The organism is Flagellimonas crocea (genome assembly GCF_033441595.1).
GTDB classification, from domain to species: domain Bacteria; phylum Bacteroidota; class Bacteroidia; order Flavobacteriales; family Flavobacteriaceae; genus Flagellimonas; species Flagellimonas crocea.
Genome location: NZ_JAUZVX010000001.1, coordinates 173014 through 288356 on the forward strand (window position 1 = coordinate 173014; position 115343 = coordinate 288356).

The window sequence follows — 115343 nt, forward strand, 5'->3', positions numbered from 1 at the left end:
GATTTAATTCTTTAATCTTTGATGCCGCTATTTCGGCACCAAGTTCATCGCCTTCGGCAACAACGGCTATGAAGGCTTCTTCGCTATCATAAACACTTGCCTTTTCGAGCAAACGGACAAAATCTTGTCCACTTTCCGGCACTAAAATGGCATCGGCACCTACGCCCAACCCAGAATGCATTGCTATATATCCGCAGTCCCTTCCCATTACCTCAATTAGAAATATTCGGTTATGTGATTCTGCTGTGTCCCTGATCTTATCAATGTTTTCGATTGCCGTATTCACTGCGGAATCAAAGCCCAAGGTGAAGTCGGTTCCGGCCATGTCATTGTCTATGGTACCTGGAATACCGATAAATGGTAGTTCGCAAATCTCCGAAAAGGCGAGCAGCCCTTTAAAAGTACCATCCCCGCCCACGGCGATAAGTGCATCGATGTTATTTTTCCGAAGGTTCTCCAGGGCCTGCTGTCTTCCCTCTTTAGTTAGGAATCTTGCGCTTCGTGCGGTCTTAAGAAAAGTACCGCCCCGATGCACTAATTTTTGAAGTTCCTGGGTATCCAATTCGACTAAATCCCCATCGATTAGGCCTTCATAACCTTTACGAAAACCACTTAATTTTATGCTGTTCACTTCGGCAGTTTTTGCAATGGCAAATAAAGCTGCATTCATGCCTGGGGAATCCCCTCCCGAGGTAAATACCCCAATATGTTTCATATTCGTGTTCATGATTTAGTGGTTTTAAGATTAGCGGTAATCAGATCGGGTATTTTTCCGTAAAACCGATTGAAAACCATACAAGCCGTTAAGTCTCCGGTAACATTCACTGCAGTTCGGAACATGCCGAGCAAGCGCTCCACCCCGATTATTATGATAATTCCCTCAGAAGGTATTCCGGCCCCCGATAGTACCGAAGCCAGTATGACAACGCCACCTCCAGGTATGGCCGGGGTTCCGATTGAGGCCGCAACTATCGTAACGACGACGACAATAATATTTAAAAGGTCCATTTCTAATCCGTAAGCCTGTGCTATGAATAAAGTGGTTATGGTCTGATAGAGGGCCGTCCCATCCATATTTACAGTAGCCCCGATCGGAATTATGAAATTACTGATAGAGCTATCTACTTTCAGTTCTTCCTCTGCTGTTTTCAGCGATAAGGGCATGACCGCGGCAGAACTTGTAGTCGAGAATGCTAAAAGTTGGACATCCGTAATCTTTCTCAAAAATTTAAGAGGATTAGTCCGGCCAAGTGTGCTTACCAATAAGAGGTAGATAACAATCAACATAAATAGGCCCAACAGTACAACGAGCACATAAAAACCCAATCCTGAAAGGGAGCTTAACCCGACACTGGATGTAAGCTGGGCCATCAATCCGAATACTGCCACCGGCACCAACAACATGGCCCATTTTACTACGGTCATACAGATTTCCTGTACGGCACTCAAAAGTAATTTTACTGGTTTGAGCAAATCATTGGGTAACGACAGAACGGCTACCCCTATTATAATGGTAAAAATGACAATGCTCAACATTTCGCCACTTACCATGGAGGCCAATGGGTTTTCGGGCAGTAGATCCGTTATGGCATTCGGAATATCATTTATTCCAAAGGATAGTTCCGAACTTTCGGCAGTATCGGCCAATGCATTTGCATGATCCATTTCCGCCTGTTGGTGCAGATACTTTCCAGGTCTGAACAGTGCGGCTAGCAACGTTCCTATGGTTACTGATATAATTGTTGTTGATATAAAATATAAGAGCACACCACCCCCCAACTTTTTTAGATTTTCCTTGTCGTTACTGGCTATGCCCGTAATGATGGAAGCCACAATCAAGGGAATCATTATCATCTGCACCAATTTAAGGAAGAGCATTCCCGGTAGGGCCAACCAATTTCCCAACATATCGGCAGTCGCCTTACTGACCCAACCGTTTTGAGGACTTAATAACAACCCGAAACCTACACCCAAAAACAAAGCGATAATCACTTTTAGCCATAGCCTGCTCTCTACCAGTCTCTGCAAGTAATGGTTGAGTGATTTTAAAGATTTTATTTCAGTTTCGAACATGGTATTTTATCACTTAGGCTATCGTTATTTTCTCCTCCAAATAAACACTTTGGACTGCATGCAATAATTCTACCCCTTCCTTAATGGGTCGTTGAAAAGCTTTTCTTCCAAGTATCAGACCCGAGCCTCCTGCCCGTTTGTTTATGATTGCGGTTGTAATGGCCTCGGTCAAATCGGATGCTCCTCTGGAACCCCCACCGGAACTGATCAGTCCTACTTTGCCCATATAGCAATTGGCAACCTGTAAACGACACAAATCGATGGGGTGTTCGGTGGTCAGGGTTTCATACATGGCATCGTCATATTTCCCAAATTGAAGGTCTTTAAAACCGTAATTTGTAGTGGGTAATTTTTGTTTGATGATATCCCCCTGTATTGTTACCCCAAGGTGGTTGGCTTGTCCCGTTAAATCTGCAGCGGTGTGATAGTCCTCTTTATCCGTTTTGAAAGCATCGTTACGGGTGTAACACCACAAAATCGTGGCCATGCCCAGATTATGGGCCTCGGCGAAGGCTTCCGCAATCTCCACTATCTGTCGATTACTTTCCTTAGATCCAAAATATATGGTCGCCCCAATAGCAACTGCGCCCATATCCCAAGCGTCCTTGACCTTTCCGAACAAGGTTTGGTCGTAGGCATTGGGATATGACAGTAGTTCATTGTGGTTTATCTTCACGATGAACGGTATTTTATGCGCGTATTTCCGAGCGTACAGACCTAATACACCAAAAGTCGAGGCCACCCCGTTACAACCTGCGCCAATGGCAAGTTTTATAATATTCTCAGGGTCAAAATAATCGGGGTTTTTATAGAAGGAAAAAGCGGCACTATGTTCGATTCCCTGATCTACGGGAAGTATGCTTAAATACCCTGTATCCTTCAGGTTGCCATGCCCGTATAATTGGGCAAGACTTCGAAGCGTTTGTGGATTACGATTGCTGTTGACAAAAACTTTAGAGACAAAATTTTTATCGGGCAATTGCAGTTCATCCTTGGTAATCTTTTCGCTAACATGATCTAAATAGAAGGACGCTTTGTCCCCCAACTGCTCTATTATTTTTTCGTGAGAGTTCATTGTTTTAACTATTGATTAATACCTAGACTTTTATTGGTCTTAGCGATGGATTTATTACCATCCATCTCGATTCCGGTAAGTGCCCGAATGGCGTCGATGGTCTCGGGAATTACAATCGCTTGATTGTCCACCACGTAGGCATAAAAGAGTTCATCGCCCACCACTTTTAGCATATCTTCCCATAGGGCTACCTCGTACATGTCGCCCCAAGGCCTGCCCATATCCAAAAACATTTCCTTGATGGTGTTGTTGGAGACCAAGCCTTGATCATAGTGAATAAACTTGATTCTACTTGAGGTTTTGAGGGCGTTCAACACCTCTTCCTTTGATGTTTCTTTCTTTAGTTTCACGTTCCAGTAATGCATATGGCTCAAGGTTTGGGGAACTTTGACCGCTGAAGTAATGACATCCAAATCAGGATCCACGCTCTGTGCGTCGGGACCTTGGTGGCTCGGGATTTCTTTTTCCGGTACCATGGTGTTCATAATCCCTCCTAAATGACTTTCCCAAGGGTCGGTCGCCCTTCTTAAAAGTGTGCCACGTGCATAATCCAGTAAATCGGCCCTTTTTAAAGCGGTCAATGTTCTCAGGATTGATGTGGTATTACAGGAAACCACTCGGGTTGCATTGATATTCAACGCCGTGTTATAATTGTTTTCAGCACTAAAGGAGTGGCCTGTTGTCTCGTGCTTTTCCCCACCGTGCAGAATGAATTTGATATTGTGTGTTTTATAGGTTTCCACGTTTTTCGCCGCAATCATTTTTGGGGTGCAATCCACCACAAGTTCCACTTTATCCAATAAGTCCTGCATATTGCCCATTACCGAAATGCCCGAAGCCTTCATTTGTTTTTCCGCTTCGGTGGTTGTCGCATAGATATCATAATCCTTTCTTACAGCGTTCTGTATGCGCCAATCGCTGATAATGTCGCAAACCCCGACTAGTTTCATGTCATCCTGTACCTTTATGGCATCGGCAACTCTTTTGCCGATGACCCCGTATCCTACTACTGCAATATTTTTCATTTTCAATTGTTTTTAGTGATTCAATATTTATTCTTGGGTTGATGTGTATTGCGCATCAACTTTCTTTGTTCTTTTGAAACTTCTTATGATTACCCTATTACTTTTTTCGTAAGTAAAATAGCTGATGGCCCAATTGAAGCCCACCAATAGTTTGTTCCTAAACCCACTGATGGAGACCAAGTGAACAACAGACCATAAAAGCCAAGCGGCATAGCCACCGAAATGAAACTTCCCCAAATCAGCGACCGCTTTTCTCTTGCCGACAGTGGCCAATGAACCTTTATCTTTATATGTAAAGGGTTTTGAAGGCTTTGAAAGCAAGGTGTTGAGCAGTACTTTGGCCAAATGTCTGCCTTGTTGTATGGCGGTTTGGGCTACTTGGGGATACCCTTTCGGGGTCTCATCTGTGATTACCCCGGCGATATCCCCAATGGCAAAGACATTGTCCATTCCATAAACTTTTAGGTGGTGGTCCGTTTTAAGACGATTGCCCTTGACAATAGACGTCTCATCGAATCCTTTTGGAAAATCTCCAGTTACCCCTGCTGTCCAAATCAAGTTCTTGGCTAAAATGGTCTTGCCGCTTTTGGTTTTGACCACCCTGCCATCATAGTTACTAACGGATTCTTTCAACATCACCTTAACGTTCAGATTCTCTAAATAGGTCAGCGTTTTTGAAGAAGCTTTGTCCGACATGGCAGAGAGCACTTCGTCCATAGCTTCCACCAAATAGATGTTCATGATGGAGGAAGGATACTCGGGATAGTCTTTAGGAAGGATGTACTTGCAAAACTCCGCCAAAGCACCTGCCATTTCTACTCCGGCGGGACCGCCACCCACGATCACAAAATTCGTGAGGGCATCGCGTTCCTCATCATCGCACGTGATCGCGGCCTGTTCCAAATTTTGCAGCATCATGTGGCGGATATTTAGAGAATCCCGGATATCCTTCATCCCCAAACTATTTCTTTCCACTTCTTCCATACCGAAGAAGTTGGTCTTTGTTCCCGTTGCCAAGACCAGATAATCATAGGTAAGTTTTCCTTTGTCCGTTATGACGGTATTGATGGAGTTTTGAATTTCCTTTACCTCGGCCAGCCTGAAGCTCACATTCTTATATCCCTTGAATTGTTTTCTAAAAGGGAATACAATGCTATCGGGTTCAAGCCCACTGGTGGCTACCTGATAAAATAAGGGCTGAAACTGATGAAAGTTATGGCGGTCAATAAGTACCACCTGAACATCTTTATTTTTCAACCCTTCCACCAATGCCAGACCCGCAAAGCCACCACCTACAATGACTATTCTTGGGAACCTGGAATGCGGCAAGCAGATTGCATCCGTCACTTTGCGTGTATTGTTTTTGCTATCGTCTAACATTTGGTTCTTGCCTGTTAACTTTTCAATAGTTGTTTTTCTCTTTTGAACCGCGTTTTCGGACTATCATGACGGAACAGTCGGCATGTGTTGCCAAGGACTGGGAAACCGAGCCGAGCAAAAATCTAGAGAATGCGCCATGGCCCTGCGACCCGACTATGATCAAATCGGTATCAAAGGCTTCGGTCTTTTCTAAAATTGCACTTTTGGGAAGCCCCTCTACCACGGCTGTTGTTATCGACAATACGTCATTCTTGTCCCTTAATGATTTTGAAGCTTCATTAACAAGATCTTCTGCCGATTTTTTCGCACTGGAGACGGTTTCTTCATAATAATTTCCAAGCGTGCCGCCCAAGGGTAGGGCACCAGGAGCGGCCAACATGGGATTTTCGAACACATTCAAAATACATACTTCGGTACCCGCAGGGAACGGCAGCGTCGCAAGTTCATCTATGGCGACTTTACTAAAGTCAGAACCATCTATTGCCAATAGTATTTTCATCTTTGTAGATTTATTTGTTCATGATTAATTATGTTAATTCCCATATTGCCAAATCAACTTATGGCCAAGGGTTTCATCAATTTTTTCCAATACAAATGCTCGTATAGCCCTGACCAGTACATTCCGAAAGTAAAAGCGAACAAAAGCTCTTCAATTGGAATGCCGGCCACTAGAATATCACTAAGGTTTTCCAGATTCCAGAAAAGTTCTACATAGTTGGGATAGAACGGGAGTATACTTCCAAAATAAACAAAGTACAATGCCGTGAACAGAAATCCACTTATCCAGATTTTGGTCTTTAAATCCGGACGGCAGTATAGCGTGGCCATTCCACCCAAAAACATGGCCAATATTCCACAGTAGATATGATTCAAAGGCGTGAACAGGGCCAATACCAAAAACACTACTGCCGGTACGAAAAGGATATATAGGTGCAACCGGTGCCTTTCATGTTTCCGTTCGGTATGCGGTATTTCAACATACTTTCGCTTAAAAATAAGATTGTAGATTACCGTGCCTATGCCCCCTATGGCAAAAGAGAAGATTAGGCTTTCAATATCGAACCCTGTCTTTATTGCCAAATCGAAAAGCGATGGCGGATGCCAATATTGGGGAACAAAAAGGGGTTCGGTAAGCCCAAAGGGCATGGTTATCCAACTCATCTTCAGCATTTCTCTTCGAGAATCTTTCTTCATTAGATAGACCACGCCCCAGAGGGCTAGAATAATAAGGGACCATATGAACCAGACGTACTGCATTTATCGTTTTAGCTGTGCATTGTAAAAAGCTGCGATCAGCGCTCCTGTCAGCCATCCGATAATGAATGTTTGGATCATCCCAATTATAGCTTCCCAAAAAGGAACATCCATGCGAATAATACTGGTTGTGTCAAGCCCATGGAGCAGGCTGTTGAAAAAATCTATGGTACCTTCCCTGCCGGCCGTAAACATGACGACCATACAGCCAATGTAGAGGATGGCGGCAGTGAGACCGAATGCAAATCCGAATTTTTTAATGTTTATACGGTTCATGATTTCTGTTTTTAGTTATTTGTCCGTTTCCAAGGTTTTTTTTGAATCTTCATATTCTTCCTTGGTAATTTCTCCTTTTGCAAATCGTTTTTTTAGAATTTGCATGGGATCTTCATTGCTCGATTTTTGGTAGGGTACGTCATACGGGATAAAGAAAATCCACACCAGTAGTACGAGCCAGATAATCCACCATATAATGTGCATGCCGCCCCAATGTCCTTCGAAATAGTGCATAGCTAAAAGTTTTAAATGTTAGTAATTAATTCAATTCTGAAATTGTATAACCTTCAAGTCGATTCAACTGTTTCTGCAGATCATCGACCGAAAGGTTCGATTTCATACTGATCTTGGCGACTCCTTTCGGACTTAAAAAAATCTTTGCCTCCTCAATGTCTTCATGAGACTCCAATACTTTTTTGACCTTTGTTATGCAACCGCCACAACTGATTCCGTCTATTTGATATTTTCTTTTCATTTTTTTTGCGGATTTCAGTGTTGATGCTGTTTTTGGTCGTGCTTTTCCTTTTCTTCCTTTTTTCTTTTAAGGTTATCCTCCGTTAGCCCATGGGTATGGCCACCATGTCTCATAGGCATCAAGAGATGCACCGCGAACATGATTACTATGAACGTAAACAGTGTGAGGTTGCCTTTAATGCCGAATGCTGGTGCAAAAAAGATGAAAAGAAGCGGAAGTCCGCAACCTAGTATCATCCATATCCAATGATTTTTCATAATCGAAAATTTAAAAGTTAATCCTTAATGGTGTTCAGAATGGTCTTGCTCAGATGGTTCCATTTTATTTGAACCGTCCATCATGCCCATTCCTTTCATATCCATTCCCTTGTCGCCCATCATCTTCTTACAAGACTCCATACAATCTTCGCTCATCATGCCCTTTTCGTGCATCATTTGCATCATATTGCCTATCATTTTTCCATCTTGCATCATGGATTGCATCATGTTTTTCATCATCATACTATCTTTCATCATCATCTGTATTCCCTGGCCCTGTATCATAGTACCCATCATCTTTTGATTGCCCTGCATCATCTGCATGGCATGGTCGTTGCCTTGCATGTTGTCCATGAATTCAGTCATGTAACTGTGGTTACTGGCAATTGCCTCAAAGAGTTCCGTTCTCGTTTTCGAATTTTCGAGCATTGCGTTAGGATTTGTTTTCTGGTTGCAACCGGATAGACTTACTAAGCCAATTGCCAGTAAAATAATTGCTGCCGTTCTCATCATATTTGATTTTTAATTAATATTATTTCGGTTATTCGTTTTGTATTTATCTCTAATTGTCTTGTTTTAGTAGCATTTTCAATTCTTTTTTTAATTCTAAACATTTGCTTGTTTTTCTGGTAATCTCCAAGGTTAAATCTATGTATTGCCAAAAGCCTTTGTCTGCATAATTCTCTTTATTATTTATATAATTTCGTCAAAGAAATTTCGTTCCCAGGCTTGATCATTTTTATAGTCGGTCATGCTCATGCCCATGATTTCCTTAAACTGCCTGGATAAGTGGTTGACACTGCTGTAATCGAGCAAATAAGCGATATCAGAAAAGGTATGTTGCCGCAACTGAATGAGCTCTTTTACCTTTTCTATCTTCAGCTTTATGAAGTATTTTTCAATAGTGATATTTTCATTTTTTGAAAAAATCTTGCTCAGTACCTTGTACTCTCGATGTACTATGTTAGCCAGATAGTCCGAGGTTTTTCCCCGAATGTTGATAGGGATATCTGCGACCAATGAAATCAAGGCGATCTTGATTTTCTCGACTATCATCTCCTCTTCGCTTTTGGCTATTTCAAAACCGTTGGAATGGAGGACGCCCACCACTTTTTGGTCTGCTTCGACAATAGCTATTTCTGGAGCCTTTACCGTAAGTTTCCCAAGTTCAAGGGATAGTATGGTAATGCCCAAATCATACAATTCTTGCTTTATGACCTTTAGGCAACGCCTACAAACCATATTCTTTATCCAATATTCCCTTATGGAATCCATGGTGCACGTATTATGGTTTACAATAAATCTCAACAGGTAAAACCCTGTTTGGCAATCAATCTGAATGTTCTGTCGTGGGCATGGGGTACGACAAAAAGGGGCCACTTAAGAGGTATGGCCAATGCGAAGAGCGGACTATTGCATAAACAATCCGCTTAAATATAAATCAAATTAAGAAAGTCTCGTGAAGAACTAGTAAATCCTTCTGAATCAACGGAGGTTTATAGTTTTTGAAGGGAACTACATTTTCCTCAAGTCCTTCAAAAAGGTTTATATAAGTGTGGACAAAGGCCTTTAAGAAGACAAAATTTTGAGAATCAATCTCAAAGGAAACCTTTTGGAGATTATCATTACCTTGCTGTATAAATGAATCATCACTACAACAGTCTCCAACTCCAATTGAACATTTTTTTGAAGTGTTTTCCGTCTTTTGGATTTTTTGATCACAGGGCGTTGCTTTACCGAACACGGCAATATCTACCAGTTTTTCACAGCAAAAATGCATATCCGCCGTAAACGAGGTAGTCGAAAAGAGTACCGCCAACGTCAAAAAGATGGATAATATTTTGCTAAAAAACTGCTTCACATTCTAAAATTACAAAATTTTGTTTACCCCCAAAAATAATCGATTTTTTTGATAATCTCACTTAATTATCTGAAAATCAAATATATATTCGGTGATACATATAGCCTTAATACCAAATGTAAACTAAAGGCTTAAACAAATAAATGATATTTATCATATCGCCGATAATTGATTTTGTTCATACGTGACTTGAAAGAAAAATCAAGGGATTAGATTTCCAAAATTTTGTTAAACAAAAAAAGAGTGTTAAAATTTTTGTAGTTTTGCAGAACGGATGAAAAGTGTTTTCCATAAAATAACATCGTTTACAATGGCACTATTAGTGCTGTTATCAACCTTCTCTTTTTCGGTTGCACAACACTATTGTGGTGATGTTCTGGTTGATTACTCTTTCTTGGGCCATGCAGAATCTTGCGGCATGGAAGTTCAGGAGACAGCAGAGTTACCAGAGTGCAATTTGGTCAAAGCCGATTGCTGTAGCGATGAAGTCCTTACCGTTGATGGCCAGAACGACTTAAAAGTATCGTTTGAAAAATTAAGCTTTGAACAACAACAGTTTGTTGCCAGCTTCATCTACACCTATCTTAATCTTTACGAAGGACTACCTGAAAACATAGTCCCGTTTAGTGATTACCCCCCTCCACTTTTGGTCAAGGATATACAGATCCTAGATCAGATTTTTCTCATTTGATTTTTAAGTAATAGCATTTTACAGCCCGACTGATAGCAGTTTAGGGCTTATCCTGTTTTCGTTGGTTTCCGGCCAGCACTTCTAATTACTTAATCATCAATACCATGCTGAATAAAAGCATCAAATTCCTTATCGAAAATAAATTGGTAGCCGTTTTGCTCCTAGTCCTTTTTGTAGGCTGGGGAACCGTAAACGCCCCTTTCGAGTGGAGCACTGGCTCATTACCAAGAAACCCTGTTGCCGTAGATGCCATACCTGACATCGGGGAAAACCAGCAGATTGTTTTTACCAAATGGGACGGTCGTTCCCCACAAGATATCGAGGATCAAATTACCTATCCATTGACAACCTCACTCTTGGGAATACCAGGGGTTAGGACCATCCGTAGCTCCTCCATGTTCGGATTTTCAAGTATCTATATCATATTTGAAGAGGATATCGAGTTCTATTGGAGCCGCAGTCGAATCCTTGAAAAATTGAACTCCTTACCGAGCGGTTTACTGCCCGACGGGGTCAACCCTGCATTGGGGCCGGATGCCACAGGACTTGGACAAATCTACTGGTACACTTTGGAGGGACGCGATGAGAAAGGAAATGTCACAGGCGGCTGGGATTTACAGGAGCTTAGAAGTATTCAGGATTTTTATGTCAAATATGCCCTATCATCGGCAAGCGGTGTTTCAGAGGTGGCCTCTATAGGGGGTTATGTACTCGAATATCAGGTAGATGTGAATCCCGAACTGATGAAGCAATATGGTATTGGGCTACAGCAGGTGGTAAAAGCTGTAAAACAAAGTAATCGTGATATTGGGGCACAGACCTTGGAAATCAACCAGGCCGAATATCTCATTCGCGGGCTTGGGTATGTGAAGTCCATCGAGGATCTACAGAATGCAGTCGTTACCTCTGAGGATTACACGTCCATTCGCTTAAAGGACATTGCAAATGTTTCCTACGGACCGGCCACACGGCGCGGCATATTGGATAAGGAAGGAGCAGAAGTTGTCGGGGGGGTAGTGGTCGCACGGTATGGTGCCAATCCCATGGAAGTCATCAATAATGTCAAAGACCAAATCAATGATTTAAGTGCCGGACTGCCCTCAAAAGTACTTGAGGATGGCAGAACATCCCAACTTACCATTGTTCCTTTTTATGATAGGACCGAACTTATTCAAGAAACGCTCGGAACCCTCAACGAGGCCCTGACCTTGGAAATATTCATTACCATTTTGGTCATCATTATCATGGTCTTCAATTTAAGGGCATCCATCCTGATATCGGGACTGTTACCGGTTGCAGTGCTTATGGTGTTTATTGCGATGAAGCTATTCAATGTGGATGCAAACATCGTGGCACTTTCGGGTATAGCCATTGCCATTGGAACCATGGTGGATGTAGGGGTCATACTCTCGGAAAACGTCATACGGCATTTGGACGAAAATGAAGAGGGCCTACCCATTAATACCGTTGTCTACAATGCCACCGCAGAGGTGTCGGGGGCCATATTGACCGCCGTGATGACCACCATCATCAGTTTTATTCCGGTATTTACGATGATCGGGGCCGAAGGAAAACTCTTCAGACCCTTGGCCTTTACAAAAACCTTTGCGCTTACCGCATCCATTATCGTAGCCTTATTTTTGATACCACCATTTGCGGCCTTTCTATTTAGAAAAAAAAGCATAAAGAAAACTACTGGATACGCCGTTAATGGAATATTGATACTTCTAGGGATTATAGCCCTTGCTTATGGCTTTTTATTAGGATTTATATTGATTGCCTTCGGTATCGTAGGCTTGCTAAAAAATCCGGAATTGGCATCACGTATTTCCACTGGATTTTCGCTTTCCGAAGAACGAGCCAATCTTATCAATATCATTATTTCGGCCTTTGCAATTGTTTTTGTTTTGGCGGAATACTGGAGACCTCTCGGTCTTGATAAGAGTATTTTTTGGAACCTGATTTTTGTTTCGCTTATATGTTTCGGACTACTGGGCTTCTTTACCATATTCCGGAACTATTATACAAGGATACTTCGCTGGGCATTACGGAATAAGCTGATATTTCTTTCCATACCCACCGCCATTGTGGTATTCGGAGTAATGATTATGCGCAATACGGGCAAGGAGTTTATGCCTTCATTGAACGAAGGTTCGTTTTTGTTGATGCCTACCTCCCTTCCGCACGCCGGTGTCGAAGAGAACAAACGGGTATTGCAGCAACTGGATATGGCTGTAGCCAGTATTCCTGAAATAGCAACGATAGTCGGCAAATCCGGTAGAACCGAATCCGCATTGGATCCGGCGCCCTTGTCGATGTATGAGAACGTCATCCAGTACAAGCCAGAATACATGTTGAACGAGAACAGGGAGCGCCAACGGTTCAAGGTCAATGAAGATGGCCTCTTCGAACTCAGGGACGGCACCTTTGTGACCAATCCGAACATGGTTGTAGATGATGAAGGAAATTACGATGAATCTGCCATAGTTTCTGCATTCTCTGTTAAACAAAAGGATTTGATTCCCGACGATGATGGGGAATATTTTAGAAACTGGCGGCCTGAAATTGAATCCCCCGATGATATTTGGAACGAGATTGTACGTGTAACGAAACTTCCAGGCGTTACATCCGCGCCCAAACTGCAACCTATTGAAACCCGCTTGGTCATGTTGCAGACCGGCATGCGTGCGCCCATGGGTATCAAGGTAAAAGGGCAAGATTTAAAGGAAATAGAAGCCTTTGGCCTCAAGCTGGAGGACATTTTAAAGGAGGCCGAGGGGGTCAAGGATGAAGCCGTGTTTGCCGATCGAATTGTCGGAAAGCCTTATTTGCTTATAGATATCAACAGGGAGCGTTTGGCACGATACGGCATTACCATTGAAGATGTGCAAAGCGTGTTGCAAGTAGCGGTTGGCGGCATGGTGCTTACCCAAACTGTTGAAGGCCGTGAGCGTTATGGAGTTCGAGTACGGTATCCAAGGGAATTGCGAGAGAATCCAGCGGACTTAGAGAATATTTATGTTCCCGTTGCCAAGGGAAGCCCGGTTCCTTTGAGCGAGTTGGTTACCATTCGATATGAAAAGGGACCACAGGTCATCAAGAGCGAAGACACCTTTTTGGTGGGTTATGTACTGTTCGATAAGTTGGACGGTTTTGCCGAAGTCGAGGTGGTCGAGAATGCACAGGCCCTTATACAAGAAAAAATAGATAATGGAGAATTGGTGGTTCCCAAGGGCATCAATTATTTGTTTACCGGTACCTATGAAAACCAACTACGTGCCGAAAAGACGCTATCGGTCGTAGTACCGCTGGCATTGGCCATCATATTCTTGATTCTTTATTTCCAATTCCGTTCAGTAGGTACCTCATTGATGGTGTTTACCGGGATTGCTGTTGCCTTTGCCGGAGGTTTTCTGATGATTTGGTTCTATGGTCAGGATTGGTTCCTGAACTTCAACTTTTTCGGGGAAAACCTACGAGACCTCTTCCAGATGCATACCATTAACCTGAGTGTTGCCGTATGGGTTGGGTTTATTGCGCTCTTTGGTATTGCAACCGATGATGGTGTGGTCATGGCCACCTACCTGACCCAAACTTTTGATAGAAACAAGCCCGATTCCCTTGTATCCGTTAGGGATTCGGTTGTCGAAGCTGGTGAAAAACGTATCCGTCCGTGTTTGATGACGACCGCAACCACTATTCTGGCACTGCTTCCGGTATTGACATCCACCGGCCGTGGTAGCGATATTATGATTCCGATGGCGATCCCTTCTTTCGGGGGGATGCTTATCGCCTTGATTACCCTATTTGTTGTTCCAGTGTTGTACAGTTGGAAGGCCGAGTTTCAATTAAAAAGAATGTCCAAATGAAGAAATACCTATACATATTGATCGGAATAGTATCCATCGCTTCTGTGAACGGACAGGAACTGGAAAGCCTTATCCAACAGGCCGAACTCAACAATCCGGAAATCCAGGCTTTTGAGCTGCGGTACAATATTGCCTCCGAAAGAGTGAACGAGGTCAATACTTTGCCCAATACGGAGGTAAGTGCCGGACTTTTCGTAAGCGAGCCCGAAACACGGACCGGAGCACAGAAAGCACGGTTCTCGGCAAAACAGATGATCCCGTGGTTCGGTACCATTACCGCCCGTGAAAATTATGCAAGTTCATTGGCCGATGCCCAATACGAAGAGCTGGTCATCGTCAAAAGAAAATTGGCGTTGTCGGTATCTCAGTCCTATTACCGATTATTCTCGATAAGGGCGAAGCAAAGCGTTTTGGACGAAAATATAGAATTGCTGGAAACCTATGAACGATTGGCCTTGACCTCGGTAGAAGTTGGTAATGCCTCCGCAGTAGATGTGTTGCGCTTGCAGATTCGGCAGAACGAACTGCTTCAGCAAAAAGAAGTTTTGGAACAGGAGTATTTGGCCGAACAAACGCTGTTCAACAATCTATTGAATAGGGACGAACAAACACAAGTCGAAGTTTACGAAGGGCTTACGGTACCCGAACAAGACCCGATAACGGAAGAAGGAAGCCTTGACCTGCATCCTGAACTTTTAAAGTATGACAAGTTGTACGAGTCGGTCGAACAATCTGAAATCTTGAACCAAAAAGAAGCCTTACCGAATCTTGGTTTCGGATTGGATTACGTACCCGTTGCCGAAAGGCCTGATATGTCTTTCGATGATAACGGAAAGGACATCTTGATGCCGATGGTATCGGTGTCCATCCCGATATTCAACAATAAATACAAATCCATTTCCCAACAGAACAAATTAAGGCAAGAGGAAATAACCGCCCAAAAGCAAGAACGAAGAAACAAGCTCGAAACACTTTTGAGCGAGGCCATTAACAACAGAATGGCTGCCAGGATTCGTTTTAGGACCCAAACAAAAAATATCGGACAGGCCAAGGACGGGGAGGAAATCCTTATCAAAAGCTACGAGACCGGAACCATCGATTTTAACGATGTGCTCGATATTCAAGAGCTTCAGCTTAGGTTTCAAATCAATCGAATTGAATCCATCAAGGGCTACTTTGTGCAGTCGGCCATTATCAATTATCTAAGGAGTTAATGTCCGTATCGATAGGAGTAAGGTATCTCGACTGAATAAAATAAAATATTATAAACCACAAAAATGAGAATCATGATCAGAAAAATTACAGTGTTGTTGGTACTTCTCATTTCGTGCAACATTGCCGCACAATTAGTATCCAATGAAAGCGAAGAAAATGTGGATAATTGGCCTGAACGGGTCTATGATTTGACCATTGGTTACGAAACGGTCAACTATACCGGAAAAGATGTGAAGGCCATGACGATCAATGGTGGTATTCCTGGACCCAATCTCGAATTCAACGAGGGCGAGTTTGCCATTATCAACGTAACCAATACGATGGATGTCGAAACCTCGGTACACTGGCATGGGTTGATACTGCCCAACTTCTACGACGGCGTACCTTACCTTACAACGCCACCAATTGAACCCGGCGAGACCCAACAATACAAATTTGCGCTGAAACAGTCGGGCACGTATTGGTACCATTCCCATACGGGTTTACAGGAACAACGTGGTGTTTATGGCTCCATCCAGATCAATCCCAAAGAAACAAATCTTGAGTATGACAAAGATTTGGTACTGATACTTTCGGATTGGATGGATGAAAATCCCAAGACACAACTGAGAAACCTTAAACGAGGCAATGAGTGGTACCTAATCAAAAAGGACCAGGTTCAAAGTTGGGACAAGGTAATCTCAAAAGGTGCGGTAGGTGCGAAACTAAAAATGATGTGGCAGCGTATGCCCGATATGGCCATATTGGACAATTATTACGACCTGTTTTTTATAAATGGAAAATCTTCTAATGAATACCCTGATTTCAATCCCGGCGAACGGGTACGATTGCGCTTCGTAAATGCGGCCGCAGCTTCCTATTTCTGGCTGACATTTGGTGGTAATGACCCTATGTTGGTCTCTGCCGACGGCCTTGATGTAGTGCCGGTAAAACAGAACAAGACCCTTATCGGTGTGGCCGAGACCTATGATTTTATAGTGACCATACCACAAAGCGGAAAACTTGAAATACGTGCCACTTCTCAGGACGGATCTGGTCAGGCTTCCGCCTATCTAGGGACGGGCGATGTTTTGGAAGCCCCCACGGTACCTATACCCGACCTTATCAAACTAATGGAAAACATGATGTCGATGGACATGAAGATGGGTGCACCCGCGGCCAAATTCAATCCCTCCAAAAACGATTCCATCAAAGTGATGAAAAAATATGCGATGGATATGGGCGGTATGAAAATGGACCATTCCAAAATGGATATGCAAAAAGAAGATCAAATGCAGAAGAATGACCAAAAGATGGAAGATGAAGGGGGTAAGATGAAAATGCCAAAGGATAAGACGGATCATGCCAAAATGGAGATGAAAGACGATAAAATGGATATGAAAATGGGCTATGTGCTGCCCGCCGACAAGGTCATTGGCGATGCCATGAAAACCGGGGGCAATCCGGAATTTAACTACAACTATCTCAAAGCACCCGGAAAAACGGTATACGAAGACAACAAACCTGTTAGGGAAATGCTGTTCAACCTTACGGGAAACATGAACCGTTACGTATGGAGCATCAACGGGGTTCCGCTTTCAGAAACCGATAAAATAAAAATTGAACAAGGCGAAGTAGTGCGCATTACTTTGAACAACCTGACCATGATGCACCACCCGATGCACCTACACGGACACTTTTTCAGGGTACTGAACGAACACGGCGAATATTCGCCCTTAAAACATACGGTCAACGTGGCCCCGATGCAAAAAGTGGTCATCGAATTCGATGCCAATGAATATGGCGACTGGTTCTTTCATTGCCACGTACTGTACCATATCAACAGTGGTATGGCAAGGGTATTCAGCTATGACACCCCAAGGGATGAACGATTGAAAGGGTATCCCTTATCCAACCTGACCACCGAGGCCGACCATATGTGGACATGGGGTGAGGTTACGGGTGCCAGCCACATGGGCGAGTTTTTTCTGACCACTACGAACATCCGAAACCAGTTCATATTGCGAGCGGAATATGGATGGAACGAGAACTTGGAAGCCGAATTTACCTATGAACGATGGCTGAACAGTTATTTCCGTGTTTTCGGTGGGGTAAATGTCGAAAACGAAATGGAAGATAGTATGGATGAAATAGGCACCACGGGAGTAGTGGGTATCCGGTACTTCTTGCCATTGTTGATAGATTCTGATCTACGCATCGATAATAAACTACGGCCGACGATTTCATTTTCGACGGCTACGATGATCTTTCAGAGACTCGCCCTTTTTGGCGAATACGAATATCAAATGGATTTTGGCTGGGTCAATGATTTTGAACCGGGAACCGATTTTGAACAAGAGCAGACCTGGCAAGTAGGATTGGAATATGTCCTGAGCAGAGATTTTTCCTTAATGGGCAGTTACGACAACCGTTTCGGTTGGGGAGGCGGACTTTCAATGCGATTTTAACACATGGGACAATACAAAAAAAATAGCCTGAGTTTGACCGGTGCCGTATCTCTAGGAACGGGGGTAATGATTGGCGCAGGTATCTTCGCGCTGTTAGGGCAGGTAGCAGAATTGTCTGGTCAGTGGTTTCCCTATGCGTTTTTGCTGGGGGCCATTATCTCGGGTTTTAGTGCCTATTCGTATGTTAAGATGTCCAATGCCTATCCCTCTGCGGGCGGTATCGCCATGTATCTCAAGAAGATATATGGTAAAAGTGCATTGACAGCTTCCGGAGCGTTGTTGATGGCCTTGTCAATGGTCATCAACGAGAGTTTGGTTGCACGTACCTTCGGCTCGTACACTCTACAATTGTTCGATGTAGATGATAACAGTGTTTGGGTGCCCATTTTGGGGGTATTCCTGCTGATTGTCGCCTTTCTTATCAATATTTCGGGCAACAAAGTTATCGGAAAGGCCTCTTTGGTCATGGCCATTCTAAAAATAGGTGGGATAGCCATTTTTGCCATAGGCGGTCTATGGGCCGCAGGTTTTTCATTCTCCGAAGTAGTTCCGTCCGAAAGTCTGACGGAATATCCAATCACTAATTATTTGGGAGCATTAGCTCTATCTATTTTGGCTTACAAAGGTTTCACTACAATTACCAATAGTGGCGATGAAATAGTCAAACCCAATAAAAATGTTGGGCGTTCAATTGTCATTTCTTTGCTCATCTGTACGGTGGTCTATTTATTGGTCGCTTTTGCGGTCTCTTCCAATCTTTCGATAAACGAAATCATAGCAGCGAAAGACTATTCATTGGCAGAAGCTTCCCGCCCCGCTTTTGGCAAGTATGGGCTTTGGTTCACAGTGGGTATCGCCATCATATCGACAATTTCTGGTGTGATAGCAAGCATTTTTGCAGTATCCAGAATGACAGCAATGCTGACCGAAAAGGAATTGATTCCCCATGAGCATTTTGGTATGCCGGGCAGGCTTCAAAAACATATGCTGGTGTATACAGTAATTCTGGCCATAACCTTAACGGTTCTATTTGATCTTACGAGAATCGCTTCATTGGGTGCTATATTTTATTTGATTATGGATATAGGAATCCATTGGGGAGTGTTTAAAAATCTTCGTAAGGATGTTAAGGCCAATCCTGCCGTTTTGATTACTGCTATTATTCTAGACGTAGTGGTTCTTGGGGCTTTTCTTTGGATAAAGGTAAGCAGTGATGTATTGGTCGTACTAGTGGCGGTCCTACTAATGGTCTTGATTTTTTTCGGAGAAAAATGGTTTTTGAAAAGAAATGATAGTGATGAAAAAGAAGATTTTAAAAATGATGTATGAATCTATAAAAATTAGAAAAATGAAAACAAAAGGAATTTTAATGACAATCGGATTAATAGCAACGATGGTTGGCTGTAAATCAACTTTCAATGCCTCCGAGACCATGCAGGTAGATGAAAATAGAAATGCCATCTATCAAGAGATTATCTCAAATCCGGTGCAGTTTGCCAATTTTATCAGTGAGGCAAGAAAGAATGAAGAGGCCAAAAAATTATTGATGAAAGCCCATATGGAGCAGATGGAATCTGGGGATATGAAAATGATGATGGACAAAAATCCCGAAATGAAAGAAAAAATGCAGGCCCATATGCAGAAGATGATGGAGAAGAATCCTGAAATGAAGGAAAAGATGCAGTCCAAAATGCTCGATAAGATGATGGAGAGTGAAAAGGGCCGTAAGATGTTGATGGAAAAAATGCACAAAAACGAAATGATGAAAAAACAGATGAAGGAAAGAATGAAAAATATGATGGATGAGAATCCTGATATGATGGAAGAAATGATGCAGAAAATGATGGAAAAAAATCCAGAGATGATGAAAAAGATGAAAGAAAAAATGAAAAATAAAGGAGCGTAAGCCTTTGAATACCGAGGTGGATTGAAAACAGAAAATAACTATTGAAATTCTACAATTATGATGATGTGGTGGTGGGTATTGATACCGGTCATTTTGGTGTTGGCCTTTTTTATGTATAACGGACGAAATAGCAGAGGTTCCAGGACCAAGGAAAATCCTATGGAAATTCTAGACAATCGATTCGCCAAAGGCGAACTATCCAAAGAAGAATACGAAGAACAAAAACGAACTATTAACTCTAAAAATTAAAACGATGGAATATTATTTCAACAAGACCCTTAACGAAGACTTTGATAAGGTAATCGAGAGAGTAACGGAAGAACTGAAAAAAGAGGGTTTTGGCATCTTGACCGAAATCGATGTCAAGGAAACCCTGAAAAAGAAACTGGATGTTGATTTTAAAAAGTACAAGATCCTCGGTGCCTGTAATCCGCCCTATGCCCATAAGGCACTGGAAGCCGAAGATAAGATAGGTACCATGTTGCCTTGCAATGTAATCGTGCAGGACGTATCGAAAGGGAATGTAGAAGTGGCGGCGGTAAATCCAATGGCTTCAATGCAAGCAGTCGACAATGAAATATTGGCTGAAATCGCAAATGATATTACCGCCAAATTGGAAAATGTGATCGAGAAACTTTAGAAGGGATAAATATGGAAAATAATAAGGGTAAAAGCGAATGGGTCTCGCAACAAAATTATTCAGAAAGTCAGAGTACCCCTTATTGCATTACGCGGAGGTACGGTAGTTTGACATTTGAGGAAACCGTACAAAACGTAAAAAATGGCATTAAAAAGTTAGGTCTTGACCTTGTTGGTGAATTTGACGTGCGCGAGTATCTCAGTTCAGATATGGAAAAGATGCCTCGGCACCTCATTCTAATGGTATGTGAAAAAGAAACTGCATTAAAACTGATTTCAAATGATATTCAAATGAGCGTTCTTTTTCCGTGCAATGTAACCATTAAGGAAGTGGAAAATAATACGATTATCGAAGTGTCGATAGAAGATACAGATTCGACTTGGTCTTCCGCAAAGAAGAAAGAAATAATAGAGGTGGCCAAAAACACAAAGAACATCTTGAAAAAATTGCTCGACACTATTGAACAGCAAAATGTAAAACTATAATTAACATCAAATTCAACAATCATGAGAAAATCAAATGTAACAACTGGAATTTTGGCCATGGCAATCATAACCCTATCGGCCACATCTTGCAAAGACAAGAAAAAAGTGCAGGAAAACCAAGAAGGTCACCAAACAGAACAAATGGAGGACAGCGGCCATATGGATGGCGCTATGGAAGACCATTCGCAAATGGACCATGACAACATGAATCATGGCGAAATGGCAATGATGTCATCTGAAGTCATCGCTGACTATCTGACGCTAAAGAATGCTCTTGTGTCCGATGACAAAGATGGGGCCGCAAAGGCAGGAGAAAAGCTTGAAGGCAGCCTAAAGAACTTCGATACGAGCAAATTCAGTGATGAACAGCAGGATGAGCTGAAAGACATTATTGAAGATGCCACCGAACATGCAGAACATATCGCGAAAAGTGACATCGGGCATCAACGTGAGCACTTTAAAACCTTGAGCAAAGATGTAGTCGATATGGTCGCCATTACTGGTACAGAAAATACTTTGTATGAACAATATTGCCCAATGTATGATAACAACAAAGGAGGTGCCTGGCTAAGCATGAATGAAGAAATCAAAAATCCATATTTCGGGGATAAGATGCTCACTTGTGGAAAAGTACAAAGGGAAATCAACTAAGTGAAGAAAAGTATAAAAATCATAGCACTAGTGTTTTTGGTCGGGTTTGTGGGGATACAGTTTTTTCCCACTTCCCGAAACCAAAGCGACACAATACCAAAAACTGACTTTATGCTTGTGAACGATGTACCGAAACAAGTGGAGAACATCATCAAGACCTCTTGCTACGATTGCCATAGCAACAACACGGATTATCCTTGGTACAACAAAGTGCAACCCGTTGCCTGGTTTTTGGAGGATCATGTTACCCATGGCAAGGAAGAATTGAATTTTAACGAATGGGCCGATTATTCAAACAGAAGAAAGAACAGCAAGTTAAAATCGATCATAAGTCAGATAGAAAATGGAGAAATGCCCCTTTGGTCTTATACACTAATTCATAGGGAAGCAAAACTTTCGGAGGACAAGAGGAAAACCGTTCTCGATTGGGTTTCAAAATTAAAGGACAGTTTATAAACTAAAAATCCAATAAATGAAGAATTTAAAACATGGTGTAGTAACCCTGCTCATGTTGGGGACTACAATGGGCTACGCACAGCACAAAATAGAACTGAACCATGACCATAGCAAGATGGAGATGAAAGTGGTCGAGTTGGAATTTAACGACAAGAACATCGCCAATGCCTACGAACATTACGAGCACATTAAAAATGACTTGGTCGGTTCCAATCCGGGCGATACCCAAAAGGGAGCGGTTATGTTGAACGAAGCGCTAGAAAAAATCGAGGGTTCCGAAGCGGCATTGGCGGCCTCGCAAAAAATCGCTGCTACCGATAATTTAGAGAGACAGCGAAAGGCTTTTTCCGATTTGAGCAATGAAATGGAACCCTTGTTGAAAGGAACCGTTACATCGGGAAAAATCTATAAGGATTTCTGCCCCATGGCCTTGAACGGAGGTGCTTATTGGTTATCTGCCATTAAGGACATCCGCAACCCATATTATGGAGCAAAAATGCTAAGCTGTGGAAAAGTGACAGCCATCATCGAAAAGTAAAGCTGATTGGGGAGGTTGAATATAGTTAATGATTAGTGTTTAAAATGCTTCCCCTTTTCAGGTAGTAACAATTGATTGTCTCGGTATAGTTATAGGAGTTTTTAAAAATAACGTGTAGAAAAAGAAAATAACATTCGCAAAATCTAGATGGAAACATTAAGCCTTGACATTTTTGTTGTGCCCACCGTTGCGCTGACTTTGGTCATTCTGATGTATATCTATTTTGCCAAACAGGTACGGAACAAAAAAAATTATAGGAACTATATCATCGGTATTGCATTAATAGCGTTTTCGTTCAATTTTATTTGGGAGCTGGCACAAGGTCCGCTCTATGAAGGTTTTGAATACGATTGGCAACATATTTCGTTTTGTGCCTTGGCATCCATCGCCGATATGTTGATGGTGCTTATTCTGCTTTTCGGATTTGGCCTGTTGTATCGCAATGTGTTTTGGATAGATGATTTAACTCCAAAACAGATTTTGGTACTAGTTACAATCGGAACGATCGGTGCCATATTGGGAGAAATTTGGCATACCTCAAGAGGCGATTGGAACTATGCAGGGGCTATGCCTATAGTGCCATGGGTAAATGTGGGGTTGTCGCCGCTATTACAATTTGCGGTATTGCCCTATTTGATTTTTGTGATTGGTAAAAACTATATAAACAAGGGGAATTTGGAAAAGTAAAATCTGGGCTGGTCGGGAATGTGTTTTTTGATTGGTTAGTTATTTAGTGTATTTCATGACCGCCCAGATTGTTTTAATGAAGAAAAAGTCCTGTTATGGGAAGGGGAACTTCGTTGATGTAGTGTTTAACGCCCTTCCCTTGACAGGCACAATATAGATAATGTTGTAATGAAAGATTGTTGTAAAAGGGGGCCGGAAAAGTCAGGGAAACAAGGTTGGAAAAAGTGGTTCAACTATACCATTTACATCGTTATAGGCGCTATTGTATTAGGTGCGCTTATTGTACAGTTAACGAATAATGCATCATAAAAACGATTGATTATGAAAAAAACGGTCTCATTTTTAGTATTACTTCTAAGCCTAATGTCGCTTCATGCAAGTGCACCTAAGTCCATTGAGAACAGTTCAGGGTATTCGGCGAATAGTTTAGGAACCTTTAATACTGTTGAATTGTCCGAAAAACCACAGCAACATACCGAAACCCACGCCGAAAAGCCCATAAACAAAGAAGAGGTAGGTTTGGATGAATTCGACAATTTACATCCGTTGGTAGTGCATTTTCCTATCGTACTCCTGTTGTTTGCGGCATTGCTCCAAGGTATTCAGCTCTTCGTCCTTAAAAGGAACTTGGACTGGGTTATCCTGTTTCTTATCGGTACGGGTTTTATTGGGGCCTACGTAGCGGGAACTTTTGTACACCCGCATACCCATGGCCTTACGGATGTAGCTCAAAAAATCCTGGACAACCATGATAAATATGCAGATTGGACTATTTGGTCAAGTGCTTTGGCCGCAGTTTTAAAAATTATCAGCCTTTTTTTGATAAAACTGAATCGAGGTTTTGAAATTGCCGTTCTCTTTATTATGGCCTTTTCGGCGTTCTCCGTTTCGCAAGCAGGGCATTATGGCGCTCAGCTCGTTTATATTCAGGGTGTTGGACCACAGGGCCAGTATTTGGAAACTGAAAGGGCAGGGGAAGAAAGCCATTCGCATTGAAAAACAAAGCATGAGAAGAATATTTTTAATATCGTCGATAACGCTTTTAGTGGTACTTGCAGGGCTCATAATGTGGAAGCCTCATTTCTGGTGGCTTGCGCTGTTGATCACACCTTTTATGCTTCTCGGCTTAAGAGACTATTTTCAAAAAACCGATAATATCAAAAGAACCTATCCGTTGTTGGGCAGGATTACGAAGCTTCTGGAAAAACAACGTCACGTCGTTCAAGAAACGGTTTTATTGAATAGAACAGAGGGAAAACCTTTCAATTGGATACAGAAAGAAATTGTTTATAAACGTGCCGAGGACGCGGTCAAAAACCAACCCTTTGGAACGCAGATTCCGTATGACGAAGTTGGTCGCGAATGGTTTACCCATTCCACGTATCCTGTTAAGGAAATCAAAGATGATTTTAGGGTTGCCATAGGGAGTTCAAAATGCTCAAAACCCTATTCAGCGAGCATTCTAAATCTGGCAGGGATGAGCTATGGTTCCATCAGTAAAAATGCAACGCTGGCCCTTAACGGCGGTGCAAAAATTGCTGGCTTTGCGCAAAATACCGGCGAAGGTGGATTTACGCCCTACCATCAGGAATATGGAGCTGATATTATCTTTCAGTTCGGTACAGGCTATTTTGGGTGTAGGACAGAAGAAGGGAATTTCGACCCTAAAAAATTTGTGGAAATCGCATCCAATGAAGTGGTCAAAATGATTGAAATAAAAGTCTCACAGGGTGCAAAACCCGGTTTTGGGGCCATTCTTCCTGCCAAAAAAAATACCGAGGAAATCGCAAAGTACAGGGACGTAGAAAAAGGAACCGAAATTCTATCGCCACCACATCACGCTGCATTTGGTACTGATTTGGAAATGGTAGCTTTTATCCAAGAATTACGGAAGCTTTCCGCTGGAAAGCCCATAGGGATTAAAATGTGCATCGGACAGCAGGATGAATTCGAAAGAATGGTCCGCATTTTCGCCGAAAAGCAAAACTATCCGGATTTTATAGCCATAGACGGTGCAGAAGGTGGTTCCGGTGCTGCACATATGGAATCGCTGCATTGGGCTGGAATGCCAATAATTGAAGCCGTGCATTTCGCAAACGGCATTCTTAAAAAGTATGGGTTGCGCGATGAAATAAAAGTAATGGCAGCAGGAAAAATAATTTCAGCTTTTGATATCTATAGAATGTTGGCACTTGGTGCCGATGCTTGCTATAGTGCCAGAGGGATGATGTTTGCCTTGGGCTGCGTACAATCCTTAAAATGCAATCTGGATACCTGCCCTACGGGAATCACCACAATGGAACCTTCAAGGGTCGCATCATTGGTAGTAGAAGATAAAAAGACCAAAGTAGCCAACTACCATAAAAACACTATGGAAGCCTTTAAGGAGCTGCTTAAATCAATGGGAATTGAAAATAGAAGGGGTATCACCAAAATGTATATAAAGAGAAGAATCAGTGAGAATAAAGCAAAAGGCTATGATGAAATTTTTATAGATAACAAATAAGAATGGATAAAGAAAAAGACATAGAAACCACAGGGGCATTTTATGGACAGCTTTTCAATAGCTCAAAGTATGTTCTATTGGTGATGCTTATTGCTTCAGTAATCGAACTGTATGCGCTACCTACTATGGAAGGGTTTTATGCTATGATTATCCTACTGGCCTTAACATTACTAAAGATAGGATTCATTATAGCCTTGTCCTTTAACCAATTGATGAAGATAATTGGTCAGAGCCATCTATTGAGCCACGTACTGGTGTTGTTCGGATACCTGATTGTGTTGATAGTTTTCTCGTTTGCAATAGATTACACAGCGTTGCAGTTTGTGGATGCTATTCATTTTAAAATGAACAACAGTATTGGCAAAGATGGACTGTCGGTATTTTTTGATTTATCCTATTTCAGTTTGATAACATTCTCATCAGTAGGATATGGTGATATAGTCCCAATTTCCTTACCCGCGAAAACCTTGGTGGCGCTTGAAGTGGCACTGCGGTTTTTCGTCCTGGTCTTTGGTATCGCAAATGTGAATAGAATACGAGTAAATAAATAACCTTTAAAAACTAAAAGTATGCAAACACTAAAATCAACTACAGTAACAATGTTGCTCATAATAGCGACAAGTCCACTATGTGGTCAAGATGCAAAAACAGAAAAAGAAGCAGTGCTTACAGTAATGAAAAGCTATAAGGATGCCCTACAAAACCTAACGACCGATGGTACTTTCGAATTATTTACCGAGGATTCCGAGGTTTTTGAATCGGGAGGCGTCGAGGGTACGTACAGCCACTATATAGAACATCATTTAGGACCGGAATTAGGTCATTTTGAAAAATTCGAATTTTCAGATTATGAAATCGATGTAAAGGTAGATGTACCCTATGCCTTTACTACCGAAACGTACATATATACCATTGTCCTCAATCCAGACGACAAGGGAAATAGCCGGACTATAAAGAAAAAAGGGGTAGCAACCTCAATCCTTAAAAAAATAGATGGAAAATGGAAAATAATAAAAACCCATTCATCTTCAAGAAATATTAAGTAACACCCGATGAGTAGATATATTTCAATTAGTATAGTGTTTGGTCTTCTTCTTATTACCAGCTGTAAAGAGAAGAAAACGGAGCCAATGCCAGAACCGTCAAAAGAAGCAATCACAGACCAACCGCCAAAAAAAGTGTTAAGCCCTCACACCTCTGCAATGGCGACCATTGGTAATGCGCACATCCATATTGATTATTCATCGCCAGGGGTTAGGGACAGGATGATTTTTGGTGGTTTGCTGGCGTATGACGAAGTCTGGCAAGCTGGGGCACATATGGCTACGTGGATAGAGACGGATACGGATATAGAAATAGATGGTAAGGAACTAAAAGCAGGTAAATATGGATTTTTTACCATTCCTTCAAAGGAAGAATGGACCATCATTTTAAATTCCAATTGGAACCAGCACGGTAAGGATGAATATGACGAAAAAGATGATGTAATACGATTTAAGGTGACACCGATTATTGCGGATAGCCTAAAGGAACACTTAGAATATAATATCGATAAAATTAGTGATACTGAAGGTGAGATAACATTAGCTTGGGAAAAAGTTAAAGTAGTAATTCCATTCAAAGTAAAATAACAAGATAGGGTCAACAAGGGTACGATGATAAAAAAATTAAAAAAACGTGTATCATCAAAGAATAAAAACTAATACAGTTTAAACCGTGAACGAATTTTTAAAACAATGGGGCGAAGCCGCCTATACGACTACCGGATTTTTCTGGATGGCGCTTTGGGCATTCATTTTGGGTTATATCATCAGTAGTATGATACAGATTTTCGTGACCGAAAAACGGATGCAAAAAACAATGGGCGAAAACGAAGGCAAAAGTGTGCTGTTGGGCACGTTTTTCGGCTTTATAAGTAGCTCGTGCAGTTTTTCTGCTTTGGCAGGTACAAAATCCATCTTTAAGAAAGGTGCAAGTTTTGTGTCTTCCATTGCTTTTCTGTTGGCATCGACCAATCTCGTCATAGAATTGGGGATTATCATTTCCATCTTTTTAGGTTGGCAGTTCGTGGTGGGCGAATATGTAGGTGGTATTCTCTTGATTGGTATTTCGTGGATTCTGATACGACTCATCAATCCTAAAAAACTCATCGAAAAAGCCCGCAAAAATATCGAAAATGAAGATGATGATGAGATGGACGGTTCCAAAGATTGGAAGAAACAAATCAAGAACGAAGACAGTTGGGCGCGCGTTGCCAAAAAATACAAGATGGAATGGCAAATGGTCTGGAAGGATGTAACCGTAGGTTTTACCGTTGCGGGTATTACAGCGGCTTTTGTGCCAGATTCGTTTTTTCAGACCTTATTTATAAATAGTGGTCAAGGCAATACAGATTTCACTTTTCTCGAAATTCTGGAACATATTGTTGTTGGTCCAGTTGCCGCATTCTTAACATTTATCGGTTCAATGGGTAACATCCCATTGGCAGCATTACTATTCAGCAAAGGCGTAAGTTTTGCGGGCGTAATGGCCTTTATTTTTAGCGATTTGGTGGTTTTTCCAGTACTGAGAATCAATGCAAAGTATTATGGTTGGAAAATGTCACTCTTTATTCTATTCTTACTTTTCACGGCATTGATTGGCACCTCTTTGACCTTGCATTATGGTTTCGATTTGCTGGGAATATTGCCCGACCCTTCGCAGGTCAAGATTCAGGATAAGGAACATTTTAAGATTGATTATACCTTTTTCTTGAACGTTGCTTTTCTCATCATTTCGGCCTATCTCGTTTATCTGGGTTTTTTCAAAAAAAAAGATGTAGAACATTCAATGAGCGAGATGGCACCCAAGAGTCCATTGTTGGAAAGTGTTTTAAAATATGCAGCCTTCATCTGTTATATATGGCTCGCTGGGGGACTTATTGTAAAATTTTTAGTGAACTAAAATTCGGATATAGAATAAAACAAATATGGTCAACAGAAAAACAGCAAAATGGATTCGAAAAGCCCACCGCTACTTGGGCATCTTCCTAGGTATTCAGTTCCTGATGTGGACGATTAGCGGGATGTATTTTAGCTGGACGGATATCGATGAAATACACGGCGACCAGTTCAAAAACCAGAAGCCAAAACAGACGGCTTTTTCAGATTTATTGGGTACAGGCCAATTAGATAGTACGCAGCCCATCCAAACGCTTGAATTATTGGAAATAGCAGAAGAACCTTACTATTGGATAAACGAAGCAAAGCTTTATAATGCCAAAACAGGAGAGGAAAAGGACGGTATCACTAAAGAAGAAGCCCAAGAGGTAGCACAAAGATATATACTTCCAGAGCTTAAAATAGCCGCAATAAAAAGGATAGAAGAAGTCGGAGACCACCACGAATATCGAGGACGTCCCCTACCGGCTTATGAGATTTCGTATGAAACACCACAAAATTTAAAGGCTTATGTGGCTGTCGAAAATGGGGCGTTTCAAACGGTGCGGCATAGAGATTGGCGCTGGTTCGACTTTCTGTGGATGACCCATACCATGGACTATGACACAAGAGATAATTTCAACACCCTTTTGTTAAGGTCATTTTCGCTTTTGGGACTAATAACCGTGTTGAGCGGCTTTGTCCTATGGTATATATCATCGCCATCTATTCGAAAGATAAAAAAACAGATTTAGAAAGTAATTTAATGAATGGAGACGTAATTTATGGAAGAAAAGAACCCGAACGGCGAGATTAGAAAAGTGCCATTTGAAAAGGAAGGCGCCTATATTTTAGCGGGCATTATCATACTTTTTATAGTACATACGCTCATTGTACTGGTTTTGAAAACTATTAGTGAATCCGTATAAATTTTTAAGAAACAATAACATTTCAATCTTCAATATCATGAACAAGAACATCATTTACATTGTAGTAGCCGCCTTAGCGGTCGGTTTATTGGGGGGATATTTTATTTTCTCAAACGCTGAGGCCGATCAATCGGCCATAAAAGATCTTTCGGATATGTCCGATAGCCATGACCATTCCGGAGAATCCGAGAATCAGATGTGGACCTGCTCCATGCACCCACAGATTATGCAACCCGAACCGGGAGACTGCCCAATCTGCGGTATGGATCTCATTCCTGCTGAAACCGGAGCGACGGGGCTTAGTGCCAATGAAATAAAAATGACGGACAACGCCTTGGCCTTGGCCAATATACGCACCTCTACCGTTGGTACAGGTGGTTCGGATGGGAGTTCACTTAAACTCTCAGGAAAGATTCGCGAGAACGAAGAAGCCAATGCTACCCAAGCTACATATTTTGCGGGTCGCATTGAACGGCTAAATGTGAATTATACCGGAGAGAACGTTGCCAAGGGCAAACTTTTGGCAACCATCTATTCCCCAGAATTGGTAAGCGCACAACAAGAGCTGTTGACGGCCGCATCCATGAAGGAATCGCAACCGGCATTATACAATGCCGTTCGCAATAAATTAAAATTATGGAAGCTTTCTGACAATCAAATAGATAAGATAGAAGAAGTGGGCAAAGTGCAGGAAAACTTTCCAGTCTATGCCACAGTTTCAGGAACGATTACCGATATCATGGTTGAAGAAGGAGATTATGTAAAACAAGGGCAGCCTTTGTACAAAATTGCCAACTTAAATTCCGTTTGGGCGGTATTCGATGCCTATGAAAATCAGATAGCATCGTTGAAGGAGGGTCAGGAGGTCAAGATAACGACGAATGCCTATCCCAATGAAGAATTTACGGCAAAAATATCCTTTGTAGACCCGTTACTTAATTCTTCTACAAGAACGGTCATGGTAAGGGCAATACTTAACAATAAGGATAATCTCTTGAAGCCGGGTATGTTCGTGGAAGGTACGATCAAAGCTGCCGAAATGCAGATGGAGAATACCGTTATCATACCGGCCAGTGCCGTAATGTGGACGGGGGAACGATCGGTGGTTTATGTAAAGACCAATCCCAATGAGCCTGTCTTTGAAATGCGCGAAGTTGCCCTTGGAAGTACCAATGGCGATACCTATACAATAATTAGCGGGCTTGAAAAGGGGGATCAAATTGTGACCAACGGAACATTTACCGTTGATGCGGCCGCACAGTTACAGGGTAAAAAATCGATGATGAACGCAGAGGGAGGCAAAACCATGACCGGGCATGAGGGTCATTTGGGTATGCAGGAAGGAGATAAAATGGAACCCTCAACAAGTACGGGCACCGACCATTCTAAGATGAAAAAAAGGATTGAAGTATCAAGTGAGTTTCAAGGTCAGTTGAAGCAGGTTTTCGAAGCCTATATAGATGTTAAGGATGCTTTGGTAAATGATGATGGCGCGGCCGCACAAAAAGAAGCAAAACAAATGGAAGAAAGTTTGGCCAAAGTCGATATGAAGTTGCTAAAAGACAAAGAGGCCCATGATCATTGGATGACCATTCAAAAAGAGCTCAAAGCATCGTCAAATGCAGTGGCCAGCACTTCTGAGATCAAGGAGCAAAGGGACCACTTTAAACATTTATCGGCCCACATGATCAGCGGTGTTCAGCTTTTTGGAGTCAATCAAAAAGTGTACAACAGCTATTGCCCGATGGTAGATAGCAATAAGGGAGCCAATTGGCTAAGCCTGGAAAAGGAGATTCGAAACCCATACTACGGAGAAGCAATGATGACTTGTGGGGAAATTAGGGGAACGATACAATAATTAATTATAAGGCCGATAAAATTATAATAGAGAAAATTGAATGGTGTGAGTAAAAGAAAAATGAAAAGATTTTGGCATCATGAGTCAAAAACGTAGGGAGAGAAGAAGCCAACAAAGAAAGGAGAGCAAGAAAACAAAAATAGAATCTAACCGAAAAACAAGATTCTATGCTGCATTGGCGATTATCATCTTGTTTATAGTCACGGTAGTCTTGGTTTTGTTGAGAGCGATTTGGGAACATCGGTCCCATCTGTGATAATGGATAATGTGAGCGCAATGTATTTTAAAACTTTATCATGAGCCATATGCTGCACATAAAAAACATGGTCTGCCCAAGATGTGTTACGGCGGTATACAATGTTCTGAAAAAGATTGGTATTGATTATTCCAATGTGCAACTGGGCCAAGTCACATTGAAGGAAGAACTGACCGCAAAACAAGAAAATCAATTACAAACCGAATTGAATAAGCTGGGTTTTTCTTTGATCGGTAATCGCAAGTCTCAATTGATCGAGCGTATGAAAAATCTTGTAATAGAAAAAATTTTTCATTCAAGACAAGAATTAAACGTCAAATTGACCGATTATGTTGGTTCAGAAATAGGTCTGGATTACAAGTACTTAAGTTCCCTTTTCTCTTCCGTGGAGATTATCACTTTTGAACAGTATGTCATTAGCCAAAAAATTGAAAGGGTTAAGGAATTGCTCATCTATGACGAGCTAAGCTTAAAGGAAATAGCCCATCAGTTAGACTATAGCAGTGTCGCGTATTTAAGCAACCAGTTCAAAAAAATCAATGGTATGGCACCTACACAATTTAAGAAAAGTGCCCTTCAAAATAGAAAATCGCTGGATAACATATAATTTATAAGCTTAACCTTCTCTTCGTGGCTTGTGATAAGAAGTCGATTCCCATGCATTGAATTTCATTATCATCTTCTTTATGTTCAGGTTTCAATAAAGATGTTTAGAGATTTTTTGGTGCATAGTGATGGGCGAACTTAAACCTATTGCACTGAATTTTTAGTCATTAATGGCAAAAGCTCGATTACAATAAAACTTTTTAGGTAATCGCATACTTAAATTGATGTAAATAGCCCTAAATAATCGAATGGGTCAAGGTTTGTTTTTTTTCAAACAACGCCCAGATTTAGTAAATGTTATTTTTCGATAACGTATTTGAATCAACACTTCTGATTCAAAAGGTGAAATTGTTAGAATAAAAATTGATCATAATATGAAAAGAAGATACGAAATAGAAGGAATGACCTGTAACGGCTGTAGAAATCATGTTGAAAATGCACTTTTAAACGTCGCAGGAGTGGCCGATGTATCTGTCGATTTGAAGGATGCCGAAGCAACGGTAGAGTCGCAATTTGAAGTGCCTTTGGAAAATTTGCAAGAGGCCTTAAAAAATGCTGGTAATCAATATAAAATACAACCTGTAAATTGAGTGGAACATGGCTAAAATAATCCCTTTATAGTTGTCCAGTAATCTTGATGATGGCCAAAAAGAATGAAATCATATTAACCAATTAAAAGTATATACAATGGAAAATAAAGAAAAGAAAGTCAACAATTACTTAAAGTTCTTCGCAATGATCGGTACCTCAATGGTCGCGATGTTCTTTTTAATGTACACACACTCCTATCAGATTATCGATCACTTCTGGTATAGTGAAACCAGGTTCTTTATGACGTTGATCATGGGTGGGTCCATGGTTATTATCATGCTGCTGTATATGCTACAGATGTACAAAGACCGCAATAAGAATATTGCCATCTTGGCTTTGGGTGTTTTGCTGATCGCAGGCGGAATATGGCTGGTCAGGAGCCAGGTTACGGTTTCCGGTGTTGACTATATGGAAGGTATGATTCCCCATCATTCCATCGCTATCCTAACTAGTGAACGATCTCAAATAAAAGATATTAGGGTAAGAAAACTTGCCGATGAGATCATCAAAGCGCAGCGTCGGGAAATAATGGAAATGCAATGGTTAATCAACGATATCAAGAAAAATGGGATAGTAGAAACAGAAGAAGAAAAGGAAAAGCGTTCGCTTCCCAAATTTGAAGGATCGCTTACCGAAGAAACAACAAACCTTGACTGATACGGAAAAGTGAATGTCAGGAGGTAATAACAGTTTTTACTTTCGAAAGGAAAAAACGAAAATACAGGAGAATAAACGAAGGCATTTCGGACGTTAAATTATAAACGCATAAAATTTTTATGAAAATACAGCAATTTGAATATGAACCACTTTCCCACTATTCATACGCACTGCTGAGCGAAGGGGAGATGGCGATAATCGATCCCGATCGCGACCCGATGCAGTATTATAATCTTGCGCATAAAGAAAATGCTGTGATTAGAGCTGTGCTATTGACCCACTCCCATGCAGACTTTGTAAGCTCACATTGGCAAATTAGCAAAGAAACAGGTGTCACGATTTATAACAGCAGCAAATTGGAAGCTGAATACCCTTTCGAAAGTTTTGATGGGAACAGTGCCATATTCGTGGGCAATACCAAACTAGAAGCCATAAATACTCCTGGGCATTCATACGATAGTATTTCCATTCTTGCCACAGATGAAAATGAGGTTGCACTTTTTACGGGGGACACCTTATTGATCGGGGATGTCGGACGCCCGGACCTGCGCGGAAATGAAGATGACAAAGAGCAAAAAAAGCAAGCACTGGCCCGTGAAATGTTCAACACAATTCGAACTAAATTCAAAAAAATACCGAATGAGGCCATTATTTACCCCGCCCACGGGGCGGGATCCCTGTGCGGCAAAAGCATGTCGGCAGATAGCATTAGCACATTAGGTAGGGAGCGAAAGGATAACTGGGCATTTGGCCATCAGAATGAAGACGAGTTTGTCAAAGAACTCCTTGAAGACCAACCGTTCATACCGGCCTATTTCAAACATGATGTAGCTATGAACAAAAAGAAAGTTGAATCGATTGATATGGTTACCGCTAAAATCCCTATTCATCTTAATGCCGAAACACCAAAAGATAATATCTTAATTGTCGATAGTCGTGATGAAAACGAGTTTAAACAAGGTCATTGGCCACAGAGTATCAATATTATGCAGGGTGGCGAAGCATCCTCTTTTGAAACATGGTTAGGTACTATAATCCAACCAAATGAGGAATTTCATCTGGTTGTCGATTCTCCAAAAAGTGTAAAGACCATCGCCCGGCGGGTGGCGAAGATTGGATATGAAAATCAACTCAAGGCGATAATTACCCTTTCGAAGAAAAGCTTTGTCGAAAACGAGCGATTGGATTTCAAGCATTTTGTGCAAAATCTGGATAATTACACCATTGTCGATGTCAGAAATACGGATGAAGTAAGAAAAAAGAAAATTTTTGACGGTGCCCTGAACCAACCCCTACACGAACTAAGGGAATCAATTCAGGACATTCCTAACGACAAACCCATTATTGTCCATTGTGGCAGTGGATATAGAAGCGCGATCGGAAGCAGCATACTTTCAAATGAATTGCAAGACGTAAAAGTATATGACCTAGGGGAAGTTATTGAGAAATTCAAATAACCAAGATGCTAAGTTTTAATTGGCAGAAGATGTAAGACAAAATTTTAAATGGTCATGGGAACACGTTTTTTTACAGGTTTAATCATTTCACTCTTAGTATTGGCAACTACAAATGCGCAGACCGTCGATTCGCTACCGCCGATATCGGCCTCCAAATCCTATTCCAACTATAGCAATGTCATTGGCTGGAAAAATGGAAGGACCCCCAAAGCCCCGCCCGGTTTTACCGTTACAAAATATGCTGACGGTTTCAAGAATCCAAGGTGGATGTACGTTACACCGAACGGCGATGTACTTGTGGCGCAAAGCAATTCGAATTATCCGCTCTGGAAAAAAATCGGGGCATGGTTCATCGGGGCATCAAAGTCGAAAAGCTTTAAGAACAGTGCGGACTTGATAACCTTGCTCCGCGATGTAGACAAGGACGGGTCTCCCGATGAACGTACCGTATTTCTCGAAAAGGAACTCGATCAACCATTCGGAATGCTTGTGCTAGATGATTGGTTCTATGTGGCCAATACCAACGGATTGCTACGTTTTCCTTACAAGCCCGGTCAATTGCAAATATCGGGAAAAGCGGAAAAAATTACCACCTTACCCGCAGGAAAGGCCAATCGGCACTGGACACGCAATATTATTGCCAACAAGGACGGCTCGAAAATATATATAGCGGTCGGTAGTGGCTCGAATGTTGGGGAGAAAGGGGCAGAGGCTGAATTCATGAAGGCGGCCATTCTTGAGATTGATCCCGATGGCGCAGGACTAAGAATTTTCGCATCAGGACTAAGAAACCCCGTGGGTATGGATTGGAATCCCGTTACCGGAGACTTATGGACGGCGGTCAACGAACGCGACGGATTGGGCAACAACCTCGTACCTGATTATTTGACCAGTGTCCGCGAAAACGGATTTTACGGTTGGCCCTACTTGTATTATGGGCAAAATGAAGATCCTAGGGTAAAATGGGTGCCTTCGGCCCAAGTGGGAAATACACTGATGCCCGATGTGAACGTTGGCCCCCATACCGCATCTTTGGGATTGACGTTCTACACGGGCGATTCCTTCCCCGAAAAGTATCGGAACGGGGCCTTTGTCGTACAGCATGGCTCTTGGAACAGACAGGTTTTATCAGGCTATAAAGTGGTTTTCGTGCCTTTCGAGAACGGAGAACAAACTGGAAAACCTGAAGATTTTTTAACGGGTTTTATTGTTGACGGCAAAAAAGATGAGGTCTATGGCCGACCCGTGGGTGCCGCCATACTACCCGATGGATCGATGTTGATATCCGATGATGTGACCAATAGGATCTGGAGAATTAGTTGGGACGGTAAACGCGGTATGTGAGGGATTCTCAGTGGGGGTTTGCCGTTTTATAAGTACTTTTATTTATGGAAGATGCACAACCTCCGATAAATGATTTGAGAAATCTTTTTGAAGAAGCCAAGGCTAAAAGCGAATTCGATTTTGTACTTAACCTGATTAATTATAGGGGAATCAGTTCATCTAATTTAAACTCTAACCTTCATGAATGGTTCGATGCAATCGAGTTTTATAAAAGGTTGTACAATGAATTAGAAGGAAAAGAGAAAACCCGTATGGGTTTACAGATTTACTCCACTTTTTTTGAGAACAGCGACTTCTACAACATAATAGGTAATTTGTGCCGTATTAAATTGGGGTACAAAGGTTCATCATATCTTTTTTGGAAAACGAAAAAATATGAGCGCCTTTTGGGAATTGGCGAAAAACAAGATTTCTTGATGGAGCTCTTGGCCGATTCGGAAAAGCAGCACCTAATCGATTTTTATGAACAGAACCATTTTAAAGAAATACGCAACAGTTTCTTTCATTCCGCCTATTCTATAGACGAAGGTCGGTATGTTATGCACGATTCAGACCCTATCAATTTAGATGGCGTTTTGATTCATTCCTTCGATTTAGATGAATTTTTCTATCCCAAGTTGAACAATGTTATTGACTTATTTGACATTTTCAAGAAATTGTATTTTCAATATTTTAATTCTTATAAAAAGGATGTGGTTGTAATGGGAATGTTTCCCAATCCTTGCGAGGTTACCATTTTGGGTTCTGAGGAAGGACTGAAAGGTTTCCGCATTAAAAATGCCGTCAACTTCTTTGGTAAATGGCACGATTCTGGCATTTGGTTCGATGAAGAGTATGGTTTTTGGGCAGGCCATAATATCAATATGAACTTAGCCAGAATTGAAGATATAGAGATTGACGAACAATTAAGACGATACGAAACAAAAGCTAACATTACCAAGAATGACTTAGAGTTTTTCAATTTGGTGGATAAAATCAAAGAACGAAATAACCCGCAGGAAATACGACGAGCAACACTATTACTGTTGAAATTTGGGGATGTCCGTAAAGACAAAATGGATGTAGAGGAAAATGAGTACAAGAAAAGGAGCTTTCCCAAAATCATTCTTCCCTATTATCGCAAAGCCATAGAGATAGGGGCACATATCTTCAAGGATTTAGAACAGTTTAAGAAAACAGTCGCTGAGCTAGAAAAACAACTTTGACTAGTTGTTTTCCCGAGAATATTACAACTCTTTCAGCAAATTTCGTAACAAGGTTGGCGGTAACGATTCTGAACTTTGCATAAAGCAATTCAGGTAAAGCTATGGAAACCACAACTGTTTTGGAGCAAAAGGATAAAACCAAGAAATCAGATATCAAAAAATCCTTTCCGGTAACAGGTATGACCTGTGCTGCCTGTGCCAGTAGTATGGAGTCGATTCTTTCCCATATCGATGGTGTAAACAAGGCCACCGTAAATTTTGCCAGCAATTCCGTGTGGGTAGATTATGATGCAAGTGTTTCCGAAGAAAAACTGCAAAACGTGCTGCGTGAAGTGGGCTATGATATCATTATTGATGTCGAAGACCCAGCCGAAGCGCAACAAGAACTTCAGCGGCAACATTACCGAGACATAAAAAACCGTACCATTTGGTCGGCAATTTTAACGTTGCCCATTTTCGTTCTTGGGATGTTCTTTATGGAATGGATACCTGGAAAATGGATTTCGTTGGTCTTGACCATACCGGTGCTTTTTTGGTTCGGGCGTAGCTTTTTTATCAATGCCTTTAAGCAAGCAAAGTACGCCAAGGCCAATATGGATACTTTGGTCGCGCTCAGTACGGGGATTGCCTTTGTGTTCAGTGTTTTCAATACGCTCTTTCCCGAATTTTGGTTGAGCCGTGGTATAGAACCTCACGTCTATTACGAAGCGGCCACGGTCATTATTACGTTCATTTCCCTTGGGAAATTGTTGGAGGAAAAAGCAAAGTCGAACACTTCTTCGGCCATTAAAAAACTGATGGGATTACAGCCCAAAACGTTAAAGATTGTTGAGGACGGTGAAGAAATGGAGATTCCGATTTCCGAAGTCCAAGTTGGGCAGACCATCTTGGTACGGCCTGGTGAGAAAATTCCTGTGGATGGTGAAGTTTCAAAAGGCAACTCGTATGTTGATGAAAGTATGATTACAGGTGAACCTGTTCCCGTAGAAAAATCAGATGGTGGAAAAGTATTTGCGGGTACGGTAAACCAAAAAGGAAGTTTTCAATTTACCGCTGAAAAAGTAGGCGGCGAAACCTTGCTGTCCCAAATCATTAAAATGGTTCAGGAAGCCCAGGGAAGCAAGGCACCCGTTCAAAAACTGGTCGATAAAATAGCGGGAATATTTGTTCCTATCGTTTTGGGGATATCTATCATTACGTTTATTGTTTGGATGTCGGTAGGAGACGATAATGCATTTTCGCAGGCCTTATTGACCTCTGTAGCAGTATTGGTTATCGCTTGTCCCTGTGCATTGGGATTGGCTACACCTACGGCTATAATGGTGGGGATTGGCAAAGGTGCCGAGAACAATATCCTAATAAAAGATGCCGAAAGTTTAGAACTAGGACACAAAGTGAACGCAGTCATTCTTGATAAAACGGGTACCATTACCAAAGGAAAACCATTAGTGACGGATATTCATTGGTCTGAGAATAATAAAGACACGAAAAAATACAAACAAATTCTTTTAGCAATTGAAGCACAATCAGAACACCCTTTGGCGGAAGCGGTGGTCAACCACTTAAAAGATGAAAATATTGAAAAAGCTGAAATTGCTTCTTTTGAAAGTATTACAGGAAAAGGCGTTCAAGCTGAAATAAAGGACGGTTCACAATACTATGTTGGAAACCATAAACTAATGCTTGAGAATAATATTCAAATCGACGCTTCCTTGATGCAAACAGCAGAGAGTCTTGAAGAGCAAGCAAAGACGGTCATATTTTTTGGTAATGAAAAACAAATGCTCGCGATACTCGCCATTGCGGATAAGATTAAGGAAACTTCAAAAAAGGCCATAGCAACACTTCAAGAAAGAGACATCGAGGTCTTTATGCTTACTGGAGATAATAATAAAACCGCATCGGCTGTCGCAAAACAAGTAGGAATAACAAATTATCAAGGAGAAGTAATGCCCTCGGACAAAGCAGCTTTTGTAGAAAAACTGCAAGCTGATGGAAAGATCGTAGCTATGGTTGGCGATGGCATCAACGATTCACACGCCTTGGCGCAAGCCAATGTGAGCATTGCCATGGGTAAAGGTTCTGACATCGCTATGGACATGGCAAAGATGACCTTGATTACCTCAGATTTGCAATCCATTCCCAAAGCGTTGGAACTTTCAAAAAGAACCGTTTTGGGAATCCGTCAGAACCTGTTTTGGGCATTCATATATAATATCATTGGAATACCGATTGCGGCGGGCGTTTTGTATCCCATAAATGGGTTCTTATTAGACCCAATGATTGCGGGAGCAGCAATGGCATTCAGTAGCGTATCTGTGGTTGCAAATAGCTTAAGACTTAAACGAGCAAAACTTTAATAATTAATTATAAATTCAAATACGATGAAAACTTTAAAATTTAAAACAAATATCAATTGTGGTGGTTGTGTCTCTAAAGTAACCCCATTTTTAAACAAACAAGAAGGCGTTGAAAGTTGGGAAGTGGATACCGCTAATCCTGATAAAATCTTGACTATAGAAAGTCATGGTGCTTCGGAAGAAGATGTAAAAGCTACTTTGCAGAAAATAGGGTTTAGCGCGGAAAGTGTTGATGTTCGTTAATCACCAAACGCCTATAATAAATTTATATCCAATCTAAAAGATATCGTTCTGTCAGTACTGACTTAAGTCAAATGAAAAGAAAATGAAGGTAGCGGAAAAAAGCAAATTCTATAAAACGAAGTTATTGTGGCACCGAATACGCCATGGATTATTTTTATTCACCCTTAGGAATGCTCTGACCCGGATAGGATTGGACATCGCACCCTACTATTGGTATAGGGAAATAAAAAATGGAGCCGAAAAACCTGAGATTCGAGATAGCTTCAAAGACTATGAATTATGTTATATAGGTTTGGACGAGATTGGGATAATGAATAACATCATGGGGCTTACAACCAAGGAATTAGAGCAGAATTTAAGTATGGGGCAGATATGTATCGGTCTCAAGCGAGGGAAAGAGATTGCCGCCCTATTATTCGTTGATTTGCAGGATTTTGTGTTTAAAGGCCGCTCCTTCAAAATAAAAGATAAGGAAGGTTACCTTTTGAATGTTTACACGTTTCAGGCGTATAGAGGTAAGAACTTGGCTACCTACTTACGTTATCATTGCTTTGAACTTCTTGAAAACTATAGCGTAGAAGAACTTTACAGTATTGTCTCCTACTTCAATACGTCATCAATAAAAGTCAATGAAAAATTGAATGCCCAAAAGTTGAAACTCTATTTGTACATAGGATTGTTAAAAAGATACCATTGGAATTTTCTGTTGAAGGACTATTCCAAATAATCAAACCGGATAATTTATTATATGGTGGTCATTCTTGGAAAAACTAAAATCAGATGATATTCCCTTATCCGCTACATCAACTATGATTTATACGATTATATTCGGATTGATGCTTGTCCTTGCCGTTTATTTTGTTTCAAAAATAGGAAGCAAAAAAGTAAAACCGTTCCCAAAATATTGGCATCCGTTACTGATGGAAAATGTGCTCTTCTACCGCAACCTTCCCAAAGCAAAACAGGTAGTTTTTCAACAACGAATGATGCAATTTTTAAGTGAAGTCTATATTGATGGGGTACAACTGGAATTGCAAGAGCTCGACAAGATTTTAATTGCGGCGAGTGCTGTAATTCCCGTTTTTGGTTTTGACGAATGGCACTATACCAATTTAAGCGGAATCCTATTGTATCCTGATAACTTCAATGAGGATATGCAATTTAGCAGCAAAGATAAATCGCGTAATATCGGCGGAATTGTGGGGAATGGACGTTTTGAAAAGCAAATGATTTTATCGAAAAAAGCATTGCATCACGGGTTCAAAAACACAACCGACAAAAGCAATACTGGCATACACGAGTTTGTGCATCTTATTGATAAATTGGACGATTTCACGGATGGAATTCCGGAAAGGTTGTTGGAGCATCAATATACCATCCCGTGGTTAAAGTTGATCCATGCGGAAATGGAAGTTATCAATGCCAATAAATCCGATATAAGAAACTATGGCGGTACCAACGAAGCGGAGTTTTTTGCCGTAGCTGCCGAGTACTTTTTTGAACGTCCCGATTTATTTAAGAGAAAACATCCAGAACTCTACAAAATGCTGGTAGAATGCTTTAGGCAGGAACCAGGAGTTTTAGAAAAGTAACGTTTCAAGAAACCGATTTTTTAGTTTTGGGTAGTAAAGCACCACAACGTAATTCCTTATTTAGGTGTTGGTATTACTAGAAGAACCTTACGAACCATTTTTAATGTTATACCTGATGGATGTTAAAAGATTGAAGCATACATTTTTTCGACATTTTCAATTTCCTCTTGGGATAATTCCTCGAATTCTTTTGCCTTTTTAGTTTTTGACAGCTTTCCCTTGTTTTGATTGAGAAGCTTGATTAATAGATCTACTTTGTTATCGGGCAAATTAACCAACGCATTGATTTGATGGGTCATTTGGTCATATTTTTCCAGAAAATCCAACTCTTCGGGTATTATCTTTTCAATGGTCTCTTCGACACATTCATAAAGAAACTCTGTCTGCAATGTGGCGTCAAAATAGCGATAGAGGTCAATGGTGTCGTTCAAGATTTCAACGTTGTGGTCAAGGGTCGGCTTCCATTCGATTAGATTAAGTCTGGGCGATGAGAAGTGCTCCAGAATATCTTGATACTCTCCTATCCGATTCAGTATAGCTGCCGAAATCGGAAAGATCATATCCCTCTGGGTATAGCCCATGCGAACCAAAATATGATGTATGATATATCGATGTATCCTGCCGTTTCCGTCTGAAAGAGGGTGGATGAACACAAAACCAAAAGCGATACTGGCTGCCGCCAAAACTGGGTTATAGCCACTGTTTTTCAAGAGGTTGTTAGTGTCAATCAATCCACGTAGCAATGATTCCAAATCTTTTGCCTTGGCCGAGATATGATCAGGCATTGGAAGTAAGCTTTCGCGGTCATGTTCACCAATAAATCCTTCGCCTTTGCGAATTCCCATGTGCTTCAATTTCTTGGTGCCTATTACAATATCCTGAAGTCGCTCAATCTCTTCAATCGTCAATGGTTTTTTACCTGCCTGGCCAATGGCCTTGCCCCAATTTCTGGCCCTCATGTTCGGAGGATATTCCCCCTCGATGGCAAAGGATGCTTTTGAATCTTTCAGCAAAAGGAATGCGGCCGTCCTACGTATCAAGTCCTTATTTCTTCCCATTAATCCTTTTTCCATGATTTCAGGAAATTTTGTTGCGGCGTAAGACTCTAATTTTTTGGTCTTGCGTATCATGGGACAGAATTCTCTGGTACCCGGTAGATTATTCTTTACGCGATGCCTGGTACTATTTTCAACCGGTCCTACATATTGATGCTTGGGGTTTACAACTTCAACATAATTACCGGTTTTTAAATCGGGGATATCCAGTTTTTTACCAAAGAGCCATTCATATAGGAACCAAATCCTTCTGGAATATTGACCAGTGGGCTCGTTCTGCACCATGCTCATTACCGGCGCATCACCCACTGCCAGAAAAAACTCTTTTAAAATGAGCAAATCAATACCTTCGTACTTCAGTGCAAAAGTGAGATGGCCACTTGCATTATCCTCGGGGATATACCGTTTTGCAAATACCTGCCATTGTGGGGTATTGTACCGCTGTTGTTTCTCTGTTACAATGGCAAGTAGCTCTGGTAAAGGTAATCGTCTATTTCTTGTATCCTCGATAAATTGTAGAAGCCAACCATACCCAACCAAAATTCCTTCCTCTGGCAAGACCCTATCGTGAAAAGTGCTTATTTTTCGTGCAAATTGATTACTCATAGTTACATTTCATGAAATATAAGTACAAATATAATATGAAAAATGGTTACTTTTCATGAAAAACAGTTATTTATGGGTAAGAGACATGAAAATAAGTTTCTCTTTGCTTAAAAGGAGTTTGACAGATACCTTATTTTAATATGTACTCAACCACTGTTGAATTTTAACAAATCATCTACATCAAGATTTCCAGAGCAGACGTAATTCGCCGCGACACAATCGAGATCTTTCCGTTCCAGATTTATCAACCTCCTCGGAGCCGCACCTGAACACGTGGAGGCGTAAAAGTGCGCTCCCTGCATTTATCTTGTCAAATTACGCAATTTAATCTTCCATTTCTTGTTTTAATCTCATTGATAGTTTCTTAATCGACTGGAAGGGTTAAAAAGGTTAGGGATAAAAATTTTATCTTTATAAAGGCGTCTAAATATTTCGAAATGAAAATCTACACTAAAGTCTTTTTAGTTTTATTGGTGCTATTAATTTACTCTTGTAATAATGACGACAATGGTGTTTCTGAAGCAGATAGGGCAGAAGCCTTGCTTGGTCAATGGGAGTATGAGGCCATTGGTTCCAACATCGCAGTCGATATTAATGGGGATGGCACAGTGAATGATGACTTTTATAATACAAACGAAATTCGGCAGTGCCTAAAGGACAATTTGACGTTTTTCAATGATAGGGGACCTGGGGAAAAGGATGTTTTCACCATCAATGAAAATGGACTTTCTTGCGGTGATGTTCCGGCATTTCAAAACGTGGAAAGTGATACCTATGAATTAATAAATAACGAGATTATCCGATTTGATACCCGTAGCGATTGGACGATCATAGAATTTACCCAAAACCGACTAGTTGTTGAAGAAGAGGACTTTTTAGATGACCGCAATGTGATTGTTACCTATGTATTTAGACGTAGTTAACAGCCTCAAAAAGGAATCTTTAAACGAAGAGATATTTGTCTTATACCCTTATTACTTTACCAAAAGCCACTTCACTCCACTGTCCATTGGTATCCCTGACCCTGACCTCAAAGTCTTGGTCTAAATAACGTAGTCTGCTTTCTCTGGCCTCCTCCTCTAACAAAAAGTATCGGTCCACACCATTCCCCACAGCCTCATTATAGTTGAATACCCGGGTATCCCATCGATTATCCCTTCTGTTGTAAATCCTGATCTCTACTCGGTCCAAGGTGGCACCCCCATAGGCCTCGGAACATCCGATATCATAACAAGTGTATATCCTTACCTGATAATCGCATCCATTCAAACCGCCACAACTGACATTGTACTTTTCTCCTTTTACAAAAGCTACAGGCCTTCTCAAGGTATCCACAAATGTGCTTCCGGTTTGCGTTTCCCCCGTTGAGTTCTCCACCTCAAAATCAATGGTGAACGTATCCTGACTGTCGGGATAGAATGTGAGATTGGTGCTCCCATAGTTCAATGGAACGGTTTCGCCCTCATCATATCTTGATCCTGAAAGAAGAAAATAACCCGCTCGATTACCCTCAAAGGAAAAGGTCATCGTATAGGAAACCGTATTATCATGGGTGCCTATGGCATTGGTGATGACAGTTATATTGAATGCCTCTCCCTCAAGGCGTTCACCAGGAGCCTGACTTATGGTTAAATCGAATGGCTCAACATATCGCTCATAATCAATATCCACACTTTCGTTTTTGGTGACATTGGAAGAAGATATGGTGTTGAATACTATGTTGTGCAAACCCTCCGAAAGGCCGGTGTAGTTACCCGAAAATGAACCAACGGGCACTGGGAATGCCTCTCCTGGGCCATAAGAGTTTCCGTCAAATTCAAAAGTACTATTAGCATTGCCGGTAGAATAGTACATGGTATACGTATCTCCCCCCAGGCCGATTTCAGTAATATTAAAGTTAATGGGTATGGCCTCTCCAATAAATGCGCCAGGCCCCGTAGCATTTACAGTGAGAACATAGTCTTTCGGGCTGACATTGACCGTAATGGGAACAGGTTTTTCCAGCCCTGTCTCATTTTTGGCATAAAAAGTTATAGTAACCGTTCCCTCGCTGATGCCCTCCAAACTCCAATTGAAATTCCCCTTGGGAACATCGTAACTATTGCCTGGGCTTACGGCGTTTCCATTGGTATCCTTCAACAATGCATTGCCGTTCATTGCAAACCGCATGGTATAGTCCGAAGACCCTACGCTTTCTGAAATATTGAAGTTTACCGAGGTCACCTCCCCAACAGAAATATCCGATTTTTGGATGCCGCCAGTGAAAGAAAAATCAACTTGTTGATATGCTATGGTTATAGGTTCCGTCGCATGGGTTACGCCTGATCCCGACTCGACACTAAAGACCAAATTATGCTCACCAGGCTCAAAACCGGTATAAAATATGTTGTTTATGTCTGCGGTCAAGTTAAATTTCTCCCCAGGTCCATAAGAATTTCCGTTAATACTTACCCCACCACTTTTTCCAGAGGTAAAAAATGCCTCATAGGTGTCATTGGTGCCTTCAGGTTCTTCATCGATATTCACAATAGCAGAAACGGGAATATTGGTAAATTCAGATGTTTTTGATGGGGTGAAAGTCGCCTCGAATTCATTTTGCTTGATTTCCAGATCGATGATAACCGGTTCAGAGGATTGTCCAAAATTATCCGTTACCACAAAGGAAACTCTATGGGTATCAGCCGTCTCTGGGATATAGAACAGTGAAAAATTACCGAAAGCGACTGGATAATCCGTTGAATTTATGAGTTCTGTACCGTTCACGTTGCGTACAATACCATTTCCCTCCAGAATTTCATAGGAGATGCTGTATTCTATATTGTTCGTGTTTCCATTGGATTTTATATTGAAGTTGAATTGGGTCCTTTCATTGATGAACACCGAATTACTTTCCGAGTTGCCGGAGAATGTGAACGGAATATTGGCGACCTCGATTTCGACGCTGTCCCGTTTTTGCTGACCATTACTGTCCCGTACGTCAAAATATATTTTACGCTTTCCCAGATTCGTACTCGTAAATGAAAAATTATAAGTGTCAGGGTCAATGGCCCTAAATTGCCCCGGTTCCATAACCCCGCCGTTCTGGTCCCTTACGGTTCCACCACCCTCACTTGAACTGGAAAAGGAATGGGTTATCTCATAGGTCACATTCGAATTTTCATCCTGTGTTGCAAGGTCTATGGCAATGGCCAGATTCGTATCGAGCTCCACCTGTGAAGAGGAAGCCGTTGTATTGAGTGTAAAACCAAGATTTAATACAGTCAATAATAGTTCTTGGGTCAAGGTAGCGCCATCAGGGGCTTTGGCAGTAACGATCAGTTTATGTTCACCCAAATTCTCGGGTAGGTAGGATAGTTCGGAAATGCCTTTTGGCAGGAAAAATGGATTCCCCGCATCAAAGACCTTATCGCCCAAATATAATTTGCCCGAGCCGTTCTCGATTTGATACGTTATTTCAAAATTCCCTATTGCACTTGGACTTTCAGTTTCCTTATCACGAATAAGTGTAAGATTGACCGGGTTTTTTGAATTGATGATAAATTCATTAAGTCCCTTGTTGAGCAAGAAACTGAAACTGGCATATTTGGCACGATGAAACAGCTCCAATCTCTTCTCTCGCATGTTGGAATCCCATGCTAAAAAATTGATCTTATGCATACCGGTATCAATAGCCACGTAATTATAGGCCCAATTTTTATCGGTTATGCGCAATGTGTCGTTCTCACGTATCGTATCCCCCTCCATGTTTAAAAAATAGCCTTTTGCATTGGCTGCCGAGTATTTTAGAAAATAATCTACTGTAGAGATTTCCTTTTCCGGAACCAGGGAAAATGAGGTTCTCGTACGTTCGAATACAAAGCTTTCCTCGGGATGTTCCACCGAGAAGCTGAAATCGAAATCTTCCAAAATGACATCCTCAAAATCCTTGCTACAGGCAATAACTAGGATAGAAATGAGGGTCAAAACCCCTATTGTCACTTTTGTAGTAGTTTTTAACTTTTTCATTTTCGACTGGTTTTAAAACAGAAAATAACGAAGGCCGATACCTGCATAGGGATAGAAATTGCCCACATCGCTATTTACATGATAATACTCGTTGGCCTTGACCAAGAGGGAAAAATCATTGCTCAGGGTAAGCTCGCCCTCAAGCCCTACATAGGCTCCGTAGATAAACTGGCTCTTGGCATCGATGACCGCACCCGTTTCCAAGAGGCTATTGCCATTGTTGATGACCTCGTAACCGATAATGGCACCACCCCCGATATTGAGCGCATAACGTTTAAAGTTTCTTTGTTCCAGAATTTTAAAGAAATAGCCAGGTTGTACCGTGAATATGTTGTAGGGAATCGTGAACGTACCTCGGTCTTCCGCTATGGCGGCGAATACGCTCAACTGGGCATACCGATTTCGATTCAAGTGGTAATTATAGGTTGCCATAATGCCAAAACCGTCTTCGGCATATCCGCTGCTGACCCCGATTGATGAAGCATAATTGCCTTCCTGGGAATGAATTGAACTGCAAGCTATTATTGCGGTTATGAATAATAAATTTTTCATGTTCAAAAGTGTATTGGGTTGTTGATTATTTCATGCCCGATTTTCAGGGACAGGTTTCGGTTGCCCGATTCTTCGTCCAATTCCACGACCACCTCTTTTTTTTCGTCCAATGCGAATTTTTTAAAGACCACCACGAAATGGTTCTCGCTCTTTCCGGCCACCGTTTTGGGCTGTTTGTAGGTAAAAAGGGGCTTTAGTTCCATTCGCTGGTTGCTGCTACTGTTCCTGTAATTTGTGGCGATTTGGTGCTTGATGAAATTGATGTCCAGATCAAGCCCTTCCTTATTCTCGATCCGAAACTGAAAATAGAGTTCGTCCTCGTTGTAATAGACCCCCTTGAGCCAAAGAAAAACATTATCCAACCGTGCAAAATAGCGACTGATTCTGGCCCTGTCAAACTGCATATAATAGCACCGAAGACGATAGTATTCCATTGGATCTTTTTCGTAAAGCTCTTTGGTTGCCCTGTCTATGGAATTGTCGGAAGTTTTTGCAGGTTTAGCCGTTGATATGGCTACCGCCTCATTCTCTTTGTTTTCTGATGTAGTACCCTCAGAAGCGTTATTGTTATTTTGCACATTTCTTGTTGTTCCATCAATATTGGTAATGGCCATTTCGGGCTTGATGTACCAAGTGAACTGTTTTGGTCGCTCGGTCAGTTCAAGAATGAAATCATAGACTTGGCCCGATTCTGTAATTACGGTATGGTTCGTAAAGTTTTTTTCCTCCGTGGCAAGTTCATCGTAATATAGCTTTAAGATCCTTCCATGAAATTTACTTCCCTCAGCTTTTGGCAGGTCTGCTATAAACCCAAAATCGTTCCCGATAATACTTTCAGAAATATTTTCAGGAAATATCAAAATGGTCTTGTAGTTTCTAGCCACTTCCAAAGTGTCGCTATAACGCTGTGCGGCACATGCCGAAGCGAAAATAAATGTTGATATGAGTAGTATTTTCTTAGCCATTCATTTAGGTTTTGGGCACCAAAAAAACACGGTCTCCATTGACCAATAAGATTTTATCCTGTTGTTTGTATTTTTTCTTCTGGAAAAAGTTGCCGAAGGAGCGGACAAGGTTTCGACCGAGTGGTGTTTCAGAAACTTCTCCTGCCGCTTCGGAAAGTTCATTGACTCCTTGTTGTCGGATCTCTGCGTTAAATTCATTCAGCAGTTCACCTGCCCTTTCGTTGTGTAATCCGACCATTCCATCTTCTTGGTCGATAGCCGTTAGCGGTATCTTTACGTTGTCGATATTGGTTACTTCCAACAGAACCCGAGATCCTTGCAAGTTCGATTTGGCATACACAAAGGTGTTCTTGGGGAATCGCTTGTTATTATAGTGCACATCTTCCCTTAAAATAAGCACTACACGATTACCGGGCAGTATGAACTGATCGCGATATATTGACGCATCAAATTTTATTGATTCCACGGTAACTGTAGATGGTGATTCCATATAAGGTGCGGAATAGTCCTGACTTCGCGAGAGACGTTCGTCACGAGCTTCCATCAGTAACTTCCTGTATTCCAGTTTTTCTTTGGCTACGCTCTTTTTTGTAACATATTCGGGGGTTGTAGTGTTTTGGTCGAGGGTGTTTTCATCATCGATATCTTGCGAAGCCGTTTCGTCCAATGAAAAATTGTTCAGTTCTTCCAAGAGGCGTTCCAGTGAATCGTTTTCTTTTTTTGAGTGGAGAATGCTTTTGAAAAGTCCATTATTCTTCTGGGCGTCCAAAGAATCTTGTTGAGCATTTTTATAGATATCGTTTGGTTCCTCGACCTTAAGTTCCTTCTTTTGGTCCGGCAGGAAATTGTTGTAACCATCCTTATCCAAATCGTTTTTCCCATGGTTCCGCACAGAACTTATACTGGTCGTGATAAAAAATACCGTAAGCAACACGATTATGGGTGCAGAAATAGCGAACAGCTTATGCTGCCGTATCCAATGGTTAAACTTTTCAATCATACTGTTCATAGGTTGGTGGTTACAGATCCGTATTGTTCAAAACATCGAACCTGAGGATCTTTAAACCGTTCAAATTGTTCGGTGTCGATTTGGTCTCCTCGATAAACCCCGTTGTGATCAAGGTTCGATATTCCGCATTCCCATCTTTTAAGATTCGTTGTTTTCCGACAAACCGAAATGGAAAGGGATAGCGTGAGTAATCCACTAAAATCGAATCCTTTTCCACTTCGATGGAATAGCCACTTTTGGCTATATCCTCATAATAACTTTGATCGATCAACCTATTGTACAATCGCTGTACCGAATGATCGCCCATATAAAGCGCCCTGCCTTCAATATTTCTTTTGATATGGCGCAAATCAGGTTCCAAGGCAAAGAAGAGTTCATGGAAATTTGCAATATGGCCTTCGCATAAAATATCTACCGCCCGCTTGTAGTCCTTGATTCTGACTACGGCCAATTTCTGGCCTTTATCGAGCAGATAGAAACTGTTCCTGGCACTCTCGTTCGTTCTGTAGGTATAGTAGATATTGAGGATGGTCGAGACGAACGTAAGAATTAAAGATACATATAGTACCTTGTTGCTATTGCTACGAATCCTACTTAAATCGTTGAAAATCCTGTATTTACCGTCCATCTGTTCTTCTGTGTTCGTTTAAATTCTTCTTTGATCGTTGAAAGGATTATTGTATCAAAGTTCTTACGCCTTTTGTAGCTCCGCCCGTCTTTGCATCGACCGCTGTCTGTGCGGCTTTTTTGGCATAATGTTTTGTCCTGTCTTTTAGTTGGCTTGCGCTTACGTTCATGCCCTGCACAATAAAGTTGGACAAGACCGGTGCCTTGAGGTATACGAATACGTTCATTAACATCAATAGGGCACTTGTCAGCACCAGGCCCAAATTGGCTTCTCCGTCGTATAGCAAAGTTTGTATAAGATTATCGAGAATCTTGAGCATAAAATTGTCGATCAGATATAGCATGGGTATCCATAGGCATACGCTCATAAACTTCTGTAGCCAAGCTTTCCACATCCCCGAAAAGACAGGAATGAATGACAGCCCGATATTCAACGGGCCAAATATGATCAGGACGAAAAGGTAGATTACCGACATGGCTTTGATGCCGACAAATACAACGGCCGATATGAACGAGGCAATCGACGTGGCCGTAGAGGTAACAAATCCCAAGGCGATGGATGCAAGTCCTTCCGAATCCAAAGCCAATAAGCTCCATGTGCCGTCCTCGGACTCAAGGGCCTCCATCTGTGCTATAAAAATCTTCGTTTGAAGTACGTCCCACGAAATATCGTTGGCTTTAAAAGTTGTTCCGACCGTTTGATAAAACTCGTATATGGTCAGGATAACCACTTCGTAGTTCAAAAGCAATATGGCCAAAGGCACCCATTTGAGGTAAGCAAGAATGTTCGCTCTTTTTTCTTCGTTCAGAAACACGCCCAGTGCGATAAGCCCGATACCGATATAGGCGAATTGTTGCCCGATACCTATAATGGGATCGACCACCTCAAAAGCGTCAATAATATATTGGTCAAAAAGCTCGTTGACCGTTTCCCGAATTCCTTTGTCCGTAATCTGCATGGTTTCTTTTTATTCTTTGTTCATATTTATCAGTGTGCTTCTGGACTTTCTGAAGGCATTGGTCCGTGAAAGTTTGTTGTTATAGACTATCAGGTTATCGAGAATACTTTCCAGTTCACTGTTGATTCCGTTCACTTTCTTTAGGCGTTCCTCGGGTAGGATTATCGCCTTGGTCTTCAGGATATCGTTGCATTGTTTAAAAAGGTTTTTGGTTTCAAGGATAGCGTTCGCGGCAAAGCCAAAAAACTCCTGCCTTTCTTTTCGATTCAAGTGTTCCAATTGTTGTACGGTCTGTTTGGAAGTGCGATACGCCTCCAAAATCTTGGTTTTTAAGTCGATGGTCCTGCTAACGTCCGTCGATTTGGTCACATAGGCCGGTGCCTGTTTCTTGGCCTCCAGCTCTTCTTTAAGGATCTTTCTCGATTTTAAGGTTTCATTGTTGTTTTTCTCCATCAGGTTAATAAGGCGGGAAAGATTTTTGTTGACGGCCTTTAGCTGTATGTTGATATTCATCAGTTGACTGTTTACCATTCCAACGCTGGCGTTGGTCGCGGCATCGGTAACCGGAATTTGGGAAATGATCGCCAATGGAAAAAGCAAACCCATTAATACAAATGTTCTTTTCATAGTCTTAGTTTTATGGAGCATTTTCAAAGGCGTAGGCCTTTGCGGTCAACTCCCAATTTTTATGATTCTTTTTATACAGTTCCAAAATTTTACCGCTCTCGGTCGGATTGGTTTCGTAAATGCATTTCTCTTCCAAAGAGGTTTCCAAGCCGTAGACCTTTACCTTGTCCATCCAACAGAACGCGGCCTCACGGAACTTTCTGTCCTTCGGTAAATCCTTATTGATGGAAAGAATAAGCTGTTTTTGTTTCTCGTTTAAACCCATAACGGTCTGTATCTTATCGAAGGATTGGGCAAAGTCCCGCATGTCCAGGAAGACCTTGATGTGCGAGTTGACCACAATGGCATTTTTGATGATTTCGGAGGAGATAAAGTCACTTACTTTTTGGGAAATAAAAATAGGCTGGCCTCCCAGTTTTCGCGCCATTCTTGATTGGCTGTTGAAATAGTGTACCAGTTCGGGCCTTACCAAGGCCTTCCATGCCTCGTCTACGGCCAATATTTTATTTATGGACAGTTTGGCGAGGTCATGCATCTTCTTGTTAAAGATCTCCATTATCATCAGCGCAGTGATGGGAAACAGCAGCTCGTTATCGATCAGTTTGCCCAATTTGAAGTACACCACTTTTTCATCGCTTAGTCTGGTAATCCTATCGTCCTGTTTGTTCAAGAGTTCGCCTCTCGGCCCGCCTGTGTAATACTTTTCCAGCAGGAAGAGGAACACATTGGCATCGAATTTTTCCTTCGGAATTTCTTTGGTTCCAATAAATGCTATTATATGATTCCTGCAATACTCATAGAAAGTGTCAAACCTGAAATTTGTATTACCGCTTTGCCACATTAACTCGTAATAACCCGTAACCAAAAGTTCGATAACGGTATTTGCGACTTCCAAACCTGTGACATCCTTACTGTTACCCGTAATCAATTTGAGAAGCGTTACAAGGTGCAGCAGTTTGCTTTCGGCCAAAGTCTTGCTCCGAGTGCGGTTCTCGACAACATCGTGATTGTCCAGAAGAAAAGGATTGAAGGTAAATGGCCGGTCATCATCATGCTGCAGGATTATGCCACCAAATACCTCGGTAAGTTTATCGTAGGAATTGCCGTCCTCGATGATAACGGCCTCCCCGCCTTGCCTCAGTTCGGAAGCGATGTAATGGTTGACATAATAGGATTTGCCGCCGCCCGACCCGGAGGCGACCAACATCCCCCGATTGAATATCCAACCTTTTTCTTCAGGTATTCGATACAAGCTGGCAGTAAGCGGCCGGCCGGAGATTCTATCCACCGTACGCAGCCCATCAACGGCTTTCGACGAATCTTTATAGCCGCCTTCAAAATAGAGTAGGGAGGAGGCCATATCGCTCGGCATGGGTAGGTATAGCTCGAACGGGATGCCAATAGCATTACCAGGGACACCGGCAAAAAACAGATTCTTCCTATCTATACTGTTCCTCTTTGCATTGATCTTCAATTTTTTAAAGGCGGAAGAAATGGAGTTTTCCATTTGCCCTTGCCTGCTCCGGTCGTCCTCGAACCCGAATACATTGAGATGGTAAAAGACCGTTTCCTTGTGGTTTTCAAGGATATCTTTGGTATAGTCGAATATTTGATCCGCGTATATCGCGTTACTGTCATCTTTCTTTCCGGTACTGAAGCGCTGGAAGCTTTTCGCTTTTTTCCGTAGGCTGGAAAGTGCTTTTTCCTGATCCGGTATGTGGATATATTGATTGATGATATGTTCATGGGGCACCTTGAAACCCAAAGAAAACAGATTGCCGATAGGGAAACGATTATGACGGGTAGTGAACTTTCCATATAGCTCATGGGTGCCTACATGCTCTTTGGTGAACTGATCCAAATTTTCCAGCGTGAAAAATTGCCCCTTCTTACTGCCAATATTTATGGAGTTGTTGGCGAAATCCACATCGGTTAGATTGGCGTTTTCTTCACAAATGCCAAAATATTTGGGGTATAGCCCATCCGGGGAAAACAAATCGTCATAATCCAATAGTTCGGACTTTATCAGACCGCTCGAATTAATCAAATTGTCGACATTCTCCACTTGATTTTCGAACTCCTTCAATATTCCGCTATCGATGAATTCTTCGGGAACGGTATGCGACAAATAGAATTCCCGCCTTTTGCCCAAGAACGAGTTCGCCCGTTTGGAACCATAGGTAATGTAATTTTTGGGAACAACGCTGATATATAGATAATGGCTGCCGACCAAATAAGGGCGGTCCTCAAAATGTTTTTCGTTGGCGCGTTCCAACATATCGCCTCGTAGCCTTTGGGAATTCGGAGTATAATTTTCCTGAAGAAAGAAATCCTGCCGGTGTAGGAGCCTATTCGGGCCCAAGACATTGATGATGTTGGAAAACAGCTCTTGAAGCATTCCATATTCCAGAGCATCCAATGTATATACTTCGGGTAATTCAAGTTTTAGGGGAACGGTCAAACAACCCTTCTCTTTGGATATCAATGCCCTTCTCTCATAACCGTAAATAGGGAACGCGTCCCAAAGTGCTACTTGTTTTTCCATAGCAATAGGTTTTCGTATGTATTGGATATTTTTATGGAATCGGGTTTGGCGGCATCTGCCATTTTTTTGACAAACCCATTGGCGCCGTAGGTTCGTGAGTAGAACAGAAGGACGAGGAATATGATGGCGATTGCGATGACGATCGCTAACATGGCCAATACCATCGGAATAAAAGTGGATAGGACCAGTCCCAGTATAATCGCTGCCAGGCCAAGATAAAGGCAGTACATAATGTACTTTGCCTTGAGGCCTCGATATAGGACATCCTTTTGCAGCCCTTTCCTGATCGGGATAAAATTATTCTCCATGACGTAAGGAAATTTAGATGTTGGCAATTTCCTCGCCAATGGCGATCATGGCAAAAAAGATGGCTATCCCAATAATGGCCTTTCCAAGTTTATCCGCAAGATCCGTCTGTTGGTTACGGATATAGATATAGGCCAAGGCCATAATACCAAGTGCCGTGCCCGCTATAATCTTGATAATATCTATGATTTCACGGGAAAGGCTTTTGGAGTCGTTCTTGAAATCTTGCGCCTCTTGCAGGAGTTGGTCAAACTGGCCGTAGAAACATATGGGAATGCAGACCAGAAGTAGGAATAGGATAATGGGATCAGGTTTCGGAATCCGGCCCATTGTTCTCGGCCGTATCCTCATTGCGGATAACTTTGAGTTTTTCATGCTTTTTGCGAGTTAAGGAATTTGCATCATCTTCCAATGAACCCTCTTTAAAAGCTTCCAGAAGTTCCGAGGTGTTTTCCACTTCGGTCATCTGGTCGAGTACAGCTTCCAAATCAGTTTGTTCATTATCTGACTTATATGCAAATATATTATTTAAATGCAAAAAAGCAATATTTTTTGAATCTTTTTTCTTTGACGTTTTTTTCTTCTTGAACAGCACCCACAGAACATACCCGTAATAGATTAGGGCCAAACCTATCAATATGTACCAGTAGCTGCTCAAAGTTTTCTATTTTTGTTCTATTATGTTTATCAGTTTTCTATACTTTTTATCTATAAAATCTTCCAAAACCTTTCTTATCAAGTCATTGCGATGGGTTTTTATGTCCAATTTATAGGATGCCCCCTGTGCCAATTTTTCATATTTTCCCATGCAGTCCTTACTTAAGGAAAGCACGAAGGATTCCTTTCTATCGCGAAAGTTTTCCGTGCGTAGGAACAATTTAAATTGTCGAACCGGGTACTCGTCGGTCATTGAAGAATTTTTGGATGTCATCCCTTTATGATTCTCAATGACTGCGGTTTCTTTCGTATTCCTAACGGTTTTAGGCTCAAAATGTTGTTTGGACCCACTCGGCGTTTCCTCAATCGAACGCTCACTTTTCAAGGTCTTCAGCACATTCACGGTTTCTTTGTTCTGTTCCGCCATTTTTTGGATCAGACCTAGTGTATTTACTTTTTTTCCTCTTTTCATAGTATTGCGCTATTTTGTTAGTTGGCTTACTTCCTCAAAGAAATGTTTGATATCTTTTTCGCCCCTTTCTTTATGCTCAGGTATGGGGTACAGTGTATTCCGATATCTTTCCTTGTAGATGGTCTTGTCCTTGACTACACTGGTCATCATGGGAATACCCGCCTCTTTAAATTGCTGGCGCAGCACCGCAAACTTGTTTCTTTTGACCAGCTTGTACTTGTTGAAAAAAAGATGGATGCTCTTTAATACACGCTCTTCATTATCAAGGAAATTATTTTTCAACGTGAAATAAAAGTGTGAAGTGCTGTCTATTTCCAGTTCGTCATGGTCAAAGGGCACAAAAACATGTTCCACATACATTAGCCCTTTGACCATCTCTACATTCAAACTGCCAGGAAGGTCGAGAATTATATAATCCACTTGGCCATAGTACTTCAGGATGGCATCCTGTAGATTCTGAACGGTTACTGGTTCAATAGGATAAAGTTCCAAACCTGCCCTTTCTTCGGCATCCAACATTTCCATTTCCCGATTCCGTTTTTTGTAGATGGAGTATTGAGGATTATCGGCATCCAAAAGCACAATTTTTTGCTGCTTTGCATAGAAAAGATTTGAAGCTAGAATAATGTTCAATGTCGTTTTTCCGATACCACCTTTTTCGCCTACCACACTAATAATCTTTGTATCCATAATCCGTTATTTAGTTCTTTCAATAATTAGTTAAATGATGAAATAATCAAGGCATTGTTTAATGACCTAAATCCCTAATTAATTATATAATTATTGAGAAATATATAATTATAATTTGTTAATAACTAGATGTTTATGAAAAATAATTTGGGCTAAAACCATATGAGGCCAAATGAATCTAAATGGATCCACAACGTGGTTTCATTTGGCTTAAGGACGAATCTATTTTTATGATATTTCGATGATTTTCTTGAAATGTATAAAGGTCCAATAATGCAAATAGGACCGATTTTTTAAATAATGATCTTGAAAAAATAGGATGGCTGTATCTAGAGCATTTTTGGGTTCAAACACAGTATGACCGATGGGTAAAATCAAAAGAATGTGTAGCCCTTGTTCCTGTGGAAGCCAAGAAATGCCTATCGGCCTCCTTGGCATCCTCGGAACCGCTCAAAAGCCCATGGGACAAAAAAGTCCCATGCACTTTTTTTGCCCAGGCACGGTATTTAAGTTTGCTGTATCGTTTATTATCATTTGAGATGGTGCATATCATAAAATGAATCCGTTATGGGGGCAATAGGTTGTCTTGACAACCCTACTTAAGATGGTAAAAACAATCGTTCGCTGTTATCCAAGATGTTATAATGTCCATAATTAATTTGATGGTACATTTATACCTTAAATATCCCATTTACTTTCGGTAATAATTTCGTATATTGAAATTCAGAGAATTTCGCAAGTTATGTTTTAAGTATCTTAAAACTACTACTTCTAACGAAGTGAAAAATGCGGTTATACCGTTAAACCAGAGAAATGGCACGTAAAACAGGCAGAAAACCTTTAGGCAATAAAAAGCGGATACATGGCATAGTGCTCCGCTTTAATGATTCGGAACTGCAAATGGTCAAGGAGACCATGGGAACCTACAACCTCGATTTTACCAAAAGGGGAGTAGTGGCCCCTTTTTTAAGGCGGCTGATACTTGATAAACAACAGGCCGAGGACACCAAAAAACTGCCCGGACCTTCGGCAAACCTCATTTATCAAATCAATAGGATCGGCACCAATATAAACCAGCTTACAGCAACTGCACATGCCAAAAATTTGAGAAGCCCATCCGCAAAGTTGGATGCTGAAATCGAAAAAACGAATACCTTATTGATGCAAATTTTGGAACTGTTAAGTGAAAAATTACCATAAATGATCGGTCGTATTCTATATCGCGAGACCGTACATGGGGTATTGAACTATGTTTTTGGAAAGAACGGAAGTACCATTTTGGGCTTTCAGAACACGATATCGGAATTTGGCACCACCCCTAAATTTTTCGCGAATACATTACATTTTCAGGGCCAACGCCATGATTCGGCCAGTCGATATGCCCATATTACCCTCAACCTGCCCCATGGGGAGCATCTTGACGACAAAACGTTCTATAAGGTTGCCAAGGATTATATGGATGAAATGGGATACGGGGAACAGCCCTACGTCGTGGTACGCCATAGCGATACCATCCATGAGCATGTACACCTTGTATCTACCACCGTGAACGAATCCGGTACGCTCATCAATTTGCGCAACGATTACCATAGAAATGTAGCCACCCAAAGGTTTTTGGAGAAAAAATACGGTCTCTCTCCTTCGCCGGGCACAAAGGTTCAAAGGGACCTTCCGAAGTACCGTTTGCCCGAACTACAGCTTTCTGTCGATGAAAATAACGGGACTAAATTCTATATGCAGGATGTAATCAACGGCCTGTTGCAGAAATATAAAGTTCGGGGTTTTGAAGAGCTGGCGCGATTGGCAAAACCTTACCATATCGTCGTAAGGACGATGACCCATGCCAGCGGAAGGGTAGGGGTGGCCTACGGCATCGACAACCAAAAACAATACAATACCCAGTTCATAAACGGCTATGTCGTCCATCCTGAACTGAGTGGGCCAAAACTAAGGACCATCTTTGAAAAATACAGCAAATCAAAGCTTTTACCCATGCACAAAAAACGTTTGGAAAAGCAACTGCTGACCACATTTAAACTCTTCAATAATATTAAGACCGAGGATTTGCCCGATGTCCTGAAATCTTATCAGAACATCGATTGTCAGCTACTATATGGAAGGAATAGGCAATTGGCGGACTTTATTATATATGATAAGTCGGGATATACTTTTAAGGCATCCGAGATAAGCCTGCAACACGATTGGCCCAATAATTCCCGATTGAGTGGAGACCAGTCCTCCGAGACCCACATTGATATTGGGAGTAATCAGTTTAGCCTTGAAATCAAAAAACTGATAAAGAACGCTTTCTACAAATCGTATCTGGGCACAAATAAAAGCAAGGAGCTATTGTCGGAATTTGTTGTAAACAGAAATCTTAAGGACTTGCTGCCACTTATAGCACGTACTGAGCACTATTCTTTTTTGAACCACTATCTAGGTGCAAATAACGGAAAAATGTTGCCCAAGACCCTTAAAAATAGGTTTGATGACATTCGAGCCGAATTCGCGAAGACCGAATCGAAAAGGGAAATCAAAAAACTGGAAATAAGGACGGGGTTGATTAAAAAGGTGCTGGAAAAATCGGTTTTTGACATAACCAACGATACGAACATCGCATTTTATCTACTACGGGGGTTAGGTCTAAAATATCATCACGGCAACGTTACCTTTTTGAATTCTGGCACACATTCCATTCCCCTTACATTGCAAGGAATAATTCCCTCCAATTCCGATGAAGCCTATATTTCCACCGGGTCCATCAACCAAAATGAAAAGGTGTTGGAAATGCTAACAGCGGACGATAGCACAAAAGCCATGGATTTAAATCCAACATCATTTTTCCTGCCGATATTGATGCCGGAATTATATGGGAGCATGACCAAAACGTTTCGAACGGGTTACGAGAAAAAGAGTTTAAAGGCCTTTCATAAGGCAATGGAAGGATTCAATATCCTATTTGAAAAATCCCCAACCGATTATATAAGGCTTTTCAATGCCAGAGGTTTCTTTTTTGAAGCACGGGGAGATAAAATCCATGTAGCATCCATCTATTCCAAATATCCGGTCAGTGTTCCATTACGTAAAAACACTAATGAATATCTCAGTTCCCTGAAAAATTTGGATGATGTACTGAAAGAACAACGCACGGCCATGGATAGTATAAAAAAGCAGGGACGAGGGCAGCTTAAAAACCTATGGGTCTCTTATTTAATGGAAAAGCAGTGGTACGGAAAGGTTGCCTACATAATGGTCTATGAAGGTATTCAACCCAATTTACATCCTGAAACGATGGAGTACCATATGGAAAACGGCTTACGGGAAAAATTGATCGAGATGTCAAACCGAAAAGTTAGTGCCGAACAGGCCTCATTGCTACGAAAAAGTGTTTATGCATTCAGTTCACTTCTAGGTGGCGATTATAAAGAAGAAGACGTCTTTAACGGGTTTAAGGACGAGTTTACTGACTACTCGAAATATAAATCTTTATTTATCTAGGAAAAGACACCTTATCGGGATTTGGTTTTGGCGAAACACTTTTTCAGACAACAGGCTGGTACCTATAAGTACCACCATCCACCAAAGCTACGACCCGCGACGTGGTCGACTCGGTAATCTGCGAAACACTGTCGGCATAGAATAGTCTTACGATAACTTTTGGGTTGTTGAAATAGGGTGGTTCCCCTCTCAAGGGCTGCCCTTCGTCAATTCCGGCTATGAACATGACCTGGCCTATGGATTGCCATGATTTCGCCTTGATGAAGAACCCATATTTCAATTCAGCTTCGTAGTATTGTTCGTAAATATTTAAAAGACCATCAGAATTCATACCCTGCTTATTTTAAGCTCCTTGTATCACGGAGAATTTTATTAATAAAGTGTTTCAAAAAACATGGCTAGTGTCGTTAATTTAGAAGTTGAAGCCAATGTCATGATTTTGGGGACGCAATAAAAATTGATTATTTGCGCCTCTTATTTTCAACTAAATATCCCAAATTCTTTAATTATCCCTAAGAGCTTGACTTTTCGAAAAGCCAGTTGGAGTTAACCAAAACTCCATCACTCCATGCCGAGATTTTTATATTTTTTATCGAGGATTTTCTAGTCCGTTTTAATCTCACATCATAGACATTTGCTCTTTCGTCGTTTAGTTCTCGTATTGAGTGCCATATCTTTTGGACTACGAGTTTTTCTCCCAGCTCTATTTTTGATCTAGGGTCCTTTGAAATTACTGTTAGAATATCCCCAGGTCTTGCATTGAACCATAGTCTGGCCTGTTTCAAATTTTCCTCAACTTTGGCTTTTTCCTTACTTTTACGCCAATTTGGGTAAAGAAGTCCTGAACTTGATAAGGATTTATATTCCGAATTGGTCAATCCATTTCTACACCAATCGGCGAACTCAAGTAATTCTTCCATGGTAAACTTTTTTGCGGGACGCTTCATTTTATTGGTTTGAAATATAAAGTCATTGAAATATTGAATTGGTACACGAGTTTAAATTTCCCATCGTAACCTGGTTACTTATATCCAATACGTTTTCTGGGCCCGGTCTCTTTGACGATAAGCTTTTTGATCGCGTCAAAGACCACTTTGAACTGCTGGTCGTATTTCCGTTCCATAGCCAGTATTTGTTTCTCCAGCTCCTTGTTCGATTGAAAAAGCTTTCTGAGTTGGACAAAGGTTCTCATTATAGCGATATTGACATCAAGTGCCTTTTGGCTTCTAAGTACACTGGAAAGCATAGCCACCCCTTGTTCGGTAAAGGCCATGGGAACGGCCCCACCTAAAATACTTCTGTTGGGTATCACATTCTGTGATACCAGTTCATCTATCTCAGGGACGCTGAGCTCGAACATGAAATCCTCCGGAAACCTGTCGAGGTTCCGTTTGACCTGCTGTTTTAACGATCTTGTTTCCACTTCGTATAATCTTGCCAAATAAAAATCCAAGATTACCTTGTGCCCCCTTAAATAATGGATTGTTTCGGCAATGGTTTCTGATACGATCTTTGTCATATTTGGTCGGTTTTGGGGTATCACAAATTGTGATACCCCTCTTTAAATTTTCTTCTTGAAGGTCATTAAGGCATCCACTATAGAGGACTCCAATTCCTTATATTCCTCCTGTACATCCGTTTGGTACACCACGTTCTCGCCGATATTGTGCTTTTCGATAAACTCGTTATCGTACGAAAAGATCCACATCATATTATAGCCCAACGTATAATAATATAGTGCCAGCTTTATAGTGGTAAGGGAAATGGTTCCCCTTTCGACGTTCGCGATGGTCATGGGATTCATATCAAAACGCTCCGCAAGTTTTTTCATTGAGAATTGACTCGTAATTTGATTGTCGGTGTCCTTCTTGACCAGTTCTTCGCGTATCATACGCAAACGCTCCCCGATGTAAGCAAAGTCCTTCTTTGACCCTTTCATGATTTTTTCTATATCTTCCATACTATTTAGTTTACTAGTTTATATGACACTTCAGCTATCGGCATTCTTGATTGGTGAATTTGAGGCTATGCTAAGTTGCTATTCATTATTCTTCTTTGGTTTCGACCGGAAAACTCGAATATAAAGCCTCCAGATCCTCTTGTTCGGCAGCGGCGAACAAATTCACTTCCTGGCTTGCCGACACCTTTTCGAATGTCGGGATTTGATGGACCTTTAAGAACGCATCTGCCAATTCCCTGCTCGGCTTCTTACGATATTCTTTCATGAAATGCGCTGCGATGGCCTCTTCCTTCTCTAGGGATTCCCCGATCTGATCACCCATTTTATTTTTATCGAAAACGGTGGATTCGAGTTGCTTTCCCGTGCTTATCAAATATTCCTCCTGAACTAAAGTATCGATATCCTTAATGACTTTCAAAAAATTGATATCCAACACATTATCGATTTCCTTGTCAATGTACATCCGGTCCACTAACTTAAAAATGAAAGCCTTTAGATCTTCTTTTGAAGTTTTCCTTCTTGAAAGCTCTTCCAAACGGGGCAGGTGGTCAAAAAGTTTCAGTTCACGTACCAATGCTATGAACTGCATACGTTTTATGGTATTGGAATAGTGCTTATGGGCAAACTCCTTTAGATATACATTGTAAAAATCAATATAGTCCAATTGCTGGAAATCGATTGCATGGACATTATCGAAAAAATCAAGGGTCCCAATAAGTCGTAGCTTTCCTTCGACCAACTCTTTATGGTTCTTGCATTTAAAATGGGTATGTACGGGAATATCGTATCTACCTTGAATTTTCTTCGAGGCCATATTAGGTCTTATCTGGCCGAAACATAGTTTTTGTTCAATGGGATTTTCAAAGGTGTCGGCAACGATTCCCCCAAAATGACCTGTGGACATGCTCGTAATCTTACTCTTCGGCAGCAGTTCGGAGAGAATGGTACTATAATTGACCGTAGTGTCGTTATTGGAAACCGTTTTGCTCTTTTTTTCCTGATGTATCCTACCGAATATTTCACTTATCCGTCTTGCGGTTTCTCCTTTGGCGGCCCCACTGAAAACGTTCGAGCAATTGTCGAATATAACCTCCGCAAGTTCTCTACCGTAATCCGCGATCAGTTGCGTGACGCTCTGGATGCCCAATATGGTAGCGATATAGTGCGACCTTCCGGTATCGATTATCTTTCGAAGCCCCATAATAAAGACAGTCGGGACTTCATCGAAAATCAATCCTAACGGTCTTCCCCCGGGTTTATTGACTACTTGCAAGGTCTTATTGATGTAGAGGCCGATAGGGGCCGCGTAGACTTCCGAACGGTCAGGATTGTTTTGGATACACACGATTTTAGGTTTTTTGGGATTGTTGATATCCAGGCGAAAATCGTTACCGGTCATGATATAGTAGATTTCCTTGTTGGCCAACATCGATAGTGAAATTTGTGCGCTCGCGGTCTGCCCTGCCAATTGCTGGCCCGCTTGTCTTTCCATGGCATCCTTAAATGGAATCATCAAGGTGCGTACCTCCAGGTCCTGCATCATGATTTCCAACAGGTACTCGATGTTGACCATGGATAAGGTAATGGCGTGGGGAAGCGTACATATGTTCTTGCCCAATTCCTCGGATTTCTTCTTCAAGTACCAAATCAGTCCCGAAACGAAACTTATGGCGCTCTTCGCGAAGAAATCGCTGCGCTTTATCCAATCCTTGTTCAGGTTTTTCATGATAACGGTGGCCGCATCCGCAGCATCGGACTGGTTCTTCATCAAATACGGATCGATGGGATTGCAACGGTTCGACTTTTCGATGTTATCAAAACTTATGACGTAGAATTCCGGAATTTTTACGGTTCGGGGGACCTTGTCATTTTCGGGCCGTTCCCTTTTTCTTCTGAGGTAGTTGTAGGCGATTTTGCTCAGGGTGTCGAATTTAAAATCATAGAGCAGCATGGTAAAATCCTTTTCTATCATTTGCTCGATAATTTCCTCGATCAAGGCAAAGGACTTTCCGCTACCTGGCGTACCGATAATCAACAAAGCGCGAAAAAGGTTGACAAAATTTATCCAGCCCTTTCTTAATCTCCCTTTATACCTATATTCATAAGGTATGTTTACCGAATGTTCGGTGTCCACACGTTTTTCCGTTTGCCGAAACATCTCGTTCCGGTCATTGAAAGGGTCGTCATCGACCATGTTGCCGAAATTCATCGTTTGGAAAATATGAACCGTACCGGACACGGTAAATAGGAACCCTAAAAAATAGAGACCTGCGGACAACCACAACATACCGATATGGTTCGTTTTAAAATATGCAGATATTAAAAGAAGCATACAGCCCATACCAAAATACGAAAGGCCACCGGAGAGCGATTTGCCTTCCTGTTTTTTAGGGTTGTATAACAAGACCGCACCAAAAATGCACATCACCAACAATCCCCTGCTTTTCAGGGGGCTTTGTAAGGGTCCAAATCGCATCAAGAACCGATAAACTATTTCGGAAAGATTGGAATCCAACTGCCGGTCCTGCAGGATGGGATAGTAGCCCGTAAAACCTATTACCGTAAATACCAGCACGGATAGTAGCATTGCCGAAAAAGCCAGATTCTTGTCCTTCATGTTGAAAACTTCAGGGTTGGAATGAAATTGAAGGACTAATTGAACATACGTTCCTTCCATTGCTCTACCACTATGTTGGACGCAAGGACGAAAGATACTTCATTCGACTTTATGTAGTCTATGGTCTTATCCATCAATAGACCGGCCTGATCGTTGATGAATTGGGCATAGGTATCCGCTTTTTGCAGACGGTGCTTTAGTTCGATATCGTTCTCTTCGACGAGTTCGTCCAAGAGGGCGACATAATATTGGTTGTCCTGTAGTTCTTCCGATAGTGGTTCCATGATATTCATGCGATATGGTTTTGTAAGTTATCGTTTTTCTTTGTTCTTTCATCCTCCCTTTCCCTGGAAAGAAAAGCGGTGTTCTTAAAATGGGAGACAATGGCCAAATAGGGGATGGCATACGTATAGGTCAACCCGAAATCACATTCGACGCCATTTGGCTTTATGGACTTGATGGTTCCTTTGTTCGTTGCGCCCTCTGGACCCTTGGGCGATTTCAATTCGATTTGATCGCCAATCCCCAATTCCTTGGGTACGACTTTTTCCATTTTTATAAATTTTGTTTTTTTCGAAACCATGAGGTCGTCGTTCCAGTCCTTTCCGTTTGATTTATGGATGTTGGCGGTAAAAGGGAGATACAGGCCGTTAATGGCGTCGAGTAAGGTCTTGAATACATTTTGTTGCCGTATGATATGGGTAGTATTGATTACTTCCTGTAAAGAGAATTCCAAAAGCAATTTATCGGAGAACCCCACACATCGAACCAAACCAAAAACATGGTTATCCCTACGGAGGTCAGAGGTCAATTTTTCCTCCAAGAGATTTTTGTGGGATGCAATCCGATTTCGCACTTTTTCAGTATAATGGATGCTCAAACTGACATTGCCATTTTTGAACGAGGCTTCCGCATAGAGGTCCGTATTGTTTTGATTGATCAGGGCCGTAAAGATCTTTAGGTCATACTCATGGCCAGATATGTCATTGTCCATGATGGATTTGAGTTCGAGGCCTTTATTTTGTAGCATTGGCGTAATCAATTGCATGAAGAATTGTAGTTTTTCCCTGTGCACGTTCCCACCGAAGGAAACGTAGAAATCATCCTTTTTGCCATGAAGTTCTTGGTAGGAAAGAAGGTCTATACCGCTTTCCCCGAAAATAATTCTGGTCGGCCTTGCCATGATTTTGGAATGAAAAAGAAAATGATCTTTTTGATTCAATACAAGACGGAACTTTTTTACTTTATTGTCGGCCCTTCTGCGGTAGGGCTTGTTATAGAGGATATAGTTTTTTGGGTCGCCCGCCAAATCATATTTGGGAAAGGCGATGTTGGCGATTCTACCGCCGTTGTCCCTAATGTGATAGGCATTGAAAATGCGGCCCCTAAAGAGCGGACTGTTTATGGTAGCTTTGCAGATTCCCCGATGGATCCGTAAATAGTTTGAATTCCGTAACGGGACTATATTGTATTTTTCTTCCAACGATTTTAAGAAAGCATTCGATTTTGTGATTTTGATAACGGTGTTCCCTAGATCGTAGGTTCGATTGGTTATTTCCAAACCGCTTTCTATGGCTTTGTAGAAATTGGCACTACGTTGCAAAAGGTATTTAAAGAACAGGCCCTTGTCGCAGGAATCGTTCCGGTTGAAGTAGGTCATGGGTTTGCGCATCGTCTGCAGTACAATGCGGTCCTCGTCATTTTGAAACTCCATAGACCCGGCACTTTGTTGTACCAACTTGTATCCGTTCTGATGTAGGTACATCGGAAAATTAGCCTCTTCATTGATCTGGGCAATCAAATTTTTATAGTGTTGCGGGTTATCCCCGTAGTTTGGACTTTGCATGGAAAGGTTTTAAAATGGCCGACACACCAAGCATGTCGGCCATTACATTGAGTTGGTAATTATTGGATTACATACTTATGGCGTTGCTAGGCTGTTTCTTTTTTTTTTCGCCGCTTACCGTTATCGCATCCTTGGTTTCCATATCCTTGACCTTTGCTTTTTCCAAAGATTTAGTAATAAAGCGCTCGGCTCTCGGGCTGTAGCTGACCATATAGGTCAAGGGCCCCTTCTTGGTTGCCTTGATCGTTATTTTCGTCTCCTTGCCCTGATTTAAGGAATCCGCCTGTTCTTGGGTCAATTGTTGCCCATAGAGATAGGTGCTGGACGACAAAGCCGATTTTGTACGGATGTCGTTCAGTTTTGGCTCGTAATAGGCCAGTTTCGTGAACGATTCTCCATTGGAGGAACGGCCCTCAAAGGAAACGAACCGGCCCTCATTGACCATTTTGTCAAACTCGGCCTGTGTAAACTGGTGGTTGTATGCCTTGGCCTGGGCCAAGGTTACCTCCTCCTTGCGCTTGATTTGAACATCCAATCGGGAACCAGAAGTGGGGCTGTATACCATTTGCACCATTTTAACGCTTTCCTTGATGACACCATCTTTTGGATACGCGGATTTATGGAGGTATTCTTCCCCTCTTACGATGGCATCCTGCACATTCTCGGGGAGCTTGGCAAAACTGATATACGCACCTTCAAGCCGTTCTTTGGCCTCGCCCAACGCAAATCGCTGCGCAGGAGACTTTTGCATTTCGAGATATTCGCTCTGCTTATCGATTTCAAAGGTCAGATTGTCGGCCGTCTTCACTTTGTACGTTGTGTCGTTGACGGCGACCGCATCGCCTTTCTGCCATGCCTGATTGAGTTTTACGAACACTTTTTCTACTTGTTTTTCCATTTTTGAGTGATTTTTAATTGTTAAGGAATTTTTAATTAAGTACTTTTGAGTAACGAGCATTTCAGGAGTGATTTGCTAGTTAAGGAACGGAAAAGGGGCGGGAGCGCCCTTTTTCCATTTTTTTTATAGTGCGATTCTATATTCTTTCAACTGCACCTCCTTTCCGCTTTTGGATCGATGTTCCATGGTCTCCCATTCCGAATACCAATTACCGGACTTGGGTTTTAGAATATCTATCGCCTTGTTCAAATAGTTTTTATAGTACGACCAGACCAAAAGTTTAATGGCGTTCGTCTCCAAGGGCAATCGCACCTTGATACTTTCCTCGTTTTTGGAAACCGAGATTCCGTACCGGTTCAATCGATGCTGGTCGAGTATGTTGTTATATCTTAAAAAGCTTTGGGCCAGTTCCTTATTGTACCTTTTCGTATGGTCATAAAATCTGGAAAAGGCTTTTTTGTCGCCAATAGGGAATCTTAGTACCATATCCCTGTCCGTCAACGACAATTTGAATCCGGAATCCTTTATGAAGGTTATGAAATGAAGGTCCCGTAAATAACCTTCTATTTTCTTTTCTCCGGTAAAACTAAGCATAATCTTGTCCACTTTAACGGTTTGCCGTATTTGAAAAAGAATATCGGTTGTTTGTGAATTTATTTCTCCCAACGCCATATACACCACGTTTTTCAATTGGAATTTTTTATGAAAGGCCAAGGCCTCCTTGGGATTCTTGAAAAGAAAGAGTCCGTCAATTTTCTTGGGTATATTGGAATACCATAAGGCATGCTTCGCAGCTGATTCCCGGTAGGGGGCCACATTTTTGCCCGCGTCGACGAAATACCCGCAAACGGTATTCTGCATATTGAACAGGGGGAAAAGAATCTCCCCTTTTTCGTTTAGGAACATACGGCCGGTAAAAGAGGGTAAATCGGCAGCATCACCGTACAGGCCTTCGCCATTATTTTGGATGGGAAGTCTATAAGAATCGAAATGATTGAAATCCTTGGGCACTTTTTTGAACTCACCCTTCCAATCCCTTGATATGGTCAAAGCGTCAGTCTCCAATACCTTTGTATGGTAGGCCGCTACCTTGTCCCATAGCATTTCTTTTTGTACGCCCTCAATTTTCGAGACGTGTTCGGTGATCAGATCTGTTGCCGAGAGTTTTTCCTTCGGACGTTGGGCCTTATAGTACAAAAAGCCCTCTTCTGTATATATGACTATATAATACAGTCCGGCATTTTCGAAAATGCGATGGGTCTTTTCCGTTCGAATACTTTGGAAACCCAAGTGTTCAAAAAGTTTGGGGAGATGAATCCTATAGTCTTCCACAAGCCATTTGTTCATCATATCCTATTAATGTTTGTGTATTTGCATTAAAATAATATATTTGCTTATAAATACAAATATATGAATTTTTTTGAATTCACAACATTTCGAACAAAAAATATCATCTTGGGCATTTGGGAATGCTTGAAACAATTGGGAAGAAAGGAGTTGGCCTATCTTCTTTTATTGACGCTTGTATGCCTTGTGTATTTTGTACAGGGAGATCACAAGATGTCGGAAACGAGACTGCATGACGCCACCGTTGCCATGGCCCAGTATCAAGAACGCCTAAAACTGAATATAAATTCCGATTATGGCGATTCACTGACCGTTCAAAAAGAGCGGGAACAACTACTGATGGCCATCGAGGAACGCATCGTGACGTATCTCTATCAAATTCCCGATTATTCCTATATAGGTTCACTGGAAACGTACTTGAAATGTCGCCACGTACTATTGGAGCAACTCCCTTCCGCCGTTCCCTTGGAAAAAGGAGATTATATACTTTCGAGCGATTACGGTATTCGGAGCCATCCGATTTCCGGAAAGACAAAAAAACATTTTGGAATCGATTTGGCCGCATCCAACGGCAAACCCGTCTACGCATCGGCCTCCGGTATCATTACCGATATTTTCTATTCCGATAAGGGCTATGGAACCCATATCATAATCAAGCACCGATTCGGTTTTCAGACCCTTTATGGGCATCTGGATAAAGTTTTGGCCCATAAGGGCCAAAAGGTCGAACAGCATGAACTCATCGCTACCGTGGGAAGTTCGGGAAGTTCCACTGGCTACCACTTACATTACGAGACCATCAAAAATCAAGTAAAGATCGATCCGAGACCCTCACTTGCCTTAAAGAAGAAGATATATGAACATGTAATCCAAATAAATCCAAATAAAGATGGAGAAGAATAGCATAAAACGTTGGCAGAAGGTACTGCGTTCGGCAAGAAGGCTGTACCATTCCGTAAATAACTATAGGATGAGCGCTAAAGACCCCGATTTCAGGGATTTCAGCCTTCTGGAATACGACAAAGTAACACCTGAAGAGGTAAACGATGCGAAACGATTGGGTTTCATGAAACAACTCCAGCTTGCAAAAAGGGGATATGTAGATAAGAACCTTAAATTACAATTGGTAGCCGCAAAACGGAAAGAACGTTTTATAGAACAAGACCACAAGATTGTTCCCTTCGGAAATCTTCGGGTCATGGAAGGGGAAAAGCTAGTGGCCATGATGCAATTGGGCTTTGACACCCTTAACGAAACTTTCTGCGTAGCCTATCGCAATCATGAAAATATTCCCCTATGGAAACCTTATGACACGGTAAGATTGGAACGGTACTTTGGTGCACTGCATCCGGAAATGGGCAATAAACTTAAATTAAGCCATATTTTTTTCGATATAGGTGCTCTGAAAGTCGGCCAAGATTACAAATTGGCGATTTGTCGGGTCTATAATGATGCCGTTCGGCAAACATTTCATAGCAACACCTATTTTCAAAATAGTATTTCCTCCCCAAAGGAAGACCTATTAGTGAACCCCAAAAACTATTTTGGCCAGCAATTTTATCTGTCCTTGTCGCAAGGGAAGGAAACCATAATGACATTGACCGAGGCGACCGACCTTTATTTTGTTTTTCAGTCATTTATGGAAACGGCACCGAAACAGGAATCCATTTATTTTGAAAAGCAAGAGTTTAAGAAGCGATTTCTCGATAGCGGAATTATAGTATTGGCCCATCTTAAACATGGACTCCGCCTAGGGGTTCAAAATGGAACGTTACAGATAGGGAAACATGACGGGGCAAATGGAAAGGGGCGTTTACGCTGGGAAAATTTTGAAAGCCGGATGCAATCGGGTTCGCTCTCGGCCATTGAAAAGTACTATATATCGAAAGAGGTCATTTCAAAAAAGAACTTTTTGGTCGAAACGGATGCCATTTCCTTGAAATCCGACACCAATGAGGCCAGTCTAAAAAAGCACTATGGCACAGGAAAATGGCATTTTTTGGAAGGGAAACATCATCGGTCAGCAATGAATTCCAGACCGGTTGACGACTCGGTATTGGAACACATCAACCGAACCTATTCCCGAAGTACTAATTTCCAAACTGCGTTGGCAAAACTTCAAAAAAATCAAACCATACAAACTGCACAAATAAAACAACAATAGCATGGATCGGAATATGCTTATACATCAGGGCAACACCTTTGAGAAGGTAATGGAAACCATCGATTTTACCTACTACATGGATTTTAGCGAAGGGGACGATAACGGCAGTGTTATTCTATTCGATAGGGAAACACAAAAGTTGGTTTCGGATAACTATATGGCGAACCGTGATTTGTACGAAAACCTTTTGTACTACAATTACGAATGGATTTGTAAAAGGCTCAGATATGCCAGAAAATGTATGGTCGAAGAACACGGAATCGACCTTGCCAAGGAATATTTTCTCAAACATGAAAAAGAGTTCCAGGGAATTCTTTGCAGGTCTGAAAATATAACGGACAAATGCAATATGGCTTTACAAAAGGACTTGGGTTTTACGCTCTCAAGAAATGATCTGCAAGAAGTTCGCAAGCTTCTGAACAGTAACCAAAACAAAGGATTAATTATGTAACATAACCATCCGATCAAGTTCCTTAACTCACTCACTCAAAATGAAATACTCAAAAAAGAAGTACCTGGATTATTTGGTCAGGACGATTGAAGCACTCCACAGTCCTGAAAATCAATCCCATTTTTTCATCAACAATCCAGGATTCGGAAATATCTTCGACATTCTAAAAAATGATGCCTACCGGGCACAGCTCATTAGGATATTGGAGAAATATTATGGCGAAGAATACACAAACACCATTATCGGTAGCCTAAAAAAAGGATCGCTTAATTCTTTTTACACCCCCGAGCCGATTATCGATGCAATATCCCACTATTTAAAAACCCAAGGGTCCTTTACTCCTAAAACCATTCTTGAGCCAAGCGCCGGTAACGGGCTGTTCATTCGGGAATTGTTGAGGCGCTATCCCTCCGCGAAGTTTACCGCTTTTGAAAAGGAGATACTAACCGTACGAATATTGGAGCACAACTTCAGGTTCCGGCAGCGGGTCAAAATCTTCGGCGTTCCCTTTGAAAACCTTTCCCGGACCGATGCTGCGAAAAGCTATGACCTGGTCATCAGCAATGTGCCCTTTGGGGACAATAAAATATTCGACAGCGGTCTAATGGGCCATCCGTTACAAACCAAGATTTCCAGAAATATCCATTCCTATTTTGTCTACAGAAGTCTTGAATGTCTAAAACCTTCAGGTGTTTCCATTTTGATATGCACCAAGAATTTTATGGACAGGACCAAATACGTTCCAATTCGGGAGCATATCATCAAGCGAAACAATTTTATGGGTGGGGTGCGTCTGCCCGATACTACGTTTTCCAAAGAGAACACGGCTATTGTAACGGATATTCTGGTTTTCCAAAATAACCGGCGTATTGAAACTTCGAACGAACAGAAGAAAATAAACAGCTTGTTTGCCAACAGTTCAGAGCAAACCGTAGGGAAAAATAATGTTCAGATAAACGACTACTATACCGAATATACCTCCCAAATTATTGGAACTATCGAAGAAGGCGGTCTCTACAACAATGCGGACTACACCGTAAAAAGCGATAAAGGCTTGGCGCATATCGCTCTTGAAATCAAAGCGTTGATGGCAGGATTTACCGTGCAACCAAAGGCGCAAAAAAAGGCCACAATTCCGGCCATTGCCCCAAAACCTAAAGAAACCTCGCAGGCGGAAGAAACGGCCATCGGTATTTCCGGTGCTGACGATCCCGAACTTAAACCTGGAAATCTGACCATCAAGCAACAAAAACTCTATAAAGTAGAAGAGGAAAACGGTTTACGGTTATTGAAAGTAAAGCCCCGGGAGTTCGATAGGCTGTCAAAAATAATAGCGCTGCGGGATACCTATTTCAAATTTTTACGGGCACCCGAAGAACAGATCGACAAGGTAAGGGACGAGCTAGACTATCAATACGATGCCTTCAATTTCCAGTACGGGCGGCTCCATGACAAAGCCAACTATCCCTTTGTGACCTTGGATATTCAGGGGCCTTTGATTTTGGGGCTGGAAACACCGAAAGACGGAAACTTTATCAAATCGGAGGTTTTCAATAAATCATTCCGGTCGATTTCAAAAGAAAAGCCGCAAGAGCCGAAGAAAGTGCTCAGCTTGGAAGATGCCATTTATTATTCCCTGAACAAATTCAATCGAATAAAATTGGATTCCCTGGTTTCGAACACGGGCATGGAACAGGACGAAATCATAAAAAAGGCTTTGGATCTGCAACTATTGTTTTTGGACCCGAAGGAGCAGGGATGGGAACTGGCCCCCAAGTTCCTGTTTTTATCGGGAACCATTTACGAAAAACTGAATGCCTATCGCAAAAACGATTTTGGGGAATATCAGTCCTATGTGGACAAATCCTATATCGAACGTACTGTTGTTGCCTTGGAAAAGGTAAAGCCACCGATGACCCCTTACGAGGATCTGGATATCAAACTCCATGAACCGTGGTTTCCCATTGAATATACCCAAGCCTTCATTTTCGACACCTACCGCTCCTTGGTACATATCGCCTATAACGAGAGTACCTCCAAGTACATGGTCAAAATCGAAAAGACGGATTATGAGTATATCAAAAAATTCAGCGTGCGTACGGAACATCGCTATTACAATTTCAAAGAGATATTGGAAGGCGCATTGAACTCCACCATACCCTACGTCACAAAAGGCTCGAAACAATATAAGCGCACGGACAAGGCGAAAATGCAGGAAATACGCATCAAGTTCGACCTTATTTACAAGGAGTTTACCGCATACATCTTGGGCAAGCCTGAAATCAAGGCGCAATTGGAGCGTATTTTTTACAATACCTACGATGCCCAGGTCCATCCGAAATACGACGGTGACTACCTTCATTTTGAAGGGCTGCAATATTTTACCCCGTACAAAAGCCAAATGGATACGGTTGCGGGAATCATCGTAAACCAAGGCCTTTTGGTCAACAAGGAAGTCGGTTTTGGAAAAACCTTGGATATTGCCCTTACGACCCAGAAACTAAAGGAGCTGAACCTCTCGGAAAAGACATTGGTCATCGGTCTTCGCTCCACCGTGGTGCAATTGGAACGGGAGTTGTTAAATGCATTTCCCACGATGAAACTATTGGTGGCCCATGATAAGGTAGTAAACGGGAAGACAAAGCGAGACACCTTTTTTAAGAAAATAAAAAATGGCCGGCATGACGTCGTGCTGATGAGTCATGACACGTTTAAGTTCATACCCCAATCCCCCGAGATCATCCATGAAATCATAAGCGAGGAGCTGGCAAACCTTGAACGCGACCTTAGCGTAATCAACGAAAATAAATACGATGTAGGCAAAAGGGTGCTCAAAGGTCTGGAGAAACGAAAGGAAAACCTGAACGTAACCTTGGAGCAGGTCTATTACCAGATCAAAAGCAAACAGAACGATGCCATCGATTTTGAGCAGATGGGGTTTGAACATATTATGGTAGATGAATCCCACAAGTTCAAGAACCTGATGTACACAACAAGGCACCACAGGGTTGCGGGGCTGAATACCAACAAAGGCTCCGAACGCAGTAAAAACCTTTTGGTGGCCATCCGAACACTGCAGAGGGCAAAGACAAGGGATTTTCAGACCACTTTTCTATCGGGTACGCCCATTTCCAATTCCATTACGGAGGTCTATGTGCTGTTCAAATATCTAATCCCGCATAGAATGGAACAGATGAACATTACATCATTCGACCAATGGGCACAGGTCTTCGCCAACAAATCCTATGAATTTGAACCTACCGTCTCGGGGGATTATAAAGTTCGCGAACGCTTTCGTTCGTTCAAGAAAATGAAACTGTTGTCCTCACTGTACAATGAGATTTCCATAATTGTCAACGGAACCACGCACCAAATCGATAGGCCCAAAATGCAGCTCGATGTGCACACGCTAAAACCCACGGCGGCCCAATTGGAATATTTTGAACAGATCAAGGAATTTCTAAGAACGGGGGACAGCAGCCTATTATATGGGGATAAGGACTATACGGAAGACCAAAAAAGCGCCCTCTCACTGATTGCCTTGCACCACATGAGAAACGCCTCCATAGACCCAAGGATGTTGAACCAGAACCTAGAAGATCCGGGCGATGCCAAACTGCAGAAAATAGCCTCCGAGGTATATGACACCTATAGGAAAACGGACGCTTTTAAAGGTACACAGGCCATTTTTTCGGACCTGGGCGTACCGAAAGACACATTTAATATTTACGATGAACTCAAACGCATTCTGACCGAAGAATTCGATATTCCCAAAGAAGAAGTGGTATTTATCCATGATTTCAAGACCGACAACAAGCGGCTGGAATGCTTTAAGCAAGTGAACGAAGGCACTTATAGGGTCATCATCGGTTCTACTGAAAAGTTGGGGACCGGTACCAATATCCAAGAAAGATTGGTACGCATCCATCACGTGGACATTCCCTATCGTCCGACGGACATCGACCAACGAAACGGTAGGGGAGTCCGTAAAGGCAATATTGGCGCAAAGCAGCATTTTGGGGACAAGGTCGTTGTTTCCTTTTACATTGTCGAAAACTGTACCGATGCCCTCATGCTCAACAACGTCAACATCAAGAAAAATTTTATCGAGCAATTGACCAATGGCACCATACAGTTCAATCGGCTGGATATGGGCGCGGTAAACGATGAGGGCACCATAGATTACAAAACGCTCTTGGCGGTCGCAAAGAACGACCCGTTGTATCTGGAAAAAGAGGAATTGGGCAAAGAATTGGACGAACTGGAACTGGAACGATCCATTTTCAAGAAGAACCGTTTGGAGGCCAAGAACAATATCGCCTTTTATGAAACCGAACTGACAAGAACGACAAAGAATATTGACAAACTTGAAAAAGACCTGTCCTTGTGGACCACGCTGCAAGAAAAGGACGTTTACTATAGTGCATTGGGAAAGGCACTTGATAGCCCCGATACCATGGATGCCAATATGTTGGGCCAAATACTTAATTCGAGGTTACAGGCCAAACGGGAAGAAGTTGGCCAGCATACCATTATGACTATATCCAATGCAAGACTGGTTCTTGACGTAGAAGACAAATTGCACCACCGCTTATTGGTACTTACCCCGAATGCCTCCTATGGTTATGGTTCCAAGAGAATCGTGGCCAACTGGCAAAGCCTGACCGACTATGTTTACAATGCCCTATCCAAAATCCCGAAATCCCTCTTGGCACAAAAGGAACATCTGGCCGAGTACAAAAAATCCATAAAGGCCAACCGGAAAGTATTGGAACTTGAATTCGACAAGACCGAAAAACTGGCATTGGTTCAGAAAAGGCTCGTAGAAATCAATACCGACCTTGATGAAAAGTACGATGCCGAACCGGAGGAAAAAGAAGAGAAATGTAACTCACAAAGTGCACGGTCACAGAATATAAACATGAACCAAGAAATTTCAATGTAAGGTTTAGGGCGTTGCCCGGGCTATCCGCTATATCGCCCTTGCGGGCCCCAAGGTTTCGTAAGCCCAAAAAGAGCTCCGTTGTCGCTTTCTTGGGCAACGAACCCTAACGGCCCGCCGCGTTCGATGCCGCTGCTATCCCTAACGCTTGCTTTTTACTCCTTGACCATTCTCTCCGTAAAACGCCTTATAGGCGATTGATTTTCATTTCGTTCTAACCAATCATTAAATAAATTCAGCTCAGAAGCTCCACAGTTAATTACATATTCAACACCCATAATTACAAGAACGAAATAATATATGCCCGGTTCGATGATTAAGAAATCCAATTCGTGAAGTACTTCGTAGGGTTTAGGATTGAATATAGGGTCTACAAACCGCGCCTCTTCGGAATAAATTCTACGCTGACTATAAATCCATTGTTCTCCTTTTCCAAACCGGGCATATTCACGTAATGGGTCTAATTCGGACATATCAATAACTTCATTCAGATTTGACTGGTTATGACCTGCTTTTAAAGCAAATAACTCCAGAGCGGTCTTTGCAAGAAAACGGGACATTTGGTAGTTTTTGTTTTCAGGCATATCCACCACTTCAAACATTAATTTATTGACCTTCTTGTTGCGTATTAAGTTTATTACTTTAGTATCATCGCCTCTAAAACCCAAACTATCCCCATCCATATACATATCAAACCAGCCACCATCTTTATGCGGAAATAGGGTTTTGTATGGGATGTTACGCTCTTTTTTAGATTTGATATTGTTTCTAAATCTTACATTTTGGAAATACTTCATCTCCAATAATGGTTTCTCAATTTTCACGGCAAAATATTGGTTACATTCATCACATACCACACCAGGTCGAAGAATCAATTCTTTATTGCCTAACGATTCTGGAATGATATGCTGAATACTTGAAGACCTGCCGGACGATTTCTTGCAGAAAATACAACGCATAATTCAAAAAATTAAAATAAGCTAGTTTGTATTTCAATACCCGGTGTGAAAGTTCCAATTATCATAAATGGATTTTTAGAACGATAATGAAATGCCTTGGTTGTGCCCAAATACAAATGCAAATCTTTTTTCAAAGCAAAATAGTCGAAGTATTTCTGCCTGACTTTCTCAACGGCAACCGCTTCATTTCCTTCTGCTGCCGCAAGTGTGTTTCTAAATAGTGCTCCAATTTCCCAATCTTCAATCATCATTGTACTTGACACCCCGTTTTCATCTTCAATTACATAAGAGAATTTATATGGAAGTTTTGCCACAACCTCGAAGGGTTCTTCTTCCATTTCGAATAAATTCCCTTGTTCTTGTAGCGCTTTTTGTTCATCTAATTTTTTCTTATCCCATTCGGCCGAAACTTTCTCGACTTTGAAATCGGTTACCTTAGCAGGTTTAAAGACGGCTAGGGATGTGCAGATGTCCTTATCGTGTGCTTCGGCTATAAGTGCCTTGATATCCGTATAAACTTTTCCAAGAACAATTTGTTTGCGTTTATACCAATTGCCTTTGGTATCAATTGTATTCAGAAGTGTAATCGGTGTGTCAATAGTGGCCGGTCGAAAACTTTCAGGTCTAAAGTCCTTGTCGTTATTTACAATATCTAATTCAATCCATTGGTATTTTGTATACTTCTCGTCCTTTTTTAGCTTCCTAAATGGTATAGGATATAGTCTTATCCAAGAACCGTCTTCTAGAAAACCTGCCGTACACACAAGTTCTCCGTATTTCGCCGAAAGGGAAGGGTAGGTTTTTACAGTGATAAGTACTTTTGTAAGCGCCATTTTTTTAAATATGCTTCAAATCGTATTTAAAATTAGGAGACTTCTTCAAATTTTCAGCTAGGTGGGTTCTATGGCATTGACAGGTATCGGCCTCAAAACAAGTAAGGGCAATACGCCTGTGTTTTTCCAACAAACTGAGTATAAAATTTTGACTTTCAATGGCCTCTTTTAGTACGGTCGCCTTATATTCATCGAAAAGCAAATCATAGTCTTCTTGCGTATTTAATTCTCGCCTTTTACTAGAATCAATGCCTACATCCGGAATATGGATGTACTCAATTCCCAATCGACTACAAAAACTACTTAAAGACTTTTTGCTAAAACCGTATTTCTGGCTCAAGGGGTTTCTTCTGACGTCTACAAGAAGATGGACATTGTTTTTTAGTAACCTGTTTAAGTATTCCTCTAGCGAAATACCTTCATACCCAATAGTAAATAAAACTGTAGATTCATCATTATGACGTGCAGTTACAACTCTTTCAAAAAACTTTTCTGGAAGAATTCTCTCTGCTATAATGCTATTGGTGGCATAATACGGAAAATTGATATATGTATGTTTTGTAATGACATCCGTTTTCATGCTTCCGTAAAGCTCGAAAGTTTCGTTGACAAGTTGCTTATCTACTGGGGTAAGTTCTTTATAATATTTCTTCTTTACATTAAGACTATAGGTTTTCTCTGATTCAACTAACCAATCATGTTTTACCATAGCCGCCAAATCCGCCTTCAGAGAATACGAATAGCACCCATATCGATAAGGAACGAAATCATAGTTGGGTTCTTTCTGCATTTGGGTCAACAAAAACATAAGTTTTTGAAGACGAGTGCTTTCCAATCCATCTTCAAACTTTTCCAGTAAAGCAAAAACCAACTTTCTTCGATAAAACATGATGTAAAATTACTTATTAATAAACAAACAGAAATATCAAGGTAATTCCTTAATGAAAAAGAACTACATGAATGCAAACGTAGAATAAGCGTTTTGATTGTTATTTCGGATGTAGAATCCAGCGCCCTATCGGGCGCTTTTTTGTGGACAGGGAGAAGGAAGAAAAGGGTGGATTTTAGCCTGTTTTTACGAGGATTCCCACGGGTATGGGCGTATCTTGAAAGAGAGTTAAGGAAGGAGCGGGGCAAATTAATACGGTGCAAACCAAGCCCCGCTTTTAACTAAATTTTTTTAAGAACTATAAATACCGTTACTATGACAGACTTCTTTTCAACATTACGGCAAACGGGTATAGAACAATATGGCATAAGTGTCTCTTTTGATGGGGATTCGGTCAGCGTGTCCGTTTTGCCCAAATCGAGTGCCAAGGACAAGGCCCTCCAATCCATAAAACCGCTTACCCTACGGGGAAACGTAACGGAAGTGGACGAGAAATTCTTTCAAGTTCTTCAAAAACCATTGGAGCAGACCAAGGCACTTTTCAGAAACACCGTTGCTTTTGAAAAAGCCTTGGCGGAAACCGAACAAAAGACCCAACAGGCCAAGAAGAAAAAAGAATCGACTACCAAAAAGGTCACCGAGTTAAAGCAACTTCTAAAAGAGAAGGACTTTAACCCCATGAGCGACCATAAGAAGGCAACGGACATTGCCAACGAAATCTTGAAGATAGACCCGAACCACAAGGAAGCGCAAAAGGTCATCAAGGATATGAAAGCATACGAATCCCCAAAACTTTTTCAATGATGGAAATCGCAACGATAGAACGCAAGTACATCTACCAAGACGGCAACAACAATGCCATTGAGTTGGATGATTTGGATAGCCAATTGACCCATCAGCAAGTGATGGAACACTATTCGCAGATCTATGCCGAACTGACCAACGCCAATATCATGGACAAGGGCATAGTCAATGGCCATCATGAAATCCATTTCAAGACCTTGGCAGGAACAAAGGGATAGACCGATGAACGTAGACGAATTTCTAAATCACGAAAGATGCACCCACAAACCGACACCCCTTTTATCGAAAGAACTCAAAGAGTTCCACGCCCGATTGTTCAAGGCGGTTCAACAATCCCATTACAGGTACGGAACGCAAAGACCGAAAGTCTTGCAACCAAAGGTTTTTCCCTTTCTGACCTGAGCGTTCTGCCTATTCTTTCCAAGCCGATAATCGAGGACGGATCATCGGTTGATATAAAGGCACTTGCCAGTTTAATGGTGGATGCCACCCGTAACTTTTCGGGAAATATTGACGACTGGCGGTTTTCGGCATCCGATAGCTTGGATGATTTGATATTGCGATGTGCCAATCGGCTGAAAGAAAGGGCAAGAATTGACCATATCGAAGTTTTACGGGAAGATGCCGACCTGCGCTTGGTCTTGAAACACCATATCGGGAATCGTAGCACGGTCTATTGCATTCCGTTGCGACCCGTTATGCCCCTTCGATGGAAAAACCCTATGCTTTTTGATATACTAATGTCCTTTATCAAAAGCCTACCCTATATCAATCTTTTCCATACGGGAGAGGATAGGGTGGACTGGCTTTGGGAATATCTATTTGAGGAAGAAGCCTACCATAGGAAAAACGGGAGTGTTTTTGGTAATTGTAACTCGGTCAGGTTCTTTGGTCGCTACCAAAAGCTGTTCGACGAATACGAACCACAGGATTGGAAATTCCTTTTACTAAAATACCGTCCTCGAAAACCCCTGCACAAGGGAATCAAGGAACTGTTATCAAAAGCCGATACCATTGATTTTCGGGTGCCGTTCCGTATCGGAACAAGGGATGCCTATGAAAGTATGTTCGAGCATTGGGAATCTTTCCTGATAGTTGACGATGCGGACAGTGAATTTACCCGTTCCTATATCGAAATGCTCAACGAATGTTCCAACGAATATGACATTATTTCTGCCTATGAACTAACTACGGTCGAAAAAGGTAACCTACAGCCCTTTGAGGAAGGGTCGACCTACAAACTTAATCGATTGGAAGAATTTCTTACCGATCTCAACGAACTTTTAAGACTGCTTTGAACATGGAACAGATTGCCAATTTACGGCCCGATGAACACTTTCTTCCAAAATTTGCCATTATCGGTTATTCCCAAGAAGAAGATTATTACAACAGGGGGCACTACTTTTCATATCACAACATCGTAGGGGCAAAGCTTACGGCAGGGATGCCGCTGACCAAGGATACCGCCCGAAACCTCTTTAGGTGTTTGGAAGGGGATTTGATAAAGTTCAGGTTTAAGGGAATGTTGCCCAAGAACCTTATTCATTTTGATTTCAAAGGAAATCTCCAACTGGTATGGTACGTCCATCCAAAACAGCACACCCTGTATTTCGATACACGAACGGGTATCGCTTCGGGAAATTATCCCTTGCCAAAACTGATCTTCAAGCTTGAAGGGAACACCCTTAAAGTCTTTGCCCTCCATCGAAAGGATACATTGACCGACACCGTTTCATTGTACCACGCACCGTTATTGAACGTAGGGAGGCAAGGAAATGTATGTATGGGCAATGCCTCGATGGATTATGACGGCTTTGACTATTACGAGGACATCATGGGGTTTGTCGAGCAGCAATTCTTTCGTTCCGTTTTTACGGCTACCCATCACAACAACATTGCGAAAGGGAACATTGTGGATGTAATGAAACGGAATTTCAGGAAAACATTCTTTGATGACGCTCTACTGAAAAAAAACAAATTGACCTTAAAGGATTTATATGAAAACTAGAATTCATTTCGCTCCCAACTACTTTTACAATCCAACACATCCCATAACCATTGCATTGATCGGGGTAGGGGGTACAGGTTCCCTGATGCTGGCACGGTTGGCACGGATGGATTTTGCCCTGCGCCAAATCGGACACCCAGGTTTGCACATAATCGCCTATGATTCGGATATGGTTGAAAACAACAATGTTGGCAGACAACTCTATGCCCTTAGTGATGTAGGGGAGTATAAAGTGGTCAATGCCGTCAATAAGGTAAATATTGCCTTTGGTCTGCAATGGGAAGGAATTCCCATGGATGCACTTCCCGATGGCGAGGATATTCGGGCGAACATCATCATCACTTGTGTCGATAATGCCCGATTTAGAACGCTGTTATCAAAATCGCTTGCATTTCCCTTCAAGGGGTCTGAATATCAAAGCATGTTCTATTGGCTGGACATTGGCAACTGTAGGGATAGTGGGCAATTCGTGTTAGGAACTTTGTTCGAGGAAGAACGAAATATGGAACGGGAAGATTTTGAAATGGTGGACAAACTCAAAAACATCATCGATTTTTTTCCCGATTTGGATGCCCATGACATTCCCCGTCTTCAAGGTGCGGGATGTGCCTATTCCGATAAGCTGAACGAGCAATCACTTTTCATCAACGATGTACTGGTCGCCCATGCTTCCGATTGCCTATTTCGGTTATTGTACCACAAGCAGATTCAAAAGCATGGGGCATTTGTGAATTTGGAGAGTGGGAAGGTCAATTCGATTTTGGTCTAATTGAGAATTAAAATATTGACGCTAAAAAATATCAGACATGGAAACGTTGCATTATAAAGGATATGAAATCAAAATCGAGCGGGATGATTTTCCCCAAAATCCACTTAGGGATTGGGATGGGCATGTACTTTTTTGTCTAAACCACAAACGATATGATTTGCATAATAACACCGATTTTGATACCAATGAATTTGAGAGTTGGGAAGCTATAAGAGAAGCTATTGAAGATGAATATTGCCCCTTGGCCATATTGTCAGTTTTCATGTACGACCACGGTGGCATTACTATTAAGACTAGCCCTTTTATTTGCTGTTGGGATAGCAGCCAAATCGGTTTTGCCTTTATAGATATTCCTACGTTGAAGCAATGGGGTTTACGGGCAGGGGATAAAACTGCCAAGGAATTGGAAGAAATGATTAGGGACAATGTTCGGTTGTACGATGATTATTTGACGGGTAATGTATTCGGTTACTCCATTGCCGATTCCAGTGGAAATACTTTGGACAGTTGTTATGGCTATTATGGGGATTTGGGAAAGGAAGATATGATCGGGGAAGCAAAATCAAATGATGAGCATTACTTAAGGCAAAAGATCGTTAAACACGCTATTAAAGTGAAAAGATGGATCAGGTCACAAGTTCCATTAATATATAGGCAATCAATTGGCCAAATTCATTTTTACTCTAAATAACAAAAATGAAAACAAATAAAAAGAACAGATCTAACATCAAAGAACAGCATTACGGGACAATTCACAATTTCGTCTACCACAACGAAAGGACAGGATTATATGGTAAAAAGTTGGAAGCCTTGTACCGATTGGTGCAATGGAAGGGAAAACCTCTTGATTTTCCGACTGACCATAAATTCTATAATGTCAAGGTTATAGAATATGCCGATAGGGATTTCATAGGTTTTATCAGAACGGGGTTTTCAAAAAAAGCTTTCTTTCCGTGTAAATTGCAGACCGTTGCGCTTCGGCTTTTGGGTAATACTGGCAAATCAAAAGCACCATTGCAATGACCATGTATGCACATTTAATCACGATTTTTAGAAAAATCGACCCAGAAAAACTGTATTGGGAGTTTACCTATTTTGAGGAAAGGTCTTTTCAATCCGCAGCATTTGGGGCAAGAAAAAAAGAATTATTCAAAATTGATGGCAAATTCTACCGTGTGGATATAGTCGAAAAAATTAGCCCTTTGAAACAGCTTCCGAATTTGGTGGTCAAGCACGGTAGGCACACTATTTTTAGAGACTATGTGGAATGATAAGGAAAAACCAAAAATGTTGTACATATGTTGTACAGAACAAAAAAACCCAAGATTTTCGTCTTGGGTTTTTTATCATCAAAAAGTAGCGAGAGGGGGACTTGAACCCCCGACCTCTGGGTTATGAATCCAACGCTCTAACCACCTGAGCTACCTCGCCATTTACTACAATATTTCAATTTTGTCTCCGGGTTATGAATCCGACGCTCTAACCAGCTGAGCTACCTCGCCGTGTTTTTGCTAAGCGGGTGCAAATATATGTTTAAATTTTCGCTGAATCAAAATTCAAGATTAATTTATTATTTGATATTTATTTTTATATCTTCCCAAACTATACTAAAGTTGAAAAACGATTTAAAGAACACAATAATGAGTGATAAGGTCAAATTTGAATTGGAGTTTGTGATACAGGCTTCACCTCAGTTGCTTTACCAATATATATCCACCCCTTCGGGACTCTCTGAATGGTATGCTGACAATGTTAATTCTCGTGGGGAAATGTTTACATTTATATGGGATGGTTCAGAAGAAAGGGCAAAAATGCTGAAACGTAAAAGTGAAGAATTTGTGAAACTGGCCTGGGAGGAGAATCAGGACGGCTCTTTTTTTGAAATGAGAATCATCGTGGATGAAATTACCAAGGATGTATCCCTTTTTATAACAGATTTTGCGGAGGAAGACGAGGTCGATGAAGCTAAAATGCTTTGGGAAAACCAAGTTTCGGATCTTAAACAGGTTCTTGGTTCCACCTAGCCATTTCTCAGGTAAACCGTATATTTGGTCCCGATTTTAATCGGGACTTTTTTATGGTCAATTGTAACGGAGAACTTTTAGCGGAGGATAAAGCGATTTTCACCCATCAAAACAGAGCTTTCAAATACGGGGATGCCCTCTTTGAAACGGTTCGTTTTGTAAACGGTACCCTCTTTTTTTGGGAAGACCATTATTTTAGATTAATGGCTTCGATGCGCATTTTGCGCATGGAAATCCCTATGGAATTTACTTTAGAATTCTTAGAGCAAGAAATCAAAAAAACCATTGAATCCAATCAGTTGCAAAACGGTGCTGTGCGCGTTCGGCTAACAGTTTATAGAAAAGAGGGCGGGTTGTACGCACCGAGCACCAACGATGTTTCCTACGTGATCGAGACAAGCATCATGGATTCCCCTTTTTATATTATTGAAGAGGAAAACTATGAGGTGGAACTTTTCAAGGATTACTATGTCAACAAGGACATGCTTTCCAACCTGAAGACCACGAACAAAGTGCTGAACGTGGTCGCCAGTGTTTATGCCCAAGAGAATGGCTACGCCAACTGTTTGTTGGTGAATACCGATAAAAAAGTAGTGGAGGCCATTAATGGAAACCTTTTTTTAGTGACGGGCAATCAGGTGAAGACCCCGCCATTGAGCGATGGTTGTTTGGATGGTGTGATACGGAAAAACCTCATGAAAATCATTGCCGGTTCAGAAGATCTTGATTTGGTCGAAGAGTCCATTTCTCCGTTCGAGCTCCAAAAGGTGGACGAACTGTTCATCACCAATGCCATTTCGGGCATACGGCCCATTAGTAAATACCGAAAAAAAGAATTTGGAAACAAGGTGGCAAAGAGCTTGGTGGGCAAACTAAATGCAAAGGCGAGGATCGCTTAGTTGAGCGATGGGTTTTCCGGGGCATTCGACCATAACAGGTAATCGCCCCCGAGTTCCATCATTTTTTCTTTCCAAAAAGCGATAGAGGATTTTTCCAGAATACTGCTTTCATATTCATTGGGAAGCACTACCCAGGATTTTGAGGAAAGTTCTTGGTCCAATTGGCTGATTCCCCATCCCGAATAACCCAAAAAGAAACGGATATCCTGTTCCGTGATGGTTCCGTTGTTAATGAGTTCCACGGTCATTTCAAAATTTCCGCCCCAAAAAATTCCATCCGATATTTCGATACTGTTCTCTATAAGTTCGGGTACCTTGTGTATAAAATAAAGATTGTCCTGCTCCACTGGTCCACCATTGAACACCTGAAAAGGTATGGTAATGTCCGAAACAAGATCGCAAATGGTATAGTCCAGAGGTTTGTTCAGGATAAAGCCCACCGAGCCTTCATTGTTGTGCTCGGCAATAAGTACCACGGACCTGTTGAATGAAACGTCACCGGTAAGTGAAGGTTCGGCAACGAGTAAATTTCCTTTTTTTGGTTTTTGACTTACCATTTTCATAGTATTCTTGTATTTAAATTTAACATAATAATTAACATATACAAAAAACAAAAACCACTTTAAACTAAAAAAGCACCCCAAAAAGAGGTGCTTTCATATATTACTACATTATTGATTAATTTACTGCGCTGCTCAATTCAGCACCTGCTTTGAACTTTACAACGTTCTTAGCAGCAATCTTGATAGTAGCTCCAGTTTGTGGATTTCTACCTTCTCTCGCGCTTCTTTTGGAAACTGACCAAGAACCAAAACCTACTAGAGAAACTCTATCTCCCTTTTTAAGCGTTCCTTCTACATTTCCCAAGAAAGATTCCAATGCTTTTTTTGCTGCTGCCTTAGTGATGCCAGCATCAGCTGCCATAGCATCGATTAATTCTGTTTTGTTCATAATGGAATTAAATTAATTGTTGTTAATATAATTTTAATGCTAAACAAATTTATATGGATTCTCCAGTAACGCAAGTAAAACCAAGGGAAATAGGGTTTTTTGTTGATAACTTGAAACGTTTGTTGATAAAGTCGGAAAAAAATGACATCTTTTTGCAGCCCACTCATAGTAAGGCCTTAGAGAAGATGGGCATCATTTTCAAGATTTAATCCGTTCAAAACTTCTTTTGCCTCCATTCTTCGCTTCCCCGGCAACTGCAATTCCAAAAGGGAAATATACCCGTTTTTTACGGCCACTTTCAACGATTTTTTATCCATTAGCAGTTTTCCCAGAGCAAAATTATGCTCGGCGGGTTCCATGGCAGTTCTAAAAATTTTCATTTGGTCCGAATCTCCACCATTTATAAAGTTTGTCCACGCACCGGGATAGGGACTTAGGCCCCTAATGTGGTTGTAAATGTGCTGCATGGGCGCGTTCCAATCGATCTGACAGGTTTCCTTGTGGATTTTTGGCGCTGCCTTGAGGTTCGGACTTTCATCCTGCATCTGTCGCGTAACCTCTCCCGAAGATATCTGTTTACAAGTCTCCACCACCAAATTGGCTCCGAGTTCCATCAATCTGTCGTGTAAGGTTCCGGCACTGTCATCAGGTCGTATTTTTTCTTCTTTTTGGAGTAAGATGCTACCTGTATCGATTTTTTCATCAATAAAAAAAGTGGTCACGCCCGTTTTGGTTTCTCCATTGATTATGGCCCAGTTGATAGGTGCAGCTCCGCGATATTGGGGCAGGAGGGAAGCATGAAGGTTAAAAGTGCCGTGTTCCGGCATTTGCCAAACTGCTTTGGGCAGCATCCTAAAAGCGACCACTACTTGCAAATTGCCGTTTAGGTTTTTGAGTTCGGCCAAAAAACCTTCATCTTTTAAATTGGTAGGCTGCAATACCTTTAAGTTATGTTTTACCGCAAATTGTTTTACGGCAGATTCCTGGACCTTACGGCCTCGGCCTGCAGGCCTGTCGGGAGCGGTAATGACCCCGACTACGTTAAAATCGGCATTTAAAAGTTGTTTTAGGGTGCCCACGGCAAAATCGGGGGTTCCCATAAATACAATGCTCAAGGATTTATTTTTTGATGTACTCATTTTTAAAATTTATTGCCACCCTTTCATCTTCCAAAAGCCCTTCCAGTGTTTTTAGAAGTTCTTTTTCATTGGCTCCAATGGCCTTTTCCAATTGACGGGAGGTATGCGGACGGATTTCCAAAAGCTCCAATACCCTCTTCTCCAGAATATAGGGTGATGCGTCCTGTTTATTTTTTGTGCAAATATCGCAAGAGCCACACTTTTCCTGAGCCTTTTCCCCAAAATAATTCAGTAGATATGTATTGCGACACACCTTTTTATTGGAAACATAACCTAACATTGCCGCCATATTGTTCTGTTTCACTTGGTTGAACTCTTTTATTTTTTTGGCAAAAAGGTTGATGGTGTGGCCATCCTCCCGGGGCACCAATAAAGTGATTTCCAGGTCAGATGTGTTATTGTGGTACACTGCAATGTTATCGTCTGCAAGTTGTTGGAGCAGATGTTTCAACCGTTCTTCGCCCGTACCCGTTTTTTTGGAAAGCATGTACAGGTTGATTTTGGTCTCGTATTCCGTGATGCCGCCATAGGTCCGCAATATGGTCTGGATGATAGGTGCGGTTTTCCTATTTTTATCCAGATAATTGAATATTTCCGATTTTGAGGCCACAAACTGAAGGGTCGTCTTTTCCTTGAAGTTTTCGGCCAGTGCCAAAACTGAATTTTGGTCCAAAATGCGAATTGCATTAAAGGTCATGTTCGGGTTAAACTCGTAGCGCTTGCAAAACTCATTGAATTTGAAGGCCAATGGTTCCGATACCAGTTCCCCGTAGGATATTTGAAAATAGTTATTGAGTTTGGAATATACCTGTTTGACGAAAGCAACATCGGGCAAGGTGGACAAAAACTGTTGTTTTGCCTTATCACCGTCATCGTTTGAGGCAAGCAGGATGGCAGTGGAAGGTTTTCCGTCCCGTCCGGCCCGTCCCGCTTCTTGAAAATAACTTTCCAAACTATCGGGAATTTGGTAGTGCACCACTAGTCGTACATCCGGTTTGTCCACCCCCATGCCAAAAGCGTTGGTAGCGACCATGGCCCTTACCTTCCCATTCAGCCAAAGGTTAAGCTTTTCCTCCTTTTCGGATTTGGGAATCCCTCCATGATAGTAGGAAGCGGAAATTCCGTTTTGAATCAAAAAATTGGTGAGGGAAATGGACATTTTTCTGGAACGGACGTACACAATTGCACTTCCGGGAATTTTGTCCAGATATTTTTTGAGTTGGTACCGTTTGTCCTCCGATCGTTTTACCCTAAACTGGATATTGGACCTAGCGAAGGAATCCTTGAAAACCTTGACCTGTTCCAGCTTCAGGTTCGTCAGGATATCATCCATCACCCTTATGGTTGCCGTGGCGGTCAATGCTATCATGGGAGTCTCTGGCACCAATTCCCTTAAAATGGAACAGCCAAGATAAGCGGGCCTAAAATCGTTGCCCCATTGCGAAATACAATGAGCCTCGTCAATAGCAACAAGATTTACGTTCATTTGCTGGATACGCTCTTGAACTATGGGCTGTTGCAACCGCTCCGGGGACAGGTACAAAAACTTATAGTTTCCGAACATACAATTGTCCAACAGATCGCTCACTTCTTGCTTGCGAATACCACCGGTGAGTGCTACTGCTTTGATACCTCTCTTTTTTAACTGTGCCACCTGATCCTGTATCAAGGCCACCAAAGGTGAGACCACAATACATATACCTTCCATGGCCAAAGATGGAACTTGATAGCAAAGGGATTTGCCGCCACCCGTGGGCATCAGGGCCAGAACATCTTTTCCCGCAAGAACGGTATCGATAATATCTTTTTGGGATCCCCTGAAATCATCATAACCCCAAAAGTCCTTTAAAATCCGTATGGTGTCCTTATGCACTGTTATTTTTTGAGTGTTTCCAAAATAAAATCAATCCGGTTCAGGACTGCGTCTTTTGGCACTTCGATGGGGTTATAGCCAAATTGTGTGTATGTTTTCATCAAGGAATGGTGGATATGCTCTGCCTCCTCGAAGCTTTCCAATCTTTCATTATCGGAAACATAAATTTCTTTCCACGGGGGAACAATAAAAACAGCGTCGTATCGATGTTTTTGGCAATGTTCGATAAAATACTCGTTGTAGGGTTGTCCAAAAAAATCCATGTAGGCCAAAACATCCGGAATTCCACGGTCAAAAAAACTGATTGCCGCATTGGTTGTCAAGGATTCCCGATAATGTGCCATCCTGCCATGAAGCAAATCCTTGTTGAACTGCATGGCGTCATCCACAAAAACCAATGGATTGGAAATAAATTCCTCAGATTGGCCCTGTTCTATTGCCTTGGAGGTCATATCTCGGATAATTTCATGAAAACAATGGTAACCCTTGCTCTCCAATCCGTTTACAATGGATGTTTTCCCTGTTCCGGGTGCTCCTGTAATAACAACTTTATGTTTGCCCAAAGACCTTAAATTGATGGTACAAAGTAATGAAATAGCGCCAAGGAAAAAAAATTGTTGCGTAAGCCATATATTTGTAGAAAAATGGGCATGGATAAAAATGATACCGAAGAATTTTATGCTAGACTAAAGGAGAAACTTTTGGAGAACACCAATTGGCCGTCCGACTATCTCTATAAATTTATAGTGCCTACCGATGAAGCTCGAATTGCCCAAATACAAAAGATTTTTGACAATACTGGAGCCGTAATAGAGTCCAAAAAATCAAAAAAGGGAACATATACGAGTATTTCCGTGACGGTAAACTTGGAGAACCCGGACGAGGTTATCCGTAAATACAAGGAAGTTTCCGTGGTGGAAGGTGTTATTTCTCTTTAATGGCGCTGTTTGGCATAATTTTATTAATTTGCAGTCGTTATCGGATATACTTTCCAAACATCAAATCTCTAAACACATTACTTTGAACGACGTATACAACTTAGAATACAATACAGAGCGCCCAAAACTTTTTATTCCCGAGTATGGCAGGCATTTTCAAAAAATGGTGGACCATGCCGTTGCAATAGAAGACCGCGATGAACGCAACAAGGTGGCAAAATCCATCATTAGCGTTATGGGTAACTTGCAGCCCCATTTAAGGGATGTTCCGGATTTTCAACACAAGTTATGGGATCAACTCTTCATAATGGCCGATTTTAAATTGGATGTGGACTCCCCGTTCCCGATAACCTCAAAAGAGGTGTTGCAACAACGTCCAGAACCGTTGGATTATCCGCAAAACCATCCAAAATACCGTTTTTATGGCAACAACATCAAACGTATGATCGATGTGGCCGTAAACTGGGAAGAAGGGGATATGAGGTCTGGTCTGGAGTACGCCATAGCCAACCACATGAAAAAATGCTATTTGGTCTGGAACAAGGATACGGTAGAGGATACGGTAATATTCAATCACTTAAAAGAACTAAGTGATGGTCAGATAGATTTGGCCAAGACCGATGAAAGCCTGACAGAAAGCGGACAGTTCCTTAAGAACAGACCGAGTAGGTCCAACAACAATAACAACCGAGGAAAAAAAGGACAAAGAGGTCGTAAAAAACGATATTAAATTCCAAAGGAATACATGGGTACATTTCGAATAGAGGGTGGACACCAACTGCACGGTGAAATCACTCCACAGGGAGCAAAGAACGAAGCACTGCAGATTCTTTGCGCCGTATTGCTTTCAGAGGAAAAAATTACCATTAACAACATACCGGACATTGTCGATGTCAATAAATTGATTTCCCTTTTAGAGGATTTGGGAGTAAAAATCCAAAAGAAAGGTAAGGGTTCTTACACCTTTAAAGCCGATGATGTCAATTTGGATTATCTACAATCCGACAAATTCAAGGAAGATGGCCGAGGCCTTCGAGGATCTATTATGTTGGTGGGCCCACTTTTGGCAAGGTTTGGAAAAGGATATATCCCAAAACCGGGAGGGGACAAAATTGGAAGAAGACGATTGGACACCCATTTTGAAGGTTTTATTAAACTCGGTGCAAAATTCCGGTACAATAAAGAAGAACATTTTTATGGCGTTGAGGCCAAAAAGCTTAAAGGTACCTACATGCTTTTGGACGAAGCATCGGTTACCGGAACAGCAAATATTGTAATGGCCGCTGTGCTTGCAGAAGGCACCACCACCATCTACAATGCTGCATGTGAGCCCTATTTGCAGCAACTGTGCAAAATGTTGAACCGAATGGGCGCCAAGATTACCGGAATAGGTTCAAATCTTTTGAACATAGAAGGGGTAGAGTCGTTGGGAGGCACCGAGCATACCATGTTGCCGGATATGATCGAAATAGGCAGTTGGATAGGTTTGGCTGCTATGACACAAAGTGAACTGACCATCAAGAAGGTAAGCTGGGATGATTTGGGGCAGATACCCACAGTATTTCGGAAGTTGGGAATTACCGTCGAGCGGAAGGGCGATGACATTCATATCCCCAAACACAAGGATGGATATAAAATCCAGAATTTTATCGACGGATCTATACTTACCATTGCTGATGCACCATGGCCCGGACTTACACCGGATTTGCTGAGCATCATACTGGTTGTTGCCACTCAGGCCAAGGGCGAAGTGCTCATACACCAAAAGATGTTCGAGAGCCGTCTTTTCTTTGTGGACAAACTTATTGATATGGGCGCAAAAATCATTCTTTGTGACCCGCACCGTGCCACAGTTATTGGGCACGATTTTAAATCTACATTAAAGGCGACCACCATGGTATCCCCCGATATTAGGGCAGGGGTTTCCCTTTTGATTGCGGCTCTGTCCGCCAAAGGAACTTCTACCATTCACAATATCGAGCAAATCGATAGGGGATACGAGAATATTGATGAGCGCCTACGTGCCATCGGTGCCAAGATCGTGAGGGTTTAAATCCAAATAGATTATTTTTCTACCAATTTTCCATCAGGATAAAGGGCAAAACGACCTCTGTTCTTATCATGCACATTGTCAGGATAAGGCCAAGGCCATCCACCAAATTGGGTAAGGCGGTATTCTTGCATCACCTTTTGGATCTCTGCCTCGGTATTCATCACAAAAGGACCGTATTTGGCAACGGGTTCATCAATGGGTTTTCCTTGCAAAACCATTAAAGAAGCGGTTTCAGAACCTATTTTGATGTCGACATCTTGGTTTGGGTCTAAAACGATTCCGAACTTTGGATTGATTTTTTTATCCCCAATACGGATTTCATCACCATCATAAAAATATAATACACGGTTTACTTCGGAAGAACTTGCCTTTGGCAATGTATATTCCGATTCCGCATCCACATGAATGTTCCAAACAGCCACTTCATTTTCAGGAATGGCGGCCCAAGAGTCAGGAGCTGGAGCAACTGGGACCACATCTTTATAATTTCCTGCAACCACCTTGATGGTGGCATTTTTTTCTTCCACCATAGGAATATCTTCGTCCCACAACATTTTAAAGTGAGGGTCCACGAACTTTCCAGCTTTGGGCAAATTCAGCCAGATTTGAAAAAGTTCCAGGGTATTTTCCTCATCATCCTTTAGCAATGGAAACATTTCGGAGTGCTGCACGCCTCTTCCCGCGGTCATCCATTGCACATCACCTTTACCAAATCTGCCAGCAGCCCCCAGTGAATCGGAATGGTCACAAAATCCTTTGTTGACAATGGTTATGGTCTCAAAACCGCAGTGGGGGTGCGATGGAAATCCTGGGATGGTCTGCCCGTGGTACATGCGCCATTTTTTGCTTGGATCAAAATCACTTCCCAAGTTTCTTCCCTTGAGCAAGGATTCATCCGGCCCCATTTCGCCATTGCCTTCTGGAAAATGGTCCAAATGGTACACACTGAACAGAAATGGGTCAAGGGTTTGCCACGGAGAGCTTAACGGAAAGGTTTGTATAACAGGATTTTTCATGATACAATTTTTATTGTTTTAAAGTTCAAAAAGCCTGCGTTGGCAGGCTTTTCAATAAATATGTCGTTAATAGATTATTTGCCTGGAATAGGTGGTGGGCCATCGATTATGGCCTCATATTTTACATCACCTTTTCTGGTTTTATATTCTTCTTTTACTTTTTCTACCAATTTAGGGTCGTCAAAAAGGTCCAGCATAGTCATTCCCATGGCCTTGGAAGCATAGATCATTCCTTTATGCCCGATACTCATTCCGCCACAGGCAACAACGGCCCAGGAGTGCCATGGCGTATCTTTCGGTGCAACGGTAACACCAAGGTTAATGTTTGGTACGTTCCAGCTTACATCACCAACGTCTGTGGAGCCGCCACCAGGAAGTTCCTGTGTTTCTTCCAACGGATGTACTTCACCATCCATGCCCACTTGTGGTTTCCCTGTTGCTTCCTGAATGGCCTTACCATAGGTAATCTCTTCCTCGGTATAGGTAATCGGGCCCAAAAGCTCCAGATTGTTCTGCATGATCTTACCACCTTCGCGGTTGACCAAAGTCTCGTAAATCCCTGAAATCAAGGAATATTTATATTCAACATTTGCCATAATGGCAGCACCTTCGGCCATTGCTTTCACTCGTTCAAATGTGGGTAGCATCACATCTCTTTTTGGGTCACGGACCCTGACCCACAATCGGGCATAGTCCGGAACCACGTTCACAACTTGACCACCGTCCTGAATATGGTAATGGATTCTGGATGTTGGTTTGATATGCTCCCTGTAGTAATTGATTCCCGTAGTGTACAGTTCCAAAGCATCCGAAGCACTGCGACCGTTCCAAGGATCGGCGGATGCGTGCGCTGCCTGACCATAAAACTCTACCATAAAGTCCACTAAAGCCAAACCACTCTGTACATCGGCTTCAATTTCTGCTGATGGATGCCAGCTGACGTTTACATCCACATCGTCCCAAAGTCCAGCTTCTACCATCCAAACTTTCCCGAAGAATTTTTCTTCAGCCGGGGTTCCGAAGAATTTTACCGTTCCTTTAATGTTTCCGGCTTCAATTTGCTCTTTTATAGCGATGGCCGCTCCCAAACTGGCGGCACCGAACATGTTGTGACCGCATCCGTGGCCGGGCTCTCCCTCGAACCGTGGATCCTTGGTAGGAACCGTATTTTGGGATAGTCCGGGAAGCGCATCAAACTCGCCCAATACACTGATTACAGGTTTTCCGGAACCGTAGGTGGCGACAAATGCCGTTGGTATATTTGCCACGCCCCTTGTCACCGTCATTCCGTTTTTCTCGGCGTAATCTGCCAGTAATTTAGAAGAGACGGATTCCTCGAAGGCGGTCTCTGCCAGTGCCCAGATGGAATCACTGATCTTGATAAGGTTTTCTTTGTGCTTTTCTACCGAAGCTACGACGGCTTTTTTGTCCTTGGTCATCTTTTGGGCGGAAAGGTTTAAGGATAACAATCCCAAAAGGAGTAAGGTTGAAAGTTTCTTCATTTTAAAGGTTTTGAGTTAGTTAAGACCATTGATTTCATTTTGCTCCGCAACAAACAAAGAAAATGGCATCAATAGCACCTAAAATTAAAGAAAAAGCTTCAACTGACCGCTTTTTTGTACGTTTTTAAACATCGTTCACGGGCCTTTTTATGATCTACTATCGGGTCTGGATAATTCATTTCCTGAAGATCGGGAACCCACTTATTGATGTATTTTTTGTCCTTGTCAAATTTCTTTATCTGTGTGGTCGGGTTGAATATCCTAAAGTATGGAGCGGCATCCACACCACTGCCTGCGGCCCATTGCCAGTTGCCCACATTGCTGGCCATTTCATAGTCCAATAGTTTTTCTGCAAAATAGGCTTCGCCCCAGCGCCAATCGATTAAAAGATGTTTGCATAAAAAGCTGGCCACAAGCATTCGTAACCTGTTGTGCATGTAGCCTGTTTCGTTGAGTTGGCGCATTCCGGCATCTACCAATGGGTATCCTGTTTTTCCAGTTTTCCACTTTTCGAACTCTTCTTCATTATTGCGCCATTCGATCCTGTCATATTTGGAACGGAACGCTTCGTTCACCGTATGCGGAAAGTGCCAGAGGATCTGCATAAAGAATTCACGCCAAATCAATTCGTTCCAAAAAGTCTCGTTTTTTTCATCTATGGCCTTTTTCACCATTTTTCGAATGGAAACGGTTCCAAATCGCAAATGTGGACCCAGTCGGGAAGTTCCATTTTCTTTGGCGGGGTAGTCCCGGGTGTCCTCATATTTTTGAATCAAGTCCGAAGTAACCGTAAAATCGGGGACCTTTATGGATGACTCCTCAAATCCGATGTCCCCAAGAGAAAGCTGGGGCAAGGATTTATCTTTAAAAAGATTCTTCTCCAATTTTGGAAGCGTATCATAATCCACTAAATCAACGGATGGATTGAAGTTTTCCTTCCATTTGCGCATAAACGGTGTGTAGACTACGTAGGGGTCGCCATCGTCCTTTACCACCTCGTCCTTCTCAAATATCACCTGATCTTTGAATGTATTGAACTGGATATCCTTTTCTTCCAGCAATTTTTTTACCTGCGCGTCCCGTTCTTTTGCGTATGGTTCGTAATCGTGATTGGTGTAAACGGCATCGATAGTATGCTCGTCCATTAATTTTTTGAATATGGCTTTGGGATTTCCATGGAATTGTGCAATTCCACTACCGTAATTTCCACTGAGTTGATTGCTTATTTTTTGAAGCCGTTCATGTATAAAGGTTATCCTAGCATCATTTTTGGGTAGATTTTCAATGATTTCAGAATCAAAAATGAATATGGGAAGTACGGGCAGGTCGTTTTGAAGCGCTTGATAAAAACCAACATTATCGTCCAACCGTAAATCACGCCTGAACCAAAAAATTATGACCTTATCTTTCATGAACTCACGTTTAGGCTGGACATTCCGCCATCTACCCCGATAACTTGGCCCGTAATCCACGAATTGTTGGAATCCAGTAAAAATGCGGCCATATTGGCGATATCTTTCGCACTGCCGACCCTTTTCATGGGATGTCTTTCGGACATCATCTCTTTTTTCTTGTCATTGTTCAACAATCGTTCGGAGAGAGGGGTATCCACTAGGGAAGGGGCTATCACGTTGACTCTCACTTTGGGTGCATATTCCGCTGCCAAGGCACGGGCGAAGCCCTCGATAGCTCCCTTTGCGGCAGATACGCTGGTGTGGAAGGGCATTCCCGTTCCCACGGCAACCGTACTGAAAAAAACCATGCTGGAGCCATCGTTCATGCTGTTGATGATGGATTTTACGGTTTTGGCCAAAGCAATAAAATTGATTTCCATATCCTTTTGAATGGTATCCATGCCCATAGTTTTGAAAGGCTTCAGGTTGATGCTTCCGGGACAATATACAAAGCCATCCAGTTTTTCCGGTATTTCCTTCTCGGATATGTCATCCGTCAAGGCATCAAATTTTATATGGGTGGCATCAATATCCGATAGTTGTTCATCTCTACGGCTAGCTATAAAAACGTTGTTGTCCTTAGAAAGTTTTTTGGCCAGTTCCAATCCAATTCCATAGGAACCGCCAATCAATAATATATTCTTTTTCATGCTATATTTTTCTTATGCTTAAAAAGTTTTCTTTTCCTTCTACTTGGCCGAAAAGCTCGGCGAGCTTGTTTTCCCGAAACTCAAAAATCTTTTGCAATTGTTTTTTCACCAAGATGGGGTGAACAAGCTGTCCCAAAAAACCAAAGGGCAATTTGTAGTCGATAATATCCTCCATCTCCACACCTTCGGGAACCTCTTTTAAAAAGTGTTTGTGGTGCCAAAGGGCATAGGGGCCAAAACGCTGTTCGTCCACAAAATATTCACCATCTCTTACATGGGTTATTTCTGTTACCCATTTGGTGGAAACAAAAGGAAAGGGCTTAACAATATATTGAATTACCTGACCTGGGAACATGGCCTTTTCCGCCCCTCCCAAGATATGGAAACCCATATGCTCCGGGGTGATTACAGCAAGGTTTTTGGGGTTGGATAAAAAGTCCCAAGCTTCCTTTTTACTTATAGGAAAAACCTGCTTTGATGTTAGTTGATAGAGTTGCATCCATTAGAATTTACACAAAGATAATAGTAAAATGTTTAATTAAAATTATAAATAGTTAAACAAAAATTAAATCAGAGCTATTTATTCCCTACTTTTGTTTTAAGGTTTATTTAACAAATAGAGCAACGCTTTACCTTAATTTTGCTCAGCTGAACATTTAATTTATACAACAACTATGAAAAAACTTACACTCTTATTATTTGTCGTATCCATGGGCTTTTCTTTGAACGCACAGATACAGACACCAGCGCCTAGCCCTTTTTCTACATTGGAGCAAAAGGTGGGATTGACGGACGTTACCGTGAAGTATTCACGTCCTGCGATGAAAGGAAGGACTATTTTCGGAGATTTGGTGCCTTACGGTGCTATCTGGAGAACTGGTGCCAACCAGAACACGATTATTTCATTTAGCGATGACGTGACCGTTGAAGGTAAGGAACTAAAAGCCGGTTCTTACGCAGTTTACACCCGCCCCAATGAAGCGGTTTGGGAAGTTTATTTTTACATGACGACCGATAACTGGGGAACACCACAGGAATGGGATGCTTCCAAAGTAGCCGCTACCGTAAAAGTGGAGACGATGGAAATTCCTGTGCCAATCGAATCGTTCACCATCACTATTGATGATTTGCACAACAACGGTGCTACCTTGGGCATTATGTGGGAGAATACCTATGTTGGTGTTGATTTCACCGTTCCTACTGTAGATAAGGCGATGAAGAGCATTCAAGAGACCATGGCCAACAAGGAGGACCTAAAAGCCAATGATTACTTTGCAGCCGGTTCGTATTATTTTTCTGAGGGCGTGAATATGGAACAAGCCAAGGAATGGGTGGACAAAGCTGTTGCAATGGGCGATGGCAGTGCGTATTGGATGATGCGTACCCAATCCTTGATCTATGCAAAACTTGGGGATAAAAAAGGAGCTATAAAGGCCGCAAAAAAATCTTTGGCCGCTGCTGAAGCTGCTGGTAACCAAGACTACGTTAAAATGAACAAGGAATCCCTCGAAGAGTGGGAAAACATGTAAAAAATATATTTTTGATTTTATGGAAAACCCACTATTCGGTGGGTTTTTTTATTCCTCTAACTCAAATCCCGAGTTTCCCAAAAAATTATCGAACAATTGGGTGATACTTGCCACTACAATGACCAATACGCAACCAAAGGCGTTTAGCCATAAATAGGACATCCAATCCAGATTATAGCCGATGATTACAATAATTTGGGTGATAATAGCCGCCACAAAAACAGCATTGCCCTTTACAAATTTAAAGAAGAAGGCCAAGAGGAATATGCCCAAAACGTTCCCATAAAATATAGATCCGATGATATTCACCAATTGGATAAGGTTGTCAAACAGGTTGGCTACGTTGGCAATAAGTATCGCCACAATTCCCCAAAGAAGAGTGAAAGCCTTTGTAGCCTTTAAGTAATGTTTCTGATCATGCTCTTTTTTTGTATTCCGCTTATATAGGTCCAAAGCGGTTATGGTGCCCAGTGCATTCAATTCGGAGGCCGTGGAGGACATAGCGGCCGATAGGATAACCGCCAACAGCAGCCCGATCAGTCCCATGGGCAAATTGTTCAATATAAAATGTATGAATACATAATCCTTGTCATTTGTTTCAACGGTGCTGTCCGCCATCTCGATCAAATTCTTGGCGGTCTCCCTACTGGCGTTTTCTTTCTCGTTGATTTTGATGATGTCCTGTTTGGCCTGTTCAATGGCATTGTACTCCTTTAATTCCAAGGCCGCGGAGAAAGAATGTTGGGCCATTCTTTTTTCTTTTTCCAATTGTTTGTGGTCCTCTTCCAAGGATCGATAATCATTGGCGTATTCCGACTGCATAACAGCTTCCGTAGCTGCAGGGTTGAAGTTCAACGGAGAAGAATTGTATTGGTAAAAAACAAAGACCATGGCTCCGACCAATAGGATGAAGAATTGCATCGGGATTTTAAAGATTCCGTTAAATACCAATGCCAATTGACTTTCTCGAACGGATTTTCCGGATAGGTATCGCTGAACTTGACTTTGGTCGGTCCCAAAATAGGCCAATGCCAAGAAAAATCCACCGGTAATACCGCTCCAAAAGGTATATCTGTTGTTCGTGTCCAAGCTAAAGTCCAAAATATCGAGCTTGTTGTTGGCTCCTGCAATTTTAAGGGCCTTATCAAAAGAGATATCCGTGGGAAGTGCTCCCATGATAAAGAAAAATGCGAAGAACATTCCCAACATTATGATGAACATTTGCTGCTTTTGCGTAACACTCACCGCTTTGGTTCCCCCTGATACGGTATAGATGATCACGAGTATTCCAATAATGACGTTCAATGTCCTCAAGTCCCACCCAAGTACCGCCGATAGGATTATGGATGGTGCAAAAATGGTGATTCCTGCCGCCAGACCTCGCTGGACCAAGAACAAAAGTGCCGTTAGGGTCCGTGTCTTAAGGTCGAACCTACCTTCGAGCATTTCATATGCAGTGAAGACTTTTAGCTTTTTGTAGATCGGGATAAAAATCAGACATATAACGATCATGGCCAATGGCAACCCAAAATAGAACTGCACAAATCCCATCCCATCATGAAAAGCTTGGCCCGGTGTGGATAAAAAGGTAATGGCACTGGCCTGAGTGGCCATAACGGAAAGACCTATGGTCCACCATTTTACATTATCGCCACCACGAACATAATCGTCCACATTGTTGTTCCCACGGGTTTTCCAAACGCCATAAGCAACGATAAAGAGCAAGGTGCTACCAAGAATAATCCAATCAAGTAATGCCATTCAGGAATTTAGTTGTTTAAAATCATTATGAGGTAAAAAACCAAGATATAGACAATGTTCAAAAGGATTACAATGCTGTATTCCTTTTTCCATTCAAATTTGGTATTCATATCATCCTTTGACATTACTGTCTTTTTTTACTTCATCCTTGCCAATGGAAAGCATGTTGGCAAACAGTTTATATGCTCCTGAAACTCCTACAGGAAGTTCTCGGAAAAAGCTTAAACCGGTGTAAATATAATGACCTTCTCCATATGGTGCTACAATAAGGCTGCCCTGTTTTTCAGATTCGCCTTCATCCTTCATGGAAAGGACCGGGGTAAACTCGCTGCTCCATTCACTTGGGAAGTATAGTCCTCTTTCCTGTACCCATCCGTCAAAATCCTTTTCCGTGATGGTGTTCGGAAAGTTCACCAAGGAATTGTTAGGTGCCACGATTTTTACCTTCGCATTCTCATCGGTGACCCTATCGCTTGATAGCGTGACATCGTAAGGCGCAATATTTTCAAATTGGCGGGACCATCTACCGGCAGTATTGTACTGCACGATCATGGTTCCTCCTTTGTTTACATAGTCGAACAAAATCGGCTGTTTGAATTTTAAGGCATCCACTACATTATAGGCCCTAATTCCAACGACCACGGCATCATATCTATCCAGATCACCTTCTTGGATGTCGTTTGGATCAACAAGATGTACTTGGTATCCAATTTGTTCCAGGCTTTCCGGCACATTGTCGCCAGCTCCCATAATGTATGCAATATGTTCGCCGGACTTTTTAATGTCCATACGTACCACTTTGGCCTCCGAAGGCAATAAAACCGATTGTTTGGGAATATGATCGTAATTGATTTCCACGAGTTCTTTATCGAACACTTTATTATTGACGGTAACTTTTGGCTCTATTTTTCCTTCACTTTCCTTATTGGGAGGGGTAACATTGAAGATCAAGGATATTTCTTCCCCTTTTTGGGCAATTGAAAATGGAATCGTTGAAGGTGAAACAACCCAGCCTGATGGATGGTTCAATGCAACACTACCGGACACATCGTTTTTACCGGCTCTTACTTTTACTTGAACCTCTTTGGTATCTGAATTGGCAAAAATCAATACTTTTTCATCAATTTTTGATGTCACTTCCGGCAAAATGGCAAAGGGCTCGTACAATTCTCCTTTATCAGGTTTCGAATATCGGTGAACCACCGATTTTTCAAATGGAATTGAAACACCATTGATCACCAATGTAAAAACGGCTTTAAAAGCACTTGGGGTTTCTGGTTTTCCGATCAGACTTTGATCTTTTACGGTATAAGTTCCCAAAGTACCAGGTTCGTTCAACCAATAAGGACTGGTGTACGAGGTGCTTTCCGGAACGGTAAAACTTATCTCGAAATTTTCCCTTTGGTTGTCTCCCAATATTTTATTGGGCGACAATTTTGCATCGGCACCAATAATTTCGATTTCCTTTAAAGTGATGCTTGGAGCGGTACGGTTTATGGTTTCTATATTGATGGTGGCTTTGCTGCCCGGTGTGGCGGAGGAACTTTTGGAGCTGGCCTCCAAATATAGCCCTGCTGCCGCCAAAATGATGTTTTTCAGTTCTTCGGATTTCAGTGTTTTCCAATGCTCGTCCTCCACATCTTGCAATAATTGATAGGCCTTTACAAGCTCTGGAATATGTTTTGAAGGGTTTTGGAAATCAAAATTCTCTTCAACCTTGTACAAAATATCACCAACGGCCTCACCTCCCTCAACACGGGACCAAGTGGTATTGATACCCTCGAAAACATTGTTCTCTTTTGGCATTTCACCTTTCAATAGCTCAATAAATTCGTTGGAAGAGCCCCTATCGGTCAACCTTCCAAATCCTTGGCAGAGGTGCTGACTGCGCGCCATGGCCGCAATCTCGTTATTGGATAGGCCAAGTTCGGGATAGTAGGTGCCGACATCGAGCTGGACCATACCTGATTTGTCAACTTTTTCAAATGCTTCCTGGCTTCCGTATTGCCACCAAGATGTGTTATAAAAAATTCGCTTTGGCTGCCATGGCGTGGTCCATTGCAACTGATTGGAATATACGTTTGGGTCGTTGGCAAGATCAAAGGCTTCCATGCTCAGAATAGCGGAAGAGGTATGATGACCGTGCGTGGAACCGGGTGTTCTATGATCAAAACGGTTGATGACCACATCGGGCTTGATGTTACGTATGGCCCAAACCACATCGGACAACACTTTGTCCTTGTCCCATATTTTTAGAGTTTCGTTCGGGTGTTTGGAAAAGCCAAAGTCATTGGCACGGGTAAAGCGCTGTTCCCCGCCATCCATATGTCTGGCGGCCAAGAGTTCTTGGGTTCTCAATACGCCCAAGAGTTCCCTAAGTTCGGGACCAATCAGGTTTTGCCCACCATCCCCACGGGTCATGGAAAGATAAACTGTTCTTGCCTTTTCATGGTTGGCCATGTAGGAGATCAGGCTTGTATTTTCGTCATCAGGATGTGCGGCCACATAAAGTGCCGTTCCCAAAAAATTCAGTTTTTGGATTTCGTGGAACAGTTCCGCAGAGGTAAGCTTGTCTGGTTTTTGGGCAAAGGATTTTGTAAAAAGTAATGTGGTAACGGCAAGGAGTAACCATATTTGCTTCATAGTTGGTCGTTTAGTGGTTAATTCAAATATAGCCATATCGCGTTACAGTTATGAGATGATTTAGAAGAGTTTTAACATAGAAGCCGTTTGGGTCTACAAACCCAAGCTATCCCTCAAAATTAAATCCTTATTTTTATTTTGGCCCCAATAAGCAGTTTTGAGCGTTTTTATTTTTGATGCCTTGGAGGTCAAAAGCTTTGCATTTTGACCAAATCCGCTTTTAAATTCTTCCGTCCAACTTTCAATGGAATAGGGGAAAGAAGACGTGAAGTTTATCATCAAATTTCGTTCCAATTCGAGATACGAAATGGTGTAAGTTGTAATGCCATCCTTAGTTGAAATGCTTGCACTGGCATCATAACCCCTAATTTCTTGGTGGCTTAATCTTAGATATTCCAAAGAGGGAATCATTGAAATATCCCCAACAGGAAGATTTTCTGGATTGACCCTGATTTTGGTCCAGACTTCATTTTCAAGCATGGATTTTTCCAAAGTGAAGGCTTGATCGGCCTCTCCTTCAAAATACGAATGTGAAGTAAACTCAAATTGATCCCTATTGTTCAATTGCGAGTACACATGTCCGCACCATTCTTGGACGGACAAACTGGATTTAATGGCATGTTGGTTGTCGTAAACAGGATAAAATGTGCTCGACATAATAGAGTAAGGATAAATCCCTGTCAAAAATTTTTTTGTAGCATTCAACTTCAAGACGGAAACGTTTTCGGGGTTGCTATTGTTTGCTTTCACTTGCTCTTTGGGCAAAAAAGGTTCGGTCACGTAGATCAAAACCGCATTGCCATCCCTGAGTTCACCGTAACGGGCCTGTTCCAATTTGTAGGAGGTGATTTCCGCCTCGCCGGCATACCAGTATTTTTTGAAATCCTCCGAAAGTGGGTTTTTGGCAGGTTTCTCCACGATTTCAGAAGAATTGGAAGTATTAGTTGCAGGTTCTGTATTGCTTTCTTTACATCCGATGGTGAGAAAAAAAAGGAATATAAAAATAGAAGTGTAAAAAGTTGAAATAGAGGTTTTCATAGGTGCATTTTTCCAAAGATAGCAGTAAAGTCGGTTTATAACAAGATACTTAACTTTTCCCGATACCGGGATTTTACACTATAAATCCAATGATGAAGGAAATTTTGATAATCGCGAAAACATCCAAAGGATGTCCCGTAAAAATCATTTTGGCAAATCGAAACTGATCATAGCTCCATCAGAAATTGATAGACCAAATCCGTGGGCAGTCCCACCACATTGGTGTACGAACCTTGAATTTCGGAAATACCGATTATTCCGATCCATTCTTGAATGCCGTAGGCACCTGCTTTGTCAAAAGGCTGACAAGTTTCAATATAGTAGTTGATTTCCTCATCCGTAAAATCCTTCAGCTTTACTTTTGTGTTGCTACTTACTGTTTTTTGTGAGTCTTTAGTGGTAAAACAAACGGAGGTGATTACCTCGTGCCAATCACCAGAAAGTGCACGAAGCATTTCGAACGCCTCAGTTTTGTCCGCCGCTTTTGCCAAGGAGGCATTTTTGTGCCAAACCACCGTATCCGAAGTAATCACAACTTGATCAGGTTCCAGTTCTTCTATAAATGGAGTGGCCTTCAACCTGGCCAGATATTCCGATATTTCATGGCCTTGCAGTTCATCAGGATAGACTTCTTCCACGGATTTGGGCTGTACTTCGAAGTCGAGCCCCAATTCCTCCAAAAACATTTTGCGCCTTGGGGAGCCAGACCCTAGGATTATTTTTTTGCCCTTAAGTTTGTCTTTGAGTGGATTTTTAGTCATTCTTGGCGCTAAAATTATCGTTCCAGTCACCACGGACCTTTAAAACCTGCTCAATAATATCGCGGACGCATCCTTCTCCGCCATTTTTGTGGGATACATAATCGGAAATTGCCTTTACCTCAGGTACCGCATTTTGGGGAGAAGTGGCCAGGGCAACCATTTTCATGGGAGGGATGTCGGGAACATCATCGCCCATATAAACCACCGACATAGGGTCGATATCATGGATTTCCAAATATTCTTGCAAAGGTTCCTGTTTGTGGTGGGCGCCCATGTAAAAATCAGTTATGCCCAATCCTTTTAAACGGTCCTTGACGCCTTGGTTGGTGCCACCGGTAATGATGCAGATGTTATACCCTTTGGTAATGGCAGTTTTGAGTGCATATCCGTCTTTGACGCTCATTTTACGAAGTAGCTCGCCATCCGTTGTTATGAGGACCGAGCCATCGGTCAAAACTCCATCCACATCAAAAACAAAAGTGGTAATGTTGCTTAAAATCTCCTTATAATTTTTTTTCATTGGCTTGTATTATGGCTTGGCTCAATAATTTATAGAGTGCAATGTGTTCTTGTTTTTGTAAGAGTTCCAAATGACGTTCCATGCTTTCGGTATCGTTCCTGCGTGCAGGCCCCGTTTGGGCATCTTTGGGCGACATACGCTGTATTTTTTCCGCAGTTTCCATGATCAATGGTTTCAAAAGATCAAAAGATAAGCCCTCGTCCAAACAGAACTCTTCACCGATACTGTATAGATAATTGGTGAAATTGTTCACAAAAACGGCTGCAAGATGCAATTTTTTTCGCTGTTCAGAATCAATATGATGGGTGTTTTCCGAGATGGATTCGGCCAACAGGCGCAAGGTTTCCAAAGATTCCTTTTCTTCTGATTCAATACAAATGGGAATGTGGGCAAAGTTGACAGTCTTACCTTTGGTAAAGGTTTGTAGCGGGTAAAAAACACCTCTGTTATCCGATTGAACGGCATTCAGGCCCACAGCTCCCGAAGTATGGGCCACAATTCCTTTTTTGCTGGACAGATATTTGGACACTTCGGCAATGGCATCATCCTTTACCGCGATCAAATACACATCGGCATCGGCAATGGAAACAAAATCATTGGATATAGGAGAGAGGCCGGAAAATTGCTGCAAATCTTCCAGATTGCGCCCAACAACTTGCGCCACGGTAACGTTCTCCGCCTTATCAAAAGCATTAAAAAGATGCATGGCGAGGTTCCCGGTCCCCAAAATCACAATCTTGAGCATGCCCAAAACTACAAATTTAGCATTGATGCATTGTTGCAAGAATTAACAATTCTGTTGGATTTTTATGGAACAAGGGGACAACAAAGTTCTAAAAAGGCCGTATTTTTGCAAGCCGAAAGCAGATTGTATTTCCATGATCGATATTCTTAAGAAAACCCTTTTCTCCACAAGACTTATGGCTGTTCTTTTTTTGGTTTTTGCTACGGCAATGGCCATGGGAACCTTTGTGGAAACTTGGTACAGTACGGAGACAGCCAGAATTTATATTTACAATGCCACTTGGTTCGAGGTGATCATGGTATTTTTTGTGATCAACTTTTTTGGCAACATTTACAGATATCGGTTGTTACAATGGAAAAAGTGGCCGGTGTTGATTCTTCACCTTTCTTGGATTCTGATTATAATCGGTGCGTTTGTGACCCGTTATATCAGTTATGAGGGAATGATGCCGATTCGTGAAGGTGCAACGGAAAAAGTATTTTATTCCGACAAGACTTATTTGACCGCCTATGTGGATGGGGAAATCAATGGAGAAACCAAAAGAAGGGTCCTTGAAGATGATATTCTAGTGACCCCGGAAGGAAAACGCTCCAGTCTACCATGGAAATCTGACTTTAACGGGCAACCGTTCTCCATCAGTTTTGTGGATTTCATCAAAGGGGCCGAAAAAGGACTCGTTCCCGATGAAAATGGAACCGAATACCTTCAAATTGTGGAAGCGGGCAATGGCCAGCGCCACGAACACTATTTGGAGAATGGTAAGATAGCTAGTATCCATAATATTCTTTTTGCCCTGAACAATGAGACCGATGGTGCCATCAATATTTTTTATGATGAAGAAAATGGCTATCGCATCAAATCGCCTTTTGAGGGAACTTTTATGCGGATGGCCGATCAATTCCAAGGAGAGGTTACTACCGACAGCATTCAGCCAATGCAACTGCGTTCGCTCTACAATATGGGGGGGATGCAATTTGTGGTCCCCGACCCTATAATCAAAGGGCGTTATGGTATTGTCAAAGTACCCGATGAGGAGATTACTAAGGTTACCCAAGATGCTTTGATCGTATCTATTTCCGCCAATGGCGAGACCAAGGAAGTAAAGTTGCTGGGAAGCAAGGGAAACTCCAACTTTTCGGATAAGATCAATGTGGGCGGATTGGATTTTTCTTTGAGCTATGGATCCAAAATATATGAATTGCCCTTTTCCATTGAACTCAATGATTTTATTGCGGAAAAATATCCAGGAACCGAAGCGGGCTATGCCTCATTTATGAGTAAAGTTACTGTGCACGACGAACGCCCTTTTGATTACGATATTTACATGAACCACGTCCTCGACCATCAAGGATACCGTTTTTTTCAATCTAGTTTTGACCCGGATGAGAAAGGAACCGTTCTTTCCGTAAACCACGATTGGTGGGGCACTTGGATTACTTACATTGGCTATTTTCTGCTGTACATTGGTTTGATGGGCATTATGTTCTTTGGAAAAACACGTTTTAGGGATCTACAGACCATGCTCGGAAAAATAAAGGAAAAGAAAGCAGCATTGACAACGATTGCACTTTTCTTCGCCTTTGTATCGGTAAATGCGCAAGAAGAGATTCATGAACATTCCGATTTGCCAACGCAGGCACAGATAGACTCGGTAATTCAAGCGACAAAAGTGGCCAAGGAACACGCCGAGAAGTTTGGGGCCTTGGTACTTCAGGATAGTGAGGGACGTATGAAACCTGTAAACACCTTCGCCTCTGAACTATTAAGAAAGCTGAGTGGCAAGGATAAATATAAAGACATGTCCGCCAATCAGGTTTTCCTTTCCATGATGCTAAACCCAGGGGTTTGGTACACTGCGGACTTTATTGAAGTGGGTAAATGGCAAAACGATAGTATCCGAAGAGTAATTGGAGTCCCGAAGGGTACGGATTATGTGAAGGCCACTGATTTTTTTGATGAGAAAGGAGCTTATAAGTTGAGATCTTACTTGGAAAAGGCAACCTCCACAAACAATCCTTCCAATTTTGAAAAAGACATTAAAAAAGTAGGGGAAAGGTTAAGCTTGCTGGATATTGCCTTGAGCGGTCAAATGGTAAAAATATTTCCTTTGTTGAACGATGAAAACAACAAATGGATTTCCGCAGTGGAATATCGGGGTGGAGAGTACCAAGTTCAGGATTCGCTTTATGCCAATTTCATCAAAAATGCAATGCCCTATTATTTGAACTCCTTGCAGCAATCCATCAAAACAGGCGATTATTCCCAACCTGACAGATTGTTGGAAGCTTTCAAACAGAACCAAAAGAATCACGGGGAGGAAATATTACCATCAGATACTAAGATAAAAACCGAGATTATCTACAACAAGCTGGACCTGTTCAACCGTTTGTACAAGTACTACGCAATGGTCGGCGTCCTGTTATTTTTTGTATTGATTGCCAAAATTTTTAAGGAACGTAAATTTCTGGATGCCTTTGCTTATTTATTGAAAGGTACCATCATATTATTTTTTATCTGGCATACCATAGGTTTGATATTGCGCTGGTACATATCTGGCCACGCGCCTTGGAGTGATGCCTATGAAAGTATTTTGTACGTTGGTTGGGCAACCATGGGAATTGGTTTGGCCCTTGGCCGAAAGAGTGAGCTTACCATAGCGGCAAGTGCTTTTGTAACTTCCATGTTGTTGTGGATAGCGCACCAAAGCTGGGTAGATCCTGCCATTGCCAATTTGGTACCTGTACTGGACAGTTATTGGTTAATGATTCACGTTGCCGTAATCGTTGGTAGTTATGGACCTTTGACTGTTGGGATGATTCTAGGTGTGGTTACCCTCTTACTAATGGTTCTTACCAATGAAAAGAACAAAAAACGTATGGACCTTGCCATCAAAGAACTTACCGTAATCAACGAACTCGCCCTTACCACCGGTTTGGTCATGTTGACCATTGGTAACTTTTTGGGCGGCCAATGGGCGAACGAAAGTTGGGGCCGTTATTGGGGTTGGGACCCTAAGGAAACTTGGGCTTTGATCTCAATCATGGTGTATGCATTTGTTCTGCACATGCGATTGGTTCCCGGTCTACGCGGTAAATGGATCTATAATTTTGCCAGTATTGTCGCCTTTGCCAGCATTATGATGACCTATTTTGGGGTAAACTTCTATTTGGTCGGATTACATAGTTATGCCAGTGGTGACCAAGTAATAACCCCAAGCTTTGTATGGTATACCGTACTTGGGGTCTTTATTCTGGGTGGAATCAGTTTTTGGCGTTACAAAGTGCATTACGCCAAAAAATAGGTTATTGCTCCATTAAAAGTTTCATGATTTCCTCTGCTGCCACCTTGCCTTTTTCCTTTAGGAAAGGTCGAGAGGTATTGTCGCCAAGCTCAAACACAATGGCAGGCATCCCGTGATGTACGTAAAAGTATTTGCTCGATACCATGGTAGGGTCAATTTCGTCGGAGGCGCTCACATTGGTTTTCTTTTGCGGTAATCTTTCACTGATGTTCTTGATCCAATCAAAAATGATTTTTCCTTTTTCACCGGTCACGGTCGTATCAATAGGGTAGTAGATGTCATCCCAAGTCGAGTGGAAATCGGCCCCGAAAACAAAATCATAGGTTTTATCCTTTTCTACAAGAAAATCACGAACGTTTCTTGTCTCAGGCTGATTAAAGTTTTGCCAGTCCCTGTTCAGGTCAATGCCGCCCATGTTATGTCTCCAATGTCCGTTGTCGGCCCCATCAGGATTCATCAATGGCACCACAAAAATGGTGTGCTCTTGTCTAAATGCTCTGGCCAGTTCCGAATCACCGGAAATGGTTTCAATAAAGGATTTCATCGCTAAAAACCCAGTTACTTCGGGCGGATGTTGTCTGGAAATGATCATCAACGCTTTTGTGGCATCCTCATTTGAGTTGATCTCCATCAAGTACATGGTACGTTTCTCTTTGGAAAGACCAATGGGATAATTCTCGATAAATGGCTTTTGGCTCAGGGAATCCACCCATTCCTGCACAACGGAAGATGTGTATAGTTCTTGTGCGGTAATCCAAGTTGGTTCTTTGGTCACACTAATGGTGAGTTCTGCGGATTCTGGGGCCGCTTGTATGCCAAATTCACCCTCTCCAGGGTTGATGGCCTTAAATTTTGTGCTGTCCAGCGGAGCAAAGTTTCTTCCATCCGTACTGATTTTCGGGTAATACCTACTTCTGGAATCCTGATAGTTTAACTGAACAATAATTTCGCGTGGCTCATCCGACCATACTTGAAAAGCATACCACGGGCTCACGTTTATGGGGGTGTTTTCTGCCGTCACCCAAATGGTGTAGTGGTCGTTGCCATCATAAGCCACCCCGTTCAATCGGGCACCATCAAATGTATTGGAAAAAAAAGTAGTACTGTCGTTAAAGGCCCAAACACCTCTCCATTGTTTTTGAACGGGTTTGTCCACCGTGGGCACAACAGGGCTTTTGCCCTGACCTTGGTATCCCGTTTTTTCTTCTGTTTCGGCAGTTTCTGGTTTCTTTTTACAAGATGAAAGCACCATGGAGGACAATATTCCGATGGCAATCAAACTTTTAATACGCATGGTTTTGAATTATTTGAGTTGGTTTGGTTACGAAGGTAACGACATGAGTCGGAGTTGTAAATAAAAAAATTTTAATAATATATCGGATTTTTTTGCATATTTGCATCATCATGAAGCTATAAGAATTATGTACGCGATAGATGTCACCATTGGGGAAACCCGATTTATGTAACCGAACACTTTTCGGAAACTCGACATTTTACTTCTTTTTTTACACATAATTCTTTGATAATGACACATCAACATACAATTTCATTTAAAAAATTTATACAGTATTTCTGGATAGCCATTTCTGGAAAGGAAACAGAATTCACCTCTGGAAGCATCCGAAAGGCCATTTTCATGCTATCCATTCCCATGATCTTGGAAATGCTCATGGAATCCATATTTGCGCTAGTGGACATTGCCTATGTTTCCAAAGTAAGCGTCAATGCCGTGGCCACCATCGGACTCACTGAATCCGTGATTACTTTAGTGTATGCGTTGGCCATTGGGTTGAGTATGGCCGCCACTGCTGTTGTTGCACGCAGGATAGGCGAAAAAGATGTGGACGGAGCTCGGATTGCCGCAGTACAGGCCATTAGTTTGGGAGTGGTGATTTCCATTATAATCGGAATCATCGGAATCATCTATGCCAAAGATATTTTGGCGCTGATGGGCGGTGAACCCGACTTGATCGAACAAGGATATGGGTATACCCAATTTTTGATCGGAGGAAACATCACCGTGGTACTTTTGTTCTTGATCAACGCCATTTTCCGTGGTGCGGGCAATGCTTCCATAGCCATGTGGGCCTTGGTACTTTCGAACGGACTCAATATTATTCTGGATCCCATGTTCATTTTTGGTTTTGGTCCAATTCCAGAAATGGGAGTTAAGGGTGCGGCCGTAGCTACGAACATTGGTAGGGGAACGGCGGTTCTTTTTCAATTGGGGATTCTGTTTTTTGGTTGGGGCAAAATCAAACTAATGGCCAAAGACTTGGTTTTGAACTTTAAGGTGATGCTCAATTTAATCAAAGTCTCGTTGGGCGGTATTGCCCAATTCTTGATAGGAACTTCAAGTTGGATTTTCTTAATGCGCATCATGTCCGAATTCGGAAGTGAGGTACTGGCAGGATATACCATTGCCATTAGGGTAATCATGTTCACCTTGATGCCATCTTGGGGCATGAGCAATGCCGCGGCTACTCTGGTAGGTCAGAATCTTGGGGCGAAACAACCCGATAGGGCCGAACGGTCCGTTTGGAAAACAGGGAAGTACAATGCCTATTTTATGGGCACGGTCTCTTTGGGATACCTCATTTTTGCAAAAACCATTGTTTCTTGGTTCAATACAACTCCAGAAGTGGTAAAGAGCGGGGCACTTTGCCTTCAGATCATTGCGTTGGGGTACATTTTTTATGCCTATGGTATGGTGATGACCCAAGCCTTTAATGGGGCAGGGGATACCCGAACGCCTACAAAAATCAATTTCATATCTTTTTGGTTGTTCCAATTGCCATTGGCCTATATATCGGCCTTGGTACTTGGTTGGGGCGCGACAGGGGTTTTTGTTGCCATCACATTGGCGGAAATACTGATTGCGGTTTTGGCCATGGTCTGGTTTAAAAAAGGGAAGTGGAAGAAAGTCCAAGTATGACGGGTTTCGTATCTTTGATACAATCCGTTTAAAAATCGTAAATTGGAATTTATGGATGTAAACTTTCAAAATAAAAAGATTGAATTGATTCAATGGCTTTCTACCTTGAACGATGAATCCATTATCGAGAAAATTATAAAGCTTCGGGAAAATGAGAAGACCGATTGGTGGAAGGAAATTTCCAAAGAAGAAAAAGAATCCATTGACAATGGTTTAAAGGATGCTGCTTCTGGAAATATCGAGTCGCATACAAAGGTGAAAAAACTATATGACAAGTGGTTATAAAATCCTATGGACCCACAATGCAATCTCTGAGTTGAAATCAATCATCCAATATTTGCAAGAAAATTGGACGGAAAGAGAATTGAGAAACTATTCTCAAGAGCTTGACCATACCATTGAACTGATTTCCAAGAATCCAGAACTGTTTCAGGTCTCAAAAAAGAAAAAGAATGTTCGAAGGGCTGTCATTGCCAAATACACCAATCTATATTACCGAATCAATTCCAATTCGGTAGAGATACTTTCACTATTCTCCAATAGACAGGACCCTGACAAACTCAAAGTATAAAGAAGAAAACGTCAATATGAACAACGATATAAAAGGACTCAATACCATATGTACCCATGTGGGGGAGTTGGAGGACAAGGAGTTCAAAGGGGCAGTTTCCCCGTTGTATATGAGCACATCCTACCAATTTGAGGATGTAGACATCAAAAGATACCCAAGATATTACAACACGCCCAATCAAGAGGCATTGTGTAAAAAACTGGCAGCCTTGGAGCATACCGAGGCTGCTTTGATTTTTGGTAGCGGCATGGCCGCCATCAGCACGGCGTTGATGACTTTTTTGCAAAAAGGGGACCATATAGTGTTGCAGCAGACCATTTATGGAGGCACCTATCATTTTGCCGTAAGCCAATTTGAACGATTTGGTATTGAATATTCCTTTACCACGGGTTGGGAAGTCGAAGATTTTGAGAAAGAAATCAAACCAAACACGAAAGTGCTGTATCTGGAAACACCATCCAACCCCTTGTTGACCATTACCGATGTAAAAGGAGTGGCCGATTTGGCAAAAAAGAAAGGAATCCTGTCCATGATCGACAATACCTTTGCCAGCCCTATCAACCAAAACCCTGTTGATTTTGGGATTGATGTGGTAGTGCACAGTGCAACAAAATATATGGGAGGACATTCCGATATCTGTGCAGGTGTAGTGGCCGCATCACAGGAGCACATGGACAAGGTGTGGCAAACAGGAATTTGTTTTGGAGGAAGCTTGAGCGATTACACGGTCTGGCTTTTGGAGCGAAGTTTAAAAACAATGGCCATCCGAGTAAAGGCACAAAATGAGAATGCGATGCAAATGGCCACCTATTTGAGCCAAAGTAAGGATGTGGACAATGTGTACTATCCTGGACTTAAAGACCACCCTGGTCATGAAGTGGCCAAATCACAGATGAAAGGTTTTGGCGGTATGCTATCATTTGAATTGAATCCAGAAATAGATGCTTCGCAATTTTTTAAGGAACTAAAATTGATAAAACCATCCATGAGCTTGGCAGGAATCGAAAGCACCGTACTTTCGCCCACACAAACGTCGCATGCTTTGATGAGCGCGGAAGACAGGGCAAAACAAGGGATCAAGGATTCGTTGATTCGTTTTTCCCTTGGAATCGAGGAAACAGAAGATTTAATAGCGGATATTGAACAGGCAATTGCCAAGGTAAAATCCATGAGCGTTACTGCTTAAGATGATATGAAATTAGACATTTTAGTATTCGGTGCACATCCTGATGATGCCGAATTGGGGGCTGGGGCCACCATTGCAAAAGAAGTTTCCAAAGGAAAAAAGGTCGGCATTGTTGATTTGACCCGTGGAGAGCTTGGAACTCGTGGCTCTGCTGAAATCAGGGACAAGGAAGCGGCCAAGGCTGCAGAAATTTTAGGTGTTGCCGTTCGCGAGAATATGCAGTTTGCGGATGGTTTCTTTGTAAATGACAAAGACCATCAACTGGAAATCATCAAAATCATAAGAAAATACAGACCAGATATTGTGCTCTGCAATGCGGTGGAAGACCGCCATATTGATCATGGTCGTGGCAGTAAATTGGTGAGTGATGCCTGTTTTTTGAGCGGCCTGATGAAAATTGACACCAAAATGGACGGGGACGATGCATGGCAAGAGGCCTGGAGGCCCAAGCAAGTTTACCATTATATTCAGTGGAAAAACCTAAAACCGGATTTTGTGGTGGATGTATCTGGATTTATTGATACGAAAACCGATGCGATCATGGCTTACAGTTCACAGTTCTATGACCCCAATAGTGATGAACCGGAGACTCCCATTAGCAGTAAAAACTTTACCGATAGCGTGATTTACAGGGCAAGGGACCTAGGCAGGATAATAGGGGTGGAGTATGCGGAAGGCTTTACCGTGGAGCGTTACGTTGGTGTGGACAGCCTGGAAGATTTAATTTGATCAAGAGGCTTTTTGGTACCTGTTCTGTGATTTGGGTACTGTAAAATAAAAAGTGGTACCCTTGCGAGGAACGCTTTCCACCCAAATTTCACCTTTATTTTTCTGAACCATTTCCTTGCAGAGCGATAAACCAAGTCCAGTACCTTTTTCGTTATTGGTTCCGTAGGTTGTAATGTTGGATGAATTTTTGAAAATGGATTTTTGTACTTCAGATGTCATACCAATACCAGTGTCCCGCACGGAAATTTGCCACATATCTTCTATTTCTTTTGCCTCGATGGT

General features: G+C 41.8%; 118 protein-coding genes and 1 tRNA gene (2 of these 119 only partly in view). 59 read left to right on the plus strand and 60 right to left on the minus strand.

Features of this window, described 5'->3' with window-relative positions:
* The 14 genes from SD449_RS00765 to SD449_RS00830 all read right to left on the minus strand — a co-directional run.
* Positions 1–727 carry the 5' portion of an ATP-dependent 6-phosphofructokinase gene (locus SD449_RS00765; protein ID WP_067035894.1) on the minus strand. The gene continues 245 nt to the left of window position 1, outside the view, so only the first 727 of its 972 coding nucleotides appear in the window; it begins with the start codon at positions 725–727; its stop codon lies beyond the left edge, outside the window.
* Positions 724–2073, minus strand: coding sequence for a dicarboxylate/amino acid:cation symporter (locus tag SD449_RS00770; protein WP_067035898.1), 1350 nt, complete (start codon positions 2071–2073; stop codon positions 724–726). The genes SD449_RS00765 and SD449_RS00770 overlap by 4 nt, the downstream gene beginning before the upstream one ends.
* A gap of 13 nt (positions 2074–2086) precedes the next feature.
* Positions 2087–3148 carry a class I fructose-bisphosphate aldolase gene (locus tag SD449_RS00775; protein WP_067035901.1) on the minus strand — a complete coding sequence of 354 codons (1062 nt, stop codon included), beginning with the start codon at positions 3146–3148 and terminating at the stop codon, positions 2087–2089.
* 8 nt (positions 3149–3156) lie between these two features.
* Positions 3157–4173: a type II glyceraldehyde-3-phosphate dehydrogenase gene (locus tag SD449_RS00780; protein WP_067035904.1), complete on the minus strand. Its 1017-nt coding sequence runs from the start codon at positions 4171–4173 to the stop codon at positions 3157–3159.
* 27 nt (positions 4174–4200) lie between these two features.
* A complete protein-coding gene (locus tag SD449_RS00785) occupies positions 4201–5553 on the minus strand; it encodes an NAD(P)/FAD-dependent oxidoreductase (RefSeq protein ID WP_067035907.1) in 1353 nt (450 codons plus the stop codon).
* Positions 5554–5575: 22 nt separating this feature from the next.
* A complete protein-coding gene (locus SD449_RS00790; protein ID WP_067035909.1) occupies positions 5576–6052 on the minus strand; it encodes a universal stress protein in 477 nt (158 codons plus the stop codon).
* 53 nt (positions 6053–6105) lie between these two features.
* Positions 6106–6810: a lycopene cyclase domain-containing protein gene (locus SD449_RS00795; protein WP_067035912.1), complete on the minus strand. Its 705-nt coding sequence runs from the start codon at positions 6808–6810 to the stop codon at positions 6106–6108.
* Positions 6811–7083, minus strand: a complete 273-nt coding sequence (locus SD449_RS00800) for a DUF5676 family membrane protein (protein ID WP_067035915.1) — start codon at positions 7081–7083, stop codon at positions 6811–6813.
* A 15-nt stretch (positions 7084–7098) separates the two neighbouring features.
* Positions 7099–7317, minus strand: a complete 219-nt coding sequence (locus SD449_RS00805; RefSeq protein WP_067035918.1) for an SHOCT domain-containing protein — start codon at positions 7315–7317, stop codon at positions 7099–7101.
* Between the two features lie 25 nt (positions 7318–7342).
* Positions 7343–7558, minus strand: coding sequence for a heavy-metal-associated domain-containing protein (locus tag SD449_RS00810; protein ID WP_067035921.1), 216 nt, complete (start codon positions 7556–7558; stop codon positions 7343–7345).
* A gap of 14 nt (positions 7559–7572) precedes the next feature.
* Complete coding sequence (locus tag SD449_RS00815) at positions 7573–7815, minus strand: hypothetical protein (RefSeq protein ID WP_067035924.1); 243 nt, start codon at positions 7813–7815, stop codon at positions 7573–7575.
* 24 nt (positions 7816–7839) lie between these two features.
* Entirely contained in the window at positions 7840–8244 is a 405-nt protein-coding gene (locus SD449_RS00820) for a hypothetical protein (RefSeq protein ID WP_309474604.1), read from the minus strand.
* A gap of 264 nt (positions 8245–8508) precedes the next feature.
* Positions 8509–9090, minus strand: coding sequence for a helix-turn-helix domain-containing protein (locus tag SD449_RS00825; protein WP_067030424.1), 582 nt, complete (start codon positions 9088–9090; stop codon positions 8509–8511).
* A gap of 166 nt (positions 9091–9256) precedes the next feature.
* The gene (locus SD449_RS00830; RefSeq protein ID WP_067030421.1) at positions 9257–9676 is read right to left on the minus strand and encodes an HYC_CC_PP family protein; all 420 of its coding nucleotides are present in this window, start codon (positions 9674–9676) and stop codon (positions 9257–9259) included.
* A gap of 274 nt (positions 9677–9950) precedes the next feature.
* On the opposite strand from SD449_RS00830, the gene SD449_RS00835 reads away from it, so the two are divergent.
* From SD449_RS00835 to SD449_RS00990, 32 genes are all read left to right on the plus strand, one after another.
* On the plus strand, positions 9951–10367 hold the full coding sequence (locus tag SD449_RS00835) for an HYC_CC_PP family protein (RefSeq protein WP_067033774.1): 417 nt from the start codon (positions 9951–9953) through the stop codon (positions 10365–10367).
* Positions 10368–10471: 104 nt separating this feature from the next.
* Complete coding sequence (locus tag SD449_RS00840) at positions 10472–14236, plus strand: efflux RND transporter permease subunit (protein ID WP_067033771.1); 3765 nt, start codon at positions 10472–10474, stop codon at positions 14234–14236.
* A complete protein-coding gene (locus SD449_RS00845) occupies positions 14233–15450 on the plus strand; it encodes a TolC family protein (RefSeq protein ID WP_067033769.1) in 1218 nt (405 codons plus the stop codon). Before SD449_RS00840 ends, SD449_RS00845 begins: the two co-directional genes overlap by 4 nt.
* Before the next feature lie 72 nt (positions 15451–15522).
* A complete protein-coding gene (locus tag SD449_RS00850; protein WP_067033765.1) occupies positions 15523–17898 on the plus strand; it encodes a multicopper oxidase domain-containing protein in 2376 nt (791 codons plus the stop codon).
* Positions 17899–17901: 3 nt separating this feature from the next.
* Positions 17902–19227, plus strand: coding sequence for an APC family permease (locus SD449_RS00855; protein WP_067033762.1), 1326 nt, complete (start codon positions 17902–17904; stop codon positions 19225–19227).
* 19 nt (positions 19228–19246) lie between these two features.
* Entirely contained in the window at positions 19247–19804 is a 558-nt protein-coding gene (locus SD449_RS00860; protein ID WP_232520874.1) for a DUF4175 domain-containing protein, read from the plus strand.
* A 57-nt stretch (positions 19805–19861) separates the two neighbouring features.
* A complete protein-coding gene (locus SD449_RS00865; protein ID WP_067033759.1) occupies positions 19862–20053 on the plus strand; it encodes an SHOCT domain-containing protein in 192 nt (63 codons plus the stop codon).
* Positions 20054–20057: 4 nt separating this feature from the next.
* A complete protein-coding gene (locus SD449_RS00870; RefSeq protein ID WP_067033756.1) occupies positions 20058–20444 on the plus strand; it encodes a DUF302 domain-containing protein in 387 nt (128 codons plus the stop codon).
* Positions 20445–20455: 11 nt separating this feature from the next.
* Positions 20456–20929: a DUF302 domain-containing protein gene (locus tag SD449_RS00875; RefSeq protein WP_067033754.1), complete on the plus strand. Its 474-nt coding sequence runs from the start codon at positions 20456–20458 to the stop codon at positions 20927–20929.
* Positions 20930–20950: 21 nt separating this feature from the next.
* A complete protein-coding gene (locus SD449_RS00880) occupies positions 20951–21580 on the plus strand; it encodes a DUF3347 domain-containing protein (RefSeq protein ID WP_067033751.1) in 630 nt (209 codons plus the stop codon).
* Entirely contained in the window at positions 21581–22036 is a 456-nt protein-coding gene (locus tag SD449_RS00885; protein ID WP_067033748.1) for a heme-binding domain-containing protein, read from the plus strand.
* A 16-nt stretch (positions 22037–22052) separates the two neighbouring features.
* The gene (locus tag SD449_RS00890) at positions 22053–22574 is read left to right on the plus strand and encodes a DUF3347 domain-containing protein (protein WP_067033744.1); all 522 of its coding nucleotides are present in this window, start codon (positions 22053–22055) and stop codon (positions 22572–22574) included.
* A gap of 147 nt (positions 22575–22721) precedes the next feature.
* A complete protein-coding gene (locus tag SD449_RS00895) occupies positions 22722–23261 on the plus strand; it encodes a hypothetical protein (RefSeq protein WP_067033742.1) in 540 nt (179 codons plus the stop codon).
* A 321-nt stretch (positions 23262–23582) separates the two neighbouring features.
* Positions 23583–24257 carry a DUF2231 domain-containing protein gene (locus SD449_RS00900; protein WP_318308179.1) on the plus strand — a complete coding sequence of 225 codons (675 nt, stop codon included), beginning with the start codon at positions 23583–23585 and terminating at the stop codon, positions 24255–24257.
* Between the two features lie 10 nt (positions 24258–24267).
* The gene (locus tag SD449_RS00905; protein ID WP_067033740.1) at positions 24268–25767 is read left to right on the plus strand and encodes an FMN-binding glutamate synthase family protein; all 1500 of its coding nucleotides are present in this window, start codon (positions 24268–24270) and stop codon (positions 25765–25767) included.
* A gap of 2 nt (positions 25768–25769) precedes the next feature.
* Positions 25770–26318 (plus strand): ion channel, encoded by a 549-nt coding sequence (locus tag SD449_RS00910; RefSeq protein ID WP_067033738.1) that lies wholly within the window; start codon positions 25770–25772, stop codon positions 26316–26318.
* Positions 26319–26336: 18 nt separating this feature from the next.
* Entirely contained in the window at positions 26337–26813 is a 477-nt protein-coding gene (locus SD449_RS00915; RefSeq protein WP_067033736.1) for a YybH family protein, read from the plus strand.
* 84 nt (positions 26814–26897) lie between these two features.
* Positions 26898–27398, plus strand: coding sequence for a DUF2911 domain-containing protein (locus SD449_RS00920; protein ID WP_232520873.1), 501 nt, complete (start codon positions 26898–26900; stop codon positions 27396–27398).
* Between the two features lie 85 nt (positions 27399–27483).
* Complete coding sequence (locus SD449_RS00925; RefSeq protein WP_067033730.1) at positions 27484–28710, plus strand: permease; 1227 nt, start codon at positions 27484–27486, stop codon at positions 28708–28710.
* Between the two features lie 25 nt (positions 28711–28735).
* Positions 28736–29440, plus strand: a complete 705-nt coding sequence (locus SD449_RS00930; RefSeq protein WP_067033727.1) for a PepSY domain-containing protein — start codon at positions 28736–28738, stop codon at positions 29438–29440.
* A 30-nt stretch (positions 29441–29470) separates the two neighbouring features.
* Positions 29471–29614, plus strand: a complete 144-nt coding sequence (locus tag SD449_RS00935; protein WP_162987835.1) for a hypothetical protein — start codon at positions 29471–29473, stop codon at positions 29612–29614.
* Between the two features lie 37 nt (positions 29615–29651).
* Positions 29652–31472, plus strand: a complete 1821-nt coding sequence (locus SD449_RS00940; RefSeq protein WP_318308180.1) for an efflux RND transporter periplasmic adaptor subunit — start codon at positions 29652–29654, stop codon at positions 31470–31472.
* 296 nt (positions 31473–31768) lie between these two features.
* Complete coding sequence (locus SD449_RS00945; protein WP_067033721.1) at positions 31769–32335, plus strand: helix-turn-helix domain-containing protein; 567 nt, start codon at positions 31769–31771, stop codon at positions 32333–32335.
* 373 nt (positions 32336–32708) lie between these two features.
* Positions 32709–32924, plus strand: a complete 216-nt coding sequence (locus tag SD449_RS00950; protein WP_067033717.1) for a heavy-metal-associated domain-containing protein — start codon at positions 32709–32711, stop codon at positions 32922–32924.
* A gap of 97 nt (positions 32925–33021) precedes the next feature.
* Complete coding sequence (locus SD449_RS00955) at positions 33022–33582, plus strand: DUF305 domain-containing protein (RefSeq protein WP_067032975.1); 561 nt, start codon at positions 33022–33024, stop codon at positions 33580–33582.
* Between the two features lie 119 nt (positions 33583–33701).
* The gene (locus SD449_RS00960; protein WP_067032972.1) at positions 33702–35039 is read left to right on the plus strand and encodes an MBL fold metallo-hydrolase; all 1338 of its coding nucleotides are present in this window, start codon (positions 33702–33704) and stop codon (positions 35037–35039) included.
* Between the two features lie 54 nt (positions 35040–35093).
* Positions 35094–36383, plus strand: coding sequence for a PQQ-dependent sugar dehydrogenase (locus SD449_RS00965; RefSeq protein ID WP_067032977.1), 1290 nt, complete (start codon positions 35094–35096; stop codon positions 36381–36383).
* Between the two features lie 44 nt (positions 36384–36427).
* Positions 36428–37588 (plus strand): hypothetical protein, encoded by a 1161-nt coding sequence (locus SD449_RS00970; RefSeq protein WP_116183707.1) that lies wholly within the window; start codon positions 36428–36430, stop codon positions 37586–37588.
* 101 nt (positions 37589–37689) lie between these two features.
* A complete protein-coding gene (locus tag SD449_RS00975) occupies positions 37690–39948 on the plus strand; it encodes a heavy metal translocating P-type ATPase (RefSeq protein ID WP_116183706.1) in 2259 nt (752 codons plus the stop codon).
* A 24-nt stretch (positions 39949–39972) separates the two neighbouring features.
* Entirely contained in the window at positions 39973–40191 is a 219-nt protein-coding gene (locus SD449_RS00980) for a heavy-metal-associated domain-containing protein (RefSeq protein ID WP_067037721.1), read from the plus strand.
* 82 nt (positions 40192–40273) lie between these two features.
* Positions 40274–40918 (plus strand): GNAT family N-acetyltransferase, encoded by a 645-nt coding sequence (locus tag SD449_RS00985; RefSeq protein WP_116183705.1) that lies wholly within the window; start codon positions 40274–40276, stop codon positions 40916–40918.
* Positions 40919–41027: 109 nt separating this feature from the next.
* Complete coding sequence (locus SD449_RS00990) at positions 41028–41783, plus strand: M90 family metallopeptidase (RefSeq protein ID WP_404828015.1); 756 nt, start codon at positions 41028–41030, stop codon at positions 41781–41783.
* Between the two features lie 122 nt (positions 41784–41905).
* On the opposite strand, the gene SD449_RS00995 is transcribed toward SD449_RS00990, so the two are convergent.
* Positions 41906–43444 carry a Fic family protein gene (locus tag SD449_RS00995; protein ID WP_067037726.1) on the minus strand — a complete coding sequence of 513 codons (1539 nt, stop codon included), beginning with the start codon at positions 43442–43444 and terminating at the stop codon, positions 41906–41908.
* 437 nt (positions 43445–43881) lie between these two features.
* Here SD449_RS00995 and SD449_RS01000 point away from each other — a divergent pair, with 437 nt between their 5' ends.
* Positions 43882–44367, plus strand: a complete 486-nt coding sequence (locus SD449_RS01000) for a hypothetical protein (RefSeq protein WP_067037728.1) — start codon at positions 43882–43884, stop codon at positions 44365–44367.
* A 40-nt stretch (positions 44368–44407) separates the two neighbouring features.
* Here the strand turns inward: SD449_RS01000 and SD449_RS01005 are convergent, their stop codons facing one another.
* From SD449_RS01005 to SD449_RS01070, 14 genes are all read right to left on the minus strand, one after another.
* Positions 44408–47449, minus strand: coding sequence for a TraQ conjugal transfer family protein (locus SD449_RS01005; protein WP_067037730.1), 3042 nt, complete (start codon positions 47447–47449; stop codon positions 44408–44410).
* Between the two features lie 12 nt (positions 47450–47461).
* Entirely contained in the window at positions 47462–48001 is a 540-nt protein-coding gene (locus SD449_RS01010; protein ID WP_067037733.1) for a conjugal transfer protein TraO, read from the minus strand.
* Positions 48002–48003: 2 nt separating this feature from the next.
* Positions 48004–48966, minus strand: coding sequence for a DUF4138 domain-containing protein (locus tag SD449_RS01015; protein ID WP_067037734.1), 963 nt, complete (start codon positions 48964–48966; stop codon positions 48004–48006).
* 4 nt (positions 48967–48970) lie between these two features.
* Complete coding sequence (traM, locus tag SD449_RS01020; RefSeq protein ID WP_318308181.1) at positions 48971–49966, minus strand: conjugative transposon protein TraM; 996 nt, start codon at positions 49964–49966, stop codon at positions 48971–48973.
* A 19-nt stretch (positions 49967–49985) separates the two neighbouring features.
* Positions 49986–50603, minus strand: a complete 618-nt coding sequence (locus SD449_RS01025; RefSeq protein ID WP_067037738.1) for a hypothetical protein — start codon at positions 50601–50603, stop codon at positions 49986–49988.
* Between the two features lie 46 nt (positions 50604–50649).
* The gene (locus tag SD449_RS01030) at positions 50650–51561 is read right to left on the minus strand and encodes a hypothetical protein (RefSeq protein ID WP_116183704.1); all 912 of its coding nucleotides are present in this window, start codon (positions 51559–51561) and stop codon (positions 50650–50652) included.
* Between the two features lie 9 nt (positions 51562–51570).
* Entirely contained in the window at positions 51571–52188 is a 618-nt protein-coding gene (locus SD449_RS01035) for a hypothetical protein (protein ID WP_116183703.1), read from the minus strand.
* A 10-nt stretch (positions 52189–52198) separates the two neighbouring features.
* Positions 52199–54733 carry a TraG family conjugative transposon ATPase gene (locus tag SD449_RS01040; RefSeq protein WP_116183702.1) on the minus strand — a complete coding sequence of 845 codons (2535 nt, stop codon included), beginning with the start codon at positions 54731–54733 and terminating at the stop codon, positions 52199–52201.
* Complete coding sequence (locus SD449_RS01045; protein ID WP_116183701.1) at positions 54718–55041, minus strand: DUF4133 domain-containing protein; 324 nt, start codon at positions 55039–55041, stop codon at positions 54718–54720. The genes SD449_RS01040 and SD449_RS01045 overlap by 16 nt, the downstream gene beginning before the upstream one ends.
* 13 nt (positions 55042–55054) lie before the next feature.
* Positions 55055–55414 carry a hypothetical protein gene (locus tag SD449_RS01050; RefSeq protein ID WP_166247889.1) on the minus strand — a complete coding sequence of 120 codons (360 nt, stop codon included), beginning with the start codon at positions 55412–55414 and terminating at the stop codon, positions 55055–55057.
* Positions 55347–55697 carry a hypothetical protein gene (locus tag SD449_RS01055; protein ID WP_147296617.1) on the minus strand — a complete coding sequence of 117 codons (351 nt, stop codon included), beginning with the start codon at positions 55695–55697 and terminating at the stop codon, positions 55347–55349. The genes SD449_RS01050 and SD449_RS01055 overlap by 68 nt, the downstream gene beginning before the upstream one ends.
* Before the next feature lie 6 nt (positions 55698–55703).
* Entirely contained in the window at positions 55704–56168 is a 465-nt protein-coding gene (locus SD449_RS01060) for a hypothetical protein (RefSeq protein WP_067030415.1), read from the minus strand.
* Between the two features lie 9 nt (positions 56169–56177).
* Complete coding sequence (locus SD449_RS01065) at positions 56178–56858, minus strand: ParA family protein (protein ID WP_067030418.1); 681 nt, start codon at positions 56856–56858, stop codon at positions 56178–56180.
* 346 nt (positions 56859–57204) lie between these two features.
* Positions 57205–57411, minus strand: a complete 207-nt coding sequence (locus SD449_RS01070; RefSeq protein ID WP_116183698.1) for a hypothetical protein — start codon at positions 57409–57411, stop codon at positions 57205–57207.
* A gap of 260 nt (positions 57412–57671) precedes the next feature.
* Between SD449_RS01070 and SD449_RS01075 the strand changes: the two genes are divergently transcribed.
* Positions 57672–58058, plus strand: coding sequence for a plasmid mobilization relaxosome protein MobC (locus SD449_RS01075; protein ID WP_116183697.1), 387 nt, complete (start codon positions 57672–57674; stop codon positions 58056–58058).
* A complete protein-coding gene (locus SD449_RS01080; protein ID WP_067030351.1) occupies positions 58059–60356 on the plus strand; it encodes a relaxase/mobilization nuclease domain-containing protein in 2298 nt (765 codons plus the stop codon). It begins immediately after the preceding gene.
* A gap of 43 nt (positions 60357–60399) precedes the next feature.
* On the opposite strand, the gene SD449_RS01085 is transcribed toward SD449_RS01080, so the two are convergent.
* From SD449_RS01085 to SD449_RS01125, 9 genes are all read right to left on the minus strand, one after another.
* Positions 60400–60687 carry a hypothetical protein gene (locus tag SD449_RS01085; RefSeq protein WP_067030354.1) on the minus strand — a complete coding sequence of 96 codons (288 nt, stop codon included), beginning with the start codon at positions 60685–60687 and terminating at the stop codon, positions 60400–60402.
* 181 nt (positions 60688–60868) lie between these two features.
* On the minus strand, positions 60869–61276 hold the full coding sequence (locus SD449_RS01090) for a hypothetical protein (protein ID WP_141673212.1): 408 nt from the start codon (positions 61274–61276) through the stop codon (positions 60869–60871).
* A 101-nt stretch (positions 61277–61377) separates the two neighbouring features.
* On the minus strand, positions 61378–61875 hold the full coding sequence (locus SD449_RS01095) for an ORF6N domain-containing protein (protein ID WP_067030360.1): 498 nt from the start codon (positions 61873–61875) through the stop codon (positions 61378–61380).
* 42 nt (positions 61876–61917) lie between these two features.
* The gene (locus SD449_RS01100; protein WP_067030363.1) at positions 61918–62316 is read right to left on the minus strand and encodes a helix-turn-helix domain-containing protein; all 399 of its coding nucleotides are present in this window, start codon (positions 62314–62316) and stop codon (positions 61918–61920) included.
* An 85-nt stretch (positions 62317–62401) separates the two neighbouring features.
* Entirely contained in the window at positions 62402–64933 is a 2532-nt protein-coding gene (locus SD449_RS01105; RefSeq protein WP_166247890.1) for a type IV secretory system conjugative DNA transfer family protein, read from the minus strand.
* Positions 64934–64968: 35 nt separating this feature from the next.
* Positions 64969–65226, minus strand: coding sequence for a hypothetical protein (locus SD449_RS01110; RefSeq protein ID WP_067030369.1), 258 nt, complete (start codon positions 65224–65226; stop codon positions 64969–64971).
* A complete protein-coding gene (locus SD449_RS01115; RefSeq protein ID WP_067030373.1) occupies positions 65223–66779 on the minus strand; it encodes a hypothetical protein in 1557 nt (518 codons plus the stop codon). Before SD449_RS01115 ends, SD449_RS01110 begins: the two co-directional genes overlap by 4 nt.
* 67 nt (positions 66780–66846) lie before the next feature.
* Positions 66847–67677: a hypothetical protein gene (locus SD449_RS01120; protein ID WP_067030376.1), complete on the minus strand. Its 831-nt coding sequence runs from the start codon at positions 67675–67677 to the stop codon at positions 66847–66849.
* 123 nt (positions 67678–67800) lie between these two features.
* Positions 67801–69027 (minus strand): hypothetical protein, encoded by a 1227-nt coding sequence (locus SD449_RS01125; RefSeq protein ID WP_147296615.1) that lies wholly within the window; start codon positions 69025–69027, stop codon positions 67801–67803.
* A gap of 105 nt (positions 69028–69132) precedes the next feature.
* Between SD449_RS01125 and SD449_RS01130 the strand changes: the two genes are divergently transcribed.
* From SD449_RS01130 to SD449_RS01145, 4 genes are read left to right on the plus strand one after another with little or no spacing between them, the layout of a single operon-like run.
* Positions 69133–69927, plus strand: a complete 795-nt coding sequence (locus SD449_RS01130) for a M23 family metallopeptidase (RefSeq protein WP_181899447.1) — start codon at positions 69133–69135, stop codon at positions 69925–69927.
* Positions 69914–71188 carry a hypothetical protein gene (locus SD449_RS01135; RefSeq protein WP_116183684.1) on the plus strand — a complete coding sequence of 425 codons (1275 nt, stop codon included), beginning with the start codon at positions 69914–69916 and terminating at the stop codon, positions 71186–71188. Before SD449_RS01130 ends, SD449_RS01135 begins: the two co-directional genes overlap by 14 nt.
* A gap of 1 nt (position 71189) precedes the next feature.
* A complete protein-coding gene (locus SD449_RS01140; protein WP_141673213.1) occupies positions 71190–71639 on the plus strand; it encodes a hypothetical protein in 450 nt (149 codons plus the stop codon).
* 40 nt (positions 71640–71679) lie between these two features.
* Positions 71680–76584, plus strand: coding sequence for an SNF2-related protein (locus SD449_RS01145; RefSeq protein WP_067030391.1), 4905 nt, complete (start codon positions 71680–71682; stop codon positions 76582–76584).
* Between the two features lie 152 nt (positions 76585–76736).
* Here SD449_RS01145 and SD449_RS01150 read toward each other — a convergent pair whose 3' ends face one another.
* The 3 genes from SD449_RS01150 to SD449_RS01160 are packed head-to-tail and all read right to left on the minus strand — an operon-like array spanning position 76737 to position 79262.
* A complete protein-coding gene (locus SD449_RS01150) occupies positions 76737–77540 on the minus strand; it encodes an HNH endonuclease (protein ID WP_116183683.1) in 804 nt (267 codons plus the stop codon).
* An 11-nt stretch (positions 77541–77551) separates the two neighbouring features.
* The gene (locus SD449_RS01155) at positions 77552–78373 is read right to left on the minus strand and encodes a hypothetical protein (protein ID WP_067030397.1); all 822 of its coding nucleotides are present in this window, start codon (positions 78371–78373) and stop codon (positions 77552–77554) included.
* Between the two features lie 4 nt (positions 78374–78377).
* Complete coding sequence (locus tag SD449_RS01160; RefSeq protein WP_116183682.1) at positions 78378–79262, minus strand: DUF488 domain-containing protein; 885 nt, start codon at positions 79260–79262, stop codon at positions 78378–78380.
* Between the two features lie 315 nt (positions 79263–79577).
* On the opposite strand from SD449_RS01160, the gene SD449_RS01165 reads away from it, so the two are divergent.
* Genes SD449_RS01165 through SD449_RS01200 form a run of 8 tightly spaced genes read left to right on the plus strand, consistent with a single transcriptional unit; the run spans position 79578 to position 84114 of the window.
* The gene (locus SD449_RS01165; protein WP_116183681.1) at positions 79578–80066 is read left to right on the plus strand and encodes a PRTRC system protein E; all 489 of its coding nucleotides are present in this window, start codon (positions 79578–79580) and stop codon (positions 80064–80066) included.
* Positions 80063–80284 (plus strand): PRTRC system protein C, encoded by a 222-nt coding sequence (locus SD449_RS01170; RefSeq protein ID WP_116183680.1) that lies wholly within the window; start codon positions 80063–80065, stop codon positions 80282–80284. The genes SD449_RS01165 and SD449_RS01170 overlap by 4 nt, the downstream gene beginning before the upstream one ends.
* A 36-nt stretch (positions 80285–80320) precedes the next feature.
* Positions 80321–81364 carry a hypothetical protein gene (locus tag SD449_RS01175; protein WP_318308188.1) on the plus strand — a complete coding sequence of 348 codons (1044 nt, stop codon included), beginning with the start codon at positions 80321–80323 and terminating at the stop codon, positions 81362–81364.
* 2 nt (positions 81365–81366) lie between these two features.
* Entirely contained in the window at positions 81367–82074 is a 708-nt protein-coding gene (locus tag SD449_RS01180; protein WP_116183678.1) for a hypothetical protein, read from the plus strand.
* Positions 82064–82843: a PRTRC system ThiF family protein gene (locus SD449_RS01185; RefSeq protein WP_116183677.1), complete on the plus strand. Its 780-nt coding sequence runs from the start codon at positions 82064–82066 to the stop codon at positions 82841–82843. The genes SD449_RS01180 and SD449_RS01185 overlap by 11 nt, the downstream gene beginning before the upstream one ends.
* 37 nt (positions 82844–82880) lie before the next feature.
* The gene (locus tag SD449_RS01190; RefSeq protein WP_116183676.1) at positions 82881–83534 is read left to right on the plus strand and encodes a hypothetical protein; all 654 of its coding nucleotides are present in this window, start codon (positions 82881–82883) and stop codon (positions 83532–83534) included.
* A gap of 5 nt (positions 83535–83539) precedes the next feature.
* A complete protein-coding gene (locus tag SD449_RS01195; protein ID WP_116183675.1) occupies positions 83540–83866 on the plus strand; it encodes a hypothetical protein in 327 nt (108 codons plus the stop codon).
* 2 nt (positions 83867–83868) lie between these two features.
* The gene (locus SD449_RS01200) at positions 83869–84114 is read left to right on the plus strand and encodes a hypothetical protein (RefSeq protein WP_318308189.1); all 246 of its coding nucleotides are present in this window, start codon (positions 83869–83871) and stop codon (positions 84112–84114) included.
* 86 nt (positions 84115–84200) lie between these two features.
* On the opposite strand, the gene SD449_RS01205 is transcribed toward SD449_RS01200, so the two are convergent.
* A tRNA-Met gene (locus tag SD449_RS01205) sits at positions 84201–84274 on the minus strand.
* 209 nt (positions 84275–84483) lie between these two features.
* Between SD449_RS01205 and SD449_RS01210 the strand changes: the two genes are divergently transcribed.
* The gene (locus SD449_RS01210; protein WP_318309176.1) at positions 84484–84867 is read left to right on the plus strand and encodes an START-like domain-containing protein; all 384 of its coding nucleotides are present in this window, start codon (positions 84484–84486) and stop codon (positions 84865–84867) included.
* Between the two features lie 53 nt (positions 84868–84920).
* Positions 84921–85766, plus strand: a complete 846-nt coding sequence (locus SD449_RS01215; protein ID WP_318308190.1) for an aminotransferase class IV — start codon at positions 84921–84923, stop codon at positions 85764–85766.
* Here SD449_RS01215 and SD449_RS01220 read toward each other — a convergent pair.
* From SD449_RS01220 to SD449_RS01240, 5 genes are all read right to left on the minus strand, one after another.
* The gene (locus SD449_RS01220) at positions 85763–86323 is read right to left on the minus strand and encodes a YqgE/AlgH family protein (RefSeq protein WP_318309177.1); all 561 of its coding nucleotides are present in this window, start codon (positions 86321–86323) and stop codon (positions 85763–85765) included. The two genes, SD449_RS01215 and SD449_RS01220, sit on opposite strands and share 4 nt — an antisense overlap.
* Before the next feature lie 121 nt (positions 86324–86444).
* Positions 86445–86717, minus strand: coding sequence for an HU family DNA-binding protein (locus SD449_RS01225; protein ID WP_127140702.1), 273 nt, complete (start codon positions 86715–86717; stop codon positions 86445–86447).
* A 176-nt stretch (positions 86718–86893) separates the two neighbouring features.
* Complete coding sequence (fmt, locus tag SD449_RS01230) at positions 86894–87856, minus strand: methionyl-tRNA formyltransferase (protein ID WP_318308191.1); 963 nt, start codon at positions 87854–87856, stop codon at positions 86894–86896.
* The gene (locus SD449_RS01235) at positions 87837–89729 is read right to left on the minus strand and encodes a RecQ family ATP-dependent DNA helicase (protein ID WP_318308192.1); all 1893 of its coding nucleotides are present in this window, start codon (positions 89727–89729) and stop codon (positions 87837–87839) included. The genes fmt and SD449_RS01235 overlap by 20 nt, the downstream gene beginning before the upstream one ends.
* Positions 89730–89731: 2 nt before the next feature.
* The gene (locus tag SD449_RS01240; RefSeq protein WP_318308193.1) at positions 89732–90292 is read right to left on the minus strand and encodes an ATP-binding protein; all 561 of its coding nucleotides are present in this window, start codon (positions 90290–90292) and stop codon (positions 89732–89734) included.
* 87 nt (positions 90293–90379) lie between these two features.
* Between SD449_RS01240 and SD449_RS01245 the strand changes: the two genes are divergently transcribed.
* The 3 genes from SD449_RS01245 to murA all read left to right on the plus strand — a co-directional run bounded on the left by SD449_RS01245 (position 90380) and on the right by murA (position 92720).
* Positions 90380–90667 (plus strand): DUF493 family protein, encoded by a 288-nt coding sequence (locus tag SD449_RS01245; protein WP_318308194.1) that lies wholly within the window; start codon positions 90380–90382, stop codon positions 90665–90667.
* Between the two features lie 82 nt (positions 90668–90749).
* Positions 90750–91397 (plus strand): DUF4290 domain-containing protein, encoded by a 648-nt coding sequence (locus tag SD449_RS01250; protein ID WP_318308195.1) that lies wholly within the window; start codon positions 90750–90752, stop codon positions 91395–91397.
* A gap of 15 nt (positions 91398–91412) precedes the next feature.
* Positions 91413–92720: a UDP-N-acetylglucosamine 1-carboxyvinyltransferase gene (gene murA, locus SD449_RS01255; RefSeq protein ID WP_318308196.1), complete on the plus strand. Its 1308-nt coding sequence runs from the start codon at positions 91413–91415 to the stop codon at positions 92718–92720.
* Between the two features lie 11 nt (positions 92721–92731).
* On the opposite strand, the gene SD449_RS01260 is transcribed toward murA, so the two are convergent.
* The 5 genes from SD449_RS01260 to SD449_RS01280 form a co-directional block, all read right to left on the minus strand.
* Positions 92732–93736, minus strand: coding sequence for a pirin family protein (locus SD449_RS01260; RefSeq protein ID WP_318308197.1), 1005 nt, complete (start codon positions 93734–93736; stop codon positions 92732–92734).
* 74 nt (positions 93737–93810) lie between these two features.
* On the minus strand, positions 93811–95238 hold the full coding sequence (locus SD449_RS01265; RefSeq protein ID WP_318308199.1) for an amidohydrolase: 1428 nt from the start codon (positions 95236–95238) through the stop codon (positions 93811–93813).
* Positions 95239–95336: 98 nt separating this feature from the next.
* Positions 95337–96650 (minus strand): cryptochrome/photolyase family protein, encoded by a 1314-nt coding sequence (locus SD449_RS01270; protein WP_318308200.1) that lies wholly within the window; start codon positions 96648–96650, stop codon positions 95337–95339.
* A complete protein-coding gene (locus SD449_RS01275) occupies positions 96647–97342 on the minus strand; it encodes an SDR family NAD(P)-dependent oxidoreductase (protein ID WP_318308201.1) in 696 nt (231 codons plus the stop codon). The genes SD449_RS01270 and SD449_RS01275 overlap by 4 nt, the downstream gene beginning before the upstream one ends.
* Position 97343: 1 nt before the next feature.
* On the minus strand, positions 97344–97841 hold the full coding sequence (locus tag SD449_RS01280; protein ID WP_318308203.1) for an SRPBCC family protein: 498 nt from the start codon (positions 97839–97841) through the stop codon (positions 97344–97346).
* Between the two features lie 175 nt (positions 97842–98016).
* Here SD449_RS01280 and SD449_RS01285 point away from each other — a divergent pair, with 175 nt between their 5' ends.
* Positions 98017–98871 (plus strand): DUF2911 domain-containing protein, encoded by an 855-nt coding sequence (locus SD449_RS01285; protein ID WP_318308205.1) that lies wholly within the window; start codon positions 98017–98019, stop codon positions 98869–98871.
* A gap of 48 nt (positions 98872–98919) precedes the next feature.
* Here SD449_RS01285 and SD449_RS01290 read toward each other — a convergent pair whose 3' ends face one another.
* The 6 genes from SD449_RS01290 to SD449_RS01315 form a co-directional block, all read right to left on the minus strand.
* A complete protein-coding gene (locus SD449_RS01290) occupies positions 98920–100632 on the minus strand; it encodes a sodium:solute symporter (RefSeq protein ID WP_318308207.1) in 1713 nt (570 codons plus the stop codon).
* A 111-nt stretch (positions 100633–100743) separates the two neighbouring features.
* Positions 100744–103275 (minus strand): PIG-L family deacetylase, encoded by a 2532-nt coding sequence (locus SD449_RS01295; RefSeq protein ID WP_318308209.1) that lies wholly within the window; start codon positions 103273–103275, stop codon positions 100744–100746.
* A 93-nt stretch (positions 103276–103368) separates the two neighbouring features.
* Positions 103369–104313, minus strand: coding sequence for a septum formation inhibitor Maf (locus tag SD449_RS01300; protein WP_318308211.1), 945 nt, complete (start codon positions 104311–104313; stop codon positions 103369–103371).
* A gap of 167 nt (positions 104314–104480) precedes the next feature.
* A complete protein-coding gene (locus SD449_RS01305; RefSeq protein WP_318308213.1) occupies positions 104481–105074 on the minus strand; it encodes a Maf family nucleotide pyrophosphatase in 594 nt (197 codons plus the stop codon).
* Positions 105067–105594, minus strand: coding sequence for a KdsC family phosphatase (locus tag SD449_RS01310; protein ID WP_318308215.1), 528 nt, complete (start codon positions 105592–105594; stop codon positions 105067–105069). Before SD449_RS01310 ends, SD449_RS01305 begins: the two co-directional genes overlap by 8 nt.
* On the minus strand, positions 105578–106339 hold the full coding sequence (locus SD449_RS01315; RefSeq protein WP_318308216.1) for a Rossmann-like and DUF2520 domain-containing protein: 762 nt from the start codon (positions 106337–106339) through the stop codon (positions 105578–105580). Before SD449_RS01315 ends, SD449_RS01310 begins: the two co-directional genes overlap by 17 nt.
* Positions 106340–106472: 133 nt before the next feature.
* Here SD449_RS01315 and ccsA point away from each other — a divergent pair, with 133 nt between their 5' ends.
* Complete coding sequence (gene ccsA / locus SD449_RS01320) at positions 106473–109640, plus strand: cytochrome c biogenesis protein (protein ID WP_318308217.1); 3168 nt, start codon at positions 106473–106475, stop codon at positions 109638–109640.
* 1 nt (position 109641) lies between these two features.
* Here ccsA and SD449_RS01325 read toward each other — a convergent pair whose 3' ends face one another.
* Positions 109642–110934, minus strand: a complete 1293-nt coding sequence (locus SD449_RS01325; protein WP_318308219.1) for a M14 family metallopeptidase — start codon at positions 110932–110934, stop codon at positions 109642–109644.
* 231 nt (positions 110935–111165) lie between these two features.
* Between SD449_RS01325 and SD449_RS01330 the strand changes: the two genes are divergently transcribed.
* Genes SD449_RS01330 through bshB1 form a run of 5 tightly spaced genes read left to right on the plus strand, consistent with a single transcriptional unit; the run spans position 111166 to position 115061 of the window.
* Positions 111166–112575, plus strand: coding sequence for an MATE family efflux transporter (locus SD449_RS01330; RefSeq protein WP_318308220.1), 1410 nt, complete (start codon positions 111166–111168; stop codon positions 112573–112575).
* A gap of 51 nt (positions 112576–112626) precedes the next feature.
* Entirely contained in the window at positions 112627–112860 is a 234-nt protein-coding gene (locus tag SD449_RS01335) for a hypothetical protein (protein WP_318308221.1), read from the plus strand.
* Positions 112844–113146, plus strand: a complete 303-nt coding sequence (locus SD449_RS01340) for a type II toxin-antitoxin system RelE/ParE family toxin (RefSeq protein WP_318308222.1) — start codon at positions 112844–112846, stop codon at positions 113144–113146. Before SD449_RS01335 ends, SD449_RS01340 begins: the two co-directional genes overlap by 17 nt.
* A gap of 16 nt (positions 113147–113162) precedes the next feature.
* A complete protein-coding gene (locus tag SD449_RS01345; RefSeq protein WP_318308223.1) occupies positions 113163–114332 on the plus strand; it encodes a trans-sulfuration enzyme family protein in 1170 nt (389 codons plus the stop codon).
* A 6-nt stretch (positions 114333–114338) separates the two neighbouring features.
* Positions 114339–115061 (plus strand): bacillithiol biosynthesis deacetylase BshB1, encoded by a 723-nt coding sequence (bshB1, locus tag SD449_RS01350; protein WP_318308224.1) that lies wholly within the window; start codon positions 114339–114341, stop codon positions 115059–115061.
* On the opposite strand, the gene SD449_RS01355 is transcribed toward bshB1, so the two are convergent.
* Positions 115062–115343 carry the 3' end of a tetratricopeptide repeat-containing sensor histidine kinase gene (locus SD449_RS01355; RefSeq protein ID WP_318308225.1) on the minus strand. Its footprint extends 1740 nt past the window's final position, so only the last 282 of its 2022 coding nucleotides appear in the window; its start codon lies off the right edge, out of view; the stop codon is at positions 115062–115064.

Coding starts and splice junctions, on each gene's coding strand:
- SD449_RS00770 (WP_067035898.1), bottom strand. CDS start 2,073: ATGTTCGAAACTGAAATAAAATCTTTAAAATCACTCAACCATTACTTG.
- SD449_RS00775 (WP_067035901.1), bottom strand. CDS start 3,148: ATGAACTCTCACGAAAAAATAATAGAGCAGTTGGGGGACAAAGCGTCC.
- SD449_RS00780 (WP_067035904.1), bottom strand. CDS start 4,173: ATGAAAAATATTGCAGTAGTAGGATACGGGGTCATCGGCAAAAGAGTT.
- SD449_RS00785 (WP_067035907.1), bottom strand. CDS start 5,553: ATGTTAGACGATAGCAAAAACAATACACGCAAAGTGACGGATGCAATC.
- SD449_RS00790 (WP_067035909.1), bottom strand. CDS start 6,052: ATGAAAATACTATTGGCAATAGATGGTTCTGACTTTAGTAAAGTCGCC.
- SD449_RS00795 (WP_067035912.1), bottom strand. CDS start 6,810: ATGCAGTACGTCTGGTTCATATGGTCCCTTATTATTCTAGCCCTCTGG.
- SD449_RS00800 (WP_067035915.1), bottom strand. CDS start 7,083: ATGAACCGTATAAACATTAAAAAATTCGGATTTGCATTCGGTCTCACT.
- SD449_RS00805 (WP_067035918.1), bottom strand. CDS start 7,317: ATGCACTATTTCGAAGGACATTGGGGCGGCATGCACATTATATGGTGG.
- SD449_RS00810 (WP_067035921.1), bottom strand. CDS start 7,558: ATGAAAAGAAAATATCAAATAGACGGAATCAGTTGTGGCGGTTGCATA.
- SD449_RS00815 (WP_067035924.1), bottom strand. CDS start 7,815: ATGAAAAATCATTGGATATGGATGATACTAGGTTGCGGACTTCCGCTT.
- SD449_RS00820 (WP_309474604.1), bottom strand. CDS start 8,244: ATGCTCGAAAATTCGAAAACGAGAACGGAACTCTTTGAGGCAATTGCC.
- SD449_RS00825 (WP_067030424.1), bottom strand. CDS start 9,090: ATGGATTCCATAAGGGAATATTGGATAAAGAATATGGTTTGTAGGCGT.
- SD449_RS00835 (WP_067033774.1), top strand. CDS start 9,951: ATGAAAAGTGTTTTCCATAAAATAACATCGTTTACAATGGCACTATTA.
- SD449_RS00840 (WP_067033771.1), top strand. CDS start 10,472: ATGCTGAATAAAAGCATCAAATTCCTTATCGAAAATAAATTGGTAGCC.
- SD449_RS00845 (WP_067033769.1), top strand. CDS start 14,233: ATGAAGAAATACCTATACATATTGATCGGAATAGTATCCATCGCTTCT.
- SD449_RS00850 (WP_067033765.1), top strand. CDS start 15,523: ATGATCAGAAAAATTACAGTGTTGTTGGTACTTCTCATTTCGTGCAAC.
- SD449_RS00855 (WP_067033762.1), top strand. CDS start 17,902: ATGGGACAATACAAAAAAAATAGCCTGAGTTTGACCGGTGCCGTATCT.
- SD449_RS00860 (WP_232520874.1), top strand. CDS start 19,247: ATGAAAACAAAAGGAATTTTAATGACAATCGGATTAATAGCAACGATG.
- SD449_RS00865 (WP_067033759.1), top strand. CDS start 19,862: ATGATGATGTGGTGGTGGGTATTGATACCGGTCATTTTGGTGTTGGCC.
- SD449_RS00870 (WP_067033756.1), top strand. CDS start 20,058: ATGGAATATTATTTCAACAAGACCCTTAACGAAGACTTTGATAAGGTA.
- SD449_RS00875 (WP_067033754.1), top strand. CDS start 20,456: ATGGAAAATAATAAGGGTAAAAGCGAATGGGTCTCGCAACAAAATTAT.
- SD449_RS00880 (WP_067033751.1), top strand. CDS start 20,951: ATGAGAAAATCAAATGTAACAACTGGAATTTTGGCCATGGCAATCATA.
- SD449_RS00890 (WP_067033744.1), top strand. CDS start 22,053: ATGAAGAATTTAAAACATGGTGTAGTAACCCTGCTCATGTTGGGGACT.
- SD449_RS00895 (WP_067033742.1), top strand. CDS start 22,722: ATGGAAACATTAAGCCTTGACATTTTTGTTGTGCCCACCGTTGCGCTG.
- SD449_RS00900 (WP_318308179.1), top strand. CDS start 23,583: ATGAAAAAAACGGTCTCATTTTTAGTATTACTTCTAAGCCTAATGTCG.
- SD449_RS00905 (WP_067033740.1), top strand. CDS start 24,268: ATGAGAAGAATATTTTTAATATCGTCGATAACGCTTTTAGTGGTACTT.
- SD449_RS00910 (WP_067033738.1), top strand. CDS start 25,770: ATGGATAAAGAAAAAGACATAGAAACCACAGGGGCATTTTATGGACAG.
- SD449_RS00915 (WP_067033736.1), top strand. CDS start 26,337: ATGCAAACACTAAAATCAACTACAGTAACAATGTTGCTCATAATAGCG.
- SD449_RS00920 (WP_232520873.1), top strand. CDS start 26,898: ATGCCAGAACCGTCAAAAGAAGCAATCACAGACCAACCGCCAAAAAAA.
- SD449_RS00930 (WP_067033727.1), top strand. CDS start 28,736: ATGGTCAACAGAAAAACAGCAAAATGGATTCGAAAAGCCCACCGCTAC.
- SD449_RS00935 (WP_162987835.1), top strand. CDS start 29,471: ATGGAAGAAAAGAACCCGAACGGCGAGATTAGAAAAGTGCCATTTGAA.
- SD449_RS00940 (WP_318308180.1), top strand. CDS start 29,652: ATGAACAAGAACATCATTTACATTGTAGTAGCCGCCTTAGCGGTCGGT.
- SD449_RS00945 (WP_067033721.1), top strand. CDS start 31,769: ATGAGCCATATGCTGCACATAAAAAACATGGTCTGCCCAAGATGTGTT.
- SD449_RS00950 (WP_067033717.1), top strand. CDS start 32,709: ATGAAAAGAAGATACGAAATAGAAGGAATGACCTGTAACGGCTGTAGA.
- SD449_RS00955 (WP_067032975.1), top strand. CDS start 33,022: ATGGAAAATAAAGAAAAGAAAGTCAACAATTACTTAAAGTTCTTCGCA.
- SD449_RS00960 (WP_067032972.1), top strand. CDS start 33,702: ATGAAAATACAGCAATTTGAATATGAACCACTTTCCCACTATTCATAC.
- SD449_RS00965 (WP_067032977.1), top strand. CDS start 35,094: ATGGGAACACGTTTTTTTACAGGTTTAATCATTTCACTCTTAGTATTG.
- SD449_RS00970 (WP_116183707.1), top strand. CDS start 36,428: ATGGAAGATGCACAACCTCCGATAAATGATTTGAGAAATCTTTTTGAA.
- SD449_RS00975 (WP_116183706.1), top strand. CDS start 37,690: ATGGAAACCACAACTGTTTTGGAGCAAAAGGATAAAACCAAGAAATCA.
- SD449_RS00980 (WP_067037721.1), top strand. CDS start 39,973: ATGAAAACTTTAAAATTTAAAACAAATATCAATTGTGGTGGTTGTGTC.
- SD449_RS00985 (WP_116183705.1), top strand. CDS start 40,274: ATGAAGGTAGCGGAAAAAAGCAAATTCTATAAAACGAAGTTATTGTGG.
- SD449_RS00990 (WP_404828015.1), top strand. CDS start 41,028: ATGCTTGTCCTTGCCGTTTATTTTGTTTCAAAAATAGGAAGCAAAAAA.
- SD449_RS00995 (WP_067037726.1), bottom strand. CDS start 43,444: ATGAGTAATCAATTTGCACGAAAAATAAGCACTTTTCACGATAGGGTC.
- SD449_RS01000 (WP_067037728.1), top strand. CDS start 43,882: ATGAAAATCTACACTAAAGTCTTTTTAGTTTTATTGGTGCTATTAATT.
- SD449_RS01005 (WP_067037730.1), bottom strand. CDS start 47,449: ATGAAAAAGTTAAAAACTACTACAAAAGTGACAATAGGGGTTTTGACC.
- SD449_RS01010 (WP_067037733.1), bottom strand. CDS start 48,001: ATGAAAAATTTATTATTCATAACCGCAATAATAGCTTGCAGTTCAATT.
- SD449_RS01015 (WP_067037734.1), bottom strand. CDS start 48,966: ATGGCTAAGAAAATACTACTCATATCAACATTTATTTTCGCTTCGGCA.
- traM (WP_318308181.1), bottom strand. CDS start 49,966: ATGATTGAAAAGTTTAACCATTGGATACGGCAGCATAAGCTGTTCGCT.
- SD449_RS01025 (WP_067037738.1), bottom strand. CDS start 50,603: ATGGACGGTAAATACAGGATTTTCAACGATTTAAGTAGGATTCGTAGC.
- SD449_RS01030 (WP_116183704.1), bottom strand. CDS start 51,561: ATGCAGATTACGGACAAAGGAATTCGGGAAACGGTCAACGAGCTTTTT.
- SD449_RS01035 (WP_116183703.1), bottom strand. CDS start 52,188: ATGAAAAGAACATTTGTATTAATGGGTTTGCTTTTTCCATTGGCGATC.
- SD449_RS01040 (WP_116183702.1), bottom strand. CDS start 54,733: ATGGAAAAACAAGTAGCACTTTGGGACGCGTTCCCTATTTACGGTTAT.
- SD449_RS01045 (WP_116183701.1), bottom strand. CDS start 55,041: ATGGAGAATAATTTTATCCCGATCAGGAAAGGGCTGCAAAAGGATGTC.
- SD449_RS01050 (WP_166247889.1), bottom strand. CDS start 55,414: ATGAAAAACTCAAAGTTATCCGCAATGAGGATACGGCCGAGAACAATG.
- SD449_RS01060 (WP_067030415.1), bottom strand. CDS start 56,168: ATGAAAAGAGGAAAAAAAGTAAATACACTAGGTCTGATCCAAAAAATG.
- SD449_RS01065 (WP_067030418.1), bottom strand. CDS start 56,858: ATGGATACAAAGATTATTAGTGTGGTAGGCGAAAAAGGTGGTATCGGA.
- SD449_RS01070 (WP_116183698.1), bottom strand. CDS start 57,411: ATGATATGCACCATCTCAAATGATAATAAACGATACAGCAAACTTAAA.
- SD449_RS01075 (WP_116183697.1), top strand. CDS start 57,672: ATGGCACGTAAAACAGGCAGAAAACCTTTAGGCAATAAAAAGCGGATA.
- SD449_RS01080 (WP_067030351.1), top strand. CDS start 58,059: ATGATCGGTCGTATTCTATATCGCGAGACCGTACATGGGGTATTGAAC.
- SD449_RS01085 (WP_067030354.1), bottom strand. CDS start 60,687: ATGAATTCTGATGGTCTTTTAAATATTTACGAACAATACTACGAAGCT.
- SD449_RS01090 (WP_141673212.1), bottom strand. CDS start 61,276: ATGGAAGAATTACTTGAGTTCGCCGATTGGTGTAGAAATGGATTGACC.
- SD449_RS01095 (WP_067030360.1), bottom strand. CDS start 61,875: ATGACAAAGATCGTATCAGAAACCATTGCCGAAACAATCCATTATTTA.
- SD449_RS01100 (WP_067030363.1), bottom strand. CDS start 62,316: ATGGAAGATATAGAAAAAATCATGAAAGGGTCAAAGAAGGACTTTGCT.
- SD449_RS01105 (WP_166247890.1), bottom strand. CDS start 64,933: ATGAAGGACAAGAATCTGGCTTTTTCGGCAATGCTACTATCCGTGCTG.
- SD449_RS01110 (WP_067030369.1), bottom strand. CDS start 65,226: ATGAATATCATGGAACCACTATCGGAAGAACTACAGGACAACCAATAT.
- SD449_RS01115 (WP_067030373.1), bottom strand. CDS start 66,779: ATGCAAAGTCCAAACTACGGGGATAACCCGCAACACTATAAAAATTTG.
- SD449_RS01120 (WP_067030376.1), bottom strand. CDS start 67,677: ATGGAAAAACAAGTAGAAAAAGTGTTCGTAAAACTCAATCAGGCATGG.
- SD449_RS01125 (WP_147296615.1), bottom strand. CDS start 69,027: ATGATGAACAAATGGCTTGTGGAAGACTATAGGATTCATCTCCCCAAA.
- SD449_RS01135 (WP_116183684.1), top strand. CDS start 69,914: ATGGAGAAGAATAGCATAAAACGTTGGCAGAAGGTACTGCGTTCGGCA.
- SD449_RS01140 (WP_141673213.1), top strand. CDS start 71,190: ATGGATCGGAATATGCTTATACATCAGGGCAACACCTTTGAGAAGGTA.
- SD449_RS01145 (WP_067030391.1), top strand. CDS start 71,680: ATGAAATACTCAAAAAAGAAGTACCTGGATTATTTGGTCAGGACGATT.
- SD449_RS01150 (WP_116183683.1), bottom strand. CDS start 77,540: ATGCGTTGTATTTTCTGCAAGAAATCGTCCGGCAGGTCTTCAAGTATT.
- SD449_RS01155 (WP_067030397.1), bottom strand. CDS start 78,373: ATGGCGCTTACAAAAGTACTTATCACTGTAAAAACCTACCCTTCCCTT.
- SD449_RS01160 (WP_116183682.1), bottom strand. CDS start 79,262: ATGTTTTATCGAAGAAAGTTGGTTTTTGCTTTACTGGAAAAGTTTGAA.
- SD449_RS01165 (WP_116183681.1), top strand. CDS start 79,578: ATGACAGACTTCTTTTCAACATTACGGCAAACGGGTATAGAACAATAT.
- SD449_RS01170 (WP_116183680.1), top strand. CDS start 80,063: ATGATGGAAATCGCAACGATAGAACGCAAGTACATCTACCAAGACGGC.
- SD449_RS01175 (WP_318308188.1), top strand. CDS start 80,321: ATGCACCCACAAACCGACACCCCTTTTATCGAAAGAACTCAAAGAGTT.
- SD449_RS01180 (WP_116183678.1), top strand. CDS start 81,367: ATGGAACAGATTGCCAATTTACGGCCCGATGAACACTTTCTTCCAAAA.
- SD449_RS01185 (WP_116183677.1), top strand. CDS start 82,064: ATGAAAACTAGAATTCATTTCGCTCCCAACTACTTTTACAATCCAACA.
- SD449_RS01190 (WP_116183676.1), top strand. CDS start 82,881: ATGGAAACGTTGCATTATAAAGGATATGAAATCAAAATCGAGCGGGAT.
- SD449_RS01195 (WP_116183675.1), top strand. CDS start 83,540: ATGAAAACAAATAAAAAGAACAGATCTAACATCAAAGAACAGCATTAC.
- SD449_RS01200 (WP_318308189.1), top strand. CDS start 83,869: ATGTATGCACATTTAATCACGATTTTTAGAAAAATCGACCCAGAAAAA.
- SD449_RS01210 (WP_318309176.1), top strand. CDS start 84,484: ATGAGTGATAAGGTCAAATTTGAATTGGAGTTTGTGATACAGGCTTCA.
- SD449_RS01215 (WP_318308190.1), top strand. CDS start 84,921: ATGGTCAATTGTAACGGAGAACTTTTAGCGGAGGATAAAGCGATTTTC.
- SD449_RS01220 (WP_318309177.1), bottom strand. CDS start 86,323: ATGGTAAGTCAAAAACCAAAAAAAGGAAATTTACTCGTTGCCGAACCT.
- SD449_RS01225 (WP_127140702.1), bottom strand. CDS start 86,717: ATGAACAAAACAGAATTAATCGATGCTATGGCAGCTGATGCTGGCATC.
- fmt (WP_318308191.1), bottom strand. CDS start 87,856: ATGAGTACATCAAAAAATAAATCCTTGAGCATTGTATTTATGGGAACC.
- SD449_RS01245 (WP_318308194.1), top strand. CDS start 90,380: ATGGATAAAAATGATACCGAAGAATTTTATGCTAGACTAAAGGAGAAA.
- murA (WP_318308196.1), top strand. CDS start 91,413: ATGGGTACATTTCGAATAGAGGGTGGACACCAACTGCACGGTGAAATC.
- SD449_RS01260 (WP_318308197.1), bottom strand. CDS start 93,736: ATGAAAAATCCTGTTATACAAACCTTTCCGTTAAGCTCTCCGTGGCAA.
- SD449_RS01265 (WP_318308199.1), bottom strand. CDS start 95,238: ATGAAGAAACTTTCAACCTTACTCCTTTTGGGATTGTTATCCTTAAAC.
- SD449_RS01270 (WP_318308200.1), bottom strand. CDS start 96,650: ATGAAAGATAAGGTCATAATTTTTTGGTTCAGGCGTGATTTACGGTTG.
- SD449_RS01275 (WP_318308201.1), bottom strand. CDS start 97,342: ATGAAAAAGAATATATTATTGATTGGCGGTTCCTATGGAATTGGATTG.
- SD449_RS01280 (WP_318308203.1), bottom strand. CDS start 97,841: ATGCAACTCTATCAACTAACATCAAAGCAGGTTTTTCCTATAAGTAAA.
- SD449_RS01285 (WP_318308205.1), top strand. CDS start 98,017: ATGAAAAAACTTACACTCTTATTATTTGTCGTATCCATGGGCTTTTCT.
- SD449_RS01290 (WP_318308207.1), bottom strand. CDS start 100,632: ATGGCATTACTTGATTGGATTATTCTTGGTAGCACCTTGCTCTTTATC.
- SD449_RS01295 (WP_318308209.1), bottom strand. CDS start 103,275: ATGAAGCAAATATGGTTACTCCTTGCCGTTACCACATTACTTTTTACA.
- SD449_RS01300 (WP_318308211.1), bottom strand. CDS start 104,313: ATGAAAACCTCTATTTCAACTTTTTACACTTCTATTTTTATATTCCTT.
- SD449_RS01305 (WP_318308213.1), bottom strand. CDS start 105,074: ATGACTAAAAATCCACTCAAAGACAAACTTAAGGGCAAAAAAATAATC.
- SD449_RS01310 (WP_318308215.1), bottom strand. CDS start 105,594: ATGAAAAAAAATTATAAGGAGATTTTAAGCAACATTACCACTTTTGTT.
- SD449_RS01315 (WP_318308216.1), bottom strand. CDS start 106,339: ATGCTCAAGATTGTGATTTTGGGGACCGGGAACCTCGCCATGCATCTT.
- ccsA (WP_318308217.1), top strand. CDS start 106,473: ATGATCGATATTCTTAAGAAAACCCTTTTCTCCACAAGACTTATGGCT.
- SD449_RS01325 (WP_318308219.1), bottom strand. CDS start 110,934: ATGCGTATTAAAAGTTTGATTGCCATCGGAATATTGTCCTCCATGGTG.
- SD449_RS01330 (WP_318308220.1), top strand. CDS start 111,166: ATGACACATCAACATACAATTTCATTTAAAAAATTTATACAGTATTTC.
- SD449_RS01335 (WP_318308221.1), top strand. CDS start 112,627: ATGGATGTAAACTTTCAAAATAAAAAGATTGAATTGATTCAATGGCTT.
- SD449_RS01340 (WP_318308222.1), top strand. CDS start 112,844: ATGACAAGTGGTTATAAAATCCTATGGACCCACAATGCAATCTCTGAG.
- SD449_RS01345 (WP_318308223.1), top strand. CDS start 113,163: ATGAACAACGATATAAAAGGACTCAATACCATATGTACCCATGTGGGG.
- bshB1 (WP_318308224.1), top strand. CDS start 114,339: ATGAAATTAGACATTTTAGTATTCGGTGCACATCCTGATGATGCCGAA.